This window comes from Oceanithermus profundus DSM 14977 (genome assembly GCF_000183745.1).
Lineage (GTDB): Bacteria > Deinococcota > Deinococci > Deinococcales > Marinithermaceae > Oceanithermus > Oceanithermus profundus.
Genome location: NC_014761.1, coordinates 1225353 through 1336953, shown reverse-complemented (window position 1 = coordinate 1336953; position 111601 = coordinate 1225353). Strand labels below are relative to the sequence as shown.

Genomic DNA, 111601 nt, shown 5'->3' with positions numbered 1-111601 from the left:
CCAGGGGCGGGGTCGCCTCGGGGGTGACGGGGTTGTGGAAACAGCTGCGGGCCCCGGTGTGGCAGGCGGGGCCGTGGGGGCGCACCCGGTAGAGCACGGCGTCGCCGTCGCAGTCGAGCCGCATCTCCACCAGGTCCTGGACGTGGCCCGAGGTCTCGCCCTTCTTCCACAGCGCCTGGCGGCTGCGCGAGTAGAGGTGGGTCTGGCCGGTCTGCAGGGTGCGCTCGAGCGCCTCGCGGTTGGCCCACGCCAGCGTGAGCACCTCACCGGAGTCGGCGTCCTGAATAACGACGGGCACCAGCCCGCGTTCGTCGAACTTGACCGCGTCTAGGTTCATTCGATGTCCTCCCGCATGGGGATGCCGCGCCGGGCCAGGAAGCGCTTGAGATCGGGGATGGGGATCTCGCCGAAGTGGAAGACGCTCGCCGCCAGCGCGGCGTCGGCGGCGGCCTCTTCGAAGACCTCGGCGAAGTGCTCGGGCGCGCCCGCCCCGCCGGAGGCGATGACGGGGATGCGCACGGCCTCGGCCACCGCGCGGGTGAGGTCGAGGTCGTATCCGGCCTTGGTGCCGTCGGCGTCCATGCTGGTGAGCAGGATCTCGCCCGCGCCGAGCCGTTCGCCCTCGCGCGCCCAGGCCACCGCGTCCAGCCCCGTGGGCTTGCGTCCGCCGGCGACGTAGACCTCCCAGCGTCCGGGCCCGACGCGCTTGGCGTCGATGGCCAGCACCACCGCCTGCGAGCCGAAGTGGTCGGCCAGTTCGCGAATCAGCTCGGGCCGCGCCACCGCCGCCGAGTTCACGCTCACCTTATCGGCGCCCGCGAGCAGGAGCGCCCGCGCGTCCTCGAGGCTGCGCACCCCGCCGCCGACGGTGAAGGGGATGAAGACGCGCTCGGCCACCCGGCGCACCATCTCCAGCACCAGCGGCCGGTTCTCGTGGGTGGCGGTGATGTCGAGGAAGACGAGCTCGTCGGCGCCGCTTTCGTCGTAGGCCACGGCGGCCTCGACCGGGTCGCCGGCGTCGACCAGGTTGACGAATTTGACGCCCTTGACCACGCGGCCCTCGTGGACGTCGAGGCAGGGGACGATGCGACGCGCCAGCACGGAGGCGATTCTACCAGAGCCGGCGCACGCCCAGCGCGTCGAAGGCGGGGTCGGCGCTGATGACGGTCAGGTTCTCCAGCCGCGCCTGGGCGGCGAGGATGCGGTCGAAGGGGTCCCGGTGGTCGCCTACCATGCTGCCCGCAAGGAGCGCGTGCTCGGTGTAGATGGGCAGATCGAGCAACCCCATCTCGTTCATCAGCTCGCGGTAGTTGAGTAACAGACCTCCGGCTTCGGGTAGTTTGCCGATGCGGTGCTTCGTGGCGATCTCCCAGGCGGAGGCGCTGGAGGTGTATACCCGCGAACCGGAGAGGATGGCGGCGTGCGCTTTGGGGGAGAGCCGATTCGGCCGGGCGGCGGCAAAAAGCAGCGCGTGGGTGTCGAGCAGGTAGCCGGAGTTCAACGACCCTCCCATGCCTCGAGCTCTTCTTCGGGGAGGGGCTCGAAGAAGCTGTCGGGGATTTCCATGTCGATGAGGCCGAGTTTGCGCGTCTTCGCCGGTTCAATGGGGGAGAGGGTGGCCACGGGTTTGCCCCGCTTAGCGATAACGACCTCCTCCCCCCGCAGCGCCGCTTCCAGCAGCTCGGAGAGCTTGGCCTTGGCCTCGGCGACGTTAACGACCCGCTTCATGTCTGCAGTTTAACTTGGTCATGTTGACTTGGTCAAGTAGCTGAGAACCTCGACGTGGTGGGTGTAGGGGAAGAAGTCGTAGGGGCGCACGAACTCGAGGCGGTAGCCGCGTTCCGCAAGCCGGGCCACGTCGCGCGCCCAGGTGGCGGGGTCGCAGGCGACGTAGATGATCTTTTCCGGCTTTAGCTCCACCAGCGCCGCCAGCGTTTCCCGCGCCAGCCCCGAGCGCGGCGGGTCCACGGCCACCAGTTCGGCGGGGCCGAAGCGGGCGGCCTCGCGGGCGTCGGCGCGGGCGAAGCGGACGTTCGCGAGCCCCAGCCGCGCCGCGTCAGCGCGGCCCTTTTCGATGCTGCGCCGGTTCAGGTCGGTCACGGTCACCCGGGCGTAGCCCTGCGCCAGGAAGAAGCCCAGCACCCCCGAGCCGCCGTAGAGCTCGAGCGCGCTTTCTCCGGTGCCGGCCAGCTTCGCCGCCTCGGCGTAGAGCGCCGCCGCGGCCGGGGGGTTCACCTGGGCGAAGCTGACCACGTCCACCTGCACCTCGAGCTCGCCGTAGCGCTCGAGCAGCGTTTCCTTGCCCGCCAGAAAACGCGTCGGCCCGCGGAAGCGGCCGCGCGGGTCGGCCGCGCCCCACCAGACCCCGGCGATGCCGGCCTCCACCAGCCCTTCGGCGGCCTTGCGAAAATGGCGCGCCTTGCCGCCGACGAGGCCCACCTGCACCCCGCCGGTGAGCAGGCTGCCGCGCAGGGCCACCTCTTCCAGGCCCACCAGCGGCCAGGTGTTCAGAAGCCTCAGGGCTTTCCGCAGCGGCTCCGCCAGCAGCGGGTCGTCCTCCACCCGCACCAGCTCGTCCGATCCGGGAACCCGGTAGGCCAGCCCCCCGAGGGGGTGGAGCGCGAACTGGGCGGCGGTGCGGTAGCCCAGCGGGGCGGGGGAGGGGTGGATGGGCTGCACCTCGGTTTCCAGCCGCGCCACCCGCGCCAGCGATTCGCGCACGAAGCCTTCCTTGACGGGCAGCTGGGCCTCGTAGCCAAGCGGCAGGTCCGCGCCCGGCGGCAGGCCCGGGTCCTCGCGGTCGGGCGAGGGCTCGAGCACCTCCAGCAGCTCGCCCTCGAGGTGGTTTTTCTTGCGCTCCGCGCGCACCCGCACGCGCTCCCCGGGCAGGGCGCCGCGCACCAGCAGCACCCCTTCGGGGGTGCGGGCCAGGCCCAAACCACCGGGAACGAGTTTTTCGATGACGGCTTCCAGATCCATGACCTTGCAGTCTACGCGATTTGCGTTCAGGACGCGAACGCGTATAATCATACCGTGGTTTAAGGAGGTATGCACATGAAGAGAATTCTATGGTTGGCATCGCTCGTATTGGTCCTGGGCTCTTTGGGTATGGCGCAGAAGTTCCGCACCTTTCCCGAGATCAAGCAGAGCGGCAAGATCCTGATCGGCACCGAGGGGGCCTTCCCGCCGTTCAACTTCTTCGACGATCAGAACAACCTCAAGGGTTTCGACATCGACATCGGCAACGCCATCGCTGGTCAGCTGGGGCTCGGGCCCGAGTGGAAGGCCCACGCCTGGGACACCATGCTCATCGCCCTCAACCAGGGCCGCTTCGACTTCGTGATCGCTTCGCACACCATCACCGAGGAGCGCGCCAAGGCGGTGGACTTTACCAAGCCCTACTACTGCACCGGTAACGTGATCGTCTCCAAGCCGGGCGGTCCCCAGACGCCCGAGGAGCTTAAGGGCAAGGTCATCGGCGCCCAGCTGGGCACGACCTTCGAGGAGTTCGCCAAGCAGTTCGGGCCGAAGCAGCTCAAGACCTACCAGACCAACCCGGACGCGGTGCAGGACCTGATGCTCGGCCGCATCGATGCCTGGATCACCGACCAGTTCACGGCGATCGAGGCCATCCAATCGCGCGACCTCAACCTGCAGATCTCCGGCCTCCTGAACCGGGAAGAGATTGGCATGGCCGTGGCCAAGGGCAACAGCCTGTTGCTCGCCGCGCTCAACCAGGCGCTGGACGAGATCCAGGCCAACGGGGTCTATGAGCAGATCTCGATGAAGTGGTTCGGCAAGGACATCCGCTGTAAGTAAGCTATCGTCCCCGGCCCGGGGGCCAATGGCCCCCGGGCCCTTGCCGTGTTAGGAGGCGGGCATGAAGCTGCTCAAGGTGCTGGCATGGTTGGGCGTCGCGCTGGCCGCGATCGCCGTGGGTTACGTCGTCTTCTTCGCGGGTATCGAGGCTGCGCTTCGGTGGTACTTTCTGGCGGTGAACTTCACCGCGAGCAAGGTTCCCAACTTCGCCCACAATCTGCGGCTGGGGGCGGAAGTCACGATCAAGCTGACCGTGATCAGCTCGGTCACGGGCCTCTTCCTGGGGCTCTTTGCCGGCATCGCCCGCCTCTCGAAGAACCCGCTCTTTCGCTGGCCGGCGCAGTTCTATGTCTGGGTAATTCGGGGAACGCCGCTCCTCGTGCAGATTCTGTTCGCCTACAACGCGCTGCCCTTCCTGCTCGAACCGGCTTGGAAGTACCTCCAGCCCCTGGGCGCACCGCCGATCCAGGACGTGCTGACCCCTTACTGGGCCGCTTTCATCGCGCTGAGCGTCAACGTGGGGGCCTACAACGCCGAGGTTATCCGTGCGGGGATCCAGGCGATCGCGAAAGGGCAGTGGGAAGCAGCCATGTCTCTGGGCATGCGACCGTTTCAGGTGATGCGCTACATCATTGTGCCCCAGGCCATCAAGATCGTCGTTCCGCCTCTGGTCAACAACGTCATCGCGCTGCTCAAGGACAGCTCCTTGGCTTCGGTCATTACGTTGCTTGAACTTGTGCATCAGGGTCAGCGCATGATTTCGATCACCTTCCGCCCGGTGGAGGTCTACGTGGCGGTGGCGGCCATCTACCTCATATTGACAACGGTGCTCACCTTCTTCACCGACTGGCTGGAGCGCGAGATGGCGCGTCGCGGTGCTGAGACCTGAACACGCTGCAAGACCATACATTTTCCTTGACATTATGCTTACCTTCATGCAAAATGCGAGGGCATATTGCATTTTGGAGGGAGAAGCTTATGAGAAAACTGCTCGTTCTGTTGGCCGTCCTTTCTTTGGGTGTTCTGGGCTTGGCGCAGCAGTCGCGTCTTGACGTCGTCAAGCAGCGCGGCAAGTTGATCTGCGGCGTCAACGGTGGCGCTCCGGGCTTTGGCTTCATCGACGAGAAGACCGGCGACTACGTTGGCTTCGACGTCGATTTCTGCCGCGCCGTTGCGGCGGCCATCTTCGATGACCCCACCAAGGTTGATTTCGTGCCGCTGAATGCGAAAGTGCGGTTTAACGCGATCCAGACCGGTAAGGTGGACGTGGTTTTCCGGAATACCACCGTAACCACCAGCCGCGACAGCCAGCTGGGCGTGGACTTCCTTCCCGTCAACTTCTACGACGGTCAGGGCGTCATGGTCAAGAAGAGCCTGGGCGTGAAGTCGGTCTACGACCTGAAGGGTGCGACGGTCTGCACCAACGCCGGCACCACGACCGAAAAGAACTGGACCGACGTGGACCGTGCGCACAACCTGGGCACCAAGCTGTTGACTTTCGACGACTTCAGCAAGTCCATGGCCGGGCTCGAGTCGGGCCGCTGCGATGCGGTTACCACCGATAAATCCGGCTTGGTGGGGTGGAAGGCCAAGAGCAAGGATCCCGAGTCGCTTGTCATCCTCCCCGAAACCCTTTCCAAGGAGCCGCTCGCGGGCTTTACCTTCCAGAACGACAGCAAGTGGCGCGACGCGCTCACCTGGATCGTTTACGCCACCATGCAGGCCGAGGAGTTCGGCATCACCCAAGCCAACCTCGACCAGATGCTGAAGAGCAGCAACCCTGGCATTCGCCGCTTCCTGGGTGTCGAGAGCAAGCTGGGTGAAGGGCTTGGACTTACCAACGACTTTGCTGCGCGCGTAATTCGTCACGTGGGCAACTACGGGGAAATCTACGCCCGCCACCTCGGGCCCGACAGCCCGTTCTTCATCCCGCGCGAGGGTAGCTTGAACGCGCTCTACACCGACGGCGGCCTCATCTACTCGCCGCCCTTCCGGTAAACCACGAAAACCCGAGCGGCCCCTGCATGGGGCCGCTCACCACTTGCAAGCGTCGCACGCTGAGGAACTATGATCGAGGCCGTCCCCTTCTGGAAAGACGAACGCAAGCTCGCCATTCTTTTCCAAGCCCTGCTGTTGACCGTGGTCGTCGCGGTCCTGCTTTTCCTGGGTTATATGGCCAGCACCAACATGGCCGCCCGCAACCTCCAGTTTTCATTTGGGTTCCTGACTGAGCCCGCTGACTTCCAAATCTATGAAGGCTATACCGTGGCCAAGGAGCAGGGGCGCTGGATCTTGCGTCTTTACCACCCCTCCGATCAGGTTTGGCAGGCCATGGTCACGGGGTTTCTTAATACCCTAAGGGTATCCTTTCTGGGCATCGTGCTCACAACCGTGTTGGGTGTTTTGATCGGTATCGGCCGACTATCGAGCAACTGGCTCGTCAACCGGCTTTCGTTTGCCTATGTGGAACTTATCCGCAACACGCCCCTGCTCGTGCAGATGGTGTTTTGGTACTTGGCGGTGTTTTTGTTGCTTCCGCCGATACGCACGGCACCCCGCTTCCATGGCGTGATCGTCAGCAATAAAGGGGTGCTCATTCCTTGGCCCGTTCCTGATGCGGCGTGGGCCAGCTTCGCGCCTTATTTTTACGCCGGGTTGGCTTTGTGGGCCTTGTTATGGCTCGCGCGTTCGCTTTGGCGCCCCCCGCGTTGGCTGTATTGGTTGACGCCGGCGGCTGCGTGGGGTTTGGGCCTCTACCTGGTGGGTTCCATACCGCTTGAGCTCTCCGTTCCGCAGGTCCAAGGCTTCCGCGTTGAGGGGGGCATGCAGCTCTCTCCTGAGTTTAGTTCGGTGCTTTTGGCCCTCGTGCTTTATACGGCCTCGTACATTGCCGAGATCGTTCGCGGCGCCATACAATCGCTGCCGAAAGGGCAGTGGGAGGCGCCCGCAAGCCTGGGGCTTAGTTACGCACAAACTCTTAGGCTGATCATTCTTCCTCAAGCCATGCGTATCGTCATACCCCCCCTGGGCAACCAATACCTCAACCTCACCAAGAACTCGTCCCTGGCCATCGCGATCGCCTTCCCTGAAATCATGAGCGTCTACGAAACGACGGTCAATCAGGCCGGGCACAGCATTGAAGGCATCCTCATCGTCATGGCGGCCTACCTAAGCCTTTCGCTCTTCATCAGCGCGTTGATCAACTGGTACAACGTCAAGGTGGCCCTCGTGGGGGTGGCGCGATGAGGGCCCTGACTTGGTTAAAGGAAAACCTTTTTAACGGCTGGTTCAACTCGGCGTTAACGGTGGTTACCGCTTGGCTGCTGTTTGCCGTTGCCAAAGGCGTCTTCCTCTGGGTTTTCGAGGAAGCGCGTTGGTCCGTCGTCCCTGAAAACATGCGCCTGCTCATGGTCGGTTCCTATCCGCCGGATCAGGTGTGGCGCATATGGACGATTACTGCTGTGGTCCTTTTTGTTGCAGGCCTGCTGTATGCGCATTGTAACCGGGGGCGTGCGCCCTTATGGATGTGGATCGGGGCCGTTGCCGTTTTTGCGGTGAGTTTCCCGGTTCTGTTTCCGTTGACCCGCGTCTATCTCCTCATTACCGTTTTGTCCTTGCCCGTCGGTATTACCGTCGGCCATTACCTTTCAGCCAGGGTGGTGCATGCGGCGGCGGCCTTCGGTGCGCTCGTGATCCTTTTTTTGCTGTGGGGGAAAACCGATCGCTTGGGCGGATTTTCGTTCACTTTAATGTTGACCGTACTGGCCAGCGTTTTCGCTTTCCCGCTAGGGCTATTGCTGGCGTTGGGACGAACGGGCAAGTGGCCCGTCTTTCGGGCGCTGTCGATTCTTTACATTGAGCTGATTCGTGGCGTTCCACTGATCACCGTACTTTTTCTCTCCTACTACATGGTCCCCCTCTTCCTTCCGGCGAGCTGGGAGGTGCCGACGCTGTTTTCCATCGTGGTCGGTTTCAGCATGTTCGCGGCCGCCTACTTGGCGGAGTACGTTCGCGGTGGGATCCAGGGGGTACCCAAAGGGCAGTACGAGGCCGCTTGGGCGCTGGGTTTATCGGGGACTCAGTCGGCTCGCTACATTATTCTTCCGCAGGCGATCCGCTCGGTCATCCCTGCTCTGATCGGACAACTTATCGCCATTTTTAAAGACACCTCACTGGTTTACATCCTGGGGCTCTTCGATCTGCTTTTCATGGCGATTACCGTGGCAAGAAACCCGAAGTTCCTGGGCACCGAGAGGGAAGTGCTGTTGTTCATAGCACTCGTTTACTTCGTCGGGGCCGCCCTCATGTCCTACGCGAGCCGGAAGCTCGAACGCGCCATGGGCTTGGGGACGCGGTAAGCTGGAGGCACGCATGGAACCCATCATCCACATGGAGAACGTCAACAAATGGTTCGGCGCCCTGCACGTCCTGAAGGACATCAATCTGGACGTGCAAAAAGGCGAGGTGGTCGTCGTCATCGGCCCTTCGGGGTCGGGGAAGAGCACCTTGATCCGGACCATCAACCGTCTTGAGGAGATCCAGAAGGGCCGCATCGTGGTGGACGGAATCGAGCTCAACCGCGACGTGCGCAACATCGACGCGGTGCGCAAGGAAGTGGGCATGGTCTTCCAGAGCTTCAACCTCTTTCCCCACATGACCGTGCTCGAGAACATCACCCTCGCCCCGCGGATCGTGCGCAAGTGGCCGCGCGAAAAGGCCGAGCAGATCGCCATGGAGCTGCTCGAGCGGGTGGACATCGCCGACCAGGCGGAAAAGTACCCCGCCCAGCTTTCCGGCGGGCAGCAGCAGCGCGTCGCCATTGCCCGGGCCCTGGCCATGCAGCCCAAGATTATGCTCTTCGACGAGCCCACCAGCGCACTCGACCCCGAGATGGTGGGCGAGGTGCTCGACGCCATGAAGGAGCTGGCGAAGAGCGGCATGACCATGCTGGTGGTCACCCACGAGATGGGCTTCGCGCGCGAGGTGGCCGACCGGGTGATCTTCATGGACATGGGCGAGATCATCGAAGAGGGCGAACCCGACCAGGTCTTCTCCAGTCCGCAACACGAGCGGACCCAGGCCTTCCTGGCACGGATCTTGCATTAGTCTGGGGGCGTGAACCGCATCCGCCAGGTCTACCTTTGGCTTTTGGGCCTGAACTTCTTCGTCGTGCTCTTCGCGGCGGCGAGCGCGCTCTTGCTGCCCTCGCCGCGGGGCTGGCCGGACTGGATGCCGGCGGCGTGGTGGCTCAGCGCTGCCGTTTTGAGCGCCGGCGTGCTGGTCTACCGCCGGCAGCTGATGAGCCGTGGCGACGTCACGGAACGACGCGTGGCCGCGCTTTCGTTGGCGGCCCTGCCCATGGTCTGGGGCCTGTTCGCGGTGCTGGCGTTTTGGGCGGGGTACGGCGCCACCGGTACGGGGTTGGCGCTGGTGGCGCTAGCCCTTGCGGCGCTGGGGTTCGCGTTGCAACCAGGCGAATAGCCCCCTGCGCTTGGGCGCGAGCAACGCTTCGAGCTCGGGCAGGTGGGCCTGGGTGGTCTCGTATCCGAAGGCGTACAGCGCGTTCGCCTGGCTGTAGTCGAAGGTGTCCACCGGATGGTCGGGGACCAGCGAGAGCACGTAGTCGGCGCGTTCGAGCGCCAGCCGTTTGAGCCGACGGATCGAGGCCTCGCTGGCCATCAGCATCACCTCGAACGAGTTGTGGGGTTTGTGCAGACGCACGGGGTTGGACACGTCCACGCCCACCACCGGGCCGGGGCCCAGCTGCCGGGCGGCGGTGACCGGCACCTTTTCCACCACGTCGCCGTCGACGAGAAGCCGGCCGCCCCAGGGAACGGGCGGGAAGATGCCCGGGATGGCGCTCGAGGCCATGACCGCGTCCACCAGGGGCCCCTCGCGCAGCACCACCACCTCGCCGGTGTTCAGGTCGGCGGCGTTGATGGCCAGCGGGGGCACCAGCTCCTCGATCCTGGCGGTGCCGTAGAGCTCGAGCAGGCCTTCGCGGAGCCGCTCGGCGTCGGCGATCGCCGTATGGCGCAGCGCCTTGAACAGCCGGCCCTGGATCTTGGCCACCCGCAGCAGGCGGTTGCCGTTGGCCATGAAGAGGTCGGCGAGCTGGCGGTCGATCACATGGCTCATCAGCGGCTCGACCTCGAGCGGCAGGTCGAGCCCCAGGTTGGCCGCGGCGTAGGCCCCCGCCGAGCTGCCCGCCACGCCGGCGATCGGCAGGCCCGCCTCCCGGATCGCACGCAACGCGCCCAGGTGCGCGAACCCCCGCACCCCGCCGCCGCTGAGCGCGAGGATCAGCCCCGGTTGCGTCGTCGATCCGTCGAAAGCAGCCATAGCCCCAGGAGCAGAATGCCGAGCGGGAGCGCCCATTTGAGCGCCGCGAAGAAGAGGCCCAGCGCCAGCAGCGCCAGCGCCAGGATCCAGCCGAAGCTCACGAGCACCGCCCCCAGCGCCAGCGCCAGGACCAGGCCGATCAGGGTCAGGGCCACCGCCAGCAGCGGTCCCAGGATCGGCCACAGCAGCAGGAGCCCGAGGAGCAGCAGCGCCCAGCCAAGGTATTTCATGCCTTCATTCTACGCGCAGCGCCCTCTCACCGCCCCTTAAGCCCGTTTGTGTACGATGGAGCGCAATGGAAACGGCTCTTTCCCCCGAGGTGGAATACGCCCAGCAGGCGCGCCTTTCGGCCCAGGGTTTGCGCAAGCGGTACGGGCGGCGGGACGTGGTTCGGGGCGTGGACCTGGTTCTCGGGCGCGGGGAGATCGTCGCCCTCTTCGGCCCCAACGGGGCGGGCAAGACGACCACCTTCTACATGCTCGTCGGTTTCGTGCGCCCCAACGGCGGGCGGATCCTGCTGCGCGGAGAGGACGTGACCCGTCTGCCCATGCACAAGCGGGCGCGGCTGGGGTTGGGTTACCTGCCTCAGGAACCCTCGGCGTTCCGGCGCATGACCGTGCTCGAAAACCTGCTGGCCATCCTCGAGCACCAACCCCTCCCCAAGAAGGAGCGGCACGACACCGCGCTGGGGCTGCTCGAGGAGTTCCACATCGACCACCTCAAGGACAAGTACGCCTACACGCTCTCGGGGGGCGAGCGGCGGCGGCTCGAGATCGCCCGGGCCCTCACCACCAACCCCGACTTCATCCTCCTCGACGAGCCCTTCACCGGCGTCGACCCCAAGAACGTGGGCGACATCCAGACCCTGATCCAGGAACTGCGCGCCAAACGCGGCCTTGGGGTCTTCATCACCGACCACTCGGTGCGCGAAACGCTGGCCATCACCGATCGGGTCTACCTGATGTACGACGGCCAGGTCGTCTTCCACGGCAGCCCCGACGAGTTCGCACGCGACACGGGCGCCCGCAACTACTACCTGGGCGAGGACTTCGAGCTCTAGCCTCCTCATGAGCCTCTGGACGCTGCTCGTCAACCTGCTGCTCATCGCAGCCGTCGTCGCCTACGTGGGCGACGTGGTGGGCCGCCGGGTGGGACGCCGCCACCTGCGCCTCTTCGGCCTGCGTCCGCGCACCACCGCGCTGGTCGTGGCCGTTTTTACCGGCGTGGTCATCGCCCTGCTGGCGTTCGCGGCTTTCTTCTTCCTGGCCAGCGACGCGCGCAAGACGATCCTCGAGGCGGAGAAGGTGCGCGAGGAGCGGGACCAGCTGCGGTCCGAGGTCGAACGTCTGGGCGGGCACGTAAGCGACCTGGAGGCGCGCGCCGCCCGGGCGCTGGGGGAGAGCGAGCGCCTGGAGCGGGAGCTGAAGGCCAAGGCCGACGCCCTCAAGCTGGCCGAAGAAGAAATCCGCAAGCTGCAGGGCGAGAAGGAGCTGCTGCGGCAGGCGGTCGAGGAAACCCGCAAACAGCTCGAAGAGCGCGAGGTGGAGCTGGGGCGGGTGCGCGCCGAGGTGGAGCGGATCGGATCCGAGCGCGAGGCGCTCGAGCGCGAGTTCGACGCCCTCCAGCAGGGCCAGATCCTTTTGCTGGACGACCTCGAGAAGCTGCGCCAGGCCGAGGCCGACGCGATCCAGCGGGCTGAGGCGGCCCAGGCCAAGACCCGCGAAGCCGAGGCGGCCGCGGCCCAGGCCGAGGCGCGGGTGCGCGCCATCCAGAAGGAGATCGCGGCGCTGGAAAAGGAGCGCCAGCAGCTCTTGGGCGACATCACCACCCTTGACGCCGAGCGCAAGGCGCTCGAGGAGCAGCGCGACGCCTTGCGGCTGGCCAACCGCCGCCTGCAGGACCAGCTGGCGGCGGCGAACCAGCAGGTCTTCGACCTCAAGCAGGAGCTGCTGCGGCTCGAGCAGGAACGCAGCTCGACGGAGCGGGGGTTGGAGGTGCTGCGGCGGCAGCTGAGCGACAGCCTCAAGGACACGGTGCTTTCCGAACTGGTGTGGTCGACGGGGCCCCTGCAGCAGGCCCTTGACCAGGCGGTGCACCTGGCCGAGGTGCAGGTTCGGGTGGAGGGTTTTCGCGGCGTCCTCGTTCCCGAGGACCTCAACAGCGAGGGGTGGCGCGCCCCCGGCGTCATCCAGGCCCGCGCCGAAGGGGTGACGCCCGACGGCAAGGTGCTGTTGCAGCTGCGCTTCGTGCCCAAGGAGCTGCGCTTCCGCATCGGGCAGGTCATCGCCCTGCGGGAGCTCCCGCCCCCGCGCCTGCAGCCGGAGCGCGTCCGCAGGAGCCTGGAGGACCTGCGCGAAACCGCCTTCGAGCGCCTGCTCAAGGCCGGGGTTTTGCCCGAACGGGTGGCCGCCGCGGGGCTTTCGGGTGCGGTCCTCGCCGACTTCCAGGCCCAGATTCGCGACGAGGTAGGCAACGTCGTGGTTGCCGTGGTGGCGGCCGACGACGTCTGGACCACCGAGGTGCCGCGGTTGCTCTACCAGGTGCTCTACGTTCCGTAGATCAGCCGCGCCGCCGCCAGATCCCATAGCGCCGAACCGACGCTCTTGAACACCACCGGTCCGCCCACGGGCGGACCCTCTTCGAGCGCGTCCCCCAGGGTGCGCACCTGCGCCCAGTCCACACCGGCCTGCAGCAGGTCGCCGGCCTCGGCGCGCGCTCCGGGCAGGGTGTCCACGAAGACGCGCGAACGCTTCACCAGCGTCGCCGGCAACTCGGCCATGCGCGGGGTGAAGGCGCCGACGGCGACGATCAGCGCGTCGTCGGCGACCTCTTCCGGCACCACCGGCGCGGCGCTGCTCGTGGCGCTGACGATCAGGTCGACCTCGGACGCGACCTTGTCGGGGAAGGGGACGGTCTGCATGGCGAGGCCCAGCTTGCGCCCGTGCGCGGCCAGCTCGGCCGCTCGCGAGAAGGTGCGGTTGTAGACGAAGACGCGCCCGGGGCGGAGCGTCGAGAGCGCTTCGAGGTGGGCCCGCGCCTGCGTGCCGGCGCCCAGGACGAGCACCCGTTCGGGCGGTTTCGCGGCGAGCCTCTGAACGGCCAGCAGCGAGAGGGCGGCCGTCCGCCGGGCGGTAACGACGGCCCCGTCGAGCAGCAGCTTGGCCTCCCCGGTGCGGACGTCGAAGACGAGCACCTCGGCCTGCACCTGAGCGAGCCCGCGTTCGGGGTTGGCGGGGTGGACGCTGACGCGTTTGAGCACGCCCAGGCGTTCGTCCCAGGCGGGCATGAGGAGCAGCGTGCTTCCTTCGGGCAGCGGGTGCACCGTGCGTTCGGGCGCGACCGCCCGACCCGCGCGGGCGTCGAGGACGACCCGGGCCAGGGTGCCGGCGAGGGCCTCGTAGGGGAGCAAGGCGGCGGTCGTGGTGGCGGAGAGGATCTTCATAGGGCGCCCAGGAACGCGTCGAGGGACTGCAGGTAGTCCCGCATGAGGTCAAGCGAGGGGAGCGGTTCGTTCACCTCGAGCCCGTGGCCTGCGCCCGGCAGCACGAGGGTGTGCAGGCTCGGACGCTCCAGCCCGTCCAGGAGCTCGGGCGGGGTGGCCGGGTCGGCGCCGCCGGCCACGAGCAGGCCGGGGGCGGCGTCTTCCGCGATGGCGCGGAGCACGTCGTCCGCGCGGAGCAGCGGGGTGAGCCAAACCTTGGCCGCCGCGGCGTCGCGGGCGTCGCGCATGAGGAAGGCCATGGCCAGCGTGCCGATCGATTTGCCCACCAGCAGGCGCGGCCGGGCGTGCCCGCGCACCCAGCGCCACACCGCCGCGGCGTCGGCGGTGATCCAGGAGTGGCGTTCGGCTTCGGCGGCGGTGAGGAACTCGGGACGGTCGTAGTCGTACCAGGCCTCGACGACCGCCCACCCTCGGGCGCGCAGCAGCTTGGTGGTGTAGTGCAGCAGGGGCCGCGCGGGGGAGTAGCGCAGGCCGGGGAAGACCACGGCCACGGGTTCCCCGCGGGGATCGCCCTCGACCACCAGGAAGAAGCGGTGCCCTTCGTGCCCTTCCAGCTCTACGCGCGCCACGGTTTCAGTCTAGCGCAGATCCGCCCCCGCTAACGAAGCGGCCCCCCGCGGACGCGGGGGGCCGGCGGTGCGTCGTCGGCTTAGTCGAGGAAGTCGCGCAGCTTGCGGGTGCGGGACTCGTGGTACTTGAGCTTGCGCAGCGCCTTGTTCTCGATCTGGCGGATGCGCTCACGGGTGACGCCGAAGTAGGCGCCCACCTCCTCGAGGGTGTGTTCGCGGCCGTCGATCAGCCCCTTGCGCAGCTTCAGCACCATGGCCTCGCGCTCGGAGAGCTTGGAGAGCGCCTTCTCCAGCTCCTCCGAGAGCAGACTCTGGGCGGCCGAGTCCACGGGGCTGGCCAGGTGCTCGTCGGGGATGAAGTCGCCGTAGAACGAGTCCTTCTCGTCGCCGATCGGCGTCTCCAGGCTGACGGGTTCCTGGGCGATCTTGAAGGTTTCCTCCACCTTCTTGGCATCCCAGCCGGGGCCCATGGCGTCGGCGATCTCGGCGTAGGTGGCCTCGCGCCCCAGCTCCTGCTGCAGCTGGCGGGCGGTGCGGGTGAGCTTGTTGATCGTCTCCACCATGTGCACCGGAATGCGGATGGTGCGGGCCTGGTCGGCGATGGCGCGGTTGATGGCCTGGCGGATCCACCAGGTGGCGTAGGTGGAGAACTTGTAGCGCCGCTTGTACTCGAACTTCTCGACGGCGCGGATCAGCCCCTGGTTGCCTTCCTGGATGAGGTCGAGGAAGGACAGCCCGCGGCCGGTGTACTTCTTGGCGATGGAGACGACGAGCCGCAGGTTGGCCTCGATCAGGTGCTGGCGGGCGATCTCGCCGTCGCGGGCGATGTGCAGGTAACGCTTCTGCGGCTTGGGCAGCGCGCGCAGGCGGGCGTCCACCGCCTGGATGGTGTCCTCGTCCACGCGCTCGGCCTCGTATCCGGGGATGTGGGGAACGCGGCCGCCGTGGCGCACCTGGGCGCGGATGACCTTCTTGATCAGGTCGGCTTCCAGGCCGGTGAACTCGGCCAGCCGCTCCACGGCGGCTTCGCCTTCTTCGACGCGGCGCGCCAGGTCGATCTCTTCTTCCAGCGTCAAGAGCGGCACCTGCCCGATCTCGTGCAGGTACTGCCGAACCGGGTCCGAGGTGGAAACCCGGGTCGCGATGGTTACGGGTTCTTCAGGTTTGGCGATCACTTCTTCTTCGATGGGCGCTTCGACGGCGGCCTCCGCCACCACTTCCTCCTCGTCGAGGATGGGCTCGAGCACTTCCGGCTCGGCGCCCGGTTCGATGGCGGCGGCCTCGGCCGGCGCCGGTGCCTCCTCGGGGGAGGCGGTCTTGGCTTTCTTGCTTCGGGACGGCTTGGAGGCGGTCGTGGCGGCCTTCTTCGCGGCCGCGGACTTCTTGGATTTGGGGGCCGCCTTCGCGGCGGTCTTCTTCTTCGCGCCGCCCTTGGGCGCAGCCTTCTTGGGCGCCTCGTCCAGCACGGCAACGGCCTTTTCCTCGGTTTTCTTCTTGCTCAAGCGGGTCACCTCCCGGTCGTGCGGCGTCGGCACGGTCAGGGTTGCTTTACGGCAAGCAGCACTTTGTAACGGCCAGCGTGCAACGTGCGCACGTTGCCGAACCGGTCGTGCATCCAGACTTCGTATTTTAGAAACGGGTTGGCCACCAGGTAAAACCGACCTCCAGGTCGTGTACGTCGATGGGCTGCGGCCACGAAAGCCTCGGCTACGTCCAAAACAACGCGACCCCCAACATGGAAGGGGGGGTTTGATACTACTATATCATAAACTTCGTTTTCTTGCAATGCTTCATCAACGTCGGAGTGATGCACCGCCGCGGACCGGCCGGCGGCGCGAAAGCTGCGCCTGGCGCTCTCCACCGAGGCGAGCTGGTGCTCGAGCAACGTCACCTGCGCGCCTTCACAGGCCAGGGGAAGGCTGAGGGCTCCGTACCCGGCGCCCAGGTCGAGCACGCGGGCCCCCTCGACGTCTGCGGGCAGGTGTTCCAGCAGCAGGCGGGTGGCGGGGTCCACCGCGTCCGCGGAGAAGACCCCGGGCCAGACCCAGAAGGTCAGCCGCCGGCCGCGCAGCTCGGCCTCCAGGGGTTCGGGTTCGCCCCGCGCCTCCGGGGCCGGACCGGGGGCGCGTTCCAGGACGGCGACGCGCACCCCCTTGGCGCGCGCGACCACCTCGCCGCCGCCGACGAGCTCGCGCGCCCAGCCGAGGTAGCGTTCGAAGCCGAGCTTCTTGTCGCCGGCCACCCAGAGCAGGCCGCCGGGTTCGAGCGCCCGCGCGGCCGCCCGAATCTGCGCCTGCACCCAGGCGTTGCCGCGGTCGGCCCCGAAGACGAGCAGGGCCGTGCCGTAGGCCGCCTCGGGTACCTGCCAGGGCAGGGCGGCGTGGACCCGCAGGCCCGGATGCGCCGCGGCGCTGGCCTCGAGCGCCCGCAGGGCCGAGCGCCGGTCCTCCCAAGCGTGCACCTCGAGCCCCGCGGCCAGCAGCGGCAACGACGCAACCCCCACCCCCGGGTTGAGGTCGATCGCCCGCGTTCCCCGGGGTTCGACCGCATCGGCCAGCAACCGGTAGGCGGGGTCCTCCAGGCCGGGGGCGCCGCGCTTGATCCAGAGCGGGCCCGCAGGGGTCGGCAGGGTTGTGAGGGTGTGGTACTCCACGAGCTCCACGGAATGTACACTTTAGCACATATTCGCTAGAATGGGGAACGTGCTCGTGCTCGGCATCGAAACCAGCTGCGACGACACCGGGGTGGGGCTGGTGCAGGACGGCCGGGTCCGCGTGAACCTGGTGGCGTCGCAAACCCTGTTGCACGCCGAATACGGCGGGGTGGTGCCCGAGCTGGCCAGCCGGGAGCACGCGCAGGTGCTCGACCGGCTCGTGGCCCGCGCCCTGGACGAGGCCGGGGTTCGGCCCCGGGACCTGGACCTGGTGGCCGCCACCCGCGGCCCCGGCCTGGTCGGCCCGCTGCTCGTGGGGCTGGGCTACGCCAAGGGGCTGGCCTGGTCGCTGGAGAGGCCCTTCCTGGGCGTGCACCACCTGGAAGGCCACCTGCACGGTGCCCTCGCCGAGGCGCCGGTGGAACCGCCCTTTCTTGTCCTGATCGCCTCCGGAGGCCACACCCACCTCTACCGCGTGGAGGCGTGGGGGCGCTACGAGCTGCTCGGCGCGACCCGCGACGACGCTGCGGGCGAGGCCTTCGACAAGGTCGCCCGCACGCTGGGCCTCGGCTACCCCGGCGGGCCCGAGATAGAGCGGCTGGCCGCAGCGGGCGACCCGCACGCGGTGCCCTTCAGCGTGCCCATGCGCGGACGCGCGGGCTACGACTTCAGCTTCTCCGGGCTCAAGACCGCCGCGGTGCGGTTCAGGGACGAAGGCCACGCGCCCGCCGACATCGCCGCCGGCTTCCAGCGGGTGGCCGTGGCCTCGCTGGTGGGCACCCTCGAGCGCGCGGCGCAGGACACCGGCCTCCGCCGGGTCGTGGTGGCCGGGGGCGTGGCCGCCAACCGGGCCCTGCGCGCGGCGCTCGCGGCCACCGGCCTCGAAGTGCACCTGCCCCCGCCGGGCCTGACCTCCGACAACGGCGCCATGATCGCCCTGGCCGCCGCCCGCCGCTGGGCGCGCGAACGGCGCGCCGATTCCCTCACGGTTTCCGCCGAGCCCTACTGGCCCCTGGGCGAGGCGGTCTAGCTGGCCCTTCTCATCTTCCAAGCTTAGAATGCGATAAGTTATGCTGGGTCTTCTCAAAAAACTCTTCGACAACAACGACCGCGAAGTGCAGCGCTACTTCCGCCAGGTCGTCGAGCCCACCAACGCCCTCGAAGCGGAGGTCCAGAAGATCGACGATCTGGCCGCCGCCTACGCCGAGGCCCGCCAGCAGCACGAAAACGGCAAGCCCTTGGACGAGCTGCTGCCCTGGGTCTTCGCGCTCGCGCGCGAGTCGGCGCGGCGCTACCTGGGCCTGCGCCCCTACGACGTCCAGCTCGTCGGCGGCGCGGTGCTGCACGACGGCCGCATCGCCGAGATGAAGACGGGTGAGGGGAAGACCCTCGTGGCCACGCTGCCCGTGGCCCTCAACGCCCTCACCGGCAAAGGGGTGCACCTGGTCACGGTCAACGACTACCTGGCCCGGCGCGACGCCGAGTGGATGCGGCCCGTCTACCACGGGCTGGGGCTCGAGGTGGGGGTGATCCAGCACGACACCCCGCCGCCCGAGCGGCGCAAGGCCTACCTGGCCGACATCACCTACGTCACCAACTCCGAGCTCGGTTTCGACTACCTGCGCGACAACATGTCGCTCAGCCCCGACCAGCTGGTGCTGCGCCACGACCACCCGCTCCACTACGCCATCGTGGACGAGGTCGATTCGATCCTCATCGACGAGGCGCGCACGCCGCTGATCATCTCCGGTCCGGCCGAGAAGGCCACCGACCTCTACTACAAGATGGCCGAGGTGGCCCTCAAGCTCGAGCGCGGCGAGAAGCCCGAACCCGGCGAAAAGGACAAGGAGCCCACGGGCGACTACACCATCGAGGAAAAGCAACGCCACGTCCAGCTCACCGAGCGCGGCATCGAGCGCGCCGAGAAGCTCCTCGGCATCCCCGGCCTCTTCAGCCCCGAGAACATGGAGAAGGCCCACATGCTCATCCAGGCCATCCGGGCCAAGGAGCTCTACCACCGCGACCAGGACTACATCGTCCAGGACGGCCAGGTCATCATCGTGGACGAGTTCACCGGCCGCCTGATGCCGGGCCGCCGCTTCGGCGAGGGGCTGCACCAGGCCATCGAGGCCAAGGAGGGCGTCAAGATCGAGCGCGAGAACCAGACGCTCGCCACGATCACCTACCAGAACTTCTTCCGCCAGTACGACAAGACCGCGGGCATGACCGGCACGGCCAAGACCGAGGAGAAGGAGTTCCAGGAGATCTACGGCATGGACGTCATCGTCGTGCCGACCAACCGCCCGGTCATCCGCCAGGACCACGCCGACGTCGTCTACCGCACCGAGCAGGGCAAGTTCATGTCGGTCGTCGAGGAGATCGCGCAGCGCTACGAGAAGGGCCAGCCCGTCCTCGTGGGGACGATCAACATCGACAAGTCCGAGCGGCTCTCGGCGATGCTGCGCGAGCCGCGCTACTACCTGCCGCGCGTCGAGATGCGCGTCAACCTGCTGCTCAAGGCCATCCAGAAGAAGTCGGGGCCGGAGTGGGAGAAGCTGAAGAAGGCCCTGGCGCGGCCCGCCAACCTGCGCGAGAAGACGCTCGAGGAGTTCGAACCCCTCTTCCAGGGGGCGGGCGGCAACCTGGCCGACGCCTGGGAGCAGCTGAAGTTTGCGGTGCACACCCTCGAGATCATCCGCAAGGGCATCCCCCACCAGGTGCTCAACGCCAAGTACCACGAGAAGGAAGCCGAGATCGTGGCCCAGGCGGGCCGGTCGGGGACGATCACCATCGCCACCAACATGGCCGGCCGCGGTACCGACATCAAGCTCGGCGGCAACCCCGAGGAGATCGCCAAGAACATCCTCGAGAAGCAGGGCCTCGACCGCTACGAGTGGAAGGTCGAGCTCTTCGTCAAGAAGCTGATCCAGGGCGAGGAGGACGAGGCCCGGAAGCTCGCGGCCGAGCTCGAGGTTGCGGACGAGACGATCGAGGAGATCAAGAAGATCCGCGACGAAGCCAAGATCGACGAGCAGCGGGTCAAGGAGCTGGGCGGCCTCGCCATCATCGGTACCGAACGCCACGAATCGCGCCGCATCGACAACCAGCTGCGCGGTCGCAGCGGCCGCCAGGGCGACCCGGGCGAGAGCCGTTTCTACGTCTCCTTCGATGACGAGCTGATGCGGCTCTTCGCATCAGACCGCGTGGTCGGCATGCTCGACCGCATGGGCTTCGACGACTCCGAGCCGATCGAGCACAAGATGGTCACGGGGGCGATCGAGCGGGCGCAGAAGCGCGTGGAGGACCGCAACTTCGGCATCCGCAAGCAGCTCTTGCAGTTCGACGACGTGATGGCGCGCCAGCGCGAGGTCATCTACGAGCAGCGGCGCATGGTCCTCCTGGGCAAGGACGAGGAGGTCAAGGAGGCGGCGCTCGCCATGGTGGAGGACACCGTGGCCGCCGTGGCCGAGAACTACCTCAACCCCGAAATCCACAAGGACGACTGGGACCTCGACGGCCTGAAGCTCGCCCTCGTGGACATCGTCCCCGCCTTCGAGAACTACGACTTCGAGGCGCTGCGCGAGCTCGAGGCCCCCGAGGCGATCGACAAGGTGGTGGAGGCGGCCTTCGGCTTCTACGAGGAACGCGAGCAGGAGCTCAGCCCGCAGGTCATGCGCGCGGTGGAGCGCTTCGTCATCCTCTCCATCGTCGACTCCGACTGGAAGGAACACCTGCACAACCTCGACGTGCTGCGCCAGGGCATCGGCCTGCGTTCCTACGCCCAGAAGGACCCCTTCCAGGAGTACAAGTTCGAGGCGACGCGGCTCTTCAACGAGATGATCGCCCACATCAAGAGCGAGTCGGCCAAGTTCTTCTTCCGCCTCAAGGTGGAGGCCGAGCCGCCCAAGCCGCAGGTCTACGTTCCCGTACCGGAAAAGAAGCCCCAGCCCGTCAAGGCCGACGCCAAGGCCGCCGCCAGCAAGCGCGGCGGCAAGCGCCAGGAGCCCAAGAAGAAGATCGGGCGCAACGACCCCTGTTGGTGCGGCAGCGGCAAGAAGTACAAGCACTGCCACGGCAAGAACGCCTGAGCCAACCGTACCGAGCGGCCCGTCCGGGAGACGCCGGTTCCGGCGCTTCGCCGTCGGGGCGGTCCCGCCGGAGGTTTCGTGGCCCTTGGCGGATGGAGCGGTCCTGTTGCGCCCGGCTCGTGGTGGACCGGTCAACGGTCCCCGGATGTGGGCTTCCATGCCAGCACGTCCCCTCCAGGGGCGGGCTCCCGTAGCGGGCTGGCGCCGAGCGCCGGGAAGCCGGGTCGCTCCGAAAAGTGAGGGTCTGCTTGCGGGGCCTCCACCTCGAAGCGGTCGAAAGAAAAACCCACCGCCGGGGCGGTGGGTTTTTGGATCGGTGCTGGCTCAGAGGCGGCCGGGGCCCTCGTCGCCGTAACGGATGAAGGCGGGGATCTCCAGGTCGTTGGGGTCGAAGGCGCCGCTCGAGCCCTCGGCGCTCGCAGGCATCACCGTGGCTTCGGAGAAGCCCGAGGCGATCAGCACGATGCGCATCTCGTCGGCGGCGCGGTCGTCGTAGGTGATGCCGTAGAGGACGTCCACGTCCTCGATGCCGGTGGCGTCGCGGACGCGTTCGGCCACTTCGATGGCCTCGGCCAAGGTGAGCTCTTCCGAGCCCACCACGTTGAGCAGCACGTTGCGCGCCCCCTCGATGGTGCGGTCGAGCAGGGGGGAGTTGATCGCGGTCTGGGCGGCTTCCTGGACGCGGTTCTCGCCGCGGCCGGCGCCGATGCCCATGAGGACCTGGCCGGCGCCGTTGAGCATGTTGCGCAGGTCGGCGAAGTCGACGTTGATCTCGCCCGGGGCGTTGATCACGTCGGAGATGCCCTTGACCCCGTGGTAGAGCACCCGGTCGGCCATCAGGAAGGCCTCGCGCAGGGCGATCTTCTTGCTGTCGGCGGCGGCCAGCAGGCGGTCGTTGTTGACCACGACCATGGCGTCCACGCGCTCGCGCAGCCGCTTGATCCCCTCCTCGGCGACGCGGCGGCGCTTGGGGCCTTCGAAGTTGAAGGGGCGGGTGACGACGCCCAGGGTGAGCGCCCCGATCTCGCGCGCGATCTCCGCCACCACCGGCGCGCTGCCGGTGCCGGTGCCGCCCCCCATGCCGGCGGTGATGAAGACCAGGTCGGCCCCGTCGAGCTGCTCGGCGATCAGGTCGCGCGTTTCCAGCGCGGCTTTCTCGCCGATCTCGGGGTTGGCCCCGGCCCCCAGACCGCGCGTCAGCTTCTCGCCCATCTGGATGCGGATGTCAGCGAGCGAACGCGCCAGCACCTGCGCGTCCGTGTTTCCGGCGATGAACTCGACGCCGTGGAGCCCGGACTCGATCATCCGGTTCACGGCGTTGTTGCCGGCCCCTCCCAAACCTATGACTTTGATCGTTGCACCCTGCATGCCGCCTCCTAGAAGAAGTTTTCGAAGATCCCCTTGATTTTTTCCCAGATGCCGGCGTCCTTGCCCTCGCGCTCACGTTCGCCGCGCGCGGGTTCGCGGCGGGTTCGCCGCGCCGGGGCGGCCGCCGGTTCGCTCTTGCTGCCGAAGTGCACCAGGCCCACCGCGGTGGCGTGGGCGGGCGAGGCCACCACGTCGGCCAGCCCCGAGAGCCCCTCGGGGCGGCCCAGGCGCACGGGCAGGTGAAACTCCTGGTAGGCGAGCTCCTCGACCCCGCGCAAAAGCGCCGAGCCGCCCGTGAGCACGACCTTGTGCACGGTCAGCTCCAGCGGGCCCAGCTGCTCGTCCACCGCCCCCCGGGCGAGGAGCAGGATCTCGCGCACCCGCGGGCGGATGTAATGGGCCAGCTCGGGCGCGGGCACGTCGCGCACGTGGTTGCCGTCCTGGTTGATCTCGAGCATCAGGTCGGGGTCGGCCATCTCGACGAGCGCCGCCCCGTACTTCTTCTTGATGCGCTCCGCCTCTTCGAGCGGGATCTTGAGCAGCTGGGCGATGTCGCCGGTCACCTGCTCGCCCCCCAGGGGGATGACCGAGGAGTGCGCCAGCTGGCCGTTCTGGAAGACGGCCACGTCGGTGGTGCTGCCGCCGATGTCGACGAGCATGACCGTGGACTCGTGGTCCTCGGGGGTGAGCACCGCGAGGCCGGAGGCGTAGGACTGGAGCACCAGCCCCTCGATCTCGAGCCCGGCCGCCTCGACGGCGCGGCGCAGGTTGGTGAGCGGACCGGTGGCGGCGGCCACCAGGTGCACGTCCACCTCAAGCCGCACCCCGGCCATGCCGAGGGGGTCCTTGATGCCTTCCTGGCCGTCCACGCGGTACTCCAGGGGCAGCGCGTGGATCAGTTCGTAGTCGCCGTCGAAGGGGTAGGCCTTGGCCTGCTCGACCGCGCGCTCCACGTCGGCGGGGCCGATGCTGTGGCCGCGGCGGATGGCCGCGAGGCCGTGGCTGGTCACGCTCTTGATATGGGGGCCGGCGATGCCCACGAAGACGCGTTCCACCGGCACCCCGGCCACGCGTTCGGCCAGCTTGACGCTGGCGCGGATGGCCTCGGTGGTCTTGTCGAGGTTGACCACCGCGCCGCGCTTCATACCCTGCGAAGGGACGGTGCCCTCGCCGATGATGTCGAGGATTCCGTCCTCGCTCTGTTCCCCTATAACGGTGCAGACCTTGGTGGTCCCTACGTCCAGCCCAACGATAATACGATCGCTCATCGGCGGATGCTCACCCCCCAGGAATAAATGGCTACGTCGTTACCCCGTATCATGTCCACACGCGGCAGCCAGACCCGCAGGTTTTCCAGGTTGCGGATCCAAAGATGCCTTCCTTCCCAGTCTACGGTAAAACCCGCGGGGTTGTAGGCGATGCGCTTGGCCGTGGGCAGCAGCGCGGCGATCTGCAGGGCCTCGAGGGTGCGGTCGTGCCCGAAGCCCTCGATCACGGGCCCCGTGGGCTTGGCGCCGGGCAGCCGGGTGCCGTCGGCCGCGAGGCCGACCGGGCCCTCCGGGGTCTCGAGCGTGGCCACGGGGACGCGTTCGCGCACCACGATCCGCACCGCGCCCACGCGCGGCCGCTCCAGCCGCGCCTCCAGCACCCAGGGATCGGCGCGCAGGGCCTCGAGCCGGCCCTGGGTCGCCCAGAGCCAGGGGTCGCCGGGGTAGAGGTCGGCGAGCTCGAGCACCCGGGCGCGCTCGAGGTGGGCGTTGCCGGCCACCTCGACCCGCTCGATGGGCCAGGCGACCAGGCTGGCCACGTAGAGCGTGGCGCCGAGCAGCAAGGCGAGCACGAAACGGCTCAAGGCAGCTCCCCCCATACCTCCCACTCTAACTCGAGCCCCAGCTCCTCCTGGATGCGTTTGACCAGCTTCCAGACGTCCTCGGCGCGGGCTCCGCCGGTGTTGACGATGAAGTTGCCGTGCTCGCGGCTCACCATCGCCGCGCCTACGCGCAGCCCCTTGAAGCCGGCCGCGTCGATGAGGCGGCCGGCGGCGTCGCCCGGGGGGTTCTTGAAGGCGCAGCCGGCGCTCTTGCGCTTGGGCTGCCCCTTGCGCGCGGCGTCCACCTCGGCCATGCGGGCCTCGATGGCCGCCGCCGGCGCCGGCGTGAGGCGCAGGCGCACCCGGGTCACGATCGCCCCCTCGGGCAGGCGGCTGGTGCGGTAGCCGAAGCCCAGCTCGCCGGGGTCGAGGACGCGGAAGCGGCCTTCGTGGAAGAGCTCGATGGCCTCGAGCACGTCGGCGATCTCGCCGAAACGGGTTCCGGCGTTCATGCGTACCGCGCCGCCGACGCTCGCGGGGATGCCCAGCAGCGGCTCGAGGCCCGAAAGCCCCAGCCGCGCCGCCTCCTGCACGAGGCCTGGCAGCAGCACCCCGGCGCCGATCCAGGGGCTGAGGTGGACCGCCGCGCCGGCCCGCGGCCGCCCCAGGGCCCCGCGGGCGAAGACGCCGCCCAGGCGGATCACCCGTTCCGGCACGCCGCCGTCGGCGACGAGCAGGTTGGAGCCGTTGCCCAGCACCCGGTAGGGCGCGGATGTGGCCTGCAGGAGGTCTTCGGGCGTCTCCACCGTCCAGACCTCGGCGGGGCCGCCCACGGACAGGGTGGTGAACTCGGCCAGGTTGCGCCGTTCGACCTTCACCGCGCCCCCTCCACGAGCTCGCGCCCCAGCTTCCACACGTCGCCGGCGCCCATGGTGAGGATCAGGTCGCCCGCCTTTGCACTTTCCGCCAGCGCACCTCGCACCTCTTCCCAGGCGGCGAAGCGGGCGCGTTCGTGCCCCAGTTCCCGCAGCCGGTCGGCGATCAGCGCCCCGCTCACCCCGGGGATGGGTTCCTCGCTCGCGGCGTAGACGTCGAGGACCCAGACCTCGTCGGCATCCCGCAGCGCCTCGGCGAAGCGGGCCCACATTTGTTGGGTGCGCAGGTAGCGGTGGGGCTGGAAGACGACCCGCACCCGCCGACCGGTGGCCCGCGCCGCGGCCAGGGTGGCCCGGACCTCGGTGGGGTGGTGGGCGTAGTCGTCCACGACCCAGGCCCCGCGCAGGTGGCCGGTGGTCTGGAAACGGCGGGCCGCGCCCTTGTAGCCGGCCAGGGCGCACGCCGCCAGGGCGGGGTCCAGGCCCTCCAGGTGCGCCGTGGCCAGCGCGGCGACGGCGTTCTCGACGTTGTGGCGGCCCGGTACCGCGAGCGCCACCTCGGCGAGCGCCGCGCCGTCGTGGGTCAGCACGAAGCGGCTGCCGCCCGCCTCGAGCCGCACGTCTTCGGCGCGGTAGCGGCCGCGCTCGAAGCCGTAGCCCACGCGCTCGAGCCCCTCGGTCAGCGCTTCGAGCTCCGCCCAGTCGGCGTTGTAGAGCACGCGGCCGGCGCGCGCGGCGTAGGCGCGGGCGGCGGCGCGCAGGCTGGCGTAGTCGGCGTGGTAGGTCTGGCGCGCGGCGCCCGCGGCCACGTGGTCGTCCTCCAGGTTGGTGAGCACGGCCAGGTCCACGGCCACCTCGGCGAAGAGCGGGTCGGACTCGTCCACTTCGGCGATGCGGTGCCGGCCCGCGCCCCAGCGGGCGTTGCCGCCCAGGCTGGGCACGGTCGCCCCCACGAGCACCACCGGATCGGCCCCCAGCTCGGTGAAGACGTGGGCGATCATCGAGGTCGTCGTCGTCTTGCCGTGGGTGCCGCTGACGCCGATGGAGCGGCCGCGCTCGAGGATGCCGGCGAGGACCTGCATGCGCGCCATCACCGGCACGCCGGCGCGGGCCGCGGCGCGGCGCTCGGGGTGGTCCTCCGGCACCGCGTTCGAGGCGACGAGGACGTCCACGCCCTCCAGGTGGGCGGGGTCGTGGCCGGTGCGCACCTCGACGCCCAGCTCGCCCAGGCGCCGGGCCAGCTCCGAGGGGCGGGCGTCGCAGCCCGAGACCTTCCAGCCCTCGCGGTGCAGCACGTAGGCCAGGGCGCTGATGCCCACGCCGCCGATGCCCATGAAGTGCACGTGCTTCACTCGGCCACCTCCAGCAGCAGGTGCGCGAGCCGCTCGGTGGCGCCGGCGGGGGAGAGCTCGGCGAGGTGCGCCCGCAGATGGGCGCGCAGTTCGGCGTCTTCGAGCAGGCGCTCGAGCTGGGCGGCGAGCTCCCCCGGCTTTTCCTGATCGGCCGCCAGGGCGGCCTCGCGCGTGGCGTAGAATCGGGCGTTCTGTTCCTGGGCGCCGCCGTCGACGTCTGCGGGCAGCGGCACGGCCAGGAGCGGCACCCCGTGGTAGGCGGCCTCGGCCAGCGTCGTCGCGCCGGCGCGGGTCACGGCCGCGTCGGCGGCGGACCAGGCCGTGACGGCGTCCACGAAGGCCTCGGCCCGGTAGCCCGCAAGGCCGGCCACCCGCGCGCGCACCGCCTCGAGGCCGCGTTCCCCGGTCTGGTGCAGCACCTGCCAGCCCTCCAGGTGGGGCTCGAGCAGGTCGGGCAGGGCGCGGTTGAGCGCCAGCGAGCCCTGACTGCCGCCCATGACGAGGAGCAGGGGCCGGTCGGGGTCGAAGCCCAGGGCCTGCTTGGCAGCGCGCGCCTCGCGGCGCTCCTCGCGCACCGGCATGCCGGTGACCAGCGCCTTGAAGGCGAGCTTGCGGGGCAGGCTGACGTCCATGGCCAGGGCGATGCGGCGGGCGCGGGGGGCCAGCCAGCGGTTGGCCAGGCCCAGGGCGGCGTTCTGTTCGAGCAACACCACCGGCACCCCGGCGTTTTCGGCGGCGAAGGCCAGGGGGAAGCCCGCGAAGCCTCCGGTGCTGAGCACGACCCGCGGGCGCAGCCGCCGCAGCAGCGCGCGGGCGCTCACGAGGCCGCGCAGCGCCTTCCAGGCCTCGCGCGGCTGCAGGGTGTTGCGGTTGTACTTGCCGGCCGGCAGCGCGTGGAAGGGCACGCCCGCCTCGGGCACGAGCCGGGTCTCCATGCCCCCCTCGGCGCCCACGTAGCTCACCTCGTGGCCCAGCTCGATGAGGCGGCGCGCCACGGCCAGGGCGGGGAAGATGTGCCCGCCGCTGCCGCCGCCGGTGACCGCGACCTTCACGCCCGCACCTCCGGCAGGTCGATGCGCCGCGCGCTCGCGTGCAGCACGCCGAAGGCCAGCCCCGCGGCCAGCAGCCCGCTGCCCCCGGCGCTGACCATGGGCATCGAGATGCCCGTGACCGGCACGATGGCCATCGTCACCGCGACGTTCATCAGCGCCTGACCGGTCAGGTAGCCGGTCAGGCCCAGGGCCATCACGCTCAGCGCCCCGGTGCTGCGGGTGGCGATCTGCATGCCGCGGGCGAAGACGAGGCCGTAGGCCAGCAGCAGCATGCCCGCGCCGATCCAGCCGCTCGCGTAGGTGACGACGGCGAAGATCATGTCGTTCTGGCGTTCGGGCAGGTTGGTGGGCAGTTCGGCGCTGGGGCCGTGCCCCAGAGGGCCGGCGGCGCGCAGCACCAGGCGCGCGCGCTCCGGCTGGTAGATGGCGTTTCGGATGCGCTCGGCGCGGTCGGGGTCCCAGCGTTCGAGCAGCGTGGGGTCCAGGTTCATGACCCGCCAGGCGTCCACCCGGTCGGTGATGTACTCGAACCGGTTCAGGAAGACGCCGTGGATGCTGGCGACGATCAGCGTCACCAGCAGCCCGATGGCGACCAGCCGGCGGAAAGGTACGCCGATGACGATCAGAATGAACGCTGCCAGGAAGAGCAAAAAGAGCGCCGTGCCCAGGTCGGGCTCGATGGCGATCAGGCCCGCGGCCAGGCCGATGGCCACCACCGGTCCGATGATCGGGTAGTCGGTGCCGCGGCGGCTGAAGAACGAGGCCAGGTAGGCCACCAGCGCGATCTTCATGAACTCGGAGGGCTGCAGCGAGAACGCCCCCAGCTGGAACCAGCGGCGCACCTCCTCCTGGCCCGCAGGGCCGCGGCCCACGATCAGCACGGCCACCAGGGCGACGAGGCCGAGCACGTAGAGCCAGCGGGCCTGGGCGATGATCCAGCGCGGGGGCACCAGCGCCGCCGCCAGGGTGCCGCCGAAGGCGACGCCCAGCGTGAGCAGGTGGCGCTCCATCAGCGCGGGCGCGCCGGCGGCGATGCCGAGCACGGAGAACCCCATGAGCAGGAGCTGGGCGAGGATCAGGATGCGGTCCACGCCTCACCCCCCACCCGCGCGAGCGCCTCGCGGAAGGCGCGGCTGCGGTGCTTGTAGTCGGCGAACTGGTCGAAGGAGGCGGCCAGCGGGGCGAGCAGCACGCTCGCCACCCCCGGCGCGGCCAAGGCGGCTTCGAGGGCGCGCTCGAGCGCGCGCGGACCCTCGGCCTCCTCGATCACCACGGTGGGCGCGTGCGCCGCGAAGGCGCGCGCGAAGCGGGGGCCGTCGCGCCCGATGGCCAGCACCAGGGCCACGCGCTCGCGCACCACGGGCTCGAGCGCGCTCAGGTCGGCCCCCTTGTCCTCGCCGCCCACGATCCATGCCACCGGCGCCGGCGCCGCCTCCAGCGCGGCGCGCACCGCCTCGGTGCGGGTGGCGATCGAGTCGTCGATCACCACGACGTCGCCCACCCGGCCCACGGCCTCGAAGCGGCCGGGCACGGCCGGGAGCTCGAGCGCCCGCGCTTCCAGCTCCCGCGGGTCGGCGGCGCGGCCCAGCGCCTCGGCCAGCGCCGCGGCGGCCAGGGCGGCGGCGCGGGCGTTGGTGGCGCGGGGCTGGGCGGCGGGTTCGAAGGGGCGCTTGCGCGCCGGGGAGGCTTCGGCGGCGGCGCGCACCCGCGGGTCGGCGGCGTTGTAGACGAGCACGTCTTCGGACGTCAGGTTTGCGAGCAGGCGCAGCTTGGCGGCGTGGTAGCGCTCCAGGCTGCCGTGGCGGTCGAGGTGGTCGGTGCCCAGGTTGAGCAGCACGGCCACCCGCGGCCGGAAGCCGCGGACGCGCTCGAGCTGGAAGCTGGAGAGCTCCACCACCGCGGCCGCGAGACCGGGGCGGTCGACCACGTCCACCAGCGGCGGGTCCACGTTGCCCGCGGCGGCCGCGGGCAGGCCCAGTTGCTCGAGCAGGCGGGCGGTGAAGACCGTCGTCGTCGTCTTGCCGGCGGTGCCGGTCACGCCCACCAGCGGCAGGTCGGTTTCCCGCCAGGCCAGCTCCACCTCACCGATCACCTCGGCCCCGCCGCGCTCGAGGGCGGCCAGCGCGGGGTGGTCGATGGGAACGCCGGGCGCGGCGACTACGGTGCCGAAGCGGCCCGGCTCGGGGGCGCAGGGCTCGAAGCCCAGCGCCCGCGCCGCTGCGACGTCGGCGTCGCGGGGCCGGTCGTCGTGAAAGCAGGCGGCGCGGCCGCGGCGCGCGAGAAAGCGCAGCACGCCCAGACCGCTGCGCCCGAGTCCGTAGACCAGGGTCACCCGCCACCTCCCCACAGCTGCACCGCCAGCGCCGTGGCCACCGCGGTGACGACGACGAAGCGGAAGACGACCTTGGCCTCGCTCCAGCCCGAGAGTTCGAAGTGGTGGTGCAGCGGCGCCATGCGCAGCAGACGGCGGCCGGTGCGGCGGAACCAGACGACCTGCACGACGACCGAGACCACCTCGAGCACCGGCACCGCCGCGGCGAGCGGCAGGTACCAGGCCTTGCCCTCGAGGACGAAGATCCCCGCCACCAGCGCGCCCAGCAGCTGGCTGCCGGCGTCGCCCATGAAGATCCGGGCCTTGGGGGCGTTGTGCCAGAGGAAACCGAGCAACGCGCCCACGAAGACCTGCGCCAGCGGCAGGTGCAGGAAGGGCAGTAGGATCACCGCGGTCACGCCCGCGGCGAGGCCGTCGAGGCCGTCGGTGAAGTTGAAGGCGTTGGCCGCGCCGACCACCGCCGCCACGATCAGGGCGTAATCGAGCGCGGTCCAGGGGGTGTAGCTCACGGAGCGGACCGCAAAGCCGGCGAAGACCAGGGCCATGAGCAGCTGCAGCGCCAGCTTCTCGCGGGCCTTGAGCGGGCGCCCGTACAGCCCCCCCAGGTCATCGGCGAGGCCCAGCAACCCGTAGCCCGCCGCCAGCAGGAAGACCGGAGCCAGCGGGCCCGCGCCCGCGGTCAGGTAGAGCAGGGCCGCGGCGATCGTGAAGGCGACGCCGCCCATGCTGGGCGTGCCGGTCTTGGCCAGGTGGCTTTCGGGGCCGTCGGAGCGCACCGTCTTGCCCACGCCGAGGCCGCGCATCAGCGCCGCCTGCAGCCCCACCAGGAACCAGCTCAACACCGCGGCGGCCGCTACCATGCTTCCTCCAGTTCGAGCGTCAGGTGGACCGGCTCCCCGCCCTGGGTCAGCAGCCACACCCCCGCGGCCCGGCTCGCCGCCAGGTCGCGGAAGTCGCCGGCATAGAAGCCGAGTTCGTAGCCCTCGGGGTCGTAGCGGTGCACCCCGGCGGGGGTGAGCAGGTAGAGGTCGCCGGCGGCGTCGGCGGCCGTCCAGTCCCGGGGGAGTTCGAGTTCGCGTTCGGCCGGCCAGAGGAGGGCGCGCCCTCGCCCCAGGGCCAGCACCCCGCGCCCAAGTGCGACCACCCGTTCGAAGTCGCCGTCCTGCAGGCGGTCGGCGCCGCGCCAGAGCCCCTCGTCGTTCACCCAGAACGTCCCCTGACCGGTGCGCACCGCGTCGCGTGCGGGAAAGGCGCGCCAGCCCGACTCGGGGGTGTAGAGGCCGTCTTCGAGCAACACGACCGGTTCGGGGCGGGCGCGGACCGCCCGCGCGCGCGCGGGCAGGTCGTAGCTCGTTAGCAGTTCGCCGCCCAGGTAGCGCTGCCAGACGTAGGGGTAGAGCACCTCGAGCCCCTGGTCGCCGGCGTCGACGTCCAGCGGCGGGGCAGGAAGCGGGAAGCTCGCACCCGCGGCCTCGACCCAGCGCCCCTGCACGACCCCGCCCGGAAAGACCAGTGCGACCGGTGTTTCGGCGCCGCCGGCGCTGCGGGGGGCGCAGGCGGCGAGCAGCAGGAGCAGGGCGGCGCCGATCCAGCTACGCACGGATCCCCTCCAGCAGGCGTTCCAGCGCCAGCGCCCGCGATCCCTTGACGAGCACGCTGGCGAGGCCGCGCGACCAGTCGGGCAGCCGCTCGGAGGCCTCTTCCACGCTCGCCGCCGCCGTCGCGCCGGGCCGCCCGGCGGCCATCGCCGCGGCGAACTCGCCGACGAAGAGGGCGCGGTCCGCCGTGGCCATCACGCGCTCGGCCGCCTCCAGGTGCCAACGCTCGGCTTCGGGCCCGAGCTCGCGCATCGTGCCCAGGACCACGCCCCGGGGTCCGGGGCAGCGGGCCAGCACCTCGAGCGCCGCCTCCACGGCCTTGGGGCTGGCGTTGTAGCTGTCGTTGAGCCAGAGCGTTCCCCCGGCGCGCAGGGGTTCGAGCCGCCCGGGGGCGGGTTTAAGGGCTTCCAGGCGTTCGGCCGCGACGCGGACGTCCCGGCCCAGCAGCTCCGCCGCCGCCAGCGCCGCCAGCGCCGCCAGCGCCGCGCCCCGCCCCAGGACGCCGAGCCGCAGCGTCCGGCCGGCGTAGCGGAAGCGCGTTTCCGCACAGCCGAGCTCCAGGGCTTCGCCGGCGAAGTTCGCCGCGGGGTCGAAGCCGTAGGTGCGGGTGCCTTCGGGAAGGCCCCAGTGGCGCAGGTCCACGTGGGCCAGCCGCAGGGGGCTGGCCGCGAGCAGCTTCAACTTTTCGCGGGCCACCGCCTCGAGGCTCCCGAGGCCTTCGAGGTGCACCGGGGCGATCGCGGTCAACACGCCCAGGTCGGGGGCGGTCAGCTCGAGCAGCTCGTCCATCTCGCCCGGCCGGTCGATGCCCAGTTCCACCACCGCGCCCTCGGCGTCGGGGCTCAGGTGCCAGAAGAAGCGCGTGAGCGCCGGGGGCGTGTTGAGGTTGCCTTCCGTCGCCGGCCAGTCCAGCGCGCGCGCCAGCGCCTCCTTGGTCGAGGTCTTGCCCACGGAGCCGCTGACGCCCGCCACGACCCCCGGAAAGCCGGTGCGCAGCCAGCGCCCCAGACGCAGCAGCGCGCGGTAGGGGTCGTCGACCTGGAGGCCCCGGTCCCGGGCCTGCGGCCCGATCACCAGGGCGGCGCCGCGGGCCAGGGCGTCTTCCGCGTAGGCCTCGCCGTGGGTGCGCGTCCCCGGAAGCGCCACGAAGGCCGCGCCCGGTTCCACCGCGCGCGAATCCCACACCAGGTCGCGGGCGGGCCGGGCATCGGGACCGGGGCGGCCGCCGAGCACGCGCGCCAGCAGCATCGGCGAGACCTCTCTGGTCTGCGTCATTTGCACATCATACACAACTTACTCACCACTACCCAGTCTAACCGAAGCGGGCGGTACCCCCCAATAGGCGAGGGCGCGGGCGGCGATCTCGCGGAAGATGGGCGCGGCCACCTTGGAGCCGAAGATGGAGGTCTGGGGGCGGTAGAGCACCACCAGGACGGTGACGCGGGGCCGGCTCGCGGGCACGAAGCCGGCGTAGAGGGCGGCGTAGGTTTCCGAGTCTTCGTAGCCGCGGCCGGTCGAGATCTGGGCCGTGCCGGTCTTCCCGCCCAAGTCGTAGCCGCGCAGGCGCGCCCTGGGGGCGTTGAACTCGCTCAGCACCGCACGCAGCTCGCGGGCCACCTCGGGGCGGAAGACCCGCTCGGTCCGCGGCGCGCCCACCGGTTCCACGAGCGCCGGGGGAACGTAGACGCCGTCGTTGGCCAGGGTGTTGAAGGCCGCGGCCAGGTGCAGCGGCGTCACCGAGAGCCCCTGGCCGAAGGAGAGGTTGGCCAGCTCCACCTCGCCCACCTGTTCGGGGGGGCGGTAGAGCGGCGCCCAGACGCGGAAGCCGGGCAGCAGGTCGCCGTCGTAGAGGTGCAGCTTCCTGTGGAAGCCGGTCAGGGTGCGGGCGTCGATGCGCTCGGCGAAGGTGCTCATGCCCACGTTCGAGGAGTAGGCGAGGACCTGGGCCAGGCTGAGCCTGGACGGATGGTGGACGACGTCGCGGATCGTGCGGTCGGCGACCTTGCGCCGCATCGGCGCGTCGACGACGTCGTCCATGCGGGCGGCGCCCGCCTGCAGCAAGGCGGCGGCGGTGAGCGCCTTCATCGTCGAACCCGGTTCGATCAACCGTTCGAAGGCGTAGTTAGTGAGCCGCGGGTCGTCGCCCGGAGCCCCGCGGGGCGCACCGGGGTCGAAGGCGGGGGCGTTGGCCACGGCCAGCAGGCGCCCGCTCTTCGTTTCCATGACGATCGCCGTTCCCCACTCGGCCCCGCTGGCCTCGACCCCTTTCCAGAGGGCCTCCTCGGCGAAGGTCTGCAACGCCGGATCGATCGTCAGGTAGACGTCCCCCGCCCGCGCGAGCCGGCCTTCCATGGCGCGTTCCGCGCCGGCTTGGCCGGCCTCGAGCTCGCCCGCGGTGTTGATGCGGCCGCTTTCGGGGTCGCGTTTTCCCTTGACGTAGCCCACGACCTGCCCGGCGAGCGTCCCCATGGGGTAGACGCGGTCGCCGCTGAGCAGGCTGAGGGCGAGCGGGGTGCCGTCGGCGGCGTAGATCGCGCCGCGGGGCGGCACCACCGGCTGCGGCCGCGCGGGTTCGGGCCAGCCGCTGCTGGGCAGCGGCGCCGTGCGCAGGATGCTCGCGAGGCCCATCGTGAGCAGCGCGGCCCAGGCGGCGAGCAGAAAGGTCAGCGCCCAGACGCGCTGAACGCTGGCGGCGTTCACTCCGCCCACCGCCCCTCGCTCATGGGCACCATGCCCTGGGACTCGGCCCAGCGCGCCACCGCACGGTTGGAGAGGCGCGCCTCGTAGTCGCGCAAGAGGGCCGCCCGGTCACGCTCGAGCTGCGCGTAGCGGTTGCGGTAGTCCTGCAGCTGCATCCGCTCCTTCTGCGCCATCAAACCCAAGCCGCTCACCAACAGCAGCACCACCAGGTAGAGGTACCCCCAACGCAGTGCAACCCGGTTCATCTCCGCTCACCTGCCCTCAACTTCGCGCTCCGGGCGCGGGGGTTGCGCGCGGCCTCCTCGGGGCCCGGCATGAGCGGCTTCTTCGTCAGCACCCGGAAGCGCGGATCGCCCTTGAGGAAGTGCTTGACGATGCGGTCCTCCATCGAATGAAAGCTGATCACGACCAGGCGGCCGCCGGGGGCGAGCACCCGACCCGCCGCTTCCAGCAGCGCCTCGAGCGCCCCCAGTTCGTCGTTGACGTAGATCCGGAGCGCCTGGAAGGTTTTGCGCGCGGGGTGCCCGGCCTTGCGGAAGCCGACGGCCCGGCGCACGATCTCGGCGAGTTGCGTCGTCGTCGCGATCGGCGCCTCCTTCCGCGCCTCCACGATGGCGCGGGCGATGCGGCGGCTTTGCCGCTCCTCGCCGTAGCGCCAGATCAGCTCGGCGAGTTCCTCTTCGCCGAGGGTGTTGACCACCTCGGCGGCCGTGGGCCCCTCATGCCCCATGCGCATGTCGAGCGGACCTTCGCGCTGGTAGCTGAAACCGCGTTCGGGATCGTCGAAGTGGTAGCTGGACACCCCCAGGTCGGCGAGGATGCCCTGCACGGACGGCACGCCTAGGGCATCGAGCACGGCTTCCAGGTCGCGGAAGTTCGACCGCACGAACCGGATGGCAACTCCCCCGAGCCGTTCCGCGCGTTCGTGGGCATCCGGATCCTGGTCGATGGCCACCACCTGGCCGCCGCGCTCGACGATCCCCCGGGTGTGACCGCCCCCACCGAAGGTGGCGTCGACGTACACCCCTTCGGGTTGGACGTTCAGGAGGTCGAGCGATTCGTGCAAGAGCACGGGTTCGTGGGTCGTCTCGGTCAACGTCATCACCGTCAAATCACGATGTCCCTGAGCGATTCGGGTACGAATGGGGTTTCCCGGGTCTTTTCGAGGTGCTCGAAGAAGCGGCCCTCGTCCCAGATCTCGATACGGTCCATCACGCCGGTGACCACGGCACGGTCGGTCAGGCCGGCGAAACGGCGCAGCGTCGGGGGAATGAGCACCCGTCCCTGACCGTCGAGCTTGGTCTTCTGGGCGGGGGCGTAATAGAAGCGCACGAAGTTCCGTGTGGCGGGGTCGGTGAGGGGCAGCCCTTCGAGCCGCTCCTCCAGCTTGGCCCAGTCGGCGAGGGTGATCACGTCGATCCCGCCCTCGAAGCCGCGGGTGAGCACCAGCCCGTCCTGCAGGTACTCGCGGAAGGGCACGGGGATGACCACGCGGCCCTTGCCGTCGAGGCTGACTGGGTGTTCACCGCTGGGAATCCGCTTCGACATCCCGACCCTTTCCAGGAGCCTGCGGGCGGGTTGTACCGAGCTTGATACCGCTACCGATAAGCTCGCCGCTAGGCTACTGAGGCCTAGTTTACCACGGAGTACCCCTAAAATGCCACGATTTACCACCAATCACCACGGATACCCACTTGTGCACAGCGGGGAACTGCGGCGTTGCCGTCCCCCACGGCAAAATCACGCTTTCCAAGTTTTGTCCACAGGGTTGTCCACAGCCCGTCCACAGCTTCCACAAGAAGACCCCCGGCCGAAGCCGGGGGTGGGAAGGGATGTAAGCCGGGTTCTGTCGTGCACGGTCATCTATCTGGGACCGACGTCGCCGCCGGCCTCGAGCGGCCAACCCGCAGGTGCGATCGGGCCGGGCGAGCCCTTCCTGCCTAACTGGCCTTGCACCGGGTGGGGTTTACCGAGCCGCCCCGGTCTCCCGGAGCGCTGGTGGGCTCTTACCCCACCGTTTCACCCTTGCCTCCATGACCTCCCCGAGGGGAGCGGATCGGCGGTCTGCTTTCTGTGGCACTTTCCGTCGCCTTGCGGCGCCCAGGCGTTACCTGGCACCCTGCCCTCCGGTGCCCGGACTTTCCTCACCCCCAAAGGGGCGCGACCGTGCTCCCTTCCCGTTCCCTATTCTAGCGTTTTTTCGGGGTTGCGTCACGTGTGGGGGTAGGCTTGGGGTATGAACGGATTGATCGCTGCCGCCGTCTGGGGCGGTTTGGGCGGCTGGCTGGCCTGGAGGGTGCATCTGCCCGGCGGGGCGGTGGTGGGGGCGATGCTGGCGACGGCGCTGTTCAACTTCACCCAGCCGGTGCGGGCGGTCATGCCCGTGGGGCTCGAGGTGATCGTCCAGATCGCCGTGGGCGTGATGATCGGACTGAGCGCCGACCGTACGCTGCTGCCGATGTTGCGAACCGTGCTGCCGCTCGCGCTGATGGGGGCGTTGGGTTTTCTGGTCTTCGGATTTTCGCTCGCCGCCCTGGCGGTGCGCATGGGTTGGCTGGACGCCGCGACTGCGCTCTTCGGCTTCACGCCCGGCGGGATCAGCGTGATGAGCCTGGTGGCCGCCGAGGAGGGCGGCCAGGCGGCGGTCGTGGCCACCATGCACTTCGTGCGGGTGGTGACGATCTTGCTCGCCGCCCCCTTGATCGTGCGCCTGTGGCTCCACCTCAGGGCCGGGGGCTGAGCAGGCCGCGCGCGATGAGCCAGGGCCGTGCGTAGAACAGGGTCAGGGCGGTCGAGGCGTCCTCGATGCCGCCGCGGTCGAGCAGCGCGTAGACCTCGGTGAGGGGGAGTTCCAGGGGTTCGATGAGCTCGCCCCCTTCCAGTTCGGGGGGCGCGACCACCCGCGCGTCCAGCGCCAGGAAGGGGTGAAAGACGGCCGCGTTGAACGAGGGCTGGGGGTAGAAGGCCGGAAAACGCACGAGCTCGCCAACCTCGGCGCCGACCTCTTCTTTCAGCTCGCGGCGCACGGCCGCCTCCAGCGATTCGCCCGGGTCGACCTTGCCCGCGGGGACCTCGACCAGGCGCCTGCGCGTGGGGTGGCGGTACTGACGGATGAGCAGCGCCGTGCCGCGGGACGTCAGGGGCAGGGCGAAGACAACCCGTAGGGGCCGCGGCTGGTAGTAGTAGTCGAGCAGCGCCCCGGTATGGGTGCGCAGCCGCTCGTGCACGATCCGCACCGGGTCTTCGGAAAGCGTGCGGGTTTCGAGGATCTCCCAAGGCGTCTCGTCCATGACCGCTCCCGTACCCCCAGTCTACGAAAAGCGCGGGCGGCCGGGCCGCCCGCCGCCGGATCCGAACGGTTACTTTTGCGCGAGCAGGTCGCGGATCTCGGTGAGCAGCCTTTCCTCCGTCGAGGGTTCGGGGGGCGCCGGCGGGGCCTCCTCTTCCTTTTTCTTCATGCGGTTCACGGCCTTGACGACCAGGAAGATGGCGAAGGCGATGATCAGGAAACCCACCACCTCGTTTACGAAGACGCCCCAGGGCCAGACCACCGCACCGGCCTCCTTGGCCGCGTCCAGGGTGGCGTAGGGGCCGGGGGCGCTGCCCGCCTTGAGCACCACGAAGAGGTTACTGAAGTCGGTGCCGCCCAGCAAGAGGCCGATCGGGGGCATGAGGACGTTGCTGACGAACGACTTGACCACCGCGCCGAACGCGGCGCCAATGACGATGCCGATGGCCATGTCGAGCACGTTTCCGCGCATGACGAAGTCTTTGAACTCCTTGATCACGGTTTCACCTCCGTACGCTCGTCCGCGCCCGCCTTCGGGCGCCGTTTTCGAAAAATGCGACGCGTACCGTAACAGGATAAACGATGCGCGTAAAACTGAAGTAAAAGCCGCAGAAAAAGGCCCCGCGAACGGGGCCTTTCGTCGCGCGCGTCCGCTTACATGTGCTCGATCAGCGCCTGGCCGAACTCGCTGCACTTGAGCAGCTTGGCCTCGCGCCCTTCGGCGACCATGAGGCGGTGGAAGTCGTAGGTGACGAGGCCCGCCTTGATCGTTTCGGACATGGCCTTGATGATCAGGTCCGCGGCCTCGTCCCAGCCCAGGTAGCGCAGCATCATCTCGCCGGAGAGGATGACCGAGCTGGGGTTGACCTTGTCCTGGCCGGCGTACTTGGGCGCGGTGCCGTGGGTGGCCTCGAAGATCGCCTTGCCGGTCTGGTAGTTGATGTTGGCGCCGGGGGCGATGCCGATGCCGCCCACCTCGGCCGCCAGGGCGTCGGAGAGGTAGTCGCCGTTGAGGTTGAGGGTGGCGATCACCGAGTACTCGGCGGGGCGGGTGAGGATCTGCTGCAGCATGGCGTCGGCGATCACGTCCTTGATGACGATCTCGCGCCCGGTGCGGGGGTTCTTCATCACGTGCCAGGGCCCGCCGTCGAGCGGCTGCGCGCCGAACTTCTCCCGCGCGACCTCGTAGCCCCAGTCGCGGAAGGCGCCCTCGGTGAACTTCATGATGTTGCCCTTGTGCACCAGGGTGACGCTGGGCAGGTCCTGCTCGATGGCGTAATTGATGGCCGCCTCGACGAGCCGCTTGGTGCCCTCCGCGCTCACCGGCTTGAGGCCCAGGCCCGCGGTGTCGGGGAAGCGGATCTTGGCGTAGGCCTCGGGGAACTCGGTCTTCAACCAGTCGAGGATCTTCTTGACGTCGTCGGAGCCCGCGGGCCACTCGATGCCGGCGTAGATGTCCTCGGTGTTCTCGCGGTAGATGACCATGTTGACCAGCTCGGGGTGCTTGACCGGGCTGGGCACGCCCTCGAAGTAGCGCACCGGGCGCACGCAGGCGTAGAGGTCGAGCTTCTGCCGCAGGGCCACGTTGATCGAGCGGATGCCGCCGCCGACCGGCGTGGTCAGGGGGCCCTTGATGGCCACCAGGTACTCGTCGATGGCGTCGAGGGTTTCCTGGGGCAGCCAGATGGGTTCGCCGTACACCTCGTTGGCCTTTTCCCCGGCGTAGACCTCCATCCAGGCGATTTTTCGTTTGCCGCCGTAGGCCTTCTCCACAGCGGCGTCGAGCACGGGCTGCGAGGCGTTCCAGATGTCCGGGCCGGTGCCGTCACCCTCGATGAAGGCGATGATCGGCTGGTCGGGCACCTGGAGCTTGCCGTTCTTGATGGTGATCTTCTCGCCCCACTCCGGGACCTTGATGTGTTGATAAGCCATGCCTTAACCTCCGCCTTTCAGGATAGCAAGGGCTACCGGGACGCTGGGCCCGGTTCCTCGGCGATTTCGGCGAACCCCTTGGCGTTGTAGAGGAAGTGGGCCAGGATGCCCGGCACCAGGCTGCCGCTCAGCAGGTAGAGGCCGCCGAAGATCAGCCCGGCCGCGAAGGCCCAGACGGCGTAGAGCCGCCCCGCGCGGCCCGGGGCGGGGTGGCCCAGGGCGAAGACGAGCGCCTGCAGCGCCAGCGCGGCCGGGGTTCCCAGCCCCTGGGCCAGCGCGTTCAGCAGCGCCCCGCGGAAGAAGAGCTCCTCGCCTAGGGCGCTGGCGAAGGCCAGCAGCATGGCGGCGTTGTGCCCCACCCCGGCTTCGCGGAGCACCTGCCCAAGGCTGCGCATCAGCCGGTCGAGCTCGCGGTAAGCGGCGGGGGCGAGGCGTTCGGTGAGGCGTTCCAGGAGCAGCAGCGCCGCGTAGCCGGCGAGGAAGTAGAGGGTGTCGTGCCAGGGCCTTGGGGCGGGGAAGAAGACGTAGCCGGCCAGCCGCATCCACAGCGCCCCGATCAGCGCGAGCGCGAGCTCGAGCGTGAGCAGGAAGGTCAGGGGCGAGGCGGCCACCGCGCCGTATTGTACGGCCGTCTGGGGAGGGAGTGGAAAGCCGACACGTGAGTTCGCCCTGTATAGGCGACCGGTTTGCTGGCTTCGGCATCACCTATAGCCCCCTACCTCCTGCTTTCCCGTGTCCGCGGGCGAACCCGCAACGCGGGTGAGACCCGGGAGCCTGCCTTGAACTTGATTCAGGGCTTGGCCAGGATCAGGTCCGGGGCAAGCCCTGCGAAAGCAGGGGTCCATGCCGTACGCAAAGTCGACGTTTCGCCGCCGTTGGCTTACCAGTCACAAGCCGCGGGCCAAAGCCACTTCTCCAGAACGTATGCGCAACCCCGGCCACGGCTTGGTGACCCGGTCTGGATCCCAGGTCGCGCGGCTTCGCCGCTTGCCTGGGATGACGAAAGAAGTAGAAGACTGTCGGAGTACAGTGCGTTCCACGGCTACTGGCGCGCGGTTGTGCCTGGAACTAATGGGCATTCTGACTGTTGAGCTGCGTGACCGCCGGTTCCGCGAAGACACCGCAATCTTTTTGCTGCTAACTTATTTCGTCATTCCAGCCAAGCAGGTCGTAGACCTGCGCGAGCTGGAATCCAGAGCTAAAAGCATGGTGGGGCGCTACGCTTTGTTTGACGGCCGATTTAAGACCTCCCCTTTGGGGGGAGATGGCGGAGTAGCCGCCAGAGGGGGATTGTTTGCCAAAATACTGGATGAGGGCTGTAGGGAGTGGGGTGTAGGTTGGTCATGCATTGGCGACCGGCCGCTGAGCTTCTGCAACGCCAGCAACCCCCACCCCGACCCTCCCCCAGGGGAGGGCGATTTGTTTTACGAAGACTGAACGGTGGATTCTGGGCGTGGCATGGGCCCTGAATCAAGTTAAGGCAGGATCCCGGCTCGCGCGGGCTTCGCCCGCTTGGCCGGGGAGGCGAACTGCTTCTCTACGCCCAACTCGGAAACGTATCCCCGGACGAGTGAGCCACCGGCGAACGAGACCCGGGGTCCATGCTGGGCAAAACAGCCGAAATTCGGTCGCTGCTGACGGGCCAACTACAGGCTGCAAACCACATGCCACAGGCCATAGGCCATAGGCGTTAGATTCCCTTCTCCCTCGGCGCAGTCAGCCCGTAGCAAGCAAACCGTAGCCCATTGGTGCGGCATGGGTCCTGGATCAAGTCCGGGGCAGGCCCCGGCTCGTGGGCACTCCGCGCCCTTGGCCAGGGACGGGGATTACCTAGGAAGTAGGGGGCGGGAACATCGGGTTTCGTGTTTGGCCGGCCGCCTTCGAACTTGCTCGCAGATTCTTCAAAACAAAACCCACCTCCCACACCCCACCCCCTACTTCCTGTTTTCCGTTGCCGCTGACGAGTTCAAGCCGCAGGCCGCTGGCTGAAGGCCTGCTCCGCCACCACGCACCACGAACCGAACCGCGCCCCCGTAAACGCCGACGGCGCGCGGTTGACGCCTTTCTTGAGAACCTCTAGAATGACGTTTGCTGAGCGTGGTGAGCGTAGCTCAGCTGGTTAGAGCACCGGTCTGTGGAACCGGGGGTCGTGGGTTCAAGTCCCATCGCTCACCCCATAAGAAATACCACCCCTGACGGGGTGGTATTCTCTAGGCGGGCGGCCCAACCGCCCACGCGAGGATGGCGGAATTGGTAGACGCGCCAGACTTAGGATCTGGTGGCTTCGGCCGTGGGGGTTCAAGTCCCCCTCCTCGCACCAGAGGGTTGGGCCGCCGCAGCCTTGAAGCGAGGAGCGTATATGGCCGAGATACTGGAACAATCGGGCGCGAGCGCCAAGGTGCGCGTCGAAGTGCCCGCCGAACAGGTGGAGAAGACCACCCGCGAACTGCTGGACGCCTACCGCCGGCGGCTCAAGGTGCCCGGTTTCCGGCCGGGCAAGGCCCCGGACAAGGTGATCCTGGCCCGCGTGGGCGAGGAGGCGTTCTGGGACGAGGTGCGCGAGCGCCTGATCGAAGCCAGCTACCCCGAGGCGGTGCGCGAGCTGGGCCTCGCGGCCATCGCGGCACGCCTTGTCGAGGGCAGGGAAGCGCCGCTGGCGGGGGCGCCCTACGCCTACACCGTGGAGGTGGAGCTCTACCCCGAGGTGGAACTGCCCGACTGGAAGAGCTTCGAGCTCGGGGTCGAGAAGCCCGAGGTCACCGACGCGATGGTGGACGAGGCCCTCGAGGACCTGCGCCGGCGCTACGCCGAGGTGCAGACGGTCGATCGCGAGGTGCAGGAGGGCGACCACGTCGTCGTCGAGGTGGACGACGGGTCGCGCTTCCCGATCGAGCTGGACCGCGCCGAGCCCCACGTGCGCGAGGCGCTCTTGGGGAAGAAGGCCGGCGACAGCTTCGAGATCCCCGTAATGAGCGAAGAGGGCGAGGTGGTGCGTCAGGTGCCCACCCGGCTGATCGAGGTCAAGGAGGTCAGGCTGCCCGAGCTCGACGAGGAGTTCGCCAAGACCCTCGAGGCCGAGAACCTGGACGACCTGCGGGCCAAGGTGCAGCGTAGCCTGGAGGCCGCCGCCGAGCGCGACTACCTGGAAGCGCGCAAGCAGGCCCTGCTGGAAAAGCTGGCCGAGGCCCTGGAGGTGGAGATCCCCTCCTCGATGATCCGCGACGAGGAGCGTGCGGTGCTGCGCGACGTCGAGGAAGACCTCCAGCGCCAGGAGATTCCGCTTGCGGACTACCTGAAGGGGCTCGAGCGCGAGGGCAAGCTCGAGGAGTTCCAGGCCGACCTGCGCAAGCAGGCCGAGATGCGCGTGCGCCGCGGACTGGCGCTCGAGAAGCTCTCGGAAGACCTCGGCACCCAGGTGACCGACGAGGAGTGGGACGCCTACCTGAAGAGCTACGCCGAGCGTTACGGGCTGAAACCGCCCGAGTTCAAGCAGGCCGTCGGCGAGGAGGCGCTCGAGAACCTCAAGCTGCGCCTGCTGCGCGACAAGGCGCTGACCGAAGCGGCTGCCCAGCTGGCCTAGCGGCCCCTACGGGCACGAGCGGGCCCGCGGGCCCGCTCTTCTCATCATCCGGGGTAGAATGGAGGCGGTTATGATCGTACCGTACGTCATCGAACAAACCGCGCGCGGCGAGCGCGTGTACGACATCTACTCGCGGCTGCTCAAGGACCGCATCATCTTCCTGGGCACGCCGATCGACAGCCAGGTGGCCAACACCATCGTGGCGCAGATGCTCTTCCTCGAGGCCCAGAACCCCAACCAGGAGATCAAACTCTACATCAACTCGCCGGGCGGCGACGTCTACGCCGGGCTGGCCATCTACGACACCATGCAGTACGTCAAGAGCCCCGTGGCCACGATCGTCGTCGGCATGGCCGCCAGCATGGGGGCCTTCCTGCTGGCCGCGGGCGAGGCGGGCCAGCGGTACGCGCTGCCCCACGCCCGGGTGATGATCCACCAGCCCTGGGGCGGCGCCCAGGGGCAGGCCACGGACATCGCCATCCAGGCCGAACAGATCCTGAAGTCCAAGAAGCTGCTCAACGAACTGCTGGCCAAGCACACCGGCCAGCCGGTGGAAAAGGTGGAGGCCGACAGCGACCGCGACTTCTGGATGACCGCGGACGAGGCCAGGGACTACGGCCTCGTCGACCGGGTGATTGCGCGTGAAGACACCTGACCCCGCCTGCTCGTTTTGCGGCAAGACGGCCCGCGAAGGCGCCCGCTTGTTCGAGGCGCCCGTGGCCGACGTTTACATCTGCAGCGACTGCATCGAGCTGGCGCACGAGATGATCGCCGCCCAGCGGCCCGCGGCTGCCCCGGGTCTGGACGAGCTGCCCCGCCCCGCCGAGATCAAGGCCTTCCTCGACGACTACGTGATCGGTCAGGAGGAGGCCAAGAAGGTCCTGGCGGTGGCGGTCTACAACCACTACAAGCGGCTCCAGCACCCCGAGGCCGAGCTGGGCAAGTCGAACGTGCTCCTCATCGGCCCCACGGGCACGGGCAAGACGCTGCTCGCGGAGACCCTGGCGCGCCAGCTCAAGGTGCCCTTCGCGATCGCCGACGCCACCACCCTCACCGAGGCCGGCTACGTGGGCGACGACGTCGAGAACGTGCTGGTGCGGCTCTTGCAGGCCGCCGACTACAACGTAGAGGCCGCCGAGCGGGGCATCATCTACATCGACGAGATCGACAAGATCGCCCGCAAGTCCGAAGGCCCTTCGATCACCCGCGACGTCTCGGGCGAGGGGGTGCAGCAGGCGCTGCTCAAGATCATCGAGGGCACGGTGGCCAACGTGCCGCCCCAGGGCGGGCGCAAGCACCCGCACCAGGAGACGATCGCCCTCAACACCCGCAACATCCTCTTCATCCTCGGCGGCGCCTTCGACGGCCTGGAGGCGATCGTCAAGGCGCGCACGGACCAGACCCCGATCGGTTTCCGCACCCAGGCCCCCGAGGCCGGCACGCTGGAGGTCATCCCCGAGGACCTGGTCAAGTACGGCCTCATTCCCGAGTTCGTGGGCCGGGTCCCGGTGATCGTCCAGCTCCACGAGCTTTCCGAGGACGACCTGGTCCGGATCCTCACCGAGCCCAAGAACGCCCTGGTGCGCCAGTACCGCACCCTCTTCGAGCTGGAGGGCGTAAACCTGGAGATCACCGAGGCGGCGCTGCGCGAGGTGGCCCGCAGGGCCCTCGAGCGCGGCACCGGCGCGCGCGGCCTGCGTTCGGTGATCGAGCGGGCGATGGTCGACCTGATGTACGAGGTGCCCGCGAGCGGCGTGCGCGAACTGCGCTTCGACGCGCCCCACCTGGACGAGCCCCTGGAGGCGTTGCGCGAGGCGCGGCTGCGCCAAGCGAGCTGATCACCATGGAAAACCGTACCCTGGAACTACCCGTCATTCCGCTCAGGAACACCGTGATCCTGCCCCACGCGACCTCGCCGGTCGACGTGGGCCGCCCCCGCTCCAAGGCGGCCGTCGAGCGCGCCAGCGAGGGCGACCGCCACGTCTTCCTGGTCACCCAGAAGGCGCCGGAGGTGGACGAGCCCGCCCCCGAGGACCTCTACGACACCGGGGTGCTCGCCGCGGTGAAGCAGGTGATGCGCCTGCCCGACGGCACCCTGCAGGTCGTCGTGGAAACCAAGGCGCGCGCCCGGTTGCTCGCCTACCGCGAGGAGCGCGGCTACGTGGCCGCCGCCGGCGAGCTGCTGGAGGACCCGCCGACCTACGACGAGGCGCTGGTGCGGGTGCTGATGCGCGAGCTCAAGGAGGCCTTCGAGCGCTACGTCGAGGCCCACAAGGGGCTGCGGCTGGACCGCTACAAGGTCGAGGCCGTGCTCGGCATGGTCGACCCGGTGCGGCTGCCCGACGTGGCCGCCGGCTACGCGACCTGGAACGTCGAGGACAAGATGGCCGTCCTCGAAACCGTGGGCGTCGAGAACCGGCTCAAGAAGGTGCTCGAGCTGCTGCTGCGCGACCTCGAGCGCTTCGCGCTCGACTCCAAGATCGCCGCCCGCGTCAAGGAACAGATGGACGCCAACCAGCGGGAGTACTACCTGCGCGAGCAGATGAAGGCGATCCAGAAGGAGCTCGGCGGCGAGGACGCCGCGGGGGAGATGCTCGAGCTGCGCGAGCGCATCGAGGCCAGCGGCATGCCCGACGAGGTCAAGGAGAAGGCGCTCAAGGAACTGACGCGGCTCGAGCGCATGCAGCCCGGCAGCCCCGAGGCGACCGTAGCGCGCACCTACCTGGACTGGCTGCTCGACGTGCCCTGGACCGAGACCTCGGGCGACGCGATCGACATCCAGCTCACCCGGCAGGTCCTCGACGAGGACCACTACGGCCTCGACGAGGTCAAGGAGCGCATCCTCGAGTTCCTGGCCGTGCGCCAGCTGGCCGAGGATGACGAAAGCTACAAAGGGCCGATCCTATGCCTGGTCGGGCCTCCCGGGGTGGGAAAAACGTCACTAGGCCGTTCCGTGGCCCGCAGCATGAACCGCAAGTTCGTGCGCATCAGCCTGGGCGGGGTGCGCGACGAAGCCGAGATCCGCGGCCACCGGCGCACCTACATCGGCGCGCTCCCCGGCAAGATCATCCAGGCGATGAAGACGGCCGGGGTGGTCAACCCGGTCTTCCTGCTCGACGAGATCGACAAGATGGCCTCCGACTGGCGGGGCGACCCCGCGAGCGCGATGCTCGAGGTGCTCGACCCGGAGCAGAACAAGACCTTCACCGACCACTACCTCGACGTGCCCTACGACCTCAGCCGGGTCTTCTTCATCACCACCGCCAACAGCCTCTCCACCATTCCCGGGCCGCTGCGCGACCGCATGGAGATCATCGAGATCCCCGGTTACACCGCGCTCGAGAAAGAGCAGATTGCCAAGGGCTTCCTCTGGCCGCGGCAGCTCGAGGCGGGGCAGATGAAGGGTCGTCTGGCCATCGAAGACGCCGCCATCCGCCGCGTCATCCACGAGTACACCCGCGAGGCGGGCGTGCGCGAGCTCGAACGCCAGCTGGCCAAGCTGGTGCGCCGCGCCGCCAAGCGCTACATCGAAAACCCCTGGGAGGGCGAGCGGCGGGTTGCCGAGGCCGACCTGCCCGACTACCTGGGCGTGCCCAAGTACCGCCCCGACAAGCGCGAGGACGCGCCCCAGGTGGGCGCGGCCCAGGGCCTGGCCTGGACGCCCGTGGGCGGCGCGCTGCTCACCGTCGAGGCCCTGGCCGTCCCCGGCAAGGGCAACCTCAAGCTGACGGGCAACCTCGGCGACGTGATGAAGGAGTCGGCCCAGGCGGCGCTCAGCTACCTGCGCTCCACCGCCTCCCGCTGGGGCCTGCCCGAGGGCTTCCACACCCAGTGGGACCTGCACGTGCACGTGCCCGAAGGCGCCACGCCCAAGGACGGACCCTCGGCGGGCATCACCATCGCCGTGGCCATCGCCTCGGCCCTCACCGGCCGCCCCGCGCGAATGGACTGGGCCATGACCGGCGAGGTCACCCTGCGCGGCAAGGTGCTGGCCATCGGCGGCCTCAAGGAAAAGCTGCTGGCGGCCCACCAGTCGGGCATCCGTCAGGTGATCCTGCCGGCCGAGAACGAGCCGCAGCTGGCCGAGGTGCCCGAAGAGGTGCTGTGCGACCTGGAGGTCAAGCTGGTCGAGCAGGTTGAAGAGGTGCTCGAGACCGTACTGCTCCCGGCCCCCGAGCCCACCCCTCCGACCGACAAGCCCTCTTTGCGTCCGGAAGCTTAGGCGCGAGAAAACCGACCGGCCGCCTGGCCTCTTCAGGCGGCCGGTCCTTCGTACAGGGCGACCCGGAACTCGCCGGGCCAGTCCCTGCGCAGGCGTTGGAGGACGGCGCAGCCGTGGTGAACGTGACGCGGTTGCAGCGCCAGCAGGAAGAGCACGTGGCTCGTCGAGAACGCGAGCGGGCAGGCTTCGGGCAGGCGTTCCTCGATCTCGCCGAGGAGGCGCTGGGTGAACGCGTAGCGCTCTTCCCGGGGGAAATGCTGGTACAGCAGGAGGGAGTTGTTCTGGTCCCAGAGCTGCCTGAGCTCGTGCCAGAAAACGTACCTCTCGGACCCGTGGTTGCCGGAAGACGCCGACTTCGATTCGACGCCGACATCGGGATCGAGGAAGACGAGGTCCGCGCCGCCCGCCCCGTCCGCAAGCCGGGCGAACCAGCGCTCGCGCTCGTCGGACCGCCGGGGGACCGGTTCGCGAAAGTAGCGGGCGGGCGAGAGGAGCCCGCTCCGTTCCAGTACCTCGACGTCGCGCCGCCCTTCTTCGGCGACCGCCTTGCGAAGGGTTTCGAAGAGCTCGGGGTCGAAGCGCGACCAGCGGTCGGGATCTTGCAGGTAATCGATGCGCCCGCCGTCGGTGCCGCCGTCGTCTTCGGTCAGCATCCAGGCGACGTACAAACTCATCCTGCTGGCGGCGAGCACGCTCCTCAGCAACCCGTACTTGCGGTAGTCGTTGATGTCGCCGAAGTACTGGTTCTTCATGTAACCAGCCTAGCAAACTTGCCTGGCGTCGTTGCCGAATCCCGACGTTCGCATCCAGGCGGCCGCCTTGACAGGGGGTTTTCGGGCCCGTAGACTGAATTTTGCGCGTCGGGGAGTAGCGCAGTCCGGCAGCGCACCTCGTTCGGGACGAGGGGGTCGGAGGTTCAAATCCTCTCTCCCCGACCAAGCGAAGGAGGGGGGGCTCTTCGGAGCCCCCGAACCTTTGGAGTAGGCTAGGGTACGTGATGCTCACGCTTCTGGGCGGCCTTGCCCTCTTCCTCATCGGCCTGAACCAGGCCAGCCGGGCGCTCGAGGCCCTGGGCGGCAGCACGCTGCGGGCCTGGCTTTCCCGGGCGACCCGCGGCGTGGTGCGGGCCTTCTTCGCCGGCACTCTGGTGACGGCCGTGGTCCAGAGCGGCACCGCCATGACCGTGACCGTGATCAGCCTGGTCGAGGCGGGCGTGCTCGCCGCGGCCGAAGGGCTGGCCATGAGCATGGGGGCGATCGCCGGGGGAACGGTCGCCCTGCAGCTCGCGGCCTTCCGGGTCTACGACTACGCACTGCCCATCATCGCCGTGGGCTACTTCGCCTCGCTGTGGAAGCCGCTGCGCCACGGGGGGCGGGCGGTGGCGGGGATCGGCCTCTTCTTTTTGGGGCTCGACGTCATGATCAAGGCGCTCACCCCCGAGACCCAGGGGCCGCTGATGCAGCTGGCCCTCGACGCGGTCGCCGCGAACCCGCTGTGGATGGCGGGGCTGGCGCTCGTCTTCACCGCGCTGGTCCACTCCTCCAACGCCGCCGCGGCCATGGCCATGGCCTTCTACGTCGCCGGCCGCATCCCGCTCGAGGCCGGGCTCGCCGCGGTGGTGGGGGCGGCCGTGGGCACGACCTTCACCCCGCTGCTCGCGGCCATGGGCGCGGGGGCCGAGGCGCGGCGGGTGGCGCTCGGCCACCTGATCTGGAAGGCGGCCTTCGGGTTGGTGGCGCTGGCGCTGCTCGAGCCCCTGAGCGCGGCGGTGGCCGCGCTGGGCGGGGGCGCGGCCCGCCAGGTGGCCAACGCCCACACCCTCTTCAACCTGATCGCGGGCCTGGTGGCGCTGCCCTTCATTCCCGCGCTGGTGCGCCTGCTCGAGCGGATGCTGCCGGAGCGGCGCGGAGCGGTGACGCCCAAGTACCTGAGCGAGGAGGCGCTCAGCACCCCCGAGCTGGCCCTCAGCCTGGCGCTGCGCGAGGTGGTGCGCATCTCGGACCACGTGCAGGGGATGATGGCCACCGCGGTGCGCGCCCTGGCGCAGGGCGAGGGCGACCTCGCGAGCGTGCAGGAGCGGGAGGAGAAGGTGGACCGCCTCACCCAGGCGGTGGTGATGTACCTGGCGCGCCTGAAGAGCCAGGGCGGGGGCGAGGCGGTGGAGAAGCTGCTCTTGCTCGCGGGCGAGCTCGAACACCTGGCCGACCAGATCCGCCGCCTGCTCAAGCAGCAGGACAAGCTGCGCAGCCAGGGCCTGGAGTTCAGCCCCGAGGGGCGGGCCGAGCTCTCGGAAGCCGCGAGCCGGGTCTACGGACGGATGCAGCGCGCTTTCACGGCGCTGGCGACGGGCAACCACGTGCTCGCCCGCGAGGTCGTGAGCGAGCACCCCGAGACCGAGGCCTACCTGCAGAAGCTGCGTCAGGCGCACCTGAGCCGCCTCGAGGCCGGCCGCCCCGAGAGCCGCGCCACCAGCGCGGCCCACCTGGACATGCTGATGACCCTCGACGTGATCGACGCCGAGGTCACCCGGGTGGCGGAACTGGCGGACGCGGTATACGGTAGTAGGGATGGCGAGGCTTAGGATCCTGGGCGGCAAGGCCCGCGGGCGCACGCTCGCGGTGCCCGACTCGGCCCGTCCCAGCCCGGTGCGCCTGCGCAAGGCGCTCTTCGACTACCTGCGCGGCCGCTTGCCCCGGCGGGGGCGCTTCCTCGACCTCTACGCCGGCAGCGGCGCGGTGGGGCTCGAGGCCGCGAGCGAGGGCTTCGAGGCCGTCCTTGTGGAGAGCGACCCGGGGGCGGTGAAAACCCTGCGGGAAAACGCGCACAAGCTGGGGTTGTCCGTCCGTGTCGTGCACGAGAGCGCCGATCGTTTCCTCGAACGGAGCGCCCGTACGGGGGAGCGTTTCGACGTCGTCTTCCTGGACCCGCCCTACGACCAGGACCTTGCCGCCGCGCTCGCGCGGGTGCTCGAGGCGGGGATCGTCGGCCCCGGGGGCTTCGTGATCCTGCAGCACCCCAGCGACCTGATCCTGCCCCTGGGCGAGCGCCGGGTCTACGGCTCGAGCGCCCTGACCATCGTGGAGGTAACCTGATGCACGTCGTCTATCCCGGCAGCTTCGACCCCTTCACCAACGGCCACCTCGACGTGGTGCGCCGCGCCAGCCGCCTCTTCGACAAGGTAACCGTCGCGGTGCTGCACAACCCCAACAAGCTGAGCAGCTTCATGTTCTCGGTGGGGGAGCGGATGCAGATCATCCGCGCCTCCGTCGCCGACATGGACAACGTCGAGGTCGACGCTTTCGACGGGCTGCTCGCCGACTACATGCGCGCCAGGGGGGCGCGGATCATCGTCAAGGGCCTGCGCGCCGTCTCCGACTACGAGTACGAGCTGCAGATGGCCCACCTGAACCGCCAGCTCAACCCCGAGGTGGAGACGCTCTTCATCCTGGCGGCGACGCGCTGGTCGTTCATCTCCAGTTCGATGATCAAGGAGATCGCCCGCCACGGCGGCGACGTCAGCCGCTTCGTGCCCGAACCCACGCTCAAGGCCCTGAACGCCCACTTCGGCCGCAGCGGGGAGGGTTAGATGGGGCGGTTGGTGCGCGGGCTGGCCGCGGACGGTCGGCTGCGGGTGCTCGCGGCCGAAACCACCGACGTGGTGGAGGAGGCCCGCCGCCGCCACGGCACCTCGCCCACGGCCACGGCCGCCCTGGGGCGGGCGCTCACCGGCGCGGCGCTCCTGGCCTTCCTGCTCAGCAAGAGCCCGCGCGAGCGGGTGACGCTGATCGTGGACGGCGACGGTCCGCTCGGAGGGCTGGTCGCCGAGGCGGGGGTGGACGGCGCCGTGCGCGGCTACGTCAAGAACCCCGCGGCCGAGGCCGAGCTGCGCGCGGACGGCAAGCTGAACGTGGGGGCGCTGGTGGGTGCGGGCGAGCTGCGGGTGGTGCGGGTGCTCGCAGGCGGCGAGCAGTTCGACTCGTCGGTCCCGCTGGTCTCGGGCGAGATCGCCGAGGACCTGGCCCACTACCTTTGGCAGAGCGAGCAGATCCCCTCGGCGGTGCTGCTGGGGGTGCGCGTTGCGCCGGGCGGCCACGTCGAGGCCGCCGGGGGGCTCGTGGTCCAGGTGTTGCCCGACGCCGACGAGGAGGCCATCGCCCGGCTCGAGCGAAACCTCGCGGGGGTTCGCGGCTTTACCGACCTGCTAGTGGAACACGGGCTCGAGGGTGCGGCGCGCCGGGTGCTCGAGGGGTTGGGGCTCGAGTGGACCGACCTGCGTTCCCTCGGTTACGCCGAGGACGCCGTTCCCCTGCGCTTCGCCTGCCGCTGCAGCCGTGAAAAGGCGGCGGACGCGCTGGCCTACTTCGACCCCGAAGAGCGCGAGGCCATGATCCGCGAGGACGGCGGGGCCGAGGTGGTCTGCCACTGGTGCGGCGAGGTCTACCGCTTCTCCCCCGAGGAGCTGCGCGCGCTGGGCGCCGAAGAGGTGCGCTGCCCCGACTGCGGCGAACTCTGGTACAAGAAGCGCGCCGACGGGGTGGAGATCGTCTACCCGGACCCGGTCTGCAAATGCGGCCGCCCCGTCGAGGCGGAGCCCGAGCCCCCTAGCGCGTGAGCGCGTCGATCAGGGTGAAGGCGAACATCCCCAGCGAGATCACCACGTTGGCCTCGAAGAAGGCCTGGTTCACCCGGCTCAGGTCGTCCGGGCGCACCAGCCGGTGTTCGTAGACGAGCACGGCGCCCACGAGCACAACCCCGGCGAAGTACCAGGTCCCGGCGCCCGCGAGCAAGCCGGTAAGGCCGAAGAGCAGCCAGGCGGCGGCGTGCAGCGCGCGCGCCCAGACGAGGGCCGCGGGGACGCCGAAGCGCGCGGGCAGGGCGTGCACGCCGTGCGTGCGGTCGAACTCGACGTCCTGGGTGGCGTAGAGAATGTCGAAACCGGCGATCCAGAGGGCCACCGCCGCCCACAGCGCGTAGGCGGCGGGGTCGAAGTGGCCGGTCTGGGCGATCCAGCCCCCCGCGGCGGCCGCTCCGATCGTGACGCCGAGCCAGAAGTGGCAGGTCCAGGTGAACCGCTTGGTGTAGGAGTAGCCGGTCAGGAAGAGCACGGCGACGGGCAGCAGCCGCGCGGTCAGAGGATTGAGGTTGTAGGCCGACCAGGCGAGCAGCGCGAAACCCACCAGGGCGAGCGCCAGGGTTTCCCAGGGCCGGACCAGCCCGCGCGGGAGGTGGCGGTTCGCGGTGCGCGGGTTCTGGGCGTCGATCCGCCAGTCGATCAGGCGGTTCAGCGCCATCGCCGCGGTGCGCGCGCCCACCATGGCCGCGGTGACCCAGAGCCAGACGCCCGCGTCGAAGCGGCCCGCCGCGGCCAGCAGCACCCCCACGTAGGCGAAGGGCAGCGCAAAGAGCGTGTGCTCGAAGCGGATCAGGTCGAGGTAGAGGCGGATGCGGGCCACCACGCCCTACCCCTTGCGCACTTCGCGGATGCGGTTCTTCTCGTCCACCAGCACCACGGTGGGCCGGTAGTCCGCGAGCTCGTGCTCCTCGTACTCGCCGTAGGCGATGACGATGATCAGGTCCCCCGGGTGGATCAGATGGGCGGCGGCGCCGTTCATCTGGATCTCGCCCGAGCCGCGCTCGCCGGGGAGGGTGTAGGTGGTCAGCCGGTGGCCGTTGGTGATGTCGAGGACGTCGACCCTTTCGTACACCTTGATGCCTGCGGCGTCGAGCAGGTCCTGGTCGATGGTGATCGAGCCCTCGTAGTCGAGGTCGGCCCGGGTGACCGTGGCCCGGTGGATCTTGGCGTGGAACATCGTCCTTCTCACGGCTCACCAGTCTACCGCCTGCGGCGGGTCAGGGGAAGCGGCCGGGTGTCCTGGGTGCGCCGCAGACGTGACCCGTGCCGCCATTCGCGAGTCCTCGAATACGAGACGGCCCCGGATGCTCGCAGCGTGCAGGCTCTATCGTGCCGGTGCCGTCCGAGTGGCTCGCAGCCGCCACGAGACCCCGGATCTCGCTTCGCTCGTTTGGGGTGACGAGGAATCGTTACGGTATCCACGAGACCCTGTAGGGTGCCCGCAGCAAGCCCGGGTTGGGGCCGGGGACAGATGCAGGCCCCGGCCCCTATGGCAGGAGAAGGCGGATGCTGCGGAGCTTGCCCACGCCCTCACCGGGCGCTTGCGGCAACCGATAAATAGCGGATCTCGGCCGCCACCGCCGGCCGCGTCCGGGGTGACGTAAAGGAAACCGCCGGCCCGTTGCAAGACCTCCGTCGTTGGGGACGGGGAAACCGTGGGTTTCCGAGATCCCGAATCAAGTTCGGGACAGGCCCCGAATCAAGTTCGGGACAGGTCCAGGATCAGGTCCGGGCGGATGAGATTTACGATAAGCAAGAAATATTGGTACGCGCAAAAGTACAACAAAAGGTCATGAAGCTCGCGCGCGCCTCCATTGGTGGTTTGCAGCCTCCGCGAGATCCCGGATCTCGCCCCTCTGGGGCTCGTCCGGGATGACGAAAAAACTTTGTCGTCGTGAGCGGCCGAGGTGTCGGGGCGCCTCGGGGGCCGAAGCCTTCGGCGCGGTCGGCGAACCGGCTTTGCAGCGTGGGCCGAGCGGGGCGTGCTCGCGATCTCAGATTTCCGGCGCTTCGGCGTCGACGAAGAGCGTTTTGGCCTGGGTGTAGAGCACCTCGCCGGGAGCGGCGCCCTTGGGCCGCCAGACGTGTTTCTTGAGCGTGTAGTCCACGGGCACGTTCTTCTCGCCCCGGGCGCGCGAATGGTAGGCGGCGAGCCGTGCGGCGAAGAGCAACGTTTCCAGCGGCACCGGCTTGCCGCGGGCACGCACGATCACGTGCGAACCGGGCACCCCCTGGGCGTGCATCCAGACGTCGCCCGAGTGGGCGCTGCGGGTGAGCCAGTCGTTTTCCTTGCGGTTGCGGCCCACCCAGACCTCGAAGCCGCCGGGCGCCTCGAGCCGCAGCCCGGGCCCCGCGGCTTCGTGCGGCCGACGTTCGCGCAGGCGGCGCTGCAGTTCGGGCAGGGGCAGCCGCCGCACCGTTTCGATCTCGCGCTCGAGCGCTTCCAGCTCCTGCCGCGTACGCGGGGCTTCGTGCTCCGCACGCTTCGCGCGGGCGCGGGCGCGTTTGGCGCGGCGGTAGTAGCGCTCGGCGTTCTCGCTGGGGGAGAGGGCGGGATCGAGGGCGATCTCGACGGGTTCGCCGCTTTCCCAGTCTTCCAGCCGCGCCCGGTCCGAGCGGTCGGGGAGCTGGTGGGCGTAGGCGAGCAGCAGATCGCCGTAACGCTGCCAGCGTTCCGCCTTCGCGAGGTCCGCGCGGGCGCGGGCGTAGTCCTCCAGGCGGCGCTGGAGCGTCTTCTTGCGGCGCTCGAGGGCCGCGAGCAGCGGTTTGCGCAACGCCGCCTCGGTTTCCTCGCGCCAGCTGGGCGCGGGCGCCTCGCGGCTGAGGGTGGGGTCGTCCACCAGCGTGGCGAGGGCCCGCCGCAGCCGCGGCAGGTCTTCGGGGCGGACGCTGCGGTCCGGTTCCAGTCCCGCGCGGTGCGCGGCTTCCGCGGCGAGCCGGGGCCCGATGCCGTCCACCGTCTGCACCAGGGCTCGGGCCAGCGGCCGGCCCAGCAGCGGCTCCAGGTCGCCCTCTTCGAGCGTGCGCGGGTCGAGTTTCTCGTAGGGGGGCGGCGGGGCCCAGACGAGCCCCGGGCGGACCTGGCGGTAACGGTTCTGCTCCGGGGTCACGGCGCGGTCGGCCCCAAGGATTCGTCCCTCCAGATCGGTGAGGATCAGGTTGGCGTTGCGGCTGGTCAGTTCGAAGACGAGGCGCACCGGGGGTACGTCCACGAAGCCTTCCTCCCCGCCGAACTCGAAGATCACGACCCGGTCCAGCTTGAGCTGTTCGGCGCGCAGCAGCGGGCCGCGCGCGCGGGCGGCGAGCAGCTTCTGAAAGGGGGTTCGGGGAGGCCCGCCGCCGGCGTTCTCGGCGAGCGTCAGTTCGGGGCTCGGCGGCCGGTAGCGCAGCACCAGGTCCCGTCCGCCCGCGAGCGCCAGCACCGCGGCGTCCTCGGCGGGAAAGCGCCAGCCCTTGGTCGGCAGCGGCCGCTCGGGGAGCGCGCGCAACACCGCGGCGATCTGCAGGCCTTCCACGGCCCTCACTGTACACGGACCCGGCGGGCCGCTACGATGGAGCCCGTGAACGGGGCGGTGAAGCGGGCGTTCTTCGGGGGCATCCTCCACGGGGTGATGCTCCAGGCCGCCACCGCGCTCACGAGCCCCAGTACCGTGCTGCCCGCTTTCATCGCCCACCTTACGGGTTCCAGTGTCGCCGTGGGCGGCGTGCTCAGCGCCCTGGCGCTGGGCGCGGCCCTCGCCGGTCTACCGGCGTCGAGCTGGGTGGAGGCGGCGCGGCGCAAGAAGGTCTTCCTATATCTGGCCATCTGGACCCGCGCCGGGGCCTTCGCGGTGCTCGCTTTTCTTACGGCCCGCTACGCGCTCGACAGCCCTGCGCTCGTCTACACCGCCCTCGTCGTCTTCCTGGGGCTGTTCGCGCTGGCCGGCGGGCTGGGCGGAGTCGCCTACCTGCCCGTGATCGGCAAGGCCATCCCCCCGCGGCTGCGGGGGCGCTTCTTCGGCTGGCGCAGCCTCCTGGGTGCGCTCTTCGCGGCCGGGGTGGGCCTTGCGAGCCGCCCGCTCTGGGCGCGCTTCCCGGACGGCTACGTGCTCGCTTTCGCCCTCGCGGTGGCCGCATTAACGGTGGGCTTCCTGGGCTTTTGGATGATCCCCGAGCGGCGTGATCCGCCGCGGCCGCGGGCCCCCCTGGGCCGCCACCTGCGCGGCGCCTGGGCGCTGGCGCGCACCCCGCGCATGCGCGGCTTCCTGCTGGCTTATCTGCTGACCGGCCTCTACTACCTGGCCCTGCCCTTCTACGTCGTGGCCGCCCGCGAACACGGGCTGCCCGCCGCGTTCATCGGCTACCTGGTCGCGGCGCAGGCGCTGGCCGAGGGGCTCAACCTCTGGATCGGAAGGCAGATGGACCTGCGCGGCACCCACGTCGGCCTCGTCTACGTGGGGGTGCTGGCCCTGGCCATCCCGATCTCGGCGCTTCTGGGCACCGGCCTGGCGGGCGCGGTGGTGACCTTCGTTCTCGTGGGGGTCACGCTGAACGGGATCGAGAACGCCTACAGCGCCTACCTGCTCTCCTTCACACGGGCGCGCGAGGCGGCGACGGCCACGGCCCTGATGGCCTTCGCCGGCGCGCCGCGGGCCTTGTGGCCGCTCGCGGGCGGGTTGATCGCCTCGGGGTTCGGCTACTCAGCCGTCTTCGTCCTGACCGCTCTGGGGCTCGCCGGCGCCCTCTTCTTCGTGCTGCGCCTGCCCCCGGACCGTCCGGACCTTGGTGAACTGGGCTAGAAACGCCGTGTGCCCCACCTGGCGGAAGTGAGGGTGGGCGACCGGCGGACGGACGTCCCAGTCGCGGTGGGCCACCTCGACGACGCGCCGGAGGAGGAGGGGCTGCCCTTCGGCCTCGCGAACCGCCTGCACGACCTGGGTGATGTTGGGCAGGTAGAGCACCAGCGACCGCCCGGTCTTGAGCGCGCGCACCGCCGTGGACAGGACCTTCCAGGGCTCCATCACGTCCAGGGCCACGCCGTCGAAGCCCTCGGGCTCGAGCGCGGCCTCGGCGAGGTCGCCGTGGCGGAAGTCGACGTTGCGGACCCCCCAGGCCTCCACGTTCTCGCGGGCGCGGGCCAGGAAGTCGGCGCGGCGCTCGTAGCTCACCACCTCCCCCTCGGGCCCCACGGCCCGGGCCAGGAAGAGGGCGAGCGCGCCGGAGCCGCTTCCCGCCTCGAGCACCCGCTCCCCCGGCGCCAGGTCGAGCATCAGCACGATCGCCGCCGCGTCCTTGGGGTAGGTCACGGTCGCGCCGCGCTTCATCAGCAGGACGTAGTCCTCCAGGCTGGGCCTGAGCACCCACAGCCAGGCGTCCTTGGTGGTGCGCACACGACCTCCGTGGCCGGCGGCCATGATCTGCTCGTGGGTCACGCCCCCCACGTGGTGGCCGAAACGGCCCCCCTCCTTCAGGCGCACCAGGTAGCGGCGCGCCTTGGGGTCGAGGAGGAGAACCCAGTCGCCGGGTTTCAGCATCAACGCTCGGCTTGGGCGGCGGCCATCCGCAGGTAGCGGTCGTAGCTGCCTACGTCGAAGGGGTTGGGGAGCAGGAAGGGGCCCACGAAGACGCTGGGGGTTCCGCGCAGCCCGAGACGGTCGGCCTCGGCGCGGTGCGCCTCGACGACGTCCCGGTAGGTGCGGTTGGCGACGCATTCGGCGAAGCGGCCCACGTCGAGGTCGAGCTGCTTCGCCAGGCCCACGTAGTTGCCCACGTCCTCTTCGAAGAGCGCGTCGTGGTAGGTCCAGAACGCCCCCTGCGCGGCGGCGCACTCGCTGGCTTCGGCCGCGGGCACGGCTTGCTTGTGGATCTCGAAGAGGGGGAAGTGGCGGTATTCGAACCGGGCCCGGCCGGTCTCGACGTAGCGGGCCTTGATCTGCGCCAGGGCGCGGTTGAACAGCGCCTGGCAGGCGGGGCACTCGAAGTCGGAGTATTCGCGGATCGTCACCGGGCCGCTGCCCAGGACGTGCCGCGGTTCACCGAACGCCGTCGGCGGAACCTCGATGGGCGCGACGACGAAGGCCAGCGCGTCCCCGGGTCGGAAGGTCAGGGTGTAGCCGTCCCCCAGGCCCACGCTCACGGGTTCGTTCCGGGCGGCGATTCCGGCGCCGTTCTGCTTCATCCAGTCGACGAAGGGGCCCTTGATGCCGGCGTCCCCGATGGCCGCCCCGATGACGTCGCCCGCGGTGGCGTAGTCCTCGAGTGCGCCTTCGTAGTGGACCTTGTAGAGCAGGTCGGCGAGGGTCTCGATCCGCACCTCCGCGCCGCCGTAGCGAAAGGCGTCCGACGCGCCCGACAAGCCGAGCGCCGCTTTGAAGGCCGCCGGGTCGCCGGCGATCTGGGCCGAGGCCAGCGACAGGGACAGCGCCGCGGCCGCAAACAGGATTCTTGGGTTCATGGGCAGGGCTCCTAGAGTTTGTGAAACTCGGCAACGTCCAGCACGAAGACCACCGCCCCGCCCACCTGGACCTCGACGGGCTGGCCCACCATGGCCTCCGGGGTTTCGGCCATGGGCAGACCCGGCGTGATCAGTCGGGTGCGGGTGCGGCAGGTGTCGCGGATGATCTGCTTGACCTGCTCCAGCTGCGCGTCGTCCACGCCGATGAGCAGGGTGGTGTTGCCCTCACGCAGGAAGCCTCCGGTGGAGGCCAGCTTGGTGGAGGTCAGGCCGGCTTCACCCAACGCACGGGTCAGCGCCGGCGCGTCGGCATCTTGAACCACGGCGATCACGAGTTTCATCCACTTCAGTTTAACGGGTTGGCTTAGCTTAGGGTGAATCGAGAAAACCCAGCCGCCGCGCCTGCTCGAGCGCCTCGATGCGGTTGCCCGCGTCGAGCTTGCCGTAGAGCCGCTTGAGGTAGTCGCGCACGGTGTCGGGCTTGAGGCCCAGGATGTCGCCCATCTCGCGCGCCGTCAGCCCCCGCGCCAGCAGGTCGAGCACCTCGCGCTCCCGCGGGGTCAGGCTCGGCACCGGCGGCGGGGTGAACGAGGAGTCCTCGGGGTTTTGCGTGAGCCGCAGGATGCGGCGGGCCAGCTCGGCGGGGCTGACCTCCTTGGAATAGTAGGCGTTGGCCCCCGCGGAGGCGGCCTTGTTCTGGATCGCCGCCTCGGTGAAGGTGGTCAGCATGACCACGAGGCCGGAATAACCCTTCTGGCGCAGCGCGGCGCAGGCCTCGATGCCGTCCATGCGCGGCATGCGGATGTCGAGGATCACGACTTCGGGCTGGTGGGTCTCCACCAGCCGGACCGCCTCGTCCCCGTCTCCGGCCTCGGCCACGACGCTGAACCCTTCCTTTTCGAGGGCGGCCCGCAGGCCGATGCGGAAAAGCGGGTGATCGTCGGCGATCAGCAGTCTCATGCGATCATCATAGCAAGGTGTAGGTCGAGAGGCGGCGGTCGTTGGCTTCGAGGCGGATGCAGGCGCCGCCCAGCGTTCCCTGGCAGCTGCGGAAGACGCCCTTGTGCAGCTCGGCGACCTGGCGGGCGATGTAGAGGCCGAGGCCCGAACTGCCCGAGCGCACCCCCTTGAGCTTCTTGCTGTGGAAGGGCTGGGAGAGCGACTCGAGCGGGGCCGGCAGCCCCGGGCCGTCGTCCTCCACCTCGAAGAATCCCGGGCCCGCCCGCAGGATGATGCGGCTGCGGGCGTGGCGCAGCGCGTTTTCGATGAGGTTGGCGCCGGCGCGCTCGAGCATCATCCGGTCGGCCCGCGTCTCGCCGGAGCCCGTCACCTCGATGGCGATCCCGCGTTTGGCGGCGTCCTTGAGGTAACGCAGCCGCAGGTCGTCGAGCATGGCGCCGATGTTCACGAGCTCGAGCTGGGGGCGCGTGGTCTCGAGCTTGCTCGCGGTGAGCAGGTTTTCCACCAGCCGGTAGGTGCGGTCGAACTCCTCCTGCAGCTGGCGCAGCATCTGGATGCGCTGCTCGCGCGAGATCTCGTCGGCGTCGATCAGGTAGGAGGTCGCGCGCACCGCGGCGATGAGCGGCGTCTTGAGGTCGTGCGCCAGCGTGGCGAAGACGGCCTCGCGGCTCTCGGTAAGGCCGCGCAGGTGTTGGATCAGGGTCTCGAACTGCTCGCGCAGGGTGGCCACCTCCTGCGGGAGGGGGGTCTTGGGCGGGGGCAGGCTGAGGTCGGCCAGGGTGCGCGAGCTGACCTTGAGGTAGCGCAGCGAGCGCGTCAGCTCGTCCAGCGGCGCCAGGAGCCGGTTCGCCAGCAGGTAGCCGATCGCGGTGGCGAAGAAGCCAACCGAGAGCAGCCAGACCGCGATGCGAACGTTCTGCTGAGCCAGCAGCTCGGGCGAGCTGCGGCTCAGCACGAAGATCACGATCAGGTTGGGCAGGAACGCGAGCGTTCCGATCGTCAGGGTGAGCCAGAACTTGAGGCTCGGCGCGTACCCCCGCATGCCGGGCTATTCCACGAAGGCCAGGGCGTGGGCGATGGCCTTCTCGGTTTCCACGTCGAAGGCGTGAAGCATCGCGGTGTCGACCTCCAGCTCGACCGTCTGTTCCGGCTTCAGGGGTTCGTACCCCTGGATGCGCGCGGTGATCTTGACGTCCTCCAGGCGCACGTGGATTTCGGTCTCCGCGCCCAGGGGCTCCACCACGTCGACGATGCCGCGGATGACGGTGTGCTCGCCGGGGGTGGCTTCCGAACGCAGCTTGATGTCCTCGGGGCGGATGCCCAGCCAGACCTCCTTGCCCACGTAGGGCTTCAGCTCTTCGGCGAACGGCCCCTCGACGACGAGGCGGAAGTTCTTGTGCACGAAGGCGATCTTGCCGTTCTCGGCCTCGACCGCGGTGCGGATGAAGTTCATCGCGGGGCTGCCGATGAAGCCCGCCACGAACTTGTTGGCGGGCAGGTTGTAGAGGTTCAGGGGGCTGTCCACTTGCTGGATCTCGCCGTCCTTCATGACGACGATGCGGTGGCCCAGGGTCATGGCCTCGATCTGGTCGTGGGTGACGTAGATCGTGGTCACGCCCAGCCGCTGCTGCAGCTTGCTGATCTCGGCGCGCATCTCCACGCGCAGCTTGGCGTCGAGGTTGGAGAGCGGCTCGTCCATCAGGAAGACCTTGGGCTCGCGCACGATGGCGCGCCCCATGGCCACGCGCTGGCGCTGCCCGCCCGAGAGCTCGCGGGGCTTGCGCTTGAGCAGGTGTTCGATCTTGAGGATCTTGGCCGCCTCGTGGACCCGGCGCTCGATTTCGTTTCGCGGCACCTTGCGCAGGCGCAGGCCGAAGGCCATGTTGTCGTAGACGTTCATGTGCGGGTAGAGGGCGTAGTTCTGGAAGACCATGGCGATGTCGCGGTCCTTTGGGGGGACGTCGTTGACCATGCGGTCGCCGATGTAGATCTCGCCCTCGCTGACCTCCTCGAGGCCCGCGATCATGCGCAACGTCGTCGTCTTGCCGCAGCCGGAGGGCCCGACGAAGACCACGAACTCGCCGTCCTCGGTCTCCAGGTCGAACTCCTTGACCGCCACCACTTTACCGAAGCGTTTCCATACGTTGTTCAGCTTGACCTTGGCCATCGTCACCTCCGCTCCCGCGCTGTGCGCTCGGGGCGCATCGGGGAGTTGTTGATCGAATTAAGTTTAACACGCGGCTCTCACGGAAGGGGTCGGGGCGGGGGCTATGATGCCGACGTGACGGAGCGCGTCCACATCATCGGCGCCGGCCTCGCGGGCTCCGAGGCGGCCATGGCCCTGGCCGAGCGCGGGGTGCCGGTGCGGCTGTACGAAATGCGCCCGCGGAAGACGACCCCGGCGCATTCGACCGACCGGTTCGCCGAGCTCGTTTGTTCGAACTCCCTCGGGGGCGAGGCGCGCACGAACGCCAAGGGGCTGTTGCAGGCCGAGCTGCGCGCGGCCGGCTCGCTGGTCATGGCGGCGGCCGAGGCGGCGCGGCTGCCCGCGGGGGGTGCGCTGGCCGTGGACCGCGAGGTCTTCAGCGGCTTCATCACCGAGCGCATCGAGGCGCATCCGCGCATCGAGGTGGTACGCGCGGAGGTGGCCGAGCTTCCCCGGGAGCGTCCGCTGATCCTGGCCACCGGACCGCTCACCTCCGACGCCCTGGCCGAGGACCTGCGGGCGCGGTTGGGCGAACCCTTCCTTAGCTTTTACGACGCCGCGGCGCCGGTGGTGCTGGGCGAGAGCATCGACATGGAGGTCTGCTACCGCGCGGGCCGGTACGGCCAGGACGCCGACTACATCAACTGCCCGATGACCGAGGAAGAGTACCGCCGCTTTTACCGGGCCATCGCCGAGGCGCGGCGGCACACGCCCCACGATTGGGAGCAGCTCGAGTTCTTCGAGGGCTGCATGCCCATCGAGGAGCTGGCGCGCCGCGGCTACCAGACGCCGCTCTTCGGGCCGCTGAAGCCGGTGGGGCTGCTCGACCCGCGCACCGGCGAGCGGCCGTTCGCGGTGGTGCAGCTGCGCCAGGAGGACCGCGAGGGGCGGATGTGGAGCCTCGTGGGGTTCCAGACCGGCCTCAAGTGGGGGGACCAGAAACAGGTCGTGCGCCTGATCCCGGGGCTCGAGCAGGCCGAGATCGTGCGCTACGGGGTGATGCACCGCAACACCTACCTGAACGCCCCCCGGGTCCTGAGCGAGCGGCTCGAGCTGAAAAAGCTCCCGGGCGTCTTCGTCGCGGGGGTGCTCGCGGGCGTGGAGGGCTACCTGGAATCGGCGGCCACCGGCTGGCTGGCGGCGTTGCAGGCGGGCGCGCTGGCGCGCGGCCGGGCCGCGCCCGGCCCGCCCCCGCCCGAGAGCATGCTCGGCGGGCTGGTGCGCTTCCTGGCGGGCGCCAACCCGAACGACTTCCAGCCGATGAACGCCAACTGGGGGCTGGTGCCCGGCCTGCCCGGGCGGATGCCCAAGCGGGAAAAGCGCGCGCGCATGTTCGAGCGGGGGCTGCAGGCGTTCACGGTCTGGCTCGCCCGCGTCGACGTGAGCGCGCGGTGAGCCCCCGCCCAGGCGCGCATCTCTCACCCCCGCCTAAGTAAGCGGGGGTACGGTTTGCATGATGGAACCCATGCACGGCACCACCATCCTGGCCGTTCACAAGGACGGCGAAACCGCCATCGCCGGGGACGGACAGGTCACCTTCGGCGACACCGTCATGAAGCAGGGGGCCGTGAAGGTGCGCAAGCTCGAGGACGACGTGCTGGTCGGATTCGCCGGAGCGGTGGCCGACGCGCTGACGCTGCTCGAGAAGTTCGAGGAGCAGCTCGAGATCGCCAAGGGCTCGCTCAAGCGCGCCGCGGTCGAGACCGTCAAGCTCTGGCGCACCGACCGCATACTGCGTCAGCTGGAGGCGATGCTGATCGTTGCCGACGCCCGCGAGATCCTGCTGCTCTCGGGGACGGGCGAGGTGATCGCCCCCGACGAGCCCCTCGTCGCCGTCGGTTCCGGCGCGCCTTACGCGCTCTCGGCGGCCAAGGCGCTCTACCGGGAGACGCGGCTGGGCGCGGCCGAGATCGCCGAAAAGGCCCTGGGCATCGCCGCCGAGATCGACCTCTACACCAACGGCAACGCCACGGTGTTGCGGGTAGGGGGTGGCGCGTGACCGAACTGACGCCCCGCGAGATCGTCGCCGAGCTCGACAAGTACGTGATCGGTCAGCAGGAGGCCAAGAAGGCCGTGGCCGTCGCCCTGCGCAACCGTTACCGGCGGCAGAAGCTCCCGCCCGAACTGCGCCGCGAGGTGAGCCCCAAGAACATCCTGATGATCGGCCCTACGGGCGTGGGCAAGACCGAGATCGCCCGCCGCTTGGCGCGGCTCTCGGGCGCGCCCTTCCTCAAGGTGGAGGCCACCAAGTTCACCGAGGTGGGCTACGTGGGTCGCGACGTGGACTCGATCGTCCGCGACCTCGCGGAGGTGGCCTACCAGCTCGTCATGCGCGAGAAGACCGAGCAGGTCGCGGCGGTGGCGGCGCGCCTCGCCAGCAGCCAGATCGCGCAGATGCTGAACGTTCCCCACGAGGACGTCAGCGCCGGCCTCTACGACCACGAGTACGTCGAGGTCGAGGTGCCCGAGGAGCCCAAGCTGCCCTTCATGGGGATGCTCGGCGGCATGGAGGGGCAGATGCAGGGCCTCCAGGACATGCTTTCGGGCCTGCTGCCCAAACGCCCGGTGCGCAAGCGCATGCGCGTGGTGGAGGCCCGCGAGGTGCTCAAGAACCAGGAGGCCGAGCGCCTGGTGGACAAGGAGGAGGTCAGCCAGGAGGCGGTGCGCCGCGCCCAGGAGGACGGCATCGTCTTCCTCGACGAGATCGACAAGATCGCCGGCTCGTCGGCCGTCCAGGGCCCCGACGTCTCCGGCGAGGGGGTGCAGCGCGACCTGCTGCCCATCGTCGAGGGTACGGTGGTCAACACCCGCCTCGGCCCCATCTCCACCGAGCACGTGCTCTTCATCGGCGCCGGGGCGTTCAACGTCGCCAAACCCAGCGACCTGATCCCCGAGCTGCAGGGGCGCTTTCCGATCCGCGTCGAACTCGCCGAGCTCACGGCCGAGGACTTCGAGCGCATCCTGCGCCACACCGAAAACTCGCTCATCAAGCAGTACACCGAGCTGCTGGCCACCGACGGCACCGAGCTGGTCTTCGCCGACGAAGCCATCCGGGCCGTGGCCGACTTCGCCTACCGCGCCAACCGCGAGCTCGAGGACATCGGCGCGCGCCGGCTCGCGACCGTGCTCGAATACCTGCTCGAAGAGGTGAGCTTCCAGGTCGAGCTCGGCCGCGTCGAGATCACCAAGGAATACGTCGAAGAGCGCCTGGCTTCGGTTTTGGAGTCGGAAGATTTGTCGCGCTACATCCTTTAGGAGGCAGATCATGCGAAAACGGTCCTGGATTTGGTTACTTACCCTGACGATGGCGATGATCGGCTCGTCCTGGGCCCAGTCGGAGCAGGCCCAGCCTGAGCAGAAGGAACCGAGCGTCAAGGCCTACCTGCTGGTGGGCGACGTCTACTATTCCTCCGGGGAGTACGACGCGGCGATGATCGCCTTTCGCCGGGCGCTGGAAAAGGAGCCCAACAACGTCTACGCGCTCTACGGGCTGGGCCGCACCCAGCTGAAGATGCACCAGTTCACCGCGGCGATCGAGAACCTGAAACGCGCGATCGCCATCGACGGCAGCTACGCACCGCTCTACGTGGCGCTGGCGCAGGCCTACACCGACCGCTACCTGTACGCCGAGGACAAGACGGCCGCCGAAAAGTTCCTGGACCAGGCGCTGCTGATCCTCGACGACGCGCGCACGATCGACCCCAACTACCACGCCATCTACAACCAGCGCGGCCTCGTCTATCAGTACAAGGGCGAGCTCGACAAGGCCGAGGCCGCCTTCAAGCAGGCCTTGGCGATCGCGCCCGACGACGCCGTGGTGCGCTACAACCTCGCCCAGGTCTACCTGTCTCAGGGCAAGCTTGACGAAGCCCTCGACATGCTGGCGCAGGGCGTCGCCCTCGATCCGGCGTCGGCGCAGTTGCAGCTGCTCTACGGCAAGGTGCTGGCCGTCAAGGGCCGCCTGGTCGAGGCGGAGCAGGCGCTGGCCAAGGCCACCGAGCTGGCGCCGCTGAACGCGAGCACCTGGCTCAACCTGGGGCAGGTCTACTACCTCGAGAAGAAGTTCGCCGAGGCCATCGACACCCTGGACAAGGCGATCGAGCTCGACCCCCTCGGTTTCCCCGAAGCGTACTTCTACCTGGGGCGTTCCCACCTGGAAGCCGGCCACGTCGACGACGCCCGCCTCAACCTCACGAAGGCGATCAAGCTCGCCCCCGACAACGCCGACTACCACTACTGGTTGGCCCGGGCGCTGATCGCCGCGGGGGAGAACGACGCGGCGCGGACCGAGCTGGAACGCGCCCTCGAGCTCGCCCCCAACCACCAGGAGGCCAAGAAGGCCCTCTCCGCGCTAAAGTAGCCCCGTCCAGGACCGCGGCCCGGGGGCAACCCCGGGCCCGCTCTTGCCGGCGCGATTATGTTTGAAACATAACGCCGCGCCACGTATGATGGATTCCATGAAACCCCGCCTGCGCCTCGACGTCTGGAGTCCGGACCACGCCGCGCCGGAGGCGGCGCTCGCCCAGCCCCTGCCGGAGCTGCAGGCCGAGCCCGTCGCCGCGGACGGCCCCTGGGCGCCCAAGCGTGAGGCGGCGGACTGGCCGGGTTCGCTCTTCTTCGTGGACGGGCGGTTCCGCACCGACGCCCTGGTCTACCTCGACGACGCGCCCGCGCTGCTCGTCAGCGTGGCCGTGGGGGCGGTGGGGCTCGAGCCCGGGCGCGCCTTCTACGACGAGGCCGCCTTCGCGGTGCGCCGTTACCTGGTCGCGCCGCCCGGGGCCTGGCCGGAGCCGCGGTTCACCCCGGCCCCTGGGCTCGACTACGAGCTCGTCGAGGCCGAGGGCGAGCCCGAAGCGCTGCGCGCTGCGGCGATGGAGCGCCGGGGCGCCTTGGAAATGGGGCTGGGCGACGGACTGCGCGCGCGTCATCCCGGGGCCCTGGTGCTGCACGACGGTCCGCTGCACCGACTGCCTGCGGCCCAGACCGCGGGGCGGCTCGGCTTCGCCAAGACCCACCACCGCGGCTACCTGAACGCCGAGAATGCGGCGCTGCTGGGCGAGCTGGCGGCGGGCGAGCGGACGCCGGTCTTCGCCTTCGCGCGCGGAGAGCGCCGTTTCTATTCGTGGTACCTGCGGCTGCCGCTCGAGCCCGATCGGCCCTACGCGGCCGCGGCGACGCTCCTGCGGGTCGAGACCGCGGCGCCCGAGGCCGAGGCCCTGGAGCTCGCCCGGGTCTCGCTCGGCATCTTCCCGCGCCTGGCCTCACGGCCCTTCCGAGACCCCCGGGCGCCGCAGAACCTGGTGCCGGTGGGGGCGCTCGAGCGCGAGCTGGGGCGCAGGCTGGGCAGCGCGGGCCTGATCCGCAGGCGTCTGCTCGAACACATCAAGCGGGAGGCGGTATGAAGCAAGAAGCGATCGGCGTCGTCCTCGGCAGTCGCGAGGCGAGCCCCCTGGAGTTCTGGATCGGCATTCAAGACGGACTGGTGCGCCTCGACGACGTGGTCTGGGTGGAGGCCGACCACGGCGGCCTCGAGGTCCGCTACTACGGAATGGTCGACCGGGTGCACAAGGTGCTGGAAGGCACCCAGTTCGACTCCGACACCTTCCTGGCCGCGGGCAACCTGATCCCCACCAACACCGCCTACGTGGCCCACGTGACCGTGACCCGGCTCGAGCCGGAAGAATACCTGCCGCCCGACCCGGGCAGCCCCGTCTATCTGGCGCGGCAAGAAGCGCTGGAAAACGCCCTCTACTACGACCGCATGAAGCAGAAACTGCCGGTCGGCTTCATGCGTAACGGCGAGCCGGCCTACGTCAACCTGGCCTTCCTCGACGGCCGCCAGGGCGGCCACGTCAACATCTCGGGCATCTCGGGCGTGGCCGCCAAGACCAGCTACGCCCTCTTCCTGCTCCACAGCCTCTACAACTCGGGCGTGCTCGAAGACGCCGCCAGCGCCAAGACGCTGATCTTCAACGTCAAGGGGCAGGACCTCTTCTACCTTGACAAGCCCAACCGCGAGCTAAACGAAAAAGAACGCGAGCGCTACCGGCGGTTGGGGCTCGAGCCCGAACCCTTTTCCAGCGTCGCCTTCTTCGCGCCGCCCCGGCTGGCCCAGGGGCAGGGTCACCTGGTGGCCGCGAGCAGCCGCGCCGAAGGGGTGCGGCCGTACCACTGGTCCATCGTTGACTTCTGCCAGGACGGCCTGTTGCCCTTCCTCTTCACCGATCGGGGCGCGATGAGCAACCTGGGCTTCCTGATCGATCACGTGACCGCCCGCCTGGCGGCGCTGGCCCGCGGGCAGGAGGGCCCCGAGCTCTACGTGGACGACTGGCCCGAAGGGCCGACCGGGGAGGCCGGTGCCTTCGACTCGCTTGGTCGGGTCAAGATAGGCAGCTTCGGGCAGTTGGTGGACTATCTAGAGTTCCAGCTTTTGGGTGCCGAAAGCGAGGGCGAGGCGGCGAGCGGCAACCATCATTGGACCGCCCGCCAGCACACCGGCACGTTGCAGGCCTTCGTGCGCCGCCTGCGCGCCGCGTCCCGCAGCGTGGGCCACCTCGTGCGCGGGGATGCACCAAGCAACGCGCCTGATCCCTTGGGAAGCCCCGCACAAGTCAACGTCGTGGACATCCACAACCTCAGCCCGCAGGCCCAGATGTTCGTGGTGGGGGCGCTCTTGCGCCGCGTCTTCGCCGCCAAGGAGTCGGGGAGCCACCGGGGCAAGGTCTTCGTGGTGCTCGACGAGCTCAACAAGTACGCCCCGCGCGAAGGGGAGAGCCCCATCAAGGACATCCTCCTCGACATCGCCGAGCGCGGCCGCTCGCTGGGGGTCATCCTCATCGGGGCCCAGCAGACGGCCAGCGAGGTGGAGCGGCGGGTGGTGGGCAACGCCGCGGTGCGGGTGGTGGGTCGGCTCGATGCCGCCGAGGCCGAGCGCCCCGAGTACCGCTACCTGCCGGGGGCCTTCCGCGACCGGGCGCTGATCCTGCCCCAGGGCACGATGATCCTTCACCAGCCCGAGGTGCCCGTACCCATCGCCGTGCAGTTCCCTTACCCCGCCTGGGCGACCAAGGCCGGCGAGGCCGCGGAAGACGTATCCGACGAGGCGCTCAAGGACGAGCTGGGTCTATAGGATTTAACCATGGCCTTGCGCGTCCTCCATACCGCCGACTGGCACCTGGGCAAGGTGCTCAAGGGGGTCGACCGCACCCCGGAGATCGCCGACGCCCTAAAGGATCACCTGCGCATCGTGCGGGAAGAGAAGATCGACCTGGTGGTCGTCGCCGGCGACCTCTTCGACCGCCCCCGGGTGAGCGCCGAGGCCGAGGCGGCGGCCTTCGAGTTCTTTCTGGGGCTGCGCGAGCTGGGGGTCCCGGCGCTGGTGATCAGCGGTAACCACGATTCGCGCCCGCGTCTGGAGGCGCTGGCGCCGCTTTTGGAGCTGGCCGGCGCGCACGTGCGCGGCGAGGTGCGGGTGCGCGGCGAGGGCGGGGCGGTGCGGCGGGACTGGGGCGAGGCGGCGCTTTTGCCCTTCCTTTCCGAACGCCGCGCCGTCAAAGCGGCGCAGCTGCTCGAGGCCGACGAGGGGAGCTGGCAGCACGGCTACTCGGAGACCGTCGGGAGGCTCATCGCCAACCTGACCGCAGGCTTCGGGCCCGGTCGGATCAACCTGCTCGTCGCCCACCTGACCCTCGCCGGGGCCAACCTGAAGCTGGGCGGAGGGGAGTTCAGCTTCTACGTGGGCAACAGCTACGCAGTCGAGCCGGACAGGCTGCCGACGACCGCGACCTACGTGGCCCTGGGGCACATCCACCGGCAGCAGAAGGTCTCGGACGCGCCGGCCGCCTGGTACTCGGGTTCGCTGGTGCAGCTCGACTTTGGCGAAGGCGAGGACGCCGAACGGGGGGTGCTGGTCGTGGAGCTCGAGCCCGACCGGCCGCCCGTCGTCCACCCCATCGACCCCGGTTGGGGCAAGCCGCTGCGCACCTTTCGCCTGGAGCCCGACCAACTCGACCGGCGCCTCGACGAGGTGGAAAACTGGCCCGGTTACGCCAAGCTGATCATCGCCGGACCGGCCAACAGCGCCCTGCGTGAGCGGTTGTATCAGGAAAACCCCCACCTGCTCGAGGTCCGCTTCGAGGCCGAGGCTCCCGATCCGCTGGCCGAGGCCGCGGCCGAGGTGGAGAGCCTGAGCTGGCCCGAGGCCTACGAGCGCTACCTGCGCGAGGTGCGCGGGCTCGAGGAAGCCGGCGAGCTGCTCGCCGCCTTCCGCGAGCTCTACGAGGAGGGGCATGCGTCCGCTTAGGCTCGACCTCGAGGGGTTCGGCGCCTTCGCCCGGCACGCGTCGGTCGACTTTTCCGACGTCGAGCTCTTCGCGATCACCGGCCCCACCGGTTCGGGCAAGACAACGCTTCTCGACGCCATGACCTTCGCCCTCTACGGCGAAACCCCGCGCATGGGGCGCAAGGGGCTGAAGGCGCTGCTCCACCCCGGCACGAAGAAGGCCTGGGTGCAGCTCGTCTTCCGGTTGGGGGACGAGGTCTGGCGGGTGACGCGGGTGATCGCCGGCAAGACGGAGGCGCGGCTCGAGCGCCAGCTGGGCGCCGAGTGGCAGCTGTCGAGCGCCTCGGAGAAGGTGAAGACGCTCAACGCCGCCGTCGAACGGCTGCTGGGCCTCGACTACGATGCCTTCACCCGCGCCATCCTGCTGCCGCAGGGGCGGTTCGACGCTTTCTTGAAGGGCGACAGCCGCGAGCGGCGCGAGCTGCTCTTTTCGCTCTACGGCCTCGCCGGTCTGGCGGAGCTGCGCGAACGGGCGGTGGCGCGGCTGGGTGAGCTGCGCGAACGCCTAGCGGCGGCGCAGCAGCGCGCCGAAGTCTACCGGGACGCCAGCGAGGCGGCGGTGGAGGCGGCGCGCGAGGAGCTCCGAGGCCTGCGCGAGGAGCGCGGGCGGCTTGCGGGAGAGATCGAGCGTTTGGAGAAGGAGGTCCGACGGCTGGACGAGCTGGCCGAGCTCTGGCAGGAGAAGGCGCGCCTCCAGGCGCGCCGGCAGGCGCTCGCGGCCGAGACCGGGCGGATGACCGAGGTGGAGGGCTGGCTCGAGCGCGCCCGAGCGGCCGAGAAGGCGCTGCCCGAGGTGCTTCGTCTGGAAGAGGCGCGGGCGCGCCTCGCGAAGCAGGAGCGCGAGCTCGAAAAGCTGGAGAGCGCGTACCGGGCGATAAGCACGAAATGGGAAAAACATAACGAAGCCTTCGACGAAGGCGAGCTGGAAGACCTGCGCGGCCGGGTGGCGACGCTGCCGCTGCTCGAGGCCAAGGCCCGCACGCTGGCGGTCCTGGGCGGAGCGGAGGGGCCGGGCCCGGCAGCGGCCTACGACGAACGCGCTTACCGCGAGGCCGAGGAGCGCTTGCGGGCGTTGCGGGAGCGGCAGCGGGCGGCGGCCGAGGCGGAACGCCTGCGCAAGCGCCGGGACGAGCTGGCCCGCCGGCGGGAGGAGCTGGCGGGGGAGCTGCGGCAGAAGAAGGCGGCGCTCGAAAACCTGACCGCCGAGGGCAAGCGGGCGGCGGACGAGGTGGAAAAGCTGCGGGCCCGCTACGAAGAGGAGCAGAAACGTGCCTCGGTGGCCGCCTACCGCCACCTGCTCGAGCCCGGCAAGCCCTGCCCGCTGTGCCTGCAAGAGGTCGGCAGGCTCCCCGAGGGCACCGAGGTGGGCCCGCTCGCTCGGCTGGAGGAGGCGCTGCGCGCAAAGCAAGCCGAGCTGCAGGAGCTGCGCGGCCAGTGGTCGGAAACGAGCGGCGAGGCCAAGGGCATCGAACGCCAGATCGCCGAGCTGGAAAAGCAGCTGGCCTTGCTCGAAGGCGACCTGAAGCGCCTCGAGGCCGGCGCGCCGGTGGAGGTGGAGGAGCTCGCGGAGCTGGAGCAGAGGCTCGCCGCCATGCGCCGCGGCCTCGCGCAGGAGGTGGCCGGCCAGACCGGCGGCCAGGAGCCGGGGGCCTACGCCCGCGCGCTGCGCGAGCGTCTGGCCCGCCTGGAGAAGCAGGCCCGCGAGGGCGAGCGACTGCGCCGGCAGGCCGAGGAGGCGTCGGTCGCCTTGCGCGCGGCCCGGGAGCGCCGCCAGGCGCTGGCCGAAGCGCTGGCACCCCTGGAAGAGAGCGTAGCCGCCCTCTTGCAGCAGCTGGGGTTCGCGAGCGCCGCAGAGGTCGCCCCGGCGCGGCGCAGCCCCGAAGAACTGGCGCAGCTGGAAGCGCAGCTCGCACGCTGGCGCGAGGAGCGCGGCTACGTTGAAAAGCGCCTGGAAGAGGTGGGCCGGTTACTCGAGGACAAGCCCCGGATCGAACCGGCGGAGCTCGAGCAGAAGAAAGCGCAGCTCACCGGGCTGGGCCAGCGGAGGGCGGAGCTGGAGTCGCGGCTTGGTGCGGCCGAGGAGCGGCTCGAGCGGCTCGAGCGCGACCTGCAGCGGAGACGCGAGGCGGAAAAGGAGGCCGCCGAGCTGGTGCAAAAGGTGGGCGTCTGGGAGCAACTGGCCGAGGATCTGAAGGGGCACAAGTTCCCCGACTACCTGCTCGAACGGCTGCAGCTCGACATGCTGGCCCGCGCCTCCGAGCTGCTTTTCACCCTTTCGCAACACCGCTACCGCTTTCGTCTGACCGACGGCGTCTACCACGTCGAGGACCTCTGGACCGGCGCGGTGCGGCCGGCGAAGACGCTGTCGGGCGGCGAGACCTTCCTGGCTTCGCTCAGCCTGGCGCTCTCGCTTTCCGAGCACCTCTCGCGCGGACGCCTGGGGGCGCTCTTCCTCGACGAGGGCTTCGGCACCCTCGACGCCGAGGCGCTGGAGCTGGCCGCCGAGGTGCTGGAGGCGCTGCCCACCCAGGGGCGGATGGTGGGGGTGGTGACCCACGTGCCCGAGCTGGCCCAGCGCATGCCGGCGCGGCTGGTGGTGGAGAAGGCGCCGCAGGGCAGCCAGGTCCGCTGGGAGACGTAGGGATTGCGCCGCGGTTCGGTTGCTTTTGGGTTCACGGTGCGCGGGAGGGGCGGACCCGTGTGTCCGCCCGCGGTGCCGGAGCGGCGGACATGGGCGGCGAAGGTGCGTCTACCGCCCCAGGCGGACGGGAAGACCCAGAAGGCGGGCGGCCAGAAAATAGACCGCGCTGCCCGCGGCCGCACCCGCCAGCAAGGGAAGCAGCGAAACCGCGAGGTCGCGCGCCGGCCCCACCCCCGCCGCCGTCCAGGCCGCGGCGAAGCCGCCGGCCAGCATCGCGAGCGTCACCTTGAGGACGAGCGTGCCCTGCCGGGCGGGCTCGAGCACCTTCTCCCGGCCGTACAGGACCACCATCCACACCAGCCCCACCAGTCCCGCCCCCAGCGTCGCCAGGTTGAGCACGAACATCCCGTAGGGCACGAGCAGGTAGTACCCCAGGGTGTTGAGCAGGAGCAGGCCGGCGCTGATCAAGACGGCCACCCGGATCAGCTTCTGGGCGTACAACCCCCGCACGTAGAGGTTGTAAAGCCCCCAGGGAACCAGCGCCAATCCCAAGGCGCGCATCGCTTCGACGCTGAAGCGGAAGACGTCGGCGTCGAAACCCGGCTTCCAGGCGAAGAGCACGGCCACGATCCAGGGCGCGAGCGCCGCCATCAGTGCGCCCGACCAGCCGAGCAGCACGGCCACCCGCTCGAGCCCCTGTTCCAAGAGCCGCGCGAACCCCGCGCCGTCGCCCGCGGCGGCGAGCGCCGAAAGCCGCGGGTAGAGCGCCGTCGCCGGCGAGACCGAGAACAACCCCAGCGCCATCAGGTAGGTCATGTCGGCGTTGCTGAACCCGGTCACCGCCCCCTCGGGCATGCCGGTGATGAGGGCGTAGAGCACGACGATCAGGAACTGGCGCGTGGAGGTGGTGAAGACGAAGGGGGCCATCAGCAACGAGGCCTGGCGGATGGCGGGATGCCAGGCGAGCTCGAGCGCGAACCCCTTGAGCGCGGGAATTTGCACCGCCGCCTGCAGAAAACCGCCCAGCACGTAGGCTAGGGCCAGGGCGGTGGCGCTTCCCGGCCAGGCGAGCATCACCGCGATCGCCGCGACGTTGTAGGCCAAAGGCGCGAAGCTGGGGCCGAAGAAGCGTTCTTCCGACTGCAAGAAAGCCCCGAAGAGCGCGGACATGCTGATGGCCAGCAGGAAGGGCATGACCAGGCGGATCAGGTAGGTGACGAGCCCGGGGTCGAGCGGGGTGTCCGCCGCCAGCAGCAGCGCGGCCAGCTGCGGCGCGAAGAGCACCCCCAGCCCCACGACCAGCAGGTTCACCCCCAGCAAGAAGGCGGCGAACCGCCGTTTGAAGCGCGCGCGCTCGCCTTCGGGCAGCTCGGCGAGAACGGGGATGAGGGCGTTGGTCACCGCCCCCTCGGCCAGGATCTCACGGAAGAGGTTGGGCACCCGGTAGGCCACCAAAAAGGCGTCGGTGAGCGCCTTGTCGAAAAAGTTGTTGAGCACGCCCTGGCGCACCACCCCCAGCACCCGGCTGGCCAGCGTGCCCGCCATCACGATGAGGGTGTTGTGCAAGATGCGTTTCTTACTCAAACCGGGTTCAGTATAGCACCCGGGCCGCCCGAGCCGTTCAGCAGCGCGGTTCCGGACGTCTATTCTGTCGCTGCTGCAGCCCGTCGATCGTCTTTGCAATGCTTCCTTTCACGAAACGACAGGGTTTTCCCTTTTCGTCATCCCAGACGAGCCCCGAGGGGCGAGATCCGGGATCTCGCGGGCGCCGTACGATCACACCTCATCGCCTCGACGCGCGCATCGGGGTTCTGGGCCCGCACCCGATCCGATCCGGGGCTTGCTCCGGGCTCGATCCGGGTCCTGCCCCTGCGAAAGCAGGGGTCCGTGCCGGGCAGAAAGCCGACGTTTCGTTGCCGTTGACGGGCCTACCACAGGCTACGAGCCACGAGCTACAGGCCCCAAACAAGCCGGGCGGGCACACGGGCCCGCCCCTACCGCGTACTACGTACCACGTACTGCGCGATGATTTTCCACAGGTCACGAGCCCCACTCTGCTTTTCCGGAACGTTGACGCAACCCCTGTCACGGGCTGGTGACCCGGGGTCCTTGCCGTGCGCAAAGCCGACGTTTCGTTGTCATAGACCGGCCTGCCACAGGTCAAAGGCTACGGACCACAAACCGATTTTCCAGAACGTTGACGCAACCCCTGTCACGGGCTGGTGACTCGGTCAGGACCTGTGGTCGCGCGGCTTCGCCGCTCACCTGGGATGACGGGAGGAGTAGAAGACTGTCGGAGCGTAGTGCGTTCCATGGCTACTAGCGTTTGGCTGGGCATGAAATTGACGGGCATTCTGGCTGCCAAAGTTTGTCGCATTTGATTTTGCGAGCCCCCACAATCTTTTTTACCGCTAGCTAGCACGTCATTCCAGCCAAGCAGGTCGTAGACCTGCACGAGCTGTACCTGCCCCCGCGAAAGCGGGGGATCCAGAGCTTAGAGCATGCTGACCGCTTCGTTCTTGTTTAGTGGCAGTTTTGAGACGTCATTCTTAGAGCAGGCGGCCTCTGTCGGCATGTCCTTGCTGTCTACCCGATACCGCGTACCCGATGCCACGAACGGCTTTTCTACCTCCCCCTTGGGGGAGGTGGCCGCAGGCCGGAGGGGGGTTGTTTTTTGAGGATGCAGGGGGTCGGGGGTGGGATGTGGGTTGGCCACGATTCGAATGATGGGCGATGGTTTCGTTAGCGCCAACAACCCCCACCCCGACCCTCCCCTAGGGGAGGGCGTTTCATCGTGCGGTGACCAAACCGTGGGGCAATGCCGCGGCGTGGGCCCGATGGGTCGGCTTCGCCGGGAAGTGGGTTGTAGGGGGTGGGAGGTGGGAAAATCAAGCTTCGTATCCGAGCTTCCGCCCACGACCTCTCGCCAGCAGACTTATTTTGAGCAAAACCTACACCCCACACCCCACCTCCTACCTCCCGTTTTCCCGTATCCCCGGACGGCCGAGGCAACTAGCCGGGGGAGATCCGGGAGCCTGCCCTGAACTCGATTCAGGGCCTGCCCCGGACTTGATCCGGGGTCCATGCTGGACGATAAGCCGAGATTCGGCTGCCGCGAATCAAGCCTTTAGCCAGCAAGCATGGTTGGGTGACGGAGCCGCAAACTCAACCGTGGAGACATGGCGCGGCATGGGCCCCGATTGGTCGGCTTCGCCGGGGCCTAGGGTGTAGGGGGTAGGGAGTGAGAAAATTAGTTTCTTGCTTTGACAAACTATGCCAAACCCGCTTGTATACCTTTAAAAAACAAAACCTACCTCCCACATCCAACCTCCCACATCCTGTTTTTACAAGCCGGGCGGACACATAGGTCCGCCGCTACGACGCACCACGCACCATGCACCGCCCTTACGGCTCCAACCGGTGCCGATCGCGGGGGAAGGCGCGGGCGTAGCGGACGTTGGGCAGGCCGATCAGCTTCTGCGTGAAGCGCTCGGCGCCGATGGCGAAGCCGCCGTGCGGGGGCATGCCGTACTTGAAGACCTCAATGTAGTCGCGGAAGCGCTGAGGGTCCATGCCCTTCTTTTCCAGCTGCTGCACGATCACGTCCGGGTCGTGGATGCGCTGACCGCCCGAGGTGATCTCCAGCCCCCGGAAGAGCAGGTCGTAGCCGCGGGTCAGGCCGTCGCCGGTGGGGTAGGTGTAAAAGGGCCGCACCGATTCGGGGTACTGGACGATAAAGACGAAGTCGGTGCCGTACTTCTCGGCAAAGTAGGCCCCCAGGGCCCGTTCGGCCTCGTCGTTGAGGTCGGCGCCCATGCCCAGTCCCAGCTCTTCCTTGACGATGCGTTTGGCCTCGGCGTAGGGCACCCGCGGGATCTCGCGCGGGAGCTTGGGCATCTCGACCTCCAGGAGCGCGAGCTCCGGGCCCGCCGTTTGGGCCGTTTCTTCCAGCATTGCCCGCACCAGCTCCTCCTCGAGCGCCATCACGTCCTCATCCGAGTCGATGAAGCCCATCTCCACGTCGAGGCTCAGGTATTCGTTCAGGTGGCGGCTGGTGGCGTGTTCCTCGGCGCGCCAGACCGGGGCCACCTCGTAGACGCGCTCGTAGACGCCCACCATGATCTGCTTGTAGAGCTGGGGGCTCTGGGCCAGGTATGCGGACTCGCCGAAGTAGTCCACCTCGAAGAGGTTGGCCCCGCCCTCGGCGCCGGCGCGCACCAGCTTGGGCGTGAAGATCTCGGTGAAGCCCTGGCTGTCCAGGTACTTGCGGAAGCCGCGGACCAGGGCCGACTGGATCTTGAGCGGAGCCCGGGCCTTCTCGCCGCGCAGGGTGACGTAGCGGTAGGTGAGCAGGGTCTCGGGGTTGGCGCGCCATTCTTCCTTGGGGATCTCCACCGGCGTGGGCTGCTGAGAGGGCTGCAGCACCTCCAGATCCTCAGCCTGGACCTCGTACCCTCCGGGGGCCTTGTCGTTTTGGACCACGACGCCGCGCACCCGCACGGCCGACTCGGGCAGGGGCAGCTTCAGTCCGCCGGGGAGCACCACCTGCACGATGCCGCTGCGGTCGCGCAGGAGGATGAACTGAATCCCCCCCAGGTTGCGCCGCCAGTGCAGCCAGCCCTGAAGCTCGACCTCTTCGCCTACCTTGCCCGGTACTTCGCTCGTCAACGTTCGTTCCATCGTCGTCCTCTTTCACGAAAAAGCCCCCGGTTCAAAAGGGAACCGGGGGGAAGGCCACGTTCCCCCGCTAGCGGTCGTTATTCAGCAAGCCGCGCATGCTAATGCAAGTGTATGCGCATTTCTTGCATGGGTCAAGCTTCCCAGGCCTTGAGCAGCTCGAGCAGCTCCCCCGGCTTGCAAACGGTGAAGAACGACTCGCGCACCTCTTCCTGGCGCACGAACTGGCCGTGGTGGTCCGCGAGCAGCGCCTCCCGCACCTCCTCGGGCTTGCTGCGCACCTTTTCCAGCTTGAGGTCGCCCGAGGGGGCGTAGTAGACCCGGTAGACCAGCCCCACCTGGCGGCGCTCGGCCTCGAGGCCGTCTTCGTTCTCCCAGACCTCGTAATCCAATGCCTGCAACACCTTGCGTGCGTCGTCCAATACGGTCTTCGGGCTCATGGCAGCACCTCCAATTGGCTGGGGCCGTTGATGATGATCTCGTAATAGCCTGCGTAAATCTTTACCCTTCCGGTGGCCCGCACCTTCTTGCCCAGGTAGGCCTCGGGGAAGGGCTGGTCGAACTGGCCGTAGACGCGCGGGAAGAAGACCAGGCGAAAGGCGTCGGGGGTGTCTTCGAACTTCAGAAAGGCCACGCCGGTGCGGCTCTCGACCGCGGCGATGCGACCCTCCACGGTCACGATGCGGCCGTAGTACTTGGGCGCCTCGGTCCAGGGGATCACCCCTTCCACCGGCGGCAGCAGGAAGGGGTTGTCGGGCCGGGCGTTCCGCCAATCGCGCTCCATGGTGCGCAGCAACCGGAAGAAGGCCCCGGGCTCGCCCGCGGCGGTGAGGATCGCACCCAGCTCGCGGTTGGCGTTCATCGAGCTCTGGCTCATGTTGATCGAGCCCACGAGCGCGGTGTTGCCGTCGGCGACGATCACCTTGGCGTGCACGTAGGGGCTGGGGAGGTAGCGCAGCCGCACGCCCGCCTTGCGCAGCCGCTCGGCGCCTGGCACGAAATAGGTGTTCTCCTTGGGGTCGGCGGGGCTGCCGACGAGGCGCACGTCGACGCCGCGACGCACCGCGTCCTCCAGGGCGGCGATGACCTCTTCGTCCACCATGCCCGCCTGTTCCAGGAAGAGGGTGGAGCGCGCCCCGCGGATGAGGCCCAACACCTTCTCACGGGCGTTGCCCTCGCGCACGCCGCGGACGACCCGGTCCGGACTCCAGACGAGGCGGGCCTGCGAGAGGTCGATGCGCTGGCCGTGCCAGTCGGCGTCGAAGACGCGGGCGATCTCGGCAACCCAGTCGGGGCGATCGGTGACGAGCATGTACTCGCGGTTGGCCTTGAAGGTGGACCCGGTGAGGTTGCCGCTGCCGAACCAGGCGACGCGGTCGTCGACGACCATGCTCTTTTCGTGGACGAAGACGAAGCGGAAGGGCTTGGAGAGGCGCAGCTCCACGCCGCGGTCGCGCAGCGCGCTGATCACCTCCATGCTGGGGCGGCCGCCGGCGGGTTCGCGCTCCATCAGCACCCGCACGTTCACGCCCCGCTCCACCGCGCGGCCCAGGGCCTCGACCACGTCCATGCGGCTGGGGGTCCAGAGGTAGATCTTGAGCCGGATCGAGGACTCGGCGCCGTCGATGAGCTGGATCAAGGGCTCTACGCCGTCGTCGGGCTGTACCCAGAGCGTGGGGCCGGGGGCGGCGAAGGCCAGTCCAATCAGGGCGAGCAGGGCGAAGATGCGTCCGCGCATGGATCCTCCTAAGGGCATTCTAGACCGCGGGCTCGGAAGCGTTGGTTAATCGGCCGGTTCGATCCGACGCAGCTCGGCCCGGCTCCAGGCGGCTTCGACCAGGGCGGGCACGTCCAGGCGCGCCTCGGCGCGGTCGAGCTGCTCGGGGGTGCTCTTGGTGGCGGGGCGTTTGGGCTCGAGGAAGCTGCAGCAGTCTTGCTGGGGCTGGATCGAGATTTCGTAGGTGCCGATGCGCTGGGCCTCGGCGATCACCTCGGTCTTGTCCATGCCGATGAGCGGGCGGAGCACCGTCATGGCGACCGCCCGTTCGACGGCGTGCAGGTTCTCCAAAGTCTGGCTCGCCACCTGCCCCAAGGCGTCGCCCGTCACCAGCGCGCCTGCGCCCTCGCGCTCGGCGGCGCGCTCGGCGATGCGGTACATGAAGCGTCGGTAGAGGAGGGTGCGGTAGCGCTCGGGGCTGTGGGCGAAGATCTCCTCCTGCACGTCCGCGAGCGGCACCACGTAGAGCCGCGCGGGGCCGTGCCAGCGGGCCAGCACCTCGAGTTCGGCCACGGTCTTGCGCAGCGAGTCGAGGCTGGTGTGGGGGTAGGAGTGGAAGTGGACGTAGACGGGCCGGGCGCCGCGCTTGGCCATGCGCCAGGCGGCGACGGGGGAGTCGATGCCGCCGCTGATGAGCACGACCACCTTTCCGCTCGCGCCCACGGGGAGGCCGCCGGGCCCGGGGACGCGCTGGGCCGAGGTGTAGACCCAGGCCTCGTCCTCGTAGAACTCGACGAAGACCTCGACGTCGGCCCCCTTGAGGCGCACCGGGCGGCCCGTGGCGGCCACGATGCGGGCGCCGATGGCGCGCTCGGCCTCGGGCGAGGTGAAGGGCAGCCGCTTGTTGGCGCGCTTGGCGCGCACGCGGAAGCTGCCGGGCTGGGCTTCGATCAACTCGAGCGCCACCTCGGCGACGCGGTCGAAGTCCACCGGGGCGGTGCGCACCCGGGCGAAGTAGGCCACCCCGAAGACGCGGGCCAGCCTCGCCCCGACCTCGTCCGCGCGACCAGGCTCCGCCTCCACGAGCAGGCGGCCGTGCAGCAGCCGCACCGTCGCTTCCGGGCCCAGGGCGTCGCGCAGGCGCTGGGCCAGCAACTGCTCGAAGTGACGGCGGTTCTTGCCCTTGAGCCCGATCTCGTGGTAGTGGACCAGGAAGCGCGCGGGTTCTACCACCGGAACAACCTCCGGGCATTTTCGTCGGTGATGCGCTCCATCTCCTCGAAGGCGACGCCGCGAGCGAGGGCCAGCGCCTCGAGGGTGTAGCGCACGTAGGCGGGTTCGTTCTTCTTGCCGCGTTTGGGGACCGGCGGCAGGTAGGGGCTGTCGGTCTCGACGAGCAGCCGGTCCGCGGGCAGCGCGGCCGCGGCCTCGCGCAGGTGGGCGTTCTTCTTGTAGGTCAGGTTACCCGCGAAGCTGACGTAGCCCCCGAGCTCGAGCCCCGCCTCGGCGAGGCGCAGGTCGCCGCCGAAGGCGTGCAGCACGAAGCGGGGCGGGCGGTGCTCTCGAAGCCAGGCCTCGAGGTCGCGCTCGGCGGCGTCGGAGCCGTCCTTGGAACGCACGTGGAAGACCATGACCAGGTCGTGTTCGAGCGCCAGCTCGAGCTGGAAGGCGAGCACCCGCAGCTGGGCCTCGCGCGAGGCGGCGTCCCAGTAGTAGTCGATCCCCGTCTCGCCGCTGGCGCGCACGCGCGGGTGCGCCGCGAGCGGGCGCAGCCGTTCGGTCACCTCGTCCGAGAAGGCTTCGGCCTCGGTGGGGTGGAGCCCCACGCCGGCGTAGACGTTGGGCCAGGCCTCGGCGAACTCCAGCGCCGCCGCGCTGCTGGCGGGCTCGGTGCCCAGGCTGAGCACCGCGCGCAGGCCGCGGGCGCGCTCCAGGGCTTCGTTGGGGGCTTCGAGGCGGTCCAGGTGGGCGTGGGTGTCGGTCATGCCGAACGTAGGGTAGCACAAAAGTCTAACCGCCCTGGCCAGGGGCTTATTTCCCATGCGTAGGCTCACAAAACTAGTGCTAGAATAAGCGGCGGTTTTGGGGCCGGAGCCCCAACCCTACGGAGGGTAAGATGCGAGACGTAACGCTGGCCATCGCCGGTTCGGGTGGGGACGGGGTAATCACCGCGGGTGATTTCATCGTCCAAGCCGCGGCCCGGAAGGGTCTTCATGCCTTCATGCTCAAGTCCTACGGGCCTCAGATCCGCGGCGGAGAATCTTCGGCGCGGATTCGCATATCGGACCGGCCCATCTACAGTCAGGGCGACTACGTCGACTTCCTGGTCGTCTTCAGCTGGAAGGACTTCAACCGCTTCCTCGACGAGATCCAGCTGCGGAAGGGGGCGGTGGTCCTCTACGACGAGGCCGACACCACCCCGCGCGAAGAGTTTCCCATCGACGCGGACCTCGAGGTCGAATACATCGCGGTGCCCTTCAAGAAGATGGCCGCCGAGGAGATCAAGGTTCCCCTCACCAAGAACATGGTGGCCTTGGGGGTGATCTCCGAGCTGTTGCGCCTCCCGCTCGAGGCCATCAAGGACGCGGTCATGAAGAAGTTCGGCAAGCGCAAGCCCGAGGCCGCGCAGGTGAACCTGCAGGCGATCGACCTGGGCAAGGCCTGGGTCAACGAGAACCTGCCGCAGGGGACCCAGGTCGCCCTCGACGCTGAGGGCTCGGGCGAGCCCAAGCTGGTCATGACCGGCGACGACGCGGTGGCCTTCGGCGCCATCCACGCCGGCGTCAAGGTCTTCGCCGGCTACCCCATCACCCCGGCGAGCCCCATCCTCGAGTTCCTCTCCAAGTGGCTGCCCCACTTCGGCGGCGCCGTGGTGCAGACCGAGGACGAGATCGCGGCCATCACCTACGCGATCGGCGCCAGCTGGGCCGGCAAGCAGGCCATGACGGCCTCGAGCGGCCCCGGCATCGCGCTGAAGCAGGAGGCCTTCGGCCTCGCGGCGATGGCGGAGATCCCCCTGGTCGTCGTCAACGTCCAGCGCGTAGGGCCCTCCACCGGCATCCCCTCCAAGAGCGAGCAGGCCGACCTCTTCCAGGCCGTCGGCGGCACCCACGGCGACGTGCCCCGGGTCGTCCTCGCGCCCAGCGACGTGGAGGACAACTTCCAGGTCGCCGTCGAGGCCTTCTACCTGGCCGAGAAGTACCAGATCCCGGTCATCATCCTTTCCGACCAGTTCCTGGGGGAGCGCAGCGAGACCGTAGAAGCCGACGTGCTCTTCGCCCGCAAGCGGGTGATCAGCCGTCAGCTGGCCAAGCCGAACGACCTCAAGGAGTACAAGCGCTACAAGCTCACCGACACCGGCGTCTCGCCCATGGCCGTGCCCGGGATGCCCGGGGGGCAGCACATCATCAGCGGCCTCGAGCACCACGAGGACGGCCGCCCCACTTCGAGCGGCACCCTGCACCAGGTCATGAGCGAAAAGCGCGCCCGCAAGCTGCCCCTCATCGCCGAGGAGTCGGGTTTCGTGCGCGTCTACGGCGACGAGGACGCCGAGCTCGCCATCCTGGCCTGGGGTTCCTCCAAGGGCGCGGTGCGCGAGGCCATCGAGCGCGCCCAGGAGCAGGGCCTCAAGGTGAAGGCCATCGTGCCCCAGCTCATCTACCCGATCCCCGAAAAGGCCCTCGACGAGGCCCTCAAGGGCGTGAAGCGCGCCGTCGTGGTGGAGCTCTCCTTCGGGGCACAGTTCTACCGCTACCTGCGCGCCTACTACGACGGCCTGCCCAAGGAGACCTACTCCTACGCGCGTTCGGGCGCCAACCCACTGTTGGTGAGCGAAGTCTTCGATACCATCAAGGAACACGCGGCCGCGCTCGGCTCGCTCCAGGAGGCCTGAGATGGAACCGGTAAAGCTGACCGCCAAGGACTACAAGACCTCCGTCCCCATCGTCTGGTGTCCGGGCTGCGGCGACTTCGGCGTGCTCAACGCCATGCAGCAGGCGGCCGCCGAGCTGCAGCTGCCGCCCGAGAACCTGATGGTCGTCTCCGGCATCGGCTGCTCGAGCCGCATCGCCGGCTACATCAACAGCTACGGCTTCAACTCGATCCACGGCCGCGCCCTGCCCATCGCCGCGGGCGCCAAGCTGGCCCGCCCCGAGCTGACCGTCTGGGCCGCGGGCGGCGACGGCGACGGCTACTCGATCGGCACCAACCACTTCGTCCACACGATTCGCCGCAACCCCGACATCACCTACATCGTGATGGACAACCACATCTACGGCCTCACCAAGGGCCAGGTCTCGCCGACCACGCCCCACGGCGACGTGACCAAGTCGACCCCGCAGGGCAACCCCGAGCGTCCGCTCAACCCGCTGGCGCTGGCGCTCGAGCTGGGGGCCACCTTCATTGCCCAGGGCTTCTCGGGCAACGTCAAGCACCTGCGCGACCTCATCGTCCAGGCCACCCGGCACAAGGGCTTCGCCCTGGTGAACGTCAAGAGCCCCTGCGTGACCTTCCGCGGCCGCCAGGAGTTCAACGTCATCCGCGAACACGGCGTCTACCTCGACGAGAGCCACGACCCCAGCGACTGGAACCAGGCCCACGAGGTCACCCAGTGGACCGACAAGGTGCCCCTGGGCGTGATCTACAAGGTCGAGGGCGTGCCCACGCTCGAGGGCGTGGCCGAGGAAGCGCGCAAGAAGGCGCTCGAGCGCCGCAGCTTCGAAAGCACCACCGAGCTGATCGAGGTCTTCCGCTAGCCGCGCGCAGCCCCTGCGAGCCCCGCCGCCCGGCGGGGCTCGCTTTCGGTATGCTGCGGGCATGAAGCGCGCACTCGCCGGATTGCTCCTGCTCGGCCTCGTCGCCTGCGCCCCACGCCTGCAGGGCGTGGACCCCTCGCGGCCGCCGAGCCCCGAACAGTGGGACCCGCAGCCGGCCCCGATCGAGTGGTGGTACGTCTCGGCCTACCTGCCCGAACAGGAACTGGCCTTCCACTGGGCCTTCTTCAAGTACTACGCCCCCGAAGGCTACCGGGTCCTGGGGTTGCCGGCGCGGGCGGTCTTCCCGTACCCCTTCGCCAGCGAGCACCTGGCCGTCACCGACCTGCGCGCGGACCGCTTCGACTTTCAGGAGCGCCACGACTTCCCCGAGCTGCGCGCGGAGGTGCGCGCGAACCCGCTCTACCTCGACCTCGACGGCTGGCGTTTCCAGCGCACCCCCGAGGGGTTCCGCCTGCAGGCCGGTTCGGTGGACGTGACCCTGACGCCGACCAAGCCGTCCGTGGTCCACCCCCCGGGCTGGTCGGGCACGGCCGAGACCGGCCGCATGTACTACGTTTCCTACACCCGCGCCGAACTGCGCGGCACCGTCCTGGGGCGCGAGGTTCGCGGCACCGCCTGGATCGACCACCAGTGGGGCGAGCAGATGAGCGGCGTGGCCGCGCTGTGGGACTGGTACGGCGTCCACCTTTCGAACGGCGACGACCTGATGCTCTACCGCATCCGCGACGTCCAGGGCAACCTCAAGGTGCTGCACGCCACCCGTGTGGACCCCCTGGGCCGGGCCACCCGGCTCGACGGGGTGCGGATGGAGCCGCTCGCCTACTGGACCTCGCCGGTCACGGGCCTGCGCTACGCGGTGGCCTGGCGGGTGGAAGGGGAGGGCTGGCGACTGGAGCTCGAGCCGCTGCGCCTGGCGCAGGAGATCCGGCCCCCCGGCCTTCCCGTGGCCTACTGGGAGGGCCCGGTCGAGGGCTCGGGCACCTGGTTCGGCGAGGACGTGCGCGTCTGGGGGATGGGCGAGTTCGTGGGCGGCCGTTACCGCCGCTGAATCCCCATGGTCGGGTAGGGCCCGTGGAGTTCGTGTTGTTCAACAAGGGAAATAAATCACGAACGGGTAGGCGTCCAAGGTTTCACGAACCCGCGAAAAAGGCGGGCCGGCCCGCCTTTTTCGCGGCCGGGGAAACGTCAGGCCCCGACGAGCTTGCGCGCTTCCTTGAGGATGCGCTTCACGGTGCCGGGGTCCTCGGCCTCGCAGTAGATGCGCAACAGCGGTTCGGTGCCCGAGGGGCGGAAGAGCAGCCAGGCGCCGCCTTCGAGGTGGAGCTTGACGCCGTCCAGGGTTTCCACCCGTTCGACCTTGAACCGCCCCACGCGCTCGGGCGGCGCCTCGCCCAGGCGCTTCATCACGCCGTCGCGCGCCTCGGGGCTCGCCACCTTCAGGTCCAGGCGGTCGAAGGCGTGCTTCAGCCCCACGAGCTCTTCGATCTCGGCGAACTGTTCGCCCAGGCTCTTGTCGGTGGTCACCACGCTTTCGAGCAGCAGAAGGGCGTTGAGGATGCCGTCGCGCTCGGGGATGTGGCCGGCCACCCCGATGCCCCCCGACTCCTCGCCGCCGATGAGCACGTCGCCCTTCAGGAACTCGTCGGTGATGTACTTGAAGCCGACGGGCGTGGTCACGACCTCGAGCCCCAGCTTCTCGGCCAGCCGGTCCACCACTTGCGAGACCGAGAAGGTCTTGACCACCCGCCCGCGCAGGCCCTTGCGGTAGAGGTGGTGCAGCAACACCGCGAAGATCTGGTGGCTGTTGAAGTAGACCCCGCCCGCGAGCACCGCGCCGATGCGGTCGGCGTCGCCGTCGGTGACCGCGGCGAAGACCGGGTCCGGCTCGGCGCTCATCACCGCGCGCAGGGTGACCAGGTTCTGGGGGATGGGCTCGGGGTGAACGCCATAGAAGAGGGGATGGGGCACGCCGTGGAGCTCGCGCAGGTCGAGCGCCAGCCCCGCGTGTTTCACGAAGCCGGCGAGCCAGCCGCCGCCGGCCCCGCCCATGGCGTCGTGGTAGAGCGCGCCGGAGTAGTTCTTGAGGGCGCTCAAGTCCACGAGCCGGGCGAGCCGTTCGTAGTAGGCCTCGCGCAGGTCGAAGCGCTGCACCGCCTCCGGCCTGGGAGGCGCCGGGGGGTTGGCGTCGAGGCGCTGGATCATGCCCTCGTAGATCTCGGGGGTGGCCGAACCGCCGTAGGGCCCCTTGAGCTTGTAGCCGTTGTACTCCGGCGGGTTGTGGCTCGCGGTGATCATCACCCCGGCGGCGGCCTCTTCGTGCACCACCGCGAACGAGGTGACCGGCGTGGGCAGGTAGCGGGCGGCCAGCAGGGCCTCGAGGCCGTTCGCGGCGAGGATGGCCGCCGCGTGCGCGGCGAAGCGTTCCGAGAGAAAGCGGGTGTCGTGGCCGACGACCACGCGCGCGCCGCCGACCGACTTCACGTAGTCCGCGGTGGCCTGGGCCACCCGGGCGACGTTGGCGAAGGTGTAGCGGTCGGCGATGACGTCGCGCCAGCCGTCGGTTCCGAAGCGGAGCTCGTCCATGGCCTCATCCTACCGCGGGGCGGGCGAGCTGATAAACTGTTCGGCGTGTCTGCGCGCGACCTCCTCTCCTCCCTCAACGAACAACAACAAGCCGCGGTGCAGCACTTCCTGGGCCCGGCGCTGGTGATCGCCGGGGCCGGTTCGGGCAAGACCCGGACGGTGGTGCACCGGGTCGCCTACCTGCTGGCCGAGCGCGAGGTCTACCCGGCCGAGGTGCTGGCCGTGACCTTCACCAACAAGGCCGCGGGCGAGATGCGCGAGCGGCTTTCGCGGATGGTGGGGCGCGCGGCCGGCGAGCTGTGGGTGAGCACCTTCCACTCCGCCAGCCTGCGCATCCTGCGCCGCTACGGCGAGCGCATCGGGCTGAAGCCGGGTTTCGTCGTCTACGACGACGACGACCAGCGGGTGCTGCTCAAGGAGGTGCTGGGTTCGCTGGGGCTCGAGGCGCGCCCCACCTACGTGCGCGCGGTCCTCGACCGCATCAAGAACCGCATGTGGTCGGTCGACGAGTTCCTGGCCCACGCTGACGACTGGGTGGGCGGCCTCACCAAGCAGCAGATGGCCGAGGTGTACGCGCGCTACCAGCAGCGCCTCGCCGAGAACAACGCCGTCGACTTCAACGACCTGCTGCTGCGCACGATCGAGCTCTTCGAACGCCACCCCGAGGCCCTGGAGGCCGTGCGGCAGCGGGCGCGCTTCATCCACGTGGACGAGTACCAGGACACCAACCCCGCCCAGTACCGGCTGACCAAGCTGCTCGCCGGGGACGAGGCCAACCTGATGGTGGTGGGCGATCCGGACCAGTCGATCTACGGCTTCCGCAACGCCGACATCCAGAACATCCTCGGCTTCGAGCGCGACTACCGCGGAGCGGTCGTCTACCGCCTGGAGGCGAACTACCGTTCCACCGCGGCGATCCTGCGGGTGGCCAACGCCCTGATCGAGCGAAACCAGCAGCGCCTCGAGAAGACGCTGAGGCCGGTGAAGCCCGCCGGCGAGCCGGTGCGCCTCTACCGCGCCCCGGACCACCGCGAAGAGGCCGCCTTCGTGGCGCGCGAGGTGGCGCGGCTGGCCGGCGAGCGCGCCCTCGACGACTTCGCCGTGCTCTACCGCACCAACGCCCAGTCGCGGGTGCTCGAGGAGGCCTTCCGGCGCCTCAACCTGCCGGCCCGCATCGTGGGCGGCGTGGGTTTCTACGAGCGCCGCGAGGTCAAGGACGTGCTCGCCTACGCCCGCCTGGCCGTCAACCCGGCCGACGACGTGGCGCTGCGGCGCGTCATCAACGTGCCGGCCCGGGGGGTGGGCGCCGCCTCGGTGGGCAAGCTCGCCGCCTGGGCGCAGGCGCAGGGCGTGAGCCTGCTCGAGGCCGCCCACCGAGCCGGGGAGCTGCTGGCGGCGCGCCAGGCGGCGGCGGTGGCGAAGTTCACCGACCTGCTGACCACGCTCCGGGAAGCCGCCGAAGGCACCGGGCCCGAGGCCTTCCTGCGGCTCGTCCTGGCCGAGACCGGTTACAGCGAGATGCTGCGGCGCGAGGGCGACAGCGAGCCGCGGCTGGAGAACCTGGAGGAGCTGTTGCGCGCCGCGGCCGAGTGGGAGGAGGAGCACGGCGGCAGCGTGGCCGAGTTCCTCGACGAGATCGCCCTGACCGCCCGGGCCGAAGAGCCGAACGCCGCGCCCGAGAAGTCGGTCACGCTGATGACGCTGCACAACGCCAAGGGGCTGGAGTTTCCGGTCGTCTTCGTCGTGGGGGTGGAGGAGGGGCTCCTGCCCCACCGCTCCAGCCTGGGCTCGGACGCCGAGATCGAGGAGGAGCGGCGGCTCCTCTACGTGGGCATCACCCGCGCCCAGGAGCGCCTCTACCTCACGCTTTCCGAAGAGCGCGAGACCTGGGGCCAGCGCGAGCGGGTGCGGCCGAGCCGCTTCCTCGAGGAGATTCCCGAAGACTTCCTGAAGCCCGTGGGCCCCTTCGGCGACGCCCACGAGCCCGCACCCGCGCCGCTCTCGAGCGCCCCGGTCAACCGCGCCGCGAAGGGGTCGGCTTCGGGCTTCCGCGGCGGCGAGAAGGTGCGCCACCCGCGCTACGGCGAGGGCACGGTGGTGGCCACCAGCGGCGAGGGGGCGCGCCAGGAGGTCACGGTGCACTTCGCCGAGGCGGGGCTCAAGCGGCTCTTGGTCAAGTACGCGGGGCTCGAGCGCATAGAATAGAGCTCGTGAAAAGGTACGGGATTGGGCTGCTGCTCCTGTTTGCGTCCGCGTGGGCCGCGGGCGGGTTGGATCTGGCCGTCGGCAGGAACATGGTGCTGGGCGGGTATTCCGGAGTGTTGGGTTTTTACATCGAAGGGCAGCCGCTGGCCGCCCGCGGCCGCCTGCTCTTTGGCGAGCGCGGGGGGCTGATGGGCGGGCTCGACCTGCTCTACCGCCCCTGGGGGCGGCGTTTGCTCGAGCCCTACGCGGCCGCGGGGGCCGCGACGATGATCGCGCGGCTCCCTTCGGAGGGGGGGTTCGTGATGGATGTCGGTTCGGAGTCGTACGCCGTCGTGACCCTGGGGCTGGCCCTCAACGTCGGCCAGGCCCGGCCCTACGCCGAGTTCAGCTACAACTACGGCGCGGCACCCTACACGCGCGCCGGCCTGGGGATGGTGTGGCGTTGGTAGGCGGCGGGCCCGCGCTTTTGGTCCACGGCGGCGCGGGGCGCGTCGAGGCGTCGGGCCGGGACGACCGCGTCGCCGGGGTGGTGCGCGCACGCGACGCGGCCTGGGCGTTGCTCGAACAGGGCGCAACCGCGCTGGAGGCGGTGCTCGAGGCCGTGCGTCGGCTCGAGGACGACCCCCTCTTCAACGCCGGCACCGGCGCGGCCCTGAACCGCGACGGTTTCGCCGAGCTGGACGCCGCCGTCATGGACGGCGAGGACCTGGGCTTCGGCGCCGTCGCTGCGGTGCGCGACGTCAAGAACCCGGTGCTGCTGGCCGCCGAAGTGCTGCGCTCCGAACACGTCCTGCTGGTCGGTGAGGGGGCGAGCCGCTTCGCGCGCGAGCGCGGCATCCCCGCATGCGATCCCGGCGAGCTCGTGACCGAGCGCCAACGGCGCCGCTGGTCGCTGGCCCGCCGGCGCGCGCTGGAGGAGCGTTCGGGCACCGTGGGCGCGGTGGCCCTGGACGCCGCGGGCCGATTGGCGGCGGCCACCTCCACCGGGGGGATGGTCGACCAGCGGGTCGGGCGCGTCGGCGACACCCCGCTGCCGGGCGCCGGAACCTACGCCGAGGCGGGGCTGGGGGCGGTCAGCGCCACGGGGCACGGGGAGTACTTCGCCCGGGCGCTGGCGGCCTACCGCGCCGCCGGCGCGCTGCGCGACGCACCCCCCGAACGGGCGGTGCGTACGGCCCTGGAGGCGGTCGCGCGCTTGGGCGGAGCCGGGGGCCTGATCCTCGTGGACGCGCAGGGCCGCCTGGCCTGGCACCACACGACCCCCGAGATGAGCGTGGCTTGGCGCACGCAGGCCGGCGAGGGCGCCCAGATCGCTCCGGGCGCGTGACCGTGGGTATAATCAGCCACGTGAGCCACGCCGCCGCAGCCGCCCGCACCGCCCGACCGAGGGGGCGCAGGTGAACCTCGTTGCGCTCTTCGCCACCGCCCAAAGCCGCTGGCACGACGCCCTGGTGTCGGCGGTGCACGGGCACGATCTGCCCCTGTTCGTCCAGAGCGCCCAGCCGGGCGCGGCGCTGGCCGAAGCCGTCGCGGGCCTCGCCCCACTGGGCTTCGGGGGGGCGTTGGTGGAGGACCCCGCGGCCCAGGAGGCGGCCTTCGTGGCGGTGCCGCGGCGTGAGGCCGAGGCGGAGGAGGCGGGGCGCGTGGACGCGGTCAAGGTTCAGTTCGGGGCGGCGACGGGCAGCTTTCTCTGGCCGGAAGCCGTTCGCTTCGCCATCGAACACGCCGGGTTCACGGGGGCGCGCGTCCTCTGGGTCGGGCCGCCGCGGCCGGGGCTGCGCTCGGCGCTGCGAACGGCGCGCACCGTGCACGTCTGGCAGGCCAGCCCCAGCGAAGGGGAGGCCGTGCTCGGCCGCTTCCCGCAGCCCCAGCGCGGCCGGGTCGCGCTCTCGCAGGCCCAGGTCGAGGCGCTCGCGCACGAGGTCGACCTGATCCTTTACGCCGGCGGAGGGCTGCCCCTGCGCGTGCTGCAGCCGTACCACGGCCTCTTCGCGCTCAAGGAGCCGCCGCTACAGGACGCCTACCTGGCCGTGGACCAGGTGATCAGCCCCGACTACTTCCTGCAGGTCTACCTGAGCCGGCTGCTGGCCTGGGTGGCCGAGGTGGACCTGCCCCCGGACGCCTTCGCCCTGCATGGAAGCCATGGTTCCTGACCTTAACCGCGTTCCCGGCGTGCTGGGGCGCATCGCCCGCCGCCGCTTGGAGCGGGTCGCAGCCGGCGGCCGGCGGACGCACGGCCCGCCGGCCGGGCGGCCGCCCTCCTTCGCGGAGGCGCTGGCGGCGCCGGGCCTCTCGGTGATCGCCGAGGTCAAGCGCAAGAGCCCTTCGGAGGGGGCGATCGCCGACCTGGACGCCGCCGAGGTGGCGCGCGCCTACGCCCGCGCGGGGGCGCGGGCCGTGAGCGTGTTGACCGAACCCGAGTTCTTCGCCGGGAGCGACGCCGACCTGGAGGCCGCGCGCGCGGCCGTGGAGCTGCCGCTTCTGCGCAAGGACTTCGTGGTTCATCCGGTCCAGGTGGACGAGGCGCGCGCGCTCGGGGCCTCGGCGGTGCTGCTCATCGTGGCCGTACTGGGCCCGCTCACCGGGGCCTACCTGGAGGCGGCGCGCACTGCGGGGCTCGACGCCCTGGTCGAGGTGCACGACGAACGCGAGGCGGAGCTGGCCCTGGAAGCCGGGGCGGAGATCCTGGGCGTGAACAACCGCGACCTGACGACGCTGCGGGTGGACCTGGGCACGGCCCCCCGGGTGGCCCGCCACGTCCGCGCGTTGGGTTTCGATGGGTTGCTGGTGGCCGAGTCCGGCTACCGCGCCCGCGAAGAGCTCGCGGCCCTCGAAGGGCGTTTCGACGCCGTGCTCATCGGCAGCTCGCTGGCGCGCGATCCGGACCCCGAAGCGGCGCTGCGGCGCCTCATCGGCTCAGCTTAACGCACAGGTCGCTATGCAGGTCCTTTGAATATGACGCTTTTACGTCAGCGACTGCAATAAGCGTTGACAACCAGGGGCTGCGTCGGTATACTCGCCGCAAACAGCATCGTTGGTTCCGGGGAGGCGGTCTTGGCGCAGCTTTCAGTCGAAAACGTTACCTTAAGCTTCGGGGGTATCAACGCACTCAACGGCGTCGACGTCGTCGTGGAGCCGGGGGAGCTGGTCTCGATCATCGGCCCCAACGGGGCGGGGAAGACCAGCCTGCTCAACTGCATCTCCGGCTTCTACCACCCGACCCACGGTCGCATCACCTTCGAGGGTCACGACCTCACCCACGCCAGCCCCCACACGATCACGGGCTACGGGGTGGCGCGTGCGTTCCAGAACATCGAGCTCTTCGGGGGCGTCTCCGTCCTCGAGAACCTGATGCTGGCGCGCCACACCTACCTGAAGTACTCGATCGGCGCCGCCTCCGTGTTCTACGGTTCCGCGCGCCGGGTCGAGGTCGAAAACCGCCGCGTCGTCGAGGACGTGATCGACTTCATGGAGCTCGAGCCCTACCGCAAGGCGCTGGTGGGCAACCTGCCCTACGGGGTGCGCAAGCGCGTCGAGGTGGCGCGGGCGCTCTCGCTCGAGCCCAAGCTGCTGCTGCTCGACGAGCCGATGGCGGGGATGACGCTCGAGGAGAAAGAGGACATGGTCCGCTTCATCCTCGACATCCTCGCCGAGCGCGGCACCACGGTGATCCTCATCGAGCACGACCTGGGGGTGGTGATGGACATCTCCGACCGCGTCTACGTCCTCGACTTCGGGATGGTGATCGCCACCGGCAAGCCCGAGGACGTGGCCGAGAACCCGGCCGTCATCGAGGCCTACGTGGGGGGTGCGGGATGAAGATCATCCGTCCCAGCGCCGACTTGAAACGGTACACGCTGCCGCAGCTCCTCAAGCTGCGCGCCGAGAACGAAGGCGAGCGCGTGGCGCTGCGCGAGAAGGACTTCGGCATCTGGAACGAGGTGACCTACGCCGAGTACTACGCCAACGTGCGCGACTTCGCGCACGGGCTGCTCGCGCTGGGTTACGAGCCCGGCGAGAAGTTCGCGGTCATCGCCGAGAACATTCCCGAGTGGGTCTACGCCGAGCTGGCTGTGCAGGGGCTCGGCGGCGTCTCCGTGGGCATCTACCCCTCTTCGGTCCCCGCCGAGGTCGCCTACGTGATGGACTACGCCGACGTCACGATGGCGCTCGTGCAGGATCAGGAGCAGGCCGACAAGCTGCTCGAGGTCAAGGACGAGCTTCCCAAGCTGCGCCGGATCGTCTACGAGGATCCGCGCGGCATGCGCGGCTACGACCCCGACCTCTTCGTCAGCTTCGAAGAAGTCCTCGATCTGGGGCGCAAGCACCGCCACGCCGAACCGCGCGCCTACGAGGAGCGGCTCGAGGCGGGGCGACCCGACGACGTGGCCCACTTCTCGCTCACCTCGGGCACCACGGGCAAGCCCAAGGCGGCGATGCTCACCCACAAGAACCTGATCCACATGGGCGTGGCGCTGCAGGAGATCGACCCCATGGAGCCCACCGACGACTACCTCTCCTTCCTGCCGCTGGCCTGGATCGGGGAACAGATGATGACGATGGGCATGGGGCTCACCGGCGGGTTCGCGGTCAACTTCCCCGAGGAGGTGGCCACCGCCATGAGCGACCTCGTCGAGATCGGCCCCCACCTGATGTTCAGCCCGCCGCGCGTCTGGGAGGGCATCCAGAGCCGCATCTGGGTGGACATCAGCGAGTCCTACGCCTTCAACCGCTGGGTCTACCGCCAGCTGATGAAGGTGGGCTACAAGGCGGCCGACTACCGCATGCACGGCAAACCCATGCCCCTGGGCCTGCGCCTTGCCTACGCCTTCGCGCACGCGGTCCTCTTCCGGCCGCTCAAAGACCAGCTGGGCTTCTTGCGCCTGCGCCGGGCCTACACCGGCGGGGCGGCGCTCGGCCCCGACGTCTTCCGCTTCTTCCACGCCCTGGGGGTCAACCTCAAGCAGATCTACGGCCAGACCGAGATCACCGGCATCGCCTTCGTCCACCGCGACGGCGACGTGCGCTACGACACCGTGGGGGTGCCCATCCCCGGCACCGAGGTGAAGATCAGCGACGAGGGCGAGATCCTGGCGCGTTCCGACGCCGTCTGCGCCGGCTACTACAAGCGCGACGACGCCACCGCCGAGCTGCTCGAGGGCGGCTGGCTGCACTCGGGCGACGCCGGCTACCTGACCGAGGACGGGCACCTCGTCGTCATCGACCGCCTCTCCGACGTCATGCACACCGCCGGCGGCGAGATGTTCAGCCCCCAGTTCCTGGAGAACAAGCTCAAGTTCAGCCCCTTCATCAAGGAGGCTGTCGTCTACGGCGACCGCCGGCCCTACCTGGCCGCCTTCATCAACATCGACCCCCAGACCGTGGGCAAGTGGGCCGAGGACCGCGGCCTCGCCTACACCACCTACATGGACCTCTCGAGCAAGCCCGAGGTGGCCGAGCTGATTCGGCGCGAGGTCGAGCAGGTGAACGCCGACCTGCCCGAAGGGCTGCGCATCCGCCGCTTCGTGCTGCTCTTCAAGCTGCTCGACGCCGACGACGACGAGCTGACCCGCACCGGTAAGGTGCGGCGCAAGTTCGTCGCCGAGCGCTACCACGACCTGGTGGAGGCGCTCTACGGCGACGCCGACGAGGTGCTCGTGAAGACCGAGTTCAAGTACCAGGACGGTTCGGTGCAACGCGTGGAGGCGAAGGTGCGCGTGATCGATCTGACCCCGGGCCCCGCCCGTGAGGAGGTGGGCGCATGAGCTACTTCTTCCAGCTGCTGGTCTCCGGCATCGTCGTGGGGTCGGTCTACGCGCTGGCGGCGCTGGGCTTCGTCCTCATCTACAAGGCCAGCCGCGTCATCAACTTCGCCCACGGCCACTTCATCGCCATCGGCGCCTTCACCGCCTACGCCCTCGCGACCAGCCTGGGGCTCTCCGTCTGGATCGCCGCGGCGCTCGCCCTCGCCTTCACCGCGGTCGTCGGTTACTTCACCGAGCGGGTCTTCCTCAAGCCGCTCGTGGGCCAGCCGATCATCAGCGTCATCATGGTGACGATCGGCCTCGCCTCGGTCTTCGGCGGGCTCATCCACCTGACGCCCTACGGTTCGGGCAACTTCTCGCTCCCGGGCTTCCTCCCCGAGGGCGGCGTCAGCTTCGCCGGCATCAGCGTCAGCTACCCGCAGCTCCTCGCCGTCGTCTTCACCGCCGTCTTCCTGGCGGCGTTCGGCTGGTTCTTCCAGCGTTCCACCGTCGGCATCGCCATGCGGGCGGTCGCCGACGACCAGATGGCCTCGATGAGCCTGGGCGTCTCGGTCGAGAAGGTTTTCGCCCTCGCCTGGGCGGCGGCGGGCATCACCGCCGCCGCGGCCGGCCTGATCGTGGGGGCGATCTCGGGCCTCAACCTGGAGGGCCTCGTCGGCATCGGGCTCAAGGTCTTCCCGGTCGTCATCCTCGGCGGGCTCGACTCGATTCCCGGGGCCGTCGTGGGCGGCATCATCATCGGCATCCTCGAGAACCTGGCCGCCGGCTACCTCGACGCCTACATCCCCGGCGGCGGCACCGGCGACGTCTTCCCCTTCCTGGTGCTGTTGCTCGTGCTTTGGTTCAAACCGCACGGCCTCTTCGGCACCGAGGAGATCGAACGTGTATAGGAGGCGCCATGCGTAACCCCTGGACGCGCACGGGCAACTACAAGACCAGCTACGCACAGGACACCACCATCTTCGCCACCTTCAGCGAACAGGCGAGCCTGGTCGTCTTCCTGATCGGCATGCTCGTGCTGCCCCAGTTCCTCAGCCGCGGCAACATGCAGATCCTCGACCTCATCCTCATCTACGCGCTGGCCGTGCTGGGGCTCAACATCATCACCGGCTACGCGGGGCTGATCAACATCGGCCACGCCGCCTTCCTGGGGGTGGGCGCCTACACCGCGGCGCTGGTCGCGCCCTACCTGCCCTTCTGGGCGGTGCTGCCCGTCTCGGGTCTGGTGGCCGCCGCGGCTGGGGCGGTGGTGGGCATCCCGGCGCTGCGCATCAAGCACCTCTACCTCGCCATCGCCACCCTCGCCTTCCAGCTGATCTTCGAGTGGGCGGTGGGGCACTCGCCGGCGCTCGAGCAGGGCGGCGCGATGGCCATGCCCCGGGTCGTCTTCCTGGGCTACAAGGTGGGGTTCAAGAACCACCACTACTTCTGGTACTACGTGACCTTCGTCGTCCTCGTCATCATGGCCTTCGGCTTCCGCAACCTGCTGCGCACCCGCTTCGGCCGTTCGCTGGTGGCTGTGCGCGACAACGACCGCGCCGCCGACGCCATGGGGATGGACCCGGGCCGGACCAAGGTCTTCGCCTTCGCCCTGGGGGCCTTCTACGCCGGCGTGGCCGGGGCGCTCTACGCCTACTGGTCGCGCGCGGTGGTGATCGAGGACTACTCGCTGATGATCTCGATCAAGTTCCTGGCCATGGCCATCGTGGGCGGCCTCGGCACCCTCGTGGGCAGCTTCTTCGGGCCGGCCTTCCTGGAGCTGCTCGACATCAACATGGAGACCTTCTCCTACTGGATCAAGACGATCTACAATCCGCCGGGCGTCGACGTCGGCTCGGCGATCCGGCCCCTGGCCTTCGGCCTCGCCATCGTGCTCTTCCTCATCTTCGAGCCGCGGGGGCTCGCGAACTGGTGGCGGCTGTTGCGCAGCTACTTCCGCAACTGGCCGTTCAAGTACTAGGCGATCCGGCGCGCTGCGCCGTCGCAATAAGGGAGGTAGGCGTATGAAGAACAAATGGACGTTGTGGGCCTTGGCCGCGGTACTCGCGATGGGATTTGCGGCCGCAGAAAAAGTGCACATCATGTGGTCCGGGGCCATCACCGGTCCCACCTCCGACGCGGGCAAGTACTACGCTCAGGGCATCGAGGACTACTGCAGCTGGGCGAACGACACCGGCTACGTTTCGGGCGTCGAGTTCGTCTGCGAAACGCGCGACGACCAGTACAACAACGCCAACACCCTGCGCAACTTCGAGGAGGCCGTGGACCGGGGCGACCCCGTCTTCCTGGGCTACTCGACCGGCGGCACGCTCCAGCTCAAGCCGCTGGTGCAGGAGGTGGGCATGCCCTTCATCCCCGCTTCCTACCACATCGGCAACATCGACCCGCCCGACAACGACTACATCTTCCTGCCCATCGCCTCGTACTCCGAGCAGGTGATCGCGGTCCTCGAGTACATCGCCAAGGTGTCGCCGGGCGCCAAGGTGGCCATGGCCATCCACCCCTCGCCCTTCGGCCGCGCGCCGGTCGAGGACGCCAAGAAGGCGGCCAAGGACCTGGGCATCGAGATCGTCGAGGTGCAGGAGATGGCCAAGGGCCTCGACTACACCGCGACCCTCAAGCGCTTCGAGAACAAGGGCGTGGAGTACATCGTCTACCAGAACGTCGCCGGGCCGGTGGCCAACATGATCAAGGACGCGAAGCGCCTCGGTCTCAAGATCAAGCACGCCGGCGCGCACTACGCGGGCGGCCCCGACCTGCTCCGCCTCGCGGGGGATGCGGCCGAGGGCTTCCTCTGGGTGACGGCCTACTACATGCCGCATGAGGACAACGCCGCCGCGAAGTTCGTGAAGGAGCTGGGCGCCAAGTACGGCCGCCCCGCCGACACGATCGAGAGCGTGCACTACCCCTCGGGCATGCTGGCCGCGGCCATCGCCATCGAAGCGATCAAGGAGGCCAAGGACGCCGGCAAGAAGATCAACTCCGAAAGCGTCTACCAGGCCCTGCTGAAGATGAACTGGCCCAACAAGCTGGCCGTGGGCCCGGTGACCTACAGCAAGGACGACCACGTGGGCGTGGACCAGCTGCGCGTGCTCGAGGCCAAGAACGGCACCTTCGTGCCGGTGACCGAGCCCTTCAGCTCCGAGCTCTTCCGCAAGGTGCACTACGGCAAGTAGACCCCGGTGCGGACCGGGCGGCCCTGGCCGCCCGGTCCGCCACCCCCCAGGAGGTCCCCGTGAGCACGACCCCCAAGACCGAGCGCAAATGGCTCCTGCGCGTTAACAACATCGAAGTCGTCTACCAGGACATCATCCAGGTGCTGCGCGGGGTTTCGATCAACATTCCCGAAGGCCGCATCACCGCGCTCCTGGGCCCGAACGGCGCGGGGAAGACCACGACGCTGCGCGCCATTTCGGGCCTGCTCGTGCCCGAGGACGGCGCGGTGCGCGACGGCACGATCGTCTACCAGGGGCGCGAGATCCAGAACCTGCCGCCCGAGCAGATCGTCAAGCTGGGCATCGTCCAGGTGCCCGAAGGGCGGCACGTCTTCAAGCACCTGACCGTCGAGGAGAACCTGCGCGTGGGCTCGATCACCCGCCGTGACGGCAAGGTGCGCGAGGACCTGGAGCGCATCTACCACTACTTCCCGCGCCTCGCCGACCTGCGCCACCGCCTCGCCGGGTACACCAGCGGCGGCGAGCAGCAGATGCTGGCCATCGGGCGGGCGCTTCTGGCCGCGCCCAAGCTGCTGCTCCTCGACGAGCCCAGCCTGGGGCTCGCGCCCCTCTTGGTGCGCGAGATCTTCGACATCGTCGCCCGCATCAACGCCGAGGAGGGCGTGACCGTGCTCGTCGTCGAACAGAACGCGGCCATCGCCCTGGCCGTAAGCGACTACGCCTACATCATGGAGCAGGGCAAGATCGTGCTCGAGGGCGAGGCCGAGGCCCTGAAGGAGAACCCCGACGTCAAGGAGTTCTACCTTGGCACGGCCAAGGCGGGCGGGCGCAAGTCCTTCCGCGACGTCAAGTCGTACAAGCGTAGAAAACGCTTCATGTAGGCGAAAAACTTTCCTTGACCCCCCTATGGGCCCATGCTACCCTTAGCTAGGAAGCTGCCCCGGCTTCCGTCCTACGGGGCGTAGCGCAGTCCGGAAGCGCGCCTGCTTTGGGGGCAGGATGTCGCAGGTTCAAATCCTGCCGCCCCGACCAGCTTGCGGGAGTAGCTCAGTTGGTAGAGCATCGGCCTTCCAAGCCGAGGGTCGCGGGTTCGAGTCCCGTCTCCCGCTCCAGAAGGGGGTGGCCCGTGGCCGCCCCCGCCTCGCATGCGCCCGTAGCTCAGGGGACAGAGCAGCCGCCTTCTAAGCGGTAGGTCGGGGGTTCGAATCCTCCCGGGCGCGCCACTTTTCTGGCCGCGACGGTGCCGCCGTTCGCGGCGCTTTGTGTTTTGGGTCGGCGGGGTTCAGAAGTAGACCCGGGTCGCCAGGCTGGGCAGCCAGACCACGCCCGCGGCGGCGTCGTAGCCGAGGCCTAGGCCCAGCAGCACGTCGCCTTCGTCGCCGAAGCGGCTCAAGCGCAGGAACGCGCCCGCCGAGCGCACGCCGTCCCCGTCCGCGTTCAGCCGCGCCAGCGCGTCCACGGCCCAGTCGTCGCCGGCCTGCCGGCCGTAGGCGACCGCGATTTGCCAGCCGCCGCTGTAGGCCGCCTCGGCGGTGAAGAGGCCGTCCCCAAGGTAGCGGCTCGCCCCCACGCCGCCGCGCCAGGGGTCGGCCGCGCGCAGGTCGCGCCAGCCCTCCCCGTAGACCACCCAGGGGCCCAGGCGCGCCGTCGCCCCCGCCCCCAGCGCGGCCGGCGCTGGCTCGGGGCCGTAGACCGCGGCCAGCTGGTAGTCCACGCCGGCCAGCCTGCCGTCCGCGCGGAGGAGGCCGAGGGGGCGGTCCTGAACGCGGCGCAGGGCCAGCCGCAGCCGTGTAAAGGGGTCGGGGTAGAACTCCAGCCAGCCGCCCCAGAGGCCGGGGGCGTGGTCCGGGCGGGGCGGCGCGAGCGGATAGACGGGAAGCAGCCGCAGGACGGCCGTGGGCTCGGGGCTGGCCCCGGCCCCAAGGGCGTAGCCCGGCCCCGCGAAGCTGAGCTCGAGTTTCGAGATCCCGGCGTCGAAGGTTTGGGTCGCGAGGTTCCAGCGCGGGTAGAGCGCCGCCTCCACGAGCCCTCCGCCCCAGGCCTCCGAGGCCAGCAGCGAACCGGCGTAAACGGGCTCGAGGGCGAAGGTCCCGCGGGCGTACCGCCCTTCGAGGCGCACCTCGAGGGAGCCGCTCGTCTCCAGCGCCAGCGCCAGGCCCAGCAGCCAGGGGAGCAGCGCCGCCGTGCGCACTAGCCGCGCTCCTCCTCGTGCACGATGCGGCCGTCTTCCAGGTGCACGACCCGCCGCACGTGCTCGAGCAGGCGCGGGTCGTGGGTGGAGAAGATGAAGGTCACGCCCTTCTCGCGGTTGAGCCGCTTCATGTACTCGATCAACGCCAGGCCCGTCTTGGAGTCCAGGTTGGCCGTCGGCTCGTCGGCGAAGATGACGGCCGGTTCCGCGGCCAGCGCCCGCGCGACCGCGACCCGCTGCTGCTGGCCGCCGGAGAGCTGGTTGGGTTTGCGGTCGGCGAAGCCGTCCATCTCCAGCTCGGCCAGCGCCGCGCGGGCCCGTTCGGCGCGTTCGCGCGCGGGCAGCCCCCGCAGCTCGAGCACGAAGGCGGCATTCTCGAGCGCCGTGAGCACGGGGATGAGGTTGTAGGCCTGGAAGACGAAGCCCACCTTCCACAGCCGCAGCCGCGCGCGGGCCACCGCGTCCTTCTCGTCCAGGCGCTCCCCGTCCAGCCAGACCTCGCCCTCGGTCGGCAGGTCGAGGCCGCCGAGCAGGTGCAGCAGGGTGCTCTTGCCCGAACCCGAAGGGCCGGCGATCGCCGTGAACTCCCCGGCGCGGGCGCTGAAGTCCACGCCACGCAGGGCCGGGGTTTCCACGCCGTCGGCCTTGTAGACTTTGTGCAGGTTCCTGGCTTCTACGAGTGCTTGCATCCTCGGTCCTCCCTAAGCGACATGGCGCATCGCCTCCACGGGCTCGAGCCGTCCGGCCAGCCAGGCCGGCCACAGGGCGCTGGCGATCGCCGTGAGGACGGCGAAGGCGAAGACCTGCACCACCTGCCCCGGGGTGATGCTGGCGTACATGACGACCGGCAGCCCGAACTCGGCGTACTGCTGAGCGAGCGTCCCCGGGAGGCTGAACCCCTGGGCGAGCCGCCAGACCGCGAGCCCTCCCAGGACGCCGCCGACGGCGGCGCCGCTCGTCACCAGCAGCAGGCTTTCGAGGACGACCAGGCGCATGATCCGCCAGCGGTCCGCACCCAGCGCGATGATCACGCCGAACTCGCGGATGCGTTCGACCAGACCCAGGTAGACGGTGTTGACCACGAGCAGCCCCGCGAGCACGAAGAAGATGACCGCGTAGATGAGCAGCATCGGCTTGATCATGTCGAGGATGGCCGCGAGCGCGGGCTGCGCCTCCCTCCAGGTCAGCACCTCGTAGCCGGGCGGGACGAGGGGCTGCAGCTTGCGCCGCGCCGCCTCGAGGACCCCGGACTGTTCCAGGCTCTTGAGTTCGGGCAGGAAGACGACGATGCGGCTGGCGGCGTCGGGGGCGGCGAGCTCCTGGGCGGCCTGCAGCGTGAGCACCGCGGTCCGGGCCTCCATCGTGCTTTCGGGCAGGTCGAGGACGGCGGAGACGGTGAAGGCCGCGGCCCCGAGGCCGTCGGTGCCCGGCGCGAAGGCGTAGACGGGGTCCCCCACGTCGACCTGAAGCGCCTTCGCGAGCGCCAGCCCCAGCGCCGCGCTCCACTCGTCGCCGTCCGCCGGGGGGGCGCCCCGCACCCGGTACTTGTCCGCCAGCTCCTTCATCAGATGGCCGTCCGGCTCCAGCCCCATGAGCACCACTCCGCGCGAACGGCTGGCGCCGGCGAGCAGCGCGGGGACCTCGAGCACCGCCTCCACGTCCGCCTCGGGCAGCGCGCGTTCGATGGCGGCCTTGAGCTCGGGCACCCCCCGCACCAGGCTCAGGTCGAACTCGCGCACCTGGTCGGCGTTCCTCACGCGCAGCACCAGGTGCCCGGTGGTTCGGGTGAGGTTTTGGAACATGCCGTTCAGGGTGGCCCCGCTGAAGCCGTACATGACGAGCATCAGGGCCACGACCGCGGCCACCGCGCCCGCGGTCACCAGGCTGCGTCCGCGGCCCCGCCAGACGTTCTTCCAGGCCAGGGTCCACATCAGCGCTCGCACCCCCGCTTGAGCGCCGTGGGCGCGAAGCAGCGGTCGGGCACCGTCCCGATCCGCCAGTCCGAGACCTCGAAGACGGTGCGGTACCCTTCCCGTACCCGGTCAATCACGAGGGTGTCGGTCACCAGGTAGCGGCCTTCGGCGATGCGCGCGACCTTGCGCATCTCGATCTCCTTCACCGGCTGGCCCCGCTGGTCGTAGTAGACGATTCGCCGCGGAAGCTTGGTGGCGGCTTCGATCTGGAGGACGACCCGGCCCCAGGGGGTCGGGGCCCGCGGCTTGGGCGTGAGCACCAGGGTCAGCCGGTCCGCTTCCGCGGCGGGCTCGAGGCGCACCTCGTAGTAGTCCTCGAGGTCGCGGCCCGAGAGGTCGGCGTAGCTGACGTCGGAGCCCAGGAAACGGTCGTTGCGGCCGCTGGGGGGCAGGCGCAGGACCCGCCCCAGCCGCGGGTTGTAGATCCAGATGTCCTCGCCGAGCATCAGGAAGGCCTGCCCGGCTTCGCGCTTGGGCTCGATCACCTGGATCAACGCCCGGCGGTCGCCGTCGGTGTAGACGCGCAGCACGTAGCGCTTGCTGCGGCCGGGCCGCTCCACGGCCAGCGTGTAGGTGGCCACCATCGCGGGTCCGCGGAGCTGGTTCACCGCTTCGTGCAGCAGGGCCTTCGGGTCGGGGGATTGGGCCAGGGCCGGGGCCGCGAGCAGCAGCAGCCCGGACGTGACGAGCCGGATCGTCTTGCGGTTCAGTCCCATCGCAGGGCCTCCGAAGGGTGCAATCTGCGCGCGCGCAGGGCGGGGAAGAGGAAGGCGCTCAGCGCCGAAACCACCACGGTGATGAGGGAGTAGAGGGCGTAGACGGGCGAGAGGTGGGTGTAGAACTCCTCGGTCAGGCCCGCCTCGCTCCAGACCTCGCCGGAAAGCTGGAAGAAGGGCCCGAGGACGTTGTGGGTGCCGGTGTAGTAAATCAAGGCGTAGCCGAGCAGCAGTCCGAGCAGCCAGCCGACCGCGGTGGCGAAGGCGGCCTCAAGCACGATCATCCAGCCAAGCTTGGGGTTGTCCATGCCCAGCGCCAGCACCACGCCGAACTCGCGGGTGCGTTCGAGCACGCTCACGATCAGCGTGCTCGTGACCGCCAGGGCGGCGAAGAGCGCGAGCAGCAGGCCGATGGGCAGCGACAGCTTCTTGCCCGCCTCGACGTCGGTCTTGATCGGGCCGACCAGGTCCCACACGGGGTGGGCGGTCAGCCCCTCGGGCAGCCGCGCGGCCACGCGCCGGGCCACGTCCTCCTCCTTTCCCAGCGGGGCGTCCACGGCCAGGTGGGTGACCCCGGGGAGGCCGGTCAGCTGGCGGGCGTCGTCCAGGTGCAGGTAGACGCCCGAGCGGTCCACGCTCGAGACCCGGGCGCGGACCAGCCCCACGACCTTGAGCCCCAGCGACTGCGGCCCCGCCAGGGCCGCGGTGCTGACCACCAGCCGTTCGCCCAGCCGCACGTCGAGGCGCTCGGCCAGCTTGTACCCCAGCACCACCTCTCCGGGGGCCTCGAGCCAGCGCCCTTCGCCCACCTTGCCGGGCACGCGGGAGACCGCCGGCTCCGCGGCCGGATCCACCCCCAGCAGGAACGCGCCTTCCGATACGTAAGGCGAGGTCAGCAGCCCGGCGAACTGCAGCCGCGGCGCGTAGCGCGGGGAACCGGCGCGCGCGAGCGCCTCCTCCAGCGGCCCCAGGTCGCGCAGGCCGTTCTCGGGGTCGGGGTCGTCGAACCAGGCCGCCCGAGCGACGGTGACCGGGGCCATGACGTAGCGGGCGTGGGCCTCGAGCACCGAGAGCTTGTAGCCGTCGATCATGCTCCAGTAGAAGATCGTCGCCACCGAGGCGTAGGCCACCACCGCGGCCAGCAGGTAGGTGCGCTGGCGGTGGCGCCAGATGTTGCGCCAAGCGAGGCGGACGATCACGCCGAAGCGGGCGCCCCTCACGACGCCTCCTTCCGGGCCTTCCAGCGCCGGGTGAAGGCGGCCAGGAGCTCGAGGTAGAGCGCGAAGGCCTCTTCCATTTCGGCGAGGCGCGCGTCCCGCCGCGGGTTCGGCGCGAGTGCGGCGCGGGCCTCGCGGGCGAAGCGGGCGAAGCCGCGGCTCACCCGCTCCTCCACCGCCAGCATCGCGGTCCAGGGGTCCTCGGCGAGCGCGAAGAAGGCCTGGCGGGTGCCCGGCCGCGCGACGCGCCTGAGAACGCCCATCTGCTCGAGCAGCCGGGTGGCGTGGCTGACCGAGGCCTTGCTCACGCCCAGGTCGCGCGCCAGCGCCTCGAGGGCGACCTCCTCTTCCTCGGTGAGCAGCATCCAGCCCAGCACCCGGCCCGCCATCCGCGGCGTCCCGAAGGCCTCGAACGCCAGCCCCATCTGCTCGGCGAGCTGCCGGCGGGCCGCATCGTCTGCGTTCATGCCCTCAGCCTAATTTGTTTACTACGTTTAGTCAAACGTAAACGAAACCACCCTCAGCCCGCGAGCGGCGGCAGCGCTTTGACCCAGTGCACGTAGGAGAGGTGCGCCAGGTAGGCGAGCGCGACGTCGCTGAGCGGGTGGTCGGTCTCCAGGCTCATCAGGGCCTCGCCGCCCTTGCGGTCGCGGCCGGAGACGATGCGGGCGATGTTGATCTCGTCGTCGGCGAGCACGCGCGCCACCCGCGCGATCACGCCGGGGGTGTCGACGTGGCGCACGAGCAGCGCGGGCCCCTCGCCGCTCAGGTAGGCGTCCAGGCCGTCCACCTTCCAGATCCGCACCGAACCGCCGCCGATCGAGCTGCCCAGCACCTCGTGGCGTTCTTCGGCGTTTTCCATGACGATCCGCACGGTGTTGGGGTGCACGTCGCCGAGCTCCACGGCTTCGAACTCGACCGCCATGCCGGCGTCGGCGGCCCGTTCGAGCGCGTCCTTGATGCGGGGGTCGTCGGGCGCGAAGCCCAGCATCCCCCCGGCGAGCGCCAGGTGGGTGCCGTGCCCCTTCCCGGTCTTGGCGAAGCTGCCGTGCAGGCCGAAGCGCACCCGCCGAGGGGGGGCGTCCATCAGCCGCCGCGCCAGCCAGGCGAGGCGGGCGGCGCCCGCGGTGTGGCTGGACGACGGACCCACCATCACCGGCCCGATCATGTCGAGGAGTCCCATGGCCCCATTCTAGGGCGACGGCGGCGTGGCAGAATGGGAGCATGCGACGCTTTTGGATTCTAGGATGGTTGTTCGCCGCGGCCCTGGCCCAGGGCCTCGTCCTCCCCGAGGGCGCCGTGGCCGGCCGCCCGGTCGAGCTCGCCGCCCGGGGGCTCGAGCCCGGGGCCTACCCCATCGAGATCGCCGGGCCCGGCGGCACCGAGGTGGTCACCCTGGTCACCACCGAGAACGGCGGTCGGCTCGCCTGGACGCCGGATGCGCCGGGTCGGTACGTCCTCACCCTCTTCGCGCCGGGGGCGAAGTACCGCGCCGAGCTGGAGGTCGCCCCGCCCCCGCCGCCGGTGGCCCTGGAGGCCGACGGGTTACGGATCGGCCCGCGGCTGTGGCCGCTGCCCCCGGGCGACTGGCTCGCTCCGTTGGAGACGCCCGACGCGGTCTACCTGGCCCAGCGCGGCGCGCCGCTGGTGCTCGCCTTTCCTCGCGGCGGCGAACGCGGGCCGCTCTACGCCTTCTACCCGCACCTTCCCGTGGAAGACCTGCGGGAGGGGCCCGAGGTGGCGCTGCAAGGGGGCGGCGTCTGGCCGCTGGCGGGGCTGCCCCCCGCCCGGCCCTACGCGGGGGCCTGGTCCACGCTCGAGCCCCTGCACGTCCTCGCGCAGTTCTGGCGGGACCAAGGCGTCGCCGCACGGCTCCCGGCGGGCCCCGGGGGCTACCGCCCCTACTGGTCCTACCTGGCCGAGGACCCGGCCCTGTTGGACGACCGGGACCTCGCCGCCTGGGGCCGCGACCTGCTGCGGCGGGGCCACCGCCCGGAACTCGTCTGGGGCGAGGGGGCGCGGGCCTGGAGCGACCGCTGGCAGGCGGCCGCGCGACGCGCCGACGAGGCGACCGCCCGCCGGCTGGTCGAGGCGCTGCTGCGCTACGCGCCGTTGCATCCGGGCGCGGCGGCCTTTTTCGCCGAGCAGGCGGACCGCTTCGAGGCCGCCGGCGATCCCGTCGCCGCGCTGCGCCTGCGCACCCTGGCGCGGCAGGCCGAGGCGCAGCTTCCGGTCCTCAGGGCCGACGGGCTCGAGCGGGCCCTGGCCACCCTGGTGCTCGCCTACCTGGCCCTGGTCCTGGTGCTGGGCGTGCGCTACCTGCCCGCGCAGCGCCGCAGCCTCGCCGACTGGGGCGGGGTCTGGGGCAGCTGGGTGCGCAACCCGCTCCGCCGTTTCCGCTACCTGCTCTTCGCGCACGCCGGCTGGGGCGAGCGCCTGCTGGCGGCGCTGCTCTTCTTCGCCGCGGTGGCGGTCCTGTGGCTTTGGGGCGGCGTGCGCGGTTTCGAGGCCGAAGCGGCGCGGCCGCCGCTCGACCGCGCCACCCTGGTGGGCGCGAGCTTCGAGACCTGGCCCGCCGGTCCGGAGCGGGCGGCGTTGCGCGCCTACGCCGGGCTTCCCGGCGGTCCTGCGGATTCGCGCGCATTCGAGGGGGCGGCGCCGCTCGCCTTCGTCGAGGCGCTGCGCTACCGACTCACCGGGGACCCTCAGGCGTTGCTCGCGGCGTACCGTGCCGAGGCCGTCTACCCGCCGGTACGGGCGGCCCTGGGCCTGGGGGAAGACGCCTGGTCGGAGGCCTACCGCGCGGCCGGGGTGGAGCGCCTGGGCACGCCCCGCGCCCGCGACCTCTGCCGGGCCTACCTGATCGGCAGCGTGCGCCAGCTGGGCGTTCAGCCCACGCGCAGCCTCGAGGCGCTGGGCTGGTCCGCGGGGGCCGCCTGGGCCCTGCTCGTCGCCCTGGCGGTCTGGGCCTTGCTGCACCTTTGGGTCCTGCTCCTGCCGCGTCCCCGCGGCGCCGTCCGCGCCGCCGGAACCTTGGCCCGGGGGTTCGAACTGCTCGTCCCCGGCAGCACGAGCTTCGGCAAGGGCTGGGGCGTGGTGCTGCTGCTTGCGGCCGCCTACGGGGCGGTGCGCTGGATCCTGGGCGATCCGGCGGGCGGCGGGCTCTGGTTGGCCGCGGCCTACCTGCCCCACCTGGTGCTCTGGTACGGGGAGGTGCACCGGTGATCGTTCCCGCCTTGATCACGCCTTTCGACACCGCCGGACGCCCCGACGCCGGCGCCCTGCAGGCCCTGATCGACCGCCTGGCGCCCCAGGTGGACGGCTTCCTGCTACTGGGCTCCACCGGCGAAGCGGTCACCCTCGCGCCCGACGAGCGCGCGGCACTGCTCGCGGGCGTGCGCGCCCCGGGCCCTGTCTGGGTCGGGATCGGCGACGAGTCGCTGGCGCTGGCGCGCCGCCACGCCGAGGCGGCCGTGGCGCAGGGGGCGGAGCGCCTGCTGGCCATGCCGCCGCGCTTTTTCGACCGCGCCCTGGACCCCCGCGCCTTCCAGGTCTACTTCGAGGGGCTGGCCGAGCTGGGCGAGGTCTGGCTCTACCACGTCCCCGTCTTCACCAAGATGAGCTTCCCGGTCGAGGTCGTCGTCGAGCTGGCCCGGCATCCGCGCATCAATGGCATCAAGGACTCGAGCGGCGAGATGGCGCGGCTCGAGCACTACCGGCGCTTCGCCCCCGGGTTGCGGGTCTTCACCGGAAGCGGCACTACGCTTCCCGCCGCGGCCGCGAGCGGCGCCGAGGGGGCGATCCTGGCCGTTGGCAACCTGGCCCCGCGCCTCTTCGCCCGCGTCTTCTCGGACGCCCGCGCGGGCCGCGCAGACGCGCGCCTGGCCGGCCTGGCCTACGAGACCGCGGCGCTCGTCGGGCGGGGCGGCGTCGTGCTGCTCAAGCAGATGTTGCGCCATCTGGGGCTGCCCGCCGGCGTCCCGCGCGCCCCGCTGCCCGAGACGAGTCCGCTCTGGCCCGAAGCCGAAGCCCTGCTCGCGAGGTTGCAGGAGGAGGGGTGGTTGTTGTGAGGAAGACGGTAGCGTTGCTGGCGGTTCTGGCCCTCGTGCTCGCCGCGTGCGTCCCCGGCGTGAAGAAGCCCGAACCGCCGCAGGCCCGGGTGGAAGGGTTCGACCTGATCAGCGTCGACCCGTTCAGCGGCGAGGCGCGCTTTGCCTTGCGCTTGCGCCTTACGAACCCCAATGCGTTCGAACTTCCGCTGCTGGAAAGCCAGCTGGCCCTCACCTTCGACCGGGCGCGCCTGCCCTTCGACCTCCCTGCGGTGACGCTGCCCCCGGCGGGGTTCGAGGTGGTGGAGACTCGCCTCACCGTGCCGCTGGCCGAGAGCGCCGAAGGGGTGGGCAAGCTGCTCGGCGGCGAGGCCGTGCGCCTGCGCGTGGACGGTCGGGTACGCGTGCAGGCGGGCCCCGTTCCCCTCGACCTGGGGCCCTTCACCCTGCTCGACGAGAACGTGCGGGTGGACCTGCGCTTCGCGCTGCCCCGGTTCACGATCGACCCCGCCCAGAGCCGGCTGCGGATCCGCGACGCCACCCTGGAGGTCGTGGTGGGCTTCCAGGTCACCAACCCCAACCCCATCGGCTTCTACCTGCGCGGACCGCTGGGCCTGGTCATCGGCGGGAACACCGTAGCCGAGGCCGTGCTCGACGTGCCGCTCCGTCCCCGCCAGTCGGGTTCGGGGGTGCTGGCCTTCCGCGTGGACCTGGCCAGAGTTCCCGGAGCGGCGGCCGCGCTGGTGACGGGGCTGCCGGTCGAGCTCTCGGGTGCGGTACGCGCCGAGGTGCCGGGGGTGTGGCAGACGCTCCTGGACGTGGCCTTCGCGGGGAGGGTGCGTTAGCGGGTGGGCATTCCCTTCGACCTGCTGGGCCGCGTCTTCGCGCGCTGGGGGCACCGCACCTACCCGGACTGGGCCTGGCCGCTGCTCGCCCGCGCCCTGGAAGGGTTGCCTCCGGGCGCACGGGTGCTCGACCTGGGCGGAGGGACGGGGGTCCTCGCGCGCGCCGCGCTGGGCGCCCGCCCCGATCTGAGGCTGGTGATCGCCGACCCCGCCCGGGGCATGCTGCGCCACGCCCCGGAGCAGGCGGAGGTCGTCGTCGCGCGCGCGGAGGCGCTCCCCTTCGCGGACGCGGAGATGGACGCGGTCCTGGTCGGGGAGGCGCTGCACCACTTCCAGGACCCGCAGGCGGCGCTGGGGGAGGTCGCCCGGGTGCTCAAGCCGGGCGGCCTCCTGTGGATCTACGAGTTCGACCCGCAGCGGGGCGTCGGCCGCTGGGTCTACTGGGGCGAGCGGCTGTTGGGGGAGCCCGCGCGCTTCTTCCCGCCCGAAGCGTTGCTTCGCGCCTTGCGCTCGCTGGGGTTCGAAGGGGACTACCGGGAACGGCGCGGGCGTTACGTGCTCACCGCGCGTCTTCGAGGCGAAACGCCGCGGGCAGCAGCTCGCCCAGCTTGAAGCGCAGCTCCTTTCCCGCGGTGTTGCGGCAGACGACGGGGGTCTCCCCGTCGGCGAACTCGGAGAGGATCTGGCGGCAGGCGCCGCAGGGGGTCGCGGGTTCGCCGGAGGTCGAGAGGACGAGGACCTCGCGGATCTCGCGATCGCCGGCGGCGACCATCGCGCCCACGGCGATCTGCTCGGCGCAGCGGGAGAGCGGGTAGGCGCCGTTCTCGACGTTGACCCCGACGTAGCTGCGGCCGCTTTTCGCGACCACCACGGCGCTCACCGGAAACTTCGAGTAGGGCGCGTAGGCGTGCGCCAGCGCGGTCTGGGCCAGGACGACGATCTCTTCACGGGTGGGCACGGGACCTCCTCAATCGGCCTCGCGGGTCGCGGGGGCGACCACGGGCACGGCGCGTACGCGTTCGATCTTGCGCTCGTCGGCCGCTTCGACGATGAAGCGGTAGCCGTCGTAGGTGTGCTCCTCGCCGACCTTGGGGATGTAGCCGAAGGTTTCGTAGAGGTAGCCCGAAAGCGTCTCGTACTCGCCTTCGGGCAGGACCACCCCGAGGGCTTCGGAGACGTCGTCGAGCGGGGTCTGGGCGTCAATGAGGAAGCTGCCGTCGGCCTGCACCTGGATGGGTTGCTCCTCCTCGACGTCGGTCTCGTCGTAGATCTCGCCGACGATCTCCTCGATGATGTCCTCGAGGGTCACCAGCCCGGCGGTACCGCCGAACTCGTCCACCACGATGGCCATGTGCACCTTGCGCCGGCGGATCTCGAGGAGCAGGTTCCAGACGGGCATGGACTCGGGGACGAAGAAGGGGTCCTGGGCCAGGCTCATGACGGTGAGCTGGTCGAGCAGGTCCGGGGTCTCGAGGTAGTTGAGCAGGTCCTTGGCGTAGGCGATGCCGACGATCTGATCGATGCTCTCCTGGTAGACGGGGATGCGGGAGTAGCGGTGCTCGCGCTCGAGCCGCACGAACTCGCGCAGGCTGGCCGTGTGCTCGATGGCCACGATGTCGACCCGGGGCACCATGATCTCGCGGACCTGGGTCTCCTCGAGCTCGAGGACGTTCTGAATCATGTCCTCTTCGGCCTCTTCGATGGCGCCGCTGGCCTCGGCCCCGGAGAGGATGAGCTTGAGCTCGTCCTCGGTCACGAGCGGCTGCTGGCGCGGCTCGAGCCCCAGCGCGCGCAGGATCAGGGCCGAGATCCAGGTGAAGAAGCGGCCGATGGGGTAGAGGAGCACCGACAGCCAGTAGATGGGACGCACGAAGAAGCGCGCGAGCCGGTCGGCGTTGTGCACCGCGATCGACTTGGGGGTGATCTCGCCGAAGAAGAGGATCAGGAACGTCATCAGCCCCGTCGCGTAGGCCACCCCGGTGGATCCCCAGGCGCGGGTGGCCAGGTCGGTGACCAGGGCGGTGGCGGCGATGTTGACCAGGTTGTTGCCCACCAGGATCGTGGTCAAAAAGCGGGTGATGTCGCGCTGCAAGAGCGCGAAGGGGCTGCCGGCGCCCTCGCGCTCGGCCAGCTCCCGCACCTTCCAGGGCCAGAGGGTGGTGATCGCCGTCTCCGCGGCGGAGAAGAAGCCCGAGAGCGCGAAGAGGACGACGAGCAGGGCGGCGTCCATCCAGGGGTAGGCGAACGCGGCCTCCGTGACCGGACTTTGGGCGAGCGCGGTTGAGAGCAGCAGGGGGAGGGCCAGCAGGCGAAGGCTACGACTGGGAGGTCGATCCATAGTGCTTAAGGGATTTTACCATACGTACGCAGTTTTTCGGCGATGGCCGGTAGAAAGAGCCCGGCGCCGACGACGAGGGCGATCAGGCTGGCCACCAGCACCGCGGCCGCGGAGGTGTCCTTGGCGGCCTTGGCGAGCGGGTGTTCGCTGGGGCTGGTGAGGTCCACCACGGCCTCGAGCGCCGTGTTCATCAGCTCGAGGGTCAGCACCACGAGCACCAGGAGCAGGACCGGAACGAGCGCCACGCCCAGCGCCAGCGCCAGGACCAGGGCCAGCGCCGCCAGGTAGACCTCGATGCGAAAGTTGCGCTGGCTGCGCCAGGCGTAGGCGAGCCCTTGCCAGGCGAAGCCGAACGAGCGCAGGACCCCCTTCAGAGCTCGAGGATCCTGCGCTGGACGTTCCGGAATCCGCGCCATGCCTCCTCCGTGGTGTGGTCGTGCCCCAGCAGGTGCCAAAGGCCGTGGGCCGCGAGGGTGAGCACCTCGTCCTCGAGCGCGTGCCCCTGTTCGCGCGCCTGCCGCTGGGCGGTGTCGAGGCTGATCCAGACGTCGCCCAGGTGCGGGGGCAGGAAGGGGTCGCCGGGTTCGTAGGTGGGAAAGCTGAGCACGTCGGTGGCGGCGTCTTCGCCCCAGTGGGCCCGCTTGAGTTCGCGGATCCTGCGGTCGGAGCAGAGGATGACCGTGACCTCGCGATCCCCGAGCTCGAGTTCGTCCATCAGCCGCTGCAAAGCCCGGCGCAGCCGCGGCCGCAGCCCGCGCGGCGGGCGTTTCTGCGGGACGACCTCAACCCTCGCCACGGTCTTCGCGTGCGGCTTCGGCCTCGGCCTGCTTCTTCAGTTCGGCCTGCTCGTAGGCCTTGATGATCCGCGCCACCAGCGGGTGGCGGACGACGTCCGACTCCTTGAAGTAGATGAAGCGGATGCCCTCGATGCCCTGCAGGATCTTCTGCGCCGCGAGCAGGCCGCTGTGCTTGCTCGCGGGCAGGTCGATCTGGGTGACGTCGCCGGTGACCACGACCTTGGAGTTGAACCCCATCCGCGTCAGGAACATCTTCATCTGCTCGGCGGTGGCGTTCTGC

At 69.6% G+C, this 111601-nt stretch carries 107 protein-coding genes, 6 tRNA genes and 1 other RNA gene (2 of these 114 only partly in view); 54 read left to right on the top strand and 60 right to left on the bottom strand.

The window, feature by feature from the left end:
* The 5 genes in view from hisIE to OCEPR_RS06550 are tightly spaced (at most 18 nt apart) and all read right to left on the bottom strand, a layout consistent with a single transcriptional unit that may run on beyond the window.
* Positions 1 to 337: the 5' portion of a bifunctional phosphoribosyl-AMP cyclohydrolase/phosphoribosyl-ATP diphosphatase HisIE gene (gene hisIE / locus OCEPR_RS06570; RefSeq protein ID WP_013457927.1), read on the bottom strand. It extends 293 nt beyond the left edge of the window; 337 of the gene's 630 nt are visible here — the first part of the coding sequence; its start codon is at positions 335 to 337; its stop codon lies beyond the left edge, outside the window.
* Positions 334 to 1101 carry an imidazole glycerol phosphate synthase subunit HisF gene (gene hisF / locus OCEPR_RS06565; protein ID WP_013457926.1) on the bottom strand — a complete coding sequence of 256 codons (768 nt, stop codon included), beginning with the start codon at positions 1099 to 1101 and terminating at the stop codon, positions 334 to 336. Before hisF ends, hisIE begins: the two co-directional genes overlap by 4 nt.
* 10 nt (positions 1102 to 1111) lie before the next feature.
* The gene (locus OCEPR_RS06560; RefSeq protein WP_041554084.1) at positions 1112 to 1513 is read right to left on the bottom strand and encodes a type II toxin-antitoxin system VapC family toxin; all 402 of its coding nucleotides are present in this window, start codon (positions 1511 to 1513) and stop codon (positions 1112 to 1114) included.
* Positions 1498 to 1728 carry a type II toxin-antitoxin system Phd/YefM family antitoxin gene (locus tag OCEPR_RS06555; protein ID WP_013457924.1) on the bottom strand — a complete coding sequence of 77 codons (231 nt, stop codon included), beginning with the start codon at positions 1726 to 1728 and terminating at the stop codon, positions 1498 to 1500. The genes OCEPR_RS06560 and OCEPR_RS06555 overlap by 16 nt, the downstream gene beginning before the upstream one ends.
* An 18-nt stretch (positions 1729 to 1746) precedes the next feature.
* On the bottom strand, positions 1747 to 2979 hold the full coding sequence (locus tag OCEPR_RS06550; protein WP_041554082.1) for a class I SAM-dependent RNA methyltransferase: 1233 nt from the start codon (positions 2977 to 2979) through the stop codon (positions 1747 to 1749).
* 75 nt (positions 2980 to 3054) lie between these two features.
* On the opposite strand from OCEPR_RS06550, the gene OCEPR_RS06545 reads away from it, so the two are divergent.
* From OCEPR_RS06545 to OCEPR_RS06515, 7 genes are all read left to right on the top strand, one after another.
* Positions 3055 to 3819: an ABC transporter substrate-binding protein gene (locus OCEPR_RS06545; protein ID WP_013457922.1), complete on the top strand. Its 765-nt coding sequence runs from the start codon at positions 3055 to 3057 to the stop codon at positions 3817 to 3819.
* 61 nt (positions 3820 to 3880) lie between these two features.
* Complete coding sequence (locus OCEPR_RS06540) at positions 3881 to 4708, top strand: amino acid ABC transporter permease (protein WP_013457921.1); 828 nt, start codon at positions 3881 to 3883, stop codon at positions 4706 to 4708.
* 89 nt (positions 4709 to 4797) lie between these two features.
* Positions 4798 to 5817, top strand: coding sequence for an amino acid ABC transporter substrate-binding protein (locus OCEPR_RS06535; RefSeq protein ID WP_013457920.1), 1020 nt, complete (start codon positions 4798 to 4800; stop codon positions 5815 to 5817).
* Positions 5818 to 5886: 69 nt separating this feature from the next.
* Entirely contained in the window at positions 5887 to 7065 is a 1179-nt protein-coding gene (locus tag OCEPR_RS06530) for an amino acid ABC transporter permease (RefSeq protein ID WP_013457919.1), read from the top strand.
* Positions 7062 to 8177 (top strand): amino acid ABC transporter permease, encoded by a 1116-nt coding sequence (locus tag OCEPR_RS06525; RefSeq protein WP_013457918.1) that lies wholly within the window; start codon positions 7062 to 7064, stop codon positions 8175 to 8177. Before OCEPR_RS06530 ends, OCEPR_RS06525 begins: the two co-directional genes overlap by 4 nt.
* Before the next feature lie 13 nt (positions 8178 to 8190).
* Positions 8191 to 8925 (top strand): amino acid ABC transporter ATP-binding protein, encoded by a 735-nt coding sequence (locus OCEPR_RS06520; RefSeq protein WP_013457917.1) that lies wholly within the window; start codon positions 8191 to 8193, stop codon positions 8923 to 8925.
* Between the two features lie 9 nt (positions 8926 to 8934).
* Entirely contained in the window at positions 8935 to 9300 is a 366-nt protein-coding gene (locus OCEPR_RS06515) for a hypothetical protein (RefSeq protein WP_013457916.1), read from the top strand.
* On the opposite strand, the gene OCEPR_RS06510 is transcribed toward OCEPR_RS06515, so the two are convergent.
* Positions 9256 to 10161 (bottom strand): patatin-like phospholipase family protein, encoded by a 906-nt coding sequence (locus OCEPR_RS06510; protein ID WP_013457915.1) that lies wholly within the window; start codon positions 10159 to 10161, stop codon positions 9256 to 9258. The two genes, OCEPR_RS06515 and OCEPR_RS06510, sit on opposite strands and share 45 nt — an antisense overlap.
* Entirely contained in the window at positions 10122 to 10391 is a 270-nt protein-coding gene (locus OCEPR_RS06505) for a hypothetical protein (RefSeq protein ID WP_013457914.1), read from the bottom strand. The genes OCEPR_RS06510 and OCEPR_RS06505 overlap by 40 nt, the downstream gene beginning before the upstream one ends.
* Before the next feature lie 65 nt (positions 10392 to 10456).
* On the opposite strand from OCEPR_RS06505, the gene lptB reads away from it, so the two are divergent.
* Entirely contained in the window at positions 10457 to 11221 is a 765-nt protein-coding gene (lptB, locus tag OCEPR_RS06500) for an LPS export ABC transporter ATP-binding protein (RefSeq protein WP_013457913.1), read from the top strand.
* A 7-nt stretch (positions 11222 to 11228) separates the two neighbouring features.
* The gene (locus OCEPR_RS06495) at positions 11229 to 12719 is read left to right on the top strand and encodes a DUF3084 domain-containing protein (protein WP_013457912.1); all 1491 of its coding nucleotides are present in this window, start codon (positions 11229 to 11231) and stop codon (positions 12717 to 12719) included.
* On the opposite strand, the gene OCEPR_RS06490 is transcribed toward OCEPR_RS06495, so the two are convergent.
* The 4 genes from OCEPR_RS06490 to OCEPR_RS06475 form a co-directional block, all read right to left on the bottom strand.
* Positions 12707 to 13603 (bottom strand): delta(1)-pyrroline-2-carboxylate reductase family protein, encoded by an 897-nt coding sequence (locus tag OCEPR_RS06490; protein ID WP_013457911.1) that lies wholly within the window; start codon positions 13601 to 13603, stop codon positions 12707 to 12709. The genes OCEPR_RS06495 and OCEPR_RS06490 overlap by 13 nt on opposite strands.
* Positions 13600 to 14232, bottom strand: a complete 633-nt coding sequence (locus tag OCEPR_RS06485) for an alpha/beta hydrolase (protein WP_013457910.1) — start codon at positions 14230 to 14232, stop codon at positions 13600 to 13602. The genes OCEPR_RS06490 and OCEPR_RS06485 overlap by 4 nt, the downstream gene beginning before the upstream one ends.
* Positions 14233 to 14312: 80 nt before the next feature.
* Entirely contained in the window at positions 14313 to 15734 is a 1422-nt protein-coding gene (gene rpoD, locus OCEPR_RS06480) for an RNA polymerase sigma factor RpoD (protein ID WP_049773588.1), read from the bottom strand.
* Positions 15735 to 15769: 35 nt separating this feature from the next.
* Positions 15770 to 16894, bottom strand: a complete 1125-nt coding sequence (locus tag OCEPR_RS06475; protein ID WP_041554080.1) for a methyltransferase — start codon at positions 16892 to 16894, stop codon at positions 15770 to 15772.
* 40 nt (positions 16895 to 16934) lie between these two features.
* Here OCEPR_RS06475 and tsaD point away from each other — a divergent pair, with 40 nt between their 5' ends.
* Both tsaD and secA read left to right on the top strand, forming a co-directional pair.
* Positions 16935 to 17915, top strand: coding sequence for a tRNA (adenosine(37)-N6)-threonylcarbamoyltransferase complex transferase subunit TsaD (gene tsaD / locus OCEPR_RS06470; RefSeq protein WP_041554078.1), 981 nt, complete (start codon positions 16935 to 16937; stop codon positions 17913 to 17915).
* A 40-nt stretch (positions 17916 to 17955) separates the two neighbouring features.
* The gene (gene secA, locus OCEPR_RS06465; RefSeq protein ID WP_013457906.1) at positions 17956 to 20973 is read left to right on the top strand and encodes a preprotein translocase subunit SecA; all 3018 of its coding nucleotides are present in this window, start codon (positions 17956 to 17958) and stop codon (positions 20971 to 20973) included.
* A 324-nt stretch (positions 20974 to 21297) separates the two neighbouring features.
* On the opposite strand, the gene ftsZ is transcribed toward secA, so the two are convergent.
* The 16 genes from ftsZ to rnpB all read right to left on the bottom strand — a co-directional run bounded on the left by ftsZ (position 21298) and on the right by rnpB (position 36240).
* Complete coding sequence (ftsZ, locus tag OCEPR_RS06460) at positions 21298 to 22341, bottom strand: cell division protein FtsZ (RefSeq protein WP_013457905.1); 1044 nt, start codon at positions 22339 to 22341, stop codon at positions 21298 to 21300.
* 8 nt (positions 22342 to 22349) lie between these two features.
* Entirely contained in the window at positions 22350 to 23609 is a 1260-nt protein-coding gene (ftsA, locus tag OCEPR_RS06455) for a cell division protein FtsA (protein ID WP_013457904.1), read from the bottom strand.
* Positions 23606 to 24193 (bottom strand): cell division protein FtsQ/DivIB, encoded by a 588-nt coding sequence (locus OCEPR_RS06450; protein WP_222829112.1) that lies wholly within the window; start codon positions 24191 to 24193, stop codon positions 23606 to 23608. Before OCEPR_RS06450 ends, ftsA begins: the two co-directional genes overlap by 4 nt.
* The gene (locus OCEPR_RS06445) at positions 24190 to 25029 is read right to left on the bottom strand and encodes a UDP-N-acetylmuramate dehydrogenase (protein ID WP_013457902.1); all 840 of its coding nucleotides are present in this window, start codon (positions 25027 to 25029) and stop codon (positions 24190 to 24192) included. Before OCEPR_RS06445 ends, OCEPR_RS06450 begins: the two co-directional genes overlap by 4 nt.
* Positions 25026 to 26378: a UDP-N-acetylmuramate--L-alanine ligase gene (gene murC, locus OCEPR_RS06440; protein WP_013457901.1), complete on the bottom strand. Its 1353-nt coding sequence runs from the start codon at positions 26376 to 26378 to the stop codon at positions 25026 to 25028. The genes OCEPR_RS06445 and murC overlap by 4 nt, the downstream gene beginning before the upstream one ends.
* Positions 26375 to 27430, bottom strand: a complete 1056-nt coding sequence (gene murG, locus OCEPR_RS06435) for an undecaprenyldiphospho-muramoylpentapeptide beta-N-acetylglucosaminyltransferase (RefSeq protein WP_013457900.1) — start codon at positions 27428 to 27430, stop codon at positions 26375 to 26377. The genes murC and murG overlap by 4 nt, the downstream gene beginning before the upstream one ends.
* Entirely contained in the window at positions 27427 to 28521 is a 1095-nt protein-coding gene (locus OCEPR_RS06430; RefSeq protein ID WP_013457899.1) for an FtsW/RodA/SpoVE family cell cycle protein, read from the bottom strand. The genes murG and OCEPR_RS06430 overlap by 4 nt, the downstream gene beginning before the upstream one ends.
* Positions 28506 to 29762: a Mur ligase family protein gene (locus tag OCEPR_RS06425; protein WP_013457898.1), complete on the bottom strand. Its 1257-nt coding sequence runs from the start codon at positions 29760 to 29762 to the stop codon at positions 28506 to 28508. The genes OCEPR_RS06430 and OCEPR_RS06425 overlap by 16 nt, the downstream gene beginning before the upstream one ends.
* Positions 29759 to 30622 carry an MraY family glycosyltransferase gene (locus tag OCEPR_RS06420; RefSeq protein ID WP_013457897.1) on the bottom strand — a complete coding sequence of 288 codons (864 nt, stop codon included), beginning with the start codon at positions 30620 to 30622 and terminating at the stop codon, positions 29759 to 29761. The genes OCEPR_RS06425 and OCEPR_RS06420 overlap by 4 nt, the downstream gene beginning before the upstream one ends.
* Positions 30616 to 31362, bottom strand: a complete 747-nt coding sequence (locus tag OCEPR_RS06415) for a hypothetical protein (protein ID WP_013457896.1) — start codon at positions 31360 to 31362, stop codon at positions 30616 to 30618. Before OCEPR_RS06415 ends, OCEPR_RS06420 begins: the two co-directional genes overlap by 7 nt.
* Positions 31355 to 32635 carry a UDP-N-acetylmuramoyl-tripeptide--D-alanyl-D-alanine ligase gene (locus OCEPR_RS06410; RefSeq protein ID WP_148229275.1) on the bottom strand — a complete coding sequence of 427 codons (1281 nt, stop codon included), beginning with the start codon at positions 32633 to 32635 and terminating at the stop codon, positions 31355 to 31357. The genes OCEPR_RS06415 and OCEPR_RS06410 overlap by 8 nt, the downstream gene beginning before the upstream one ends.
* An 18-nt stretch (positions 32636 to 32653) precedes the next feature.
* The gene (locus OCEPR_RS06405; RefSeq protein ID WP_013457894.1) at positions 32654 to 34060 is read right to left on the bottom strand and encodes a peptidoglycan D,D-transpeptidase FtsI family protein; all 1407 of its coding nucleotides are present in this window, start codon (positions 34058 to 34060) and stop codon (positions 32654 to 32656) included.
* Positions 34057 to 34305, bottom strand: a complete 249-nt coding sequence (locus OCEPR_RS06400) for a hypothetical protein (protein WP_013457893.1) — start codon at positions 34303 to 34305, stop codon at positions 34057 to 34059. Before OCEPR_RS06400 ends, OCEPR_RS06405 begins: the two co-directional genes overlap by 4 nt.
* Complete coding sequence (gene rsmH / locus OCEPR_RS06395; RefSeq protein WP_013457892.1) at positions 34302 to 35162, bottom strand: 16S rRNA (cytosine(1402)-N(4))-methyltransferase RsmH; 861 nt, start codon at positions 35160 to 35162, stop codon at positions 34302 to 34304. Before rsmH ends, OCEPR_RS06400 begins: the two co-directional genes overlap by 4 nt.
* 5 nt (positions 35163 to 35167) lie before the next feature.
* Positions 35168 to 35608 carry a division/cell wall cluster transcriptional repressor MraZ gene (mraZ, locus tag OCEPR_RS06390; protein WP_013457891.1) on the bottom strand — a complete coding sequence of 147 codons (441 nt, stop codon included), beginning with the start codon at positions 35606 to 35608 and terminating at the stop codon, positions 35168 to 35170.
* A 271-nt stretch (positions 35609 to 35879) separates the two neighbouring features.
* An RNA gene (rnpB, locus tag OCEPR_RS12385) (RNase P RNA component class A) lies at positions 35880 to 36240 on the bottom strand.
* A 56-nt stretch (positions 36241 to 36296) separates the two neighbouring features.
* Between rnpB and OCEPR_RS06385 the strand changes: the two genes are divergently transcribed.
* Positions 36297 to 36800: an AbrB family transcriptional regulator gene (locus OCEPR_RS06385; protein WP_013457890.1), complete on the top strand. Its 504-nt coding sequence runs from the start codon at positions 36297 to 36299 to the stop codon at positions 36798 to 36800.
* Here the strand turns inward: OCEPR_RS06385 and OCEPR_RS06380 are convergent.
* The 4 genes from OCEPR_RS06380 to OCEPR_RS06365 all read right to left on the bottom strand — a co-directional run bounded on the left by OCEPR_RS06380 (position 36784) and on the right by OCEPR_RS06365 (position 39892).
* Positions 36784 to 37350 (bottom strand): NUDIX hydrolase, encoded by a 567-nt coding sequence (locus tag OCEPR_RS06380; protein WP_013457889.1) that lies wholly within the window; start codon positions 37348 to 37350, stop codon positions 36784 to 36786. The two genes, OCEPR_RS06385 and OCEPR_RS06380, sit on opposite strands and share 17 nt — an antisense overlap.
* Before the next feature lie 69 nt (positions 37351 to 37419).
* On the bottom strand, positions 37420 to 37848 hold the full coding sequence (gene mscL, locus OCEPR_RS06375) for a large-conductance mechanosensitive channel protein MscL (RefSeq protein WP_013457888.1): 429 nt from the start codon (positions 37846 to 37848) through the stop codon (positions 37420 to 37422).
* Between the two features lie 155 nt (positions 37849 to 38003).
* Complete coding sequence (gene icd, locus OCEPR_RS06370; protein ID WP_013457887.1) at positions 38004 to 39281, bottom strand: NADP-dependent isocitrate dehydrogenase; 1278 nt, start codon at positions 39279 to 39281, stop codon at positions 38004 to 38006.
* 32 nt (positions 39282 to 39313) lie between these two features.
* The gene (locus OCEPR_RS06365; RefSeq protein WP_013457886.1) at positions 39314 to 39892 is read right to left on the bottom strand and encodes a CPBP family intramembrane glutamic endopeptidase; all 579 of its coding nucleotides are present in this window, start codon (positions 39890 to 39892) and stop codon (positions 39314 to 39316) included.
* Positions 39893 to 40352: 460 nt separating this feature from the next.
* Here OCEPR_RS06365 and OCEPR_RS12820 point away from each other — a divergent pair, with 460 nt between their 5' ends.
* From OCEPR_RS12820 to lon, 7 genes are all read left to right on the top strand, one after another.
* Entirely contained in the window at positions 40353 to 40718 is a 366-nt protein-coding gene (locus OCEPR_RS12820; protein WP_148229274.1) for a hypothetical protein, read from the top strand.
* A 663-nt stretch (positions 40719 to 41381) separates the two neighbouring features.
* Positions 41382 to 41458, top strand: a tRNA-His gene (locus tag OCEPR_RS06360).
* Between the two features lie 58 nt (positions 41459 to 41516).
* Positions 41517 to 41601: transfer RNA gene (locus OCEPR_RS06355), tRNA-Leu, on the top strand.
* 39 nt (positions 41602 to 41640) lie between these two features.
* A complete protein-coding gene (gene tig / locus OCEPR_RS06350; RefSeq protein ID WP_013457885.1) occupies positions 41641 to 42861 on the top strand; it encodes a trigger factor in 1221 nt (406 codons plus the stop codon).
* A 70-nt stretch (positions 42862 to 42931) separates the two neighbouring features.
* Positions 42932 to 43516, top strand: coding sequence for an ATP-dependent Clp endopeptidase proteolytic subunit ClpP (gene clpP, locus OCEPR_RS06345; RefSeq protein WP_013457884.1), 585 nt, complete (start codon positions 42932 to 42934; stop codon positions 43514 to 43516).
* A complete protein-coding gene (gene clpX / locus OCEPR_RS06340; protein ID WP_013457883.1) occupies positions 43503 to 44699 on the top strand; it encodes an ATP-dependent Clp protease ATP-binding subunit ClpX in 1197 nt (398 codons plus the stop codon). Before clpP ends, clpX begins: the two co-directional genes overlap by 14 nt.
* Positions 44700 to 44704: 5 nt before the next feature.
* Complete coding sequence (gene lon, locus OCEPR_RS06335; RefSeq protein ID WP_013457882.1) at positions 44705 to 47083, top strand: endopeptidase La; 2379 nt, start codon at positions 44705 to 44707, stop codon at positions 47081 to 47083.
* Between the two features lie 32 nt (positions 47084 to 47115).
* Here the strand turns inward: lon and OCEPR_RS06330 are convergent, their stop codons facing one another.
* On the bottom strand, positions 47116 to 47835 hold the full coding sequence (locus OCEPR_RS06330) for a hypothetical protein (protein WP_013457881.1): 720 nt from the start codon (positions 47833 to 47835) through the stop codon (positions 47116 to 47118).
* Positions 47836 to 47944: 109 nt separating this feature from the next.
* Between OCEPR_RS06330 and OCEPR_RS06325 the strand changes: the two genes are divergently transcribed.
* The 5 genes from OCEPR_RS06325 (at position 47945) to hslO (ending at position 51695) form a co-directional block, all read left to right on the top strand.
* Positions 47945 to 48021 (top strand) — tRNA-Pro (locus OCEPR_RS06325).
* 59 nt (positions 48022 to 48080) lie between these two features.
* A complete protein-coding gene (locus OCEPR_RS06320; RefSeq protein WP_013457880.1) occupies positions 48081 to 49664 on the top strand; it encodes a Na/Pi cotransporter family protein in 1584 nt (527 codons plus the stop codon).
* Complete coding sequence (locus tag OCEPR_RS06315) at positions 49651 to 50175, top strand: RsmD family RNA methyltransferase (protein WP_013457879.1); 525 nt, start codon at positions 49651 to 49653, stop codon at positions 50173 to 50175. Before OCEPR_RS06320 ends, OCEPR_RS06315 begins: the two co-directional genes overlap by 14 nt.
* Complete coding sequence (coaD, locus tag OCEPR_RS06310) at positions 50175 to 50669, top strand: pantetheine-phosphate adenylyltransferase (protein ID WP_013457878.1); 495 nt, start codon at positions 50175 to 50177, stop codon at positions 50667 to 50669. Before OCEPR_RS06315 ends, coaD begins: the two co-directional genes overlap by 1 nt.
* Positions 50670 to 51695 (top strand): Hsp33 family molecular chaperone HslO, encoded by a 1026-nt coding sequence (hslO, locus tag OCEPR_RS06305; RefSeq protein WP_013457877.1) that lies wholly within the window; start codon positions 50670 to 50672, stop codon positions 51693 to 51695. It abuts the gene before it with no gap.
* Here hslO and mqnP read toward each other — a convergent pair.
* The 3 genes from mqnP to OCEPR_RS06290 form a co-directional block, all read right to left on the bottom strand.
* Positions 51685 to 52536, bottom strand: coding sequence for a menaquinone biosynthesis prenyltransferase MqnP (mqnP, locus tag OCEPR_RS06300; protein ID WP_041554713.1), 852 nt, complete (start codon positions 52534 to 52536; stop codon positions 51685 to 51687). The two genes, hslO and mqnP, sit on opposite strands and share 11 nt — an antisense overlap.
* A 6-nt stretch (positions 52537 to 52542) precedes the next feature.
* The gene (gene panD / locus OCEPR_RS06295; RefSeq protein ID WP_013457875.1) at positions 52543 to 52893 is read right to left on the bottom strand and encodes an aspartate 1-decarboxylase; all 351 of its coding nucleotides are present in this window, start codon (positions 52891 to 52893) and stop codon (positions 52543 to 52545) included.
* 817 nt (positions 52894 to 53710) lie between these two features.
* Complete coding sequence (locus OCEPR_RS06290; protein ID WP_013457874.1) at positions 53711 to 55231, bottom strand: Rqc2 family fibronectin-binding protein; 1521 nt, start codon at positions 55229 to 55231, stop codon at positions 53711 to 53713.
* 45 nt (positions 55232 to 55276) lie between these two features.
* Between OCEPR_RS06290 and OCEPR_RS06285 the strand changes: the two genes are divergently transcribed.
* Positions 55277 to 56494, top strand: coding sequence for an MFS transporter (locus tag OCEPR_RS06285; RefSeq protein WP_041554073.1), 1218 nt, complete (start codon positions 55277 to 55279; stop codon positions 56492 to 56494).
* On the opposite strand, the gene OCEPR_RS06280 is transcribed toward OCEPR_RS06285, so the two are convergent.
* From OCEPR_RS06280 to OCEPR_RS06255, 6 genes are read right to left on the bottom strand one after another with little or no spacing between them, the layout of a single operon-like run.
* Positions 56396 to 57229 carry a tRNA (adenine-N1)-methyltransferase gene (locus tag OCEPR_RS06280; RefSeq protein WP_013457872.1) on the bottom strand — a complete coding sequence of 278 codons (834 nt, stop codon included), beginning with the start codon at positions 57227 to 57229 and terminating at the stop codon, positions 56396 to 56398. The genes OCEPR_RS06285 and OCEPR_RS06280 overlap by 99 nt on opposite strands.
* Complete coding sequence (locus tag OCEPR_RS06275; RefSeq protein WP_013457871.1) at positions 57229 to 58149, bottom strand: DsbA family protein; 921 nt, start codon at positions 58147 to 58149, stop codon at positions 57229 to 57231. The genes OCEPR_RS06280 and OCEPR_RS06275 overlap by 1 nt, the downstream gene beginning before the upstream one ends.
* Positions 58150 to 58160: 11 nt before the next feature.
* Complete coding sequence (locus OCEPR_RS06270) at positions 58161 to 58490, bottom strand: cyclic-di-AMP receptor (RefSeq protein ID WP_013457870.1); 330 nt, start codon at positions 58488 to 58490, stop codon at positions 58161 to 58163.
* Between the two features lie 28 nt (positions 58491 to 58518).
* Positions 58519 to 59109: a response regulator transcription factor gene (locus OCEPR_RS06265; RefSeq protein WP_013457869.1), complete on the bottom strand. Its 591-nt coding sequence runs from the start codon at positions 59107 to 59109 to the stop codon at positions 58519 to 58521.
* Positions 59110 to 59116: 7 nt separating this feature from the next.
* Positions 59117 to 60151 carry a sensor histidine kinase gene (locus OCEPR_RS06260; protein ID WP_013457868.1) on the bottom strand — a complete coding sequence of 345 codons (1035 nt, stop codon included), beginning with the start codon at positions 60149 to 60151 and terminating at the stop codon, positions 59117 to 59119.
* Between the two features lie 6 nt (positions 60152 to 60157).
* On the bottom strand, positions 60158 to 61276 hold the full coding sequence (locus OCEPR_RS06255; protein WP_013457867.1) for an ABC transporter ATP-binding protein: 1119 nt from the start codon (positions 61274 to 61276) through the stop codon (positions 60158 to 60160).
* Between the two features lie 114 nt (positions 61277 to 61390).
* Here OCEPR_RS06255 and trmFO point away from each other — a divergent pair, with 114 nt between their 5' ends.
* From trmFO to OCEPR_RS06215, 8 genes are all read left to right on the top strand, one after another.
* Positions 61391 to 62710 carry a methylenetetrahydrofolate--tRNA-(uracil(54)-C(5))-methyltransferase (FADH(2)-oxidizing) TrmFO gene (trmFO, locus tag OCEPR_RS06250; RefSeq protein WP_013457866.1) on the top strand — a complete coding sequence of 440 codons (1320 nt, stop codon included), beginning with the start codon at positions 61391 to 61393 and terminating at the stop codon, positions 62708 to 62710.
* 61 nt (positions 62711 to 62771) lie between these two features.
* On the top strand, positions 62772 to 63314 hold the full coding sequence (gene hslV / locus OCEPR_RS06245) for an ATP-dependent protease subunit HslV (protein ID WP_041554071.1): 543 nt from the start codon (positions 62772 to 62774) through the stop codon (positions 63312 to 63314).
* Positions 63311 to 64570: an ATP-dependent protease ATPase subunit HslU gene (locus OCEPR_RS06240; protein ID WP_013457864.1), complete on the top strand. Its 1260-nt coding sequence runs from the start codon at positions 63311 to 63313 to the stop codon at positions 64568 to 64570. Before hslV ends, OCEPR_RS06240 begins: the two co-directional genes overlap by 4 nt.
* Positions 64571 to 64580: 10 nt before the next feature.
* Positions 64581 to 65675 carry a tetratricopeptide repeat protein gene (locus OCEPR_RS06235; RefSeq protein WP_013457863.1) on the top strand — a complete coding sequence of 365 codons (1095 nt, stop codon included), beginning with the start codon at positions 64581 to 64583 and terminating at the stop codon, positions 65673 to 65675.
* A gap of 97 nt (positions 65676 to 65772) precedes the next feature.
* On the top strand, positions 65773 to 66717 hold the full coding sequence (locus OCEPR_RS06230) for a DNA double-strand break repair nuclease NurA (RefSeq protein ID WP_013457862.1): 945 nt from the start codon (positions 65773 to 65775) through the stop codon (positions 66715 to 66717).
* On the top strand, positions 66714 to 68444 hold the full coding sequence (locus tag OCEPR_RS06225) for an ATP-binding protein (RefSeq protein WP_013457861.1): 1731 nt from the start codon (positions 66714 to 66716) through the stop codon (positions 68442 to 68444). Before OCEPR_RS06230 ends, OCEPR_RS06225 begins: the two co-directional genes overlap by 4 nt.
* 15 nt (positions 68445 to 68459) lie before the next feature.
* Entirely contained in the window at positions 68460 to 69617 is a 1158-nt protein-coding gene (locus OCEPR_RS06220; protein ID WP_041554702.1) for a metallophosphoesterase family protein, read from the top strand.
* Entirely contained in the window at positions 69604 to 72297 is a 2694-nt protein-coding gene (locus OCEPR_RS06215; protein ID WP_013457859.1) for an AAA family ATPase, read from the top strand. Before OCEPR_RS06220 ends, OCEPR_RS06215 begins: the two co-directional genes overlap by 14 nt.
* A 108-nt stretch (positions 72298 to 72405) precedes the next feature.
* Here the strand turns inward: OCEPR_RS06215 and murJ are convergent, their stop codons facing one another.
* The 6 genes from murJ to OCEPR_RS06185 all read right to left on the bottom strand — a co-directional run bounded on the left by murJ (position 72406) and on the right by OCEPR_RS06185 (position 80676).
* Entirely contained in the window at positions 72406 to 73881 is a 1476-nt protein-coding gene (murJ, locus tag OCEPR_RS06210; protein ID WP_013457858.1) for a murein biosynthesis integral membrane protein MurJ, read from the bottom strand.
* 1821 nt (positions 73882 to 75702) lie between these two features.
* Positions 75703 to 76977, bottom strand: a complete 1275-nt coding sequence (aspS, locus tag OCEPR_RS06205; protein WP_013457857.1) for an aspartate--tRNA(Asn) ligase — start codon at positions 76975 to 76977, stop codon at positions 75703 to 75705.
* A gap of 131 nt (positions 76978 to 77108) precedes the next feature.
* Entirely contained in the window at positions 77109 to 77414 is a 306-nt protein-coding gene (locus tag OCEPR_RS06200; RefSeq protein ID WP_013457856.1) for a hypothetical protein, read from the bottom strand.
* Positions 77411 to 78712: a phospholipase D-like domain-containing protein gene (locus OCEPR_RS06195; protein WP_013457855.1), complete on the bottom strand. Its 1302-nt coding sequence runs from the start codon at positions 78710 to 78712 to the stop codon at positions 77411 to 77413. The genes OCEPR_RS06200 and OCEPR_RS06195 overlap by 4 nt, the downstream gene beginning before the upstream one ends.
* A gap of 45 nt (positions 78713 to 78757) precedes the next feature.
* Positions 78758 to 79924, bottom strand: coding sequence for a tRNA uracil 4-sulfurtransferase ThiI (gene thiI / locus OCEPR_RS06190; RefSeq protein WP_013457854.1), 1167 nt, complete (start codon positions 79922 to 79924; stop codon positions 78758 to 78760).
* A complete protein-coding gene (locus OCEPR_RS06185; protein ID WP_013457853.1) occupies positions 79918 to 80676 on the bottom strand; it encodes a TatD family hydrolase in 759 nt (252 codons plus the stop codon). The genes thiI and OCEPR_RS06185 overlap by 7 nt, the downstream gene beginning before the upstream one ends.
* A 131-nt stretch (positions 80677 to 80807) precedes the next feature.
* On the opposite strand from OCEPR_RS06185, the gene OCEPR_RS06180 reads away from it, so the two are divergent.
* The 3 genes from OCEPR_RS06180 to OCEPR_RS06170 all read left to right on the top strand — a co-directional run bounded on the left by OCEPR_RS06180 (position 80808) and on the right by OCEPR_RS06170 (position 84514).
* On the top strand, positions 80808 to 82583 hold the full coding sequence (locus OCEPR_RS06180; protein WP_013457852.1) for a 2-oxoacid:acceptor oxidoreductase subunit alpha: 1776 nt from the start codon (positions 80808 to 80810) through the stop codon (positions 82581 to 82583).
* Position 82584: 1 nt separating this feature from the next.
* Positions 82585 to 83445: a 2-oxoacid:ferredoxin oxidoreductase subunit beta gene (locus tag OCEPR_RS06175; protein WP_013457851.1), complete on the top strand. Its 861-nt coding sequence runs from the start codon at positions 82585 to 82587 to the stop codon at positions 83443 to 83445.
* A gap of 61 nt (positions 83446 to 83506) precedes the next feature.
* Complete coding sequence (locus tag OCEPR_RS06170; RefSeq protein WP_013457850.1) at positions 83507 to 84514, top strand: lipocalin-like domain-containing protein; 1008 nt, start codon at positions 83507 to 83509, stop codon at positions 84512 to 84514.
* A gap of 137 nt (positions 84515 to 84651) precedes the next feature.
* Here OCEPR_RS06170 and OCEPR_RS06165 read toward each other — a convergent pair whose 3' ends face one another.
* The gene (locus OCEPR_RS06165) at positions 84652 to 86049 is read right to left on the bottom strand and encodes a phosphohexomutase domain-containing protein (RefSeq protein ID WP_013457849.1); all 1398 of its coding nucleotides are present in this window, start codon (positions 86047 to 86049) and stop codon (positions 84652 to 84654) included.
* Positions 86050 to 86094: 45 nt separating this feature from the next.
* On the opposite strand from OCEPR_RS06165, the gene OCEPR_RS06160 reads away from it, so the two are divergent.
* The 14 genes from OCEPR_RS06160 to OCEPR_RS06095 all read left to right on the top strand — a co-directional run bounded on the left by OCEPR_RS06160 (position 86095) and on the right by OCEPR_RS06095 (position 98418).
* Positions 86095 to 88254 (top strand): ATP-dependent helicase, encoded by a 2160-nt coding sequence (locus OCEPR_RS06160; RefSeq protein ID WP_013457848.1) that lies wholly within the window; start codon positions 86095 to 86097, stop codon positions 88252 to 88254.
* A 5-nt stretch (positions 88255 to 88259) separates the two neighbouring features.
* Positions 88260 to 88703, top strand: coding sequence for a hypothetical protein (locus tag OCEPR_RS13025; protein WP_013457847.1), 444 nt, complete (start codon positions 88260 to 88262; stop codon positions 88701 to 88703).
* Positions 88691 to 89581, top strand: a complete 891-nt coding sequence (locus OCEPR_RS06150) for an isoaspartyl peptidase/L-asparaginase family protein (protein WP_013457846.1) — start codon at positions 88691 to 88693, stop codon at positions 89579 to 89581. The genes OCEPR_RS13025 and OCEPR_RS06150 overlap by 13 nt, the downstream gene beginning before the upstream one ends.
* A gap of 70 nt (positions 89582 to 89651) precedes the next feature.
* On the top strand, positions 89652 to 90407 hold the full coding sequence (locus OCEPR_RS06145) for a hypothetical protein (protein ID WP_013457845.1): 756 nt from the start codon (positions 89652 to 89654) through the stop codon (positions 90405 to 90407).
* Positions 90397 to 91179: an indole-3-glycerol phosphate synthase TrpC gene (gene trpC, locus OCEPR_RS06140; RefSeq protein ID WP_013457844.1), complete on the top strand. Its 783-nt coding sequence runs from the start codon at positions 90397 to 90399 to the stop codon at positions 91177 to 91179. The genes OCEPR_RS06145 and trpC overlap by 11 nt, the downstream gene beginning before the upstream one ends.
* A 129-nt stretch (positions 91180 to 91308) precedes the next feature.
* The gene (locus OCEPR_RS06135; protein WP_013457843.1) at positions 91309 to 92073 is read left to right on the top strand and encodes an ABC transporter ATP-binding protein; all 765 of its coding nucleotides are present in this window, start codon (positions 91309 to 91311) and stop codon (positions 92071 to 92073) included.
* Positions 92070 to 94019 (top strand): long-chain fatty acid--CoA ligase, encoded by a 1950-nt coding sequence (locus OCEPR_RS06130; protein ID WP_013457842.1) that lies wholly within the window; start codon positions 92070 to 92072, stop codon positions 94017 to 94019. The genes OCEPR_RS06135 and OCEPR_RS06130 overlap by 4 nt, the downstream gene beginning before the upstream one ends.
* Positions 94016 to 94909, top strand: a complete 894-nt coding sequence (locus tag OCEPR_RS06125) for a branched-chain amino acid ABC transporter permease (RefSeq protein ID WP_013457841.1) — start codon at positions 94016 to 94018, stop codon at positions 94907 to 94909. The genes OCEPR_RS06130 and OCEPR_RS06125 overlap by 4 nt, the downstream gene beginning before the upstream one ends.
* 8 nt (positions 94910 to 94917) lie before the next feature.
* Positions 94918 to 95979, top strand: a complete 1062-nt coding sequence (locus OCEPR_RS06120; protein WP_013457840.1) for a branched-chain amino acid ABC transporter permease — start codon at positions 94918 to 94920, stop codon at positions 95977 to 95979.
* 43 nt (positions 95980 to 96022) lie between these two features.
* A complete protein-coding gene (locus OCEPR_RS06115) occupies positions 96023 to 97195 on the top strand; it encodes an ABC transporter substrate-binding protein (protein ID WP_013457839.1) in 1173 nt (390 codons plus the stop codon).
* A 59-nt stretch (positions 97196 to 97254) separates the two neighbouring features.
* Positions 97255 to 98076 carry an ABC transporter ATP-binding protein gene (locus OCEPR_RS06110; RefSeq protein ID WP_013457838.1) on the top strand — a complete coding sequence of 274 codons (822 nt, stop codon included), beginning with the start codon at positions 97255 to 97257 and terminating at the stop codon, positions 98074 to 98076.
* Positions 98077 to 98150: 74 nt separating this feature from the next.
* Positions 98151 to 98227: transfer RNA gene (locus OCEPR_RS06105), tRNA-Pro, on the top strand.
* Between the two features lie 4 nt (positions 98228 to 98231).
* Positions 98232 to 98307, top strand: a tRNA-Gly gene (locus OCEPR_RS06100).
* 35 nt (positions 98308 to 98342) lie between these two features.
* Positions 98343 to 98418 (top strand) — tRNA-Arg (locus OCEPR_RS06095).
* Positions 98419 to 98477: 59 nt separating this feature from the next.
* Here OCEPR_RS06095 and OCEPR_RS06090 read toward each other — a convergent pair.
* The 7 genes from OCEPR_RS06090 to sdaAB are packed head-to-tail and all read right to left on the bottom strand — an operon-like array spanning position 98478 to position 104475.
* Positions 98478 to 99386 carry a hypothetical protein gene (locus OCEPR_RS06090; protein WP_013457837.1) on the bottom strand — a complete coding sequence of 303 codons (909 nt, stop codon included), beginning with the start codon at positions 99384 to 99386 and terminating at the stop codon, positions 98478 to 98480.
* On the bottom strand, positions 99386 to 100075 hold the full coding sequence (locus OCEPR_RS06085; RefSeq protein ID WP_013457836.1) for an ABC transporter ATP-binding protein: 690 nt from the start codon (positions 100073 to 100075) through the stop codon (positions 99386 to 99388). The genes OCEPR_RS06090 and OCEPR_RS06085 overlap by 1 nt, the downstream gene beginning before the upstream one ends.
* Positions 100076 to 100087: 12 nt before the next feature.
* Positions 100088 to 101329: an ABC transporter permease gene (locus OCEPR_RS06080; protein ID WP_245544449.1), complete on the bottom strand. Its 1242-nt coding sequence runs from the start codon at positions 101327 to 101329 to the stop codon at positions 100088 to 100090.
* The gene (locus OCEPR_RS06075; protein ID WP_013457834.1) at positions 101317 to 102075 is read right to left on the bottom strand and encodes an outer membrane lipoprotein-sorting protein; all 759 of its coding nucleotides are present in this window, start codon (positions 102073 to 102075) and stop codon (positions 101317 to 101319) included. Before OCEPR_RS06075 ends, OCEPR_RS06080 begins: the two co-directional genes overlap by 13 nt.
* Positions 102066 to 103295, bottom strand: a complete 1230-nt coding sequence (locus tag OCEPR_RS06070; protein ID WP_013457833.1) for an ABC transporter permease — start codon at positions 103293 to 103295, stop codon at positions 102066 to 102068. Before OCEPR_RS06070 ends, OCEPR_RS06075 begins: the two co-directional genes overlap by 10 nt.
* Positions 103292 to 103759, bottom strand: coding sequence for a GbsR/MarR family transcriptional regulator (locus tag OCEPR_RS12290; protein WP_013457832.1), 468 nt, complete (start codon positions 103757 to 103759; stop codon positions 103292 to 103294). The genes OCEPR_RS06070 and OCEPR_RS12290 overlap by 4 nt, the downstream gene beginning before the upstream one ends.
* A 53-nt stretch (positions 103760 to 103812) precedes the next feature.
* On the bottom strand, positions 103813 to 104475 hold the full coding sequence (gene sdaAB / locus OCEPR_RS06060; RefSeq protein ID WP_041554062.1) for an L-serine ammonia-lyase, iron-sulfur-dependent subunit beta: 663 nt from the start codon (positions 104473 to 104475) through the stop codon (positions 103813 to 103815).
* 41 nt (positions 104476 to 104516) lie between these two features.
* Here sdaAB and OCEPR_RS12815 point away from each other — a divergent pair, with 41 nt between their 5' ends.
* The 4 genes from OCEPR_RS12815 to OCEPR_RS06040 are packed head-to-tail and all read left to right on the top strand — an operon-like array spanning position 104517 to position 108798.
* Positions 104517 to 106517, top strand: a complete 2001-nt coding sequence (locus tag OCEPR_RS12815) for a hypothetical protein (RefSeq protein WP_013457830.1) — start codon at positions 104517 to 104519, stop codon at positions 106515 to 106517.
* Positions 106514 to 107362: a dihydrodipicolinate synthase family protein gene (locus tag OCEPR_RS13020; RefSeq protein ID WP_013457829.1), complete on the top strand. Its 849-nt coding sequence runs from the start codon at positions 106514 to 106516 to the stop codon at positions 107360 to 107362. The genes OCEPR_RS12815 and OCEPR_RS13020 overlap by 4 nt, the downstream gene beginning before the upstream one ends.
* Positions 107359 to 108186 (top strand): LEA/WHy family protein, encoded by an 828-nt coding sequence (locus OCEPR_RS06045; RefSeq protein ID WP_148229272.1) that lies wholly within the window; start codon positions 107359 to 107361, stop codon positions 108184 to 108186. Before OCEPR_RS13020 ends, OCEPR_RS06045 begins: the two co-directional genes overlap by 4 nt.
* A gap of 3 nt (positions 108187 to 108189) precedes the next feature.
* Positions 108190 to 108798, top strand: coding sequence for a class I SAM-dependent methyltransferase (locus OCEPR_RS06040; protein ID WP_013457827.1), 609 nt, complete (start codon positions 108190 to 108192; stop codon positions 108796 to 108798).
* On the opposite strand, the gene cdd is transcribed toward OCEPR_RS06040, so the two are convergent.
* The 5 genes in view from cdd to OCEPR_RS06015 are tightly spaced (at most 9 nt apart) and all read right to left on the bottom strand, a layout consistent with a single transcriptional unit that may run on beyond the window.
* The gene (gene cdd / locus OCEPR_RS06035) at positions 108746 to 109144 is read right to left on the bottom strand and encodes a cytidine deaminase (RefSeq protein WP_013457826.1); all 399 of its coding nucleotides are present in this window, start codon (positions 109142 to 109144) and stop codon (positions 108746 to 108748) included. The two genes, OCEPR_RS06040 and cdd, sit on opposite strands and share 53 nt — an antisense overlap.
* Positions 109145 to 109153: 9 nt before the next feature.
* Positions 109154 to 110524, bottom strand: coding sequence for a hemolysin family protein (locus tag OCEPR_RS06030; RefSeq protein WP_013457825.1), 1371 nt, complete (start codon positions 110522 to 110524; stop codon positions 109154 to 109156).
* A gap of 5 nt (positions 110525 to 110529) precedes the next feature.
* Positions 110530 to 110940: a diacylglycerol kinase gene (locus tag OCEPR_RS06025; RefSeq protein WP_013457824.1), complete on the bottom strand. Its 411-nt coding sequence runs from the start codon at positions 110938 to 110940 to the stop codon at positions 110530 to 110532.
* Positions 110895 to 111320 carry an rRNA maturation RNase YbeY gene (ybeY, locus tag OCEPR_RS06020; RefSeq protein ID WP_013457823.1) on the bottom strand — a complete coding sequence of 142 codons (426 nt, stop codon included), beginning with the start codon at positions 111318 to 111320 and terminating at the stop codon, positions 110895 to 110897. Before ybeY ends, OCEPR_RS06025 begins: the two co-directional genes overlap by 46 nt.
* Positions 111307 to 111601: the 3' end of a PhoH family protein gene (locus OCEPR_RS06015; RefSeq protein ID WP_013457822.1), read on the bottom strand. Its footprint extends 731 nt past the window's final position; 295 of the gene's 1026 nt are visible here — the last part of the coding sequence; the start codon falls outside the window, past its right edge; it ends in the stop codon at positions 111307 to 111309. The genes ybeY and OCEPR_RS06015 overlap by 14 nt, the downstream gene beginning before the upstream one ends.

Excerpts from the sequence above, each read along its gene's own strand:
- OCEPR_RS06025 (WP_013457824.1), bottom strand. The coding sequence starts at position 110,940 with ATGGCGCGGATTCCGGAACGTCCAGCGCAGGATCCTCGAGCTCTGAAG.
- OCEPR_RS06115 (WP_013457839.1), top strand. The coding sequence starts at position 96,023 with ATGAAGAACAAATGGACGTTGTGGGCCTTGGCCGCGGTACTCGCGATG.
- OCEPR_RS06175 (WP_013457851.1), top strand. The coding sequence starts at position 82,585 with ATGGAACCGGTAAAGCTGACCGCCAAGGACTACAAGACCTCCGTCCCC.
- sdaAB (WP_041554062.1), bottom strand. The coding sequence starts at position 104,475 with ATGGGACTCCTCGACATGATCGGGCCGGTGATGGTGGGTCCGTCGTCC.
- OCEPR_RS06270 (WP_013457870.1), bottom strand. The coding sequence starts at position 58,490 with ATGAAACTCGTGATCGCCGTGGTTCAAGATGCCGACGCGCCGGCGCTG.
- hslO (WP_013457877.1), top strand. The coding sequence starts at position 50,670 with ATGGGGCGGTTGGTGCGCGGGCTGGCCGCGGACGGTCGGCTGCGGGTG.
- coaD (WP_013457878.1), top strand. The coding sequence starts at position 50,175 with ATGCACGTCGTCTATCCCGGCAGCTTCGACCCCTTCACCAACGGCCAC.
- OCEPR_RS06120 (WP_013457840.1), top strand. The coding sequence starts at position 94,918 with ATGCGTAACCCCTGGACGCGCACGGGCAACTACAAGACCAGCTACGCA.
- OCEPR_RS06180 (WP_013457852.1), top strand. The coding sequence starts at position 80,808 with ATGCGAGACGTAACGCTGGCCATCGCCGGTTCGGGTGGGGACGGGGTA.
- OCEPR_RS12820 (WP_148229274.1), top strand. The coding sequence starts at position 40,353 with ATGGGCATTCTGACTGTTGAGCTGCGTGACCGCCGGTTCCGCGAAGAC.
- clpP (WP_013457884.1), top strand. The coding sequence starts at position 42,932 with ATGATCGTACCGTACGTCATCGAACAAACCGCGCGCGGCGAGCGCGTG.
- OCEPR_RS06490 (WP_013457911.1), bottom strand. The coding sequence starts at position 13,603 with ATGAAGATCCTCTCCGCCACCACGACCGCCGCCTTGCTCCCCTACGAG.
- OCEPR_RS12290 (WP_013457832.1), bottom strand. The coding sequence starts at position 103,759 with ATGAACGCAGACGATGCGGCCCGCCGGCAGCTCGCCGAGCAGATGGGG.
- OCEPR_RS06185 (WP_013457853.1), bottom strand. The coding sequence starts at position 80,676 with ATGACCGACACCCACGCCCACCTGGACCGCCTCGAAGCCCCCAACGAA.
- OCEPR_RS06215 (WP_013457859.1), top strand. The coding sequence starts at position 69,604 with ATGCGTCCGCTTAGGCTCGACCTCGAGGGGTTCGGCGCCTTCGCCCGG.
- icd (WP_013457887.1), bottom strand. The coding sequence starts at position 39,281 with ATGGCTTATCAACACATCAAGGTCCCGGAGTGGGGCGAGAAGATCACC.
- OCEPR_RS06330 (WP_013457881.1), bottom strand. The coding sequence starts at position 47,835 with ATGAAGAACCAGTACTTCGGCGACATCAACGACTACCGCAAGTACGGG.
- OCEPR_RS06495 (WP_013457912.1), top strand. The coding sequence starts at position 11,229 with ATGAGCCTCTGGACGCTGCTCGTCAACCTGCTGCTCATCGCAGCCGTC.
- OCEPR_RS06510 (WP_013457915.1), bottom strand. The coding sequence starts at position 10,161 with ATGGCTGCTTTCGACGGATCGACGACGCAACCGGGGCTGATCCTCGCG.
- OCEPR_RS12815 (WP_013457830.1), top strand. The coding sequence starts at position 104,517 with ATGCGACGCTTTTGGATTCTAGGATGGTTGTTCGCCGCGGCCCTGGCC.
- OCEPR_RS06125 (WP_013457841.1), top strand. The coding sequence starts at position 94,016 with ATGAGCTACTTCTTCCAGCTGCTGGTCTCCGGCATCGTCGTGGGGTCG.
- OCEPR_RS06085 (WP_013457836.1), bottom strand. The coding sequence starts at position 100,075 with ATGCAAGCACTCGTAGAAGCCAGGAACCTGCACAAAGTCTACAAGGCC.
- OCEPR_RS06545 (WP_013457922.1), top strand. The coding sequence starts at position 3,055 with ATGAAGAGAATTCTATGGTTGGCATCGCTCGTATTGGTCCTGGGCTCT.
- hslV (WP_041554071.1), top strand. The coding sequence starts at position 62,772 with ATGGAACCCATGCACGGCACCACCATCCTGGCCGTTCACAAGGACGGC.
- OCEPR_RS06535 (WP_013457920.1), top strand. The coding sequence starts at position 4,798 with ATGAGAAAACTGCTCGTTCTGTTGGCCGTCCTTTCTTTGGGTGTTCTG.
- OCEPR_RS06030 (WP_013457825.1), bottom strand. The coding sequence starts at position 110,524 with ATGGATCGACCTCCCAGTCGTAGCCTTCGCCTGCTGGCCCTCCCCCTG.
- OCEPR_RS06315 (WP_013457879.1), top strand. The coding sequence starts at position 49,651 with ATGGCGAGGCTTAGGATCCTGGGCGGCAAGGCCCGCGGGCGCACGCTC.
- OCEPR_RS06560 (WP_041554084.1), bottom strand. The coding sequence starts at position 1,513 with ATGGGAGGGTCGTTGAACTCCGGCTACCTGCTCGACACCCACGCGCTG.
- OCEPR_RS06555 (WP_013457924.1), bottom strand. The coding sequence starts at position 1,728 with ATGAAGCGGGTCGTTAACGTCGCCGAGGCCAAGGCCAAGCTCTCCGAG.
- OCEPR_RS06255 (WP_013457867.1), bottom strand. The coding sequence starts at position 61,276 with ATGGCCAAGGTCAAGCTGAACAACGTATGGAAACGCTTCGGTAAAGTG.
- lon (WP_013457882.1), top strand. The coding sequence starts at position 44,705 with ATGGAAAACCGTACCCTGGAACTACCCGTCATTCCGCTCAGGAACACC.
- OCEPR_RS06530 (WP_013457919.1), top strand. The coding sequence starts at position 5,887 with ATGATCGAGGCCGTCCCCTTCTGGAAAGACGAACGCAAGCTCGCCATT.
- tig (WP_013457885.1), top strand. The coding sequence starts at position 41,641 with ATGGCCGAGATACTGGAACAATCGGGCGCGAGCGCCAAGGTGCGCGTC.
- OCEPR_RS06260 (WP_013457868.1), bottom strand. The coding sequence starts at position 60,151 with ATGCGGGGGTACGCGCCGAGCCTCAAGTTCTGGCTCACCCTGACGATC.
- OCEPR_RS06410 (WP_148229275.1), bottom strand. The coding sequence starts at position 32,635 with ATGACGCAGACCAGAGAGGTCTCGCCGATGCTGCTGGCGCGCGTGCTC.
- OCEPR_RS06075 (WP_013457834.1), bottom strand. The coding sequence starts at position 102,075 with ATGGGACTGAACCGCAAGACGATCCGGCTCGTCACGTCCGGGCTGCTG.
- OCEPR_RS06420 (WP_013457897.1), bottom strand. The coding sequence starts at position 30,622 with ATGGTAGCGGCCGCCGCGGTGTTGAGCTGGTTCCTGGTGGGGCTGCAG.
- OCEPR_RS06130 (WP_013457842.1), top strand. The coding sequence starts at position 92,070 with ATGAAGATCATCCGTCCCAGCGCCGACTTGAAACGGTACACGCTGCCG.
- OCEPR_RS06165 (WP_013457849.1), bottom strand. The coding sequence starts at position 86,049 with ATGGACGAGCTCCGCTTCGGAACCGACGGCTGGCGCGACGTCATCGCC.
- OCEPR_RS06235 (WP_013457863.1), top strand. The coding sequence starts at position 64,581 with ATGCGAAAACGGTCCTGGATTTGGTTACTTACCCTGACGATGGCGATG.
- OCEPR_RS06195 (WP_013457855.1), bottom strand. The coding sequence starts at position 78,712 with ATGCGCGGACGCATCTTCGCCCTGCTCGCCCTGATTGGACTGGCCTTC.
- OCEPR_RS06400 (WP_013457893.1), bottom strand. The coding sequence starts at position 34,305 with ATGAACCGGGTTGCACTGCGTTGGGGGTACCTCTACCTGGTGGTGCTG.
- OCEPR_RS06540 (WP_013457921.1), top strand. The coding sequence starts at position 3,881 with ATGAAGCTGCTCAAGGTGCTGGCATGGTTGGGCGTCGCGCTGGCCGCG.
- OCEPR_RS06275 (WP_013457871.1), bottom strand. The coding sequence starts at position 58,149 with ATGAACCCAAGAATCCTGTTTGCGGCCGCGGCGCTGTCCCTGTCGCTG.
- OCEPR_RS06380 (WP_013457889.1), bottom strand. The coding sequence starts at position 37,350 with ATGGACGAGACGCCTTGGGAGATCCTCGAAACCCGCACGCTTTCCGAA.
- OCEPR_RS06550 (WP_041554082.1), bottom strand. The coding sequence starts at position 2,979 with ATGGATCTGGAAGCCGTCATCGAAAAACTCGTTCCCGGTGGTTTGGGC.
- OCEPR_RS06200 (WP_013457856.1), bottom strand. The coding sequence starts at position 77,414 with ATGAGCCCGAAGACCGTATTGGACGACGCACGCAAGGTGTTGCAGGCA.
- OCEPR_RS06520 (WP_013457917.1), top strand. The coding sequence starts at position 8,191 with ATGGAACCCATCATCCACATGGAGAACGTCAACAAATGGTTCGGCGCC.
- trpC (WP_013457844.1), top strand. The coding sequence starts at position 90,397 with ATGGTTCCTGACCTTAACCGCGTTCCCGGCGTGCTGGGGCGCATCGCC.
- aspS (WP_013457857.1), bottom strand. The coding sequence starts at position 76,977 with ATGGAACGAACGTTGACGAGCGAAGTACCGGGCAAGGTAGGCGAAGAG.
- OCEPR_RS06265 (WP_013457869.1), bottom strand. The coding sequence starts at position 59,109 with ATGAGACTGCTGATCGCCGACGATCACCCGCTTTTCCGCATCGGCCTG.
- rsmH (WP_013457892.1), bottom strand. The coding sequence starts at position 35,162 with ATGACGTTGACCGAGACGACCCACGAACCCGTGCTCTTGCACGAATCG.
- OCEPR_RS06280 (WP_013457872.1), bottom strand. The coding sequence starts at position 57,229 with ATGCTGAAACCCGGCGACTGGGTTCTCCTCCTCGACCCCAAGGCGCGC.
- lptB (WP_013457913.1), top strand. The coding sequence starts at position 10,457 with ATGGAAACGGCTCTTTCCCCCGAGGTGGAATACGCCCAGCAGGCGCGC.
- ftsA (WP_013457904.1), bottom strand. The coding sequence starts at position 23,609 with ATGAGCGATCGTATTATCGTTGGGCTGGACGTAGGGACCACCAAGGTC.
- OCEPR_RS06320 (WP_013457880.1), top strand. The coding sequence starts at position 48,081 with ATGCTCACGCTTCTGGGCGGCCTTGCCCTCTTCCTCATCGGCCTGAAC.
- panD (WP_013457875.1), bottom strand. The coding sequence starts at position 52,893 with ATGTTCCACGCCAAGATCCACCGGGCCACGGTCACCCGGGCCGACCTC.
- OCEPR_RS06385 (WP_013457890.1), top strand. The coding sequence starts at position 36,297 with ATGAACGGATTGATCGCTGCCGCCGTCTGGGGCGGTTTGGGCGGCTGG.
- OCEPR_RS06505 (WP_013457914.1), bottom strand. The coding sequence starts at position 10,391 with ATGAAATACCTTGGCTGGGCGCTGCTGCTCCTCGGGCTCCTGCTGCTG.
- mraZ (WP_013457891.1), bottom strand. The coding sequence starts at position 35,608 with ATGTCGAAGCGGATTCCCAGCGGTGAACACCCAGTCAGCCTCGACGGC.
- OCEPR_RS06170 (WP_013457850.1), top strand. The coding sequence starts at position 83,507 with ATGAAGCGCGCACTCGCCGGATTGCTCCTGCTCGGCCTCGTCGCCTGC.
- secA (WP_013457906.1), top strand. The coding sequence starts at position 17,956 with ATGCTGGGTCTTCTCAAAAAACTCTTCGACAACAACGACCGCGAAGTG.
- OCEPR_RS06230 (WP_013457862.1), top strand. The coding sequence starts at position 65,773 with ATGAAACCCCGCCTGCGCCTCGACGTCTGGAGTCCGGACCACGCCGCG.
- ftsZ (WP_013457905.1), bottom strand. The coding sequence starts at position 22,341 with ATGCAGGGTGCAACGATCAAAGTCATAGGTTTGGGAGGGGCCGGCAAC.
- OCEPR_RS06225 (WP_013457861.1), top strand. The coding sequence starts at position 66,714 with ATGAAGCAAGAAGCGATCGGCGTCGTCCTCGGCAGTCGCGAGGCGAGC.
- OCEPR_RS06525 (WP_013457918.1), top strand. The coding sequence starts at position 7,062 with ATGAGGGCCCTGACTTGGTTAAAGGAAAACCTTTTTAACGGCTGGTTC.